Origin of the sequence: Paenibacillus sp. GCM10027628 (assembly GCF_042676385.1) — a bacterium.
Taxonomy (GTDB): Bacteria; Bacillota; Bacilli; order Paenibacillales; family NBRC-103111; genus Paenibacillus_E.
Window position 1 is genome coordinate 173,015 of record NZ_JBHTHA010000009.1, and the last position, 94,779, is coordinate 267,793.

Sequence of the window (94,779 nt, forward strand, 5' to 3'; positions counted from 1 at the left end):
ACATCGGCGGTTCGGTTAAAACGATTACCTCCACCGAGCAGTACGGACTTAGCAGGGAAACGGTCAGCGTGCCTGCCATTAATTCGACGAAAACGCTGCAGGTGTTCACAACCAAACCGTCTTCAGTGACGGTTGGCGGTTCGACGGCAACCGAATACAGCTCGCTCAGTGCTTTAATCGGTGCCTCATCGGGCTGGTACTACGATACCGTGCAAAAGCTCACTTATGTGAAGCTTGGCGCGAGTGCTTCGGCTCAAACCGTTGTTTTGAACGGTGTAAACAAAGTGGAGTATGAAGCTGAATTCGGTGCGCAAACGAATGTTACCACCAATACAAATCATACCGGCTACATGGGCACAGGGTTTGTTGACGGCTTCGAGACAGTGGGCGACTCTGTCACTTTCGACGTTTCCGTTAAAGCAGCCGGCACGTACACCCTGAAGGTGCGTTATTCCTCCGGCGCAGGCAACGGTTCACGCGCGATCTATGTGAATAACACAAAAGTGACCGACTTGACGCTGCCTCAGACGACGAACTGGGATACATGGGGCACGGCTACCGTCAATGTGACGTTGAACGCAGGCTGGAATACGGTGAAAGTTAGCTACGACAGCACGAATTCGCTCGGCGTCAACCTTGATAATATTGCGATACTTGAGCAATAAAGAGGGGGAAGGGGGCCCTGGCGGCCCCTCCCTCATTCCACAAACGAAAGGTGGCATTGTCATGAGTCCACGGAACAAAAGAGTTCCACGCATCCTCTCTGTGTTCGCAGCATGCGCCCTGATCGGATCTACTCTAACCTTTCTTCCGGCACCACCTGCTCACGCCTATGTGAGCGCACTGGGCAATCTGCTGTCATCGAGTGTGACAGGAGACACGCTGACATTAAACATCGATAACGGCACTGAGCCTAATGATGATATTTTGGTCATTCAAGCGGTGCAAAACGGCATCTTAAAAGTGGATTACCGTCCAAATGGCGTAACGCCAAGCACGAAGACCCCTATGCTCGACCCTAACAAAACCTGGTCGGCCGTAGGGGCGACGATTAACACGGCGAGCAATCCGATGACCATCACGACATCCAGCATGAAGATCGAAATTACGAAAAGCCCTGTGCGCATGACGGTCAAAAAGCCGGACGGCACTTCGCTGTTCTGGGAGCCTTCGAGCGGCGGAGTGTTCTCGGACGGCGTTCGTTTTGTGCATGCCACTGGCGATAATATGTACGGCATACGCAGCTTTAATGCCTTTGATGACGGCGGCGACTTGCTGCGCAACAGCTCCAGCCATGCCGCGCATGCGGGAGAGCAGGGAGATTCCGGCGGACCGCTTATCTGGAGCACGGCGGGGTACGGTGTGCTCGTTGACAGCGATGGGGGGTATCCGTACACGGATGAGCCTACGGGCAAAATGGAGTTTTATTATGGTGGCACACCTCCGGAAGGACGGCGCTATGCGAAGCAGGATGTGGAGTATTACATCATGCTTGGCACGCCAAAGGAAATCATGTCCAGCGTTGGCGAAATTACGGGCAAGCCGCCGATGCTGCCGAAATGGTCGCTCGGATTTATGAACTTCGAGTGGGATACGAACCAAACGGAATTCACAAATAACGTGGATACGTACCGGGCCAAAAATATCCCCATCGACGCCTACGGCTTCGATTACGACTGGAAAAAATACGGCGAAAACAACTATGGAGAATTTGCGTGGAACACGACAAACTTTCCTTCCGCCGCAACGACGTCTCTGAAAACGACGATGGATGCCAAAGGCATCAAAATGATCGGTATCACGAAGCCCCGCATTGTGACCAAGGATGCTTCGAACACGGCGACTGTTCAGGGAACGGATGCGGCGAATGGCGGCTATTTTTATCCGGGGCATACCGAGTATCAGGATTATTTCATCCCGGTTATGGTGCGCAGCATCGATCCATACAACGCCAGTGAGCGTACCTGGTTTTGGAATCATTCCAAGGATGCGCTGGATAAAGGCATCGCGGGATGGTGGAATGACGAGACTGATAAAGTTTCGTCGGGCGGGGCTTCCTTTTGGTTCGGCAATTTTACCACGGGCCATATGGCGCAGACGATGTACGAAGGACAACGGGCTTACACGAGCGGCGCGCAGCGCGTTTGGCAAACGGCGCGAACCTTCTATCCGGGAGCGCAGCGGTATGCGACGACGCTCTGGTCCGGCGACATCGGCATTCAGTACAATAAGGGCGAACGTATCAATTGGGCCGCAGGCATGCAAGAGCAGCGGGCTGTGATGCTGTCTTCGATCAACAACGGGCAGGTCAAATGGGGCATGGATACCGGCGGATTCAACCAGCAGGATGGTACGACAAACAATCCGAACCCCGATCTCTATGCGAGATGGATGCAGTTTAGCGCGCTTACGCCGGTTTTCCGCGTGCACGGCAATAACCATCAACAGCGGCAGCCTTGGTACTTCGGCTCAACTGCTGAGGAAGCGGCCAAGGAAGCGATCCAATTGCGCTATTCCTTAATCCCGTATATGTACGCTTACGAAAGAAGCGCCTACGAGAACGGAAACGGACTCGTTCGACCGTTGATGCAGGATTACCCAACCGACCCGAATGCCAAAAACTACACGGACGCTTGGATGTTCGGCGACTGGCTGCTGGCCGCTCCTGTGGTGAATAAACAGCAAACGGCAAAAGATATTTACTTACCGGCAGGTACATGGATCGACTACGCCAGAGGCAATGTCTTTACAGGCGGCCAAACGATTCACTATGCGGTGAATCCCGATACGTTGACGGATATTCCTCTTTTTATTAAAAAAGGAGCGATCATTCCGACGCAGAAGGTGCAGGATTATGTGGGACAATCAGCCGTCGCTTCCGTGGACGTGGATGTGTTCCCTGATACTGCGCAATCCGGCTTTACCTATTACGATGACGATGGCGCCAGCTACAATTACGAGAGCGGAACCTACTTCAAGCAAGCTATGACCGTACAGGACAGCGGTTCAGGCACGCTCAATTTCACACTGGGCGCGAAAAGCGGCAGCTACACCCCGTCCTTGCAATCGTACATTGTTAAGCTACATGGAGCGGCGGGTACGGCTGTGACGAACAATAGCACGGCGATGACATCTTATGCCAGCTTGCAGGCTTTGAAGGCAGCAGCGGGCGAAGGCTGGGCAAAAGGCAAGGATGTTTACGGCGATGTCACTTATGTGAAATTGGCAGCGGGAGCCGTCTCCGCCAAAGCCATAGCCGTAACCGGAAACAGCGCCGTGAGCGCCACGGCTGCACAGTATGAAGCCGAAGATGCGTCTCTTTCGGGCAATACATCGACTACGAAAGCGACGGTGAACACCAATCATACGGGGTATACAGGAACCGGTTTCGTGGATGGACTGGGCAACGCAGGAGCAGGCGTAACGTTTTATCCGAAGGTGAAAACAGGCGGCGACTACAACGTTACTCTGCGCTATGCGAATGCAACGGGTGCAGCCAAGGCAGTCAGTATTTTCGTCAACGGCAAAAGAGTGAAGTCGACATCTCTGGCCAATCTGGCAAACTGGGACACATGGTCAACCCAATCGGAGACGCTTCCTTTGACAGCCGGTACGAATGTCGTCACGTACAAGTACTACAGTGATGGCGGTGACACAGGTAACGTCAATCTTGATAATATTACGGTGCCGTTTGCGCCTGTTATCGGCAAATATGAAGCGGAGAGCGCCGAACTATCCGGTGGCAGCACTGTGAATCAGAATCATTGGTACTACAGCGGCACCGCTTTCGTAGATAGCATGGGCGTCACGGGTGCGCAAGTGAAATATAACATTGATGTGCCGAGTGCAGGCAGCTATCAGGTCGCGCTGAGATACGCCAACGGTACAGGGGCGACGAAGACGCTGAGCACTTACATTAACGGAACGAAGCTGGGCCAAACAAGCTTCACCAGTCCCGGGACCAACTGGAACGTGTGGCAGGATAACGTTCAGACAGTATCGCTAAACGCTGGAGCTAATACCATCGCGTTCAAATACGATGCCGGCGATAGCGGCAATATCAATCTGGACCGCGTTTTGCTCTCAACGGCAGCGGCGGGCACGCCTGCTTCGGAACAAAATCTGCTGGATAACGGCAGTTTTGAGCGCGATACGAGCCAGAGCAGCAACTGGACCGAGTGGCATCCGGGCACGCAAACGGTCGCTTATGGCATCGACAGCGGTTCGACGACGAATCCGCCGGAATCACCTTGGGCAGGAGATAAGCGCGCTTACTTCTATGCGGCGGGCGCTTATCAACAAAGCATCCATCAGACGATCAGCGTTCCCGTCAACAACGTGAAGTATAAATTTGAGGCTTGGGTTCGCATGAAAAACACGACTCCAACAACAGCCAGGGCCGAAATACAAAACTACGGAGGCTCTGCCATTTACGCGAACATTAGCAACGACGGCGTCTGGAAATACATCAGCGTCAGCGACATCATGGTGACGAACGGTCAGATCGACATCGGTTTTTACGTGGATTCTCCTGGCGGCACCACACTCCACATCGATGATGTCCGCGTGACCCAGCAATAAAGCTCGGCTCTCCTCCCTTTAGCGGCAGGAGGGCTTTTTTCGTCGGTTAGGCATGTTACAGAACGAAAGTGTTAAGGATACTCTTTCTAAGAAATTTTGGCATGTACTCGGAGCGCAGCTAGAAAGGTGTTTTTCATCGTTATAGACATGTGGGGAGGCTGCAGTCATGGCTCTAACAATATTTTTCATCTTTACAGACGAGAAAAAAAGTGGGCGTGTATGTGGAGCTCAGCTGGAAAGGTATTTTTCATCGTTGCAGACATGTGGGGATGTTGAAGTCGTGTCTATAGCGATATTTTTCATCTTTACAGACGAGAAGATGGAGGTTGGACAAAGACAAGTTCGTTCCCAAACGTACGACTTTAGATTAGGACATGGCAATCATCCAGGTTTTTCTCATCTGTATACCAGGGGCTCGTCCTGCAACCTTTCGGAGCGGGGAGCGTCTATATGGGGTAGACACTGTTAAATACTGGAGGATGGTATCGGACCTATGCGGAAGAAAGTATGGCTCGTTGCAGCAATCGCTTTTCAGTTATGTATCCTTCTGCCTGGAGGGAGTTCTGCGGATTCCTATACACAGTTGCAAGAACCGGACACGTTGCGGATTCCTCCTGTTATTTCATTGCTTGCAGCGACTCCCTTCTACAATAGCCCGAATGAGAATGAAGGGGAGCAGGAAGGGTGGTTGGCTCCGCAGGATAGCGTGAAGGTGCTGGCCGGGGAAGTGAAATGGTCCCGAGGAAAAAGCTGGTGGAAAATCCAAACTTGGCTCGGGGAAAAATATATTTCGCCGGATCCTTGGAACGTAGATGTCCCGGCTCCGCCGAAGCTTGCTTTATTTGAAGAAACGCCGATTTACGCGTCTAAGAATGCCAAATCCAAGCCGTCGGCAACCCTCGCGCCCCAAGAGGTGCAAGTCGTAGGGGCCGAGAAGCAGTGGTTTTATAGCAATAACGAACAAGATAAAAAATGGCTCCAGATTCATACGACCTGGCTGGGGGATCAATGGGTACAACTGCCTGCCGCTAAAATTGGATATGTAAAACCTGCCGATTATTATGTTTACTATGATGGCGGATGGATCATGGATTCACCCGAATTTGGCCTGAATACCTATTCGCCTGATCTTCGTTACACCAGCCCGCCCCACCTAAACAGGCAGGTTGTGCATGTAACGGGGGAGTTCGTAACGCCTTACGATACGAATTATCAAATTGCAACGGAGCAAGGGCCGAAGTTTGTCTCCGCCAAGGGAGTTCCCATTGTTAAAACGTCTGTGCCGGTTGTCTTGAAATCGAAAACAGCACTGTTCAGCACGCCGTATAGCGACATCTCGTCGGTCATTACGATGCTGAATCCGCAGACGCTGACCTCGTTTGAAAAGTTTAAAGATATGGAGCTATACCATGTTCATACCGAATTAGGCGACGGCTGGGTGCAGCCCTATTACTCGGAGCCCGTTGATACGAAGCCTGCGCAAGTGTCTATTGAGCTTAAAGGGGAGACCCAGCTGTATCGATTGCCTAAAGATAGCTTTCAAATCAACGGCGCTGTCTTGAAAAATCAAACGGTACAGCCGAGCCTAACTTGGAACGATGAGCTGCAAAGAGTTTGGTATCAGCTCCAAACTAAGGATGGTATCGTATGGTTCATGTTCGACCCCCGAACGGATGTCGTGCATGAGCCGGATGGCAGCCCTCTTGTGCAGCTTACCTACCAAGGATCGAATGTAGTTACAGTCACGGTGGACGGAGAACGATTGCGCTATGCGGACGATGTGGGATATGTGAAAGGAGGTCAGCCGTATCTCTCGGTTAGCTTTTTAAGCTATGCTCTGCAATTCGTGAGGGAGAGCGGTCCCGATGAGATTGCATTTACTCATAAGGACGGGTACTCGTTCCGTATTCATAAGGGTCAGTCGGAGGCCGTTACTTACTGGAAAGGCACCCGGCAGGAGAAAGTGAACCTGCGCGAGGCGCCGACTTGGGTGAATGATGAAGTCTACCTTAATACCGAGGACGTATGCCGGTTGATGGGGGCCTCGATCGATTGGTTTAAGAGCGGAGACCGCTTTTACATTTTTACGGATGACTATAGCGCCAGTCCATCTTCACTTACTGCCACAACCAAGGATCCCAGCCTTCGGGCCGTAGCTTATATTTTCGATCGCAAAGACGGTTGGTATGATGGGCAACCTTCTCTCCGCCCGCACCTGACATTGAGCAATCAAAGCCAGTCAGCGACAGCAATTGCATCTTCAAGCGAGGAAGAAAAAGGTCAGCTTAGCTCATGGTTCGCCGGCAAACGTTACATCTGGTTCAGGCAGTACCAGTCGGCGGATTTGGAAGCAGGGATCAATAAGCTGTTGGCTGCCGTTAAAATCGGAAGCCGCATCGTGTGGCAGCAAGCGTATCCGGTTGTACATGAGTAAGTGAGAGGTTTTCGGCCTTATCTTGAAACGTAAATAGGCGAGCAGCGTATTGAAAATTAGAACATTTTTAGTTGATGATTGGAAAATACTTGCTTCGCCTATTTGCGCGCAGAGAGGTGATTAATTCAACATGATGACTTTGTTTGCCGTTTGTTTCTGGGTCGGCCTTGCGCTGACGCTGCTTATTACGTTTTTTGGCGGTGACATTTCGGAATTCCACGTCGATAGCGGAGGCGGTCATGGTCACGCGGGCCCAAGTTTTTTTAATTTATCCTCTGTGTTAGCAAGCTTGACCGTATTTGGCGGCGTAGGCTACATGCTGGGCAGTGTCGGTATGACGAGTTTAGTGCTCATTTTACTCATTGCCCTTGCCGCCGGTCTCGTGATTGGGTGGTTCTTCTTCCTCTTTTATGCCAAGGTCATCTACAAACACGATCATACGATGAAAGAGGACGATTTCGACCTTCATGGGCAGCTGGGGCATCTTTCAGTCCCCATTCACGGAACGGGTACGGGTGAAATGAAATTCGTCCTGCAAGGAACCACTCGTTCCATCAGCGTGAAGTCTGAGAACGGCGAATCGATCGCGAAAGGCGCTAAGGTCATTGTTTTGAACATGAGTAAAGGTGTTGCGACTGTAACGGAATTTAATAAGGAGGTTGATTTGTAATGCTAACAGTTTTGTATACGGTTGTTGCCATTGTTGTTGTCGTTTTGATCTTACTAGCTTCGATTGTTAAAGCGTATAAGAAGGTGCCGCCGAATGAGGCGATGATCGTGTTCGGTCTAGGGGGAAAACGCGTTGTGCAAGGCGGAGGGAGCTTCGTCATCCCCGGATTTCAGAGTTTTAAGACGATTTCCATGATGCTGATGAGCTTCGATGTGAAGCCGGATCAACCGATGTTTTCCCAGCAAGGGATCCGGCTGAAAATTGAAGCCGTGGCCCAGATCAAAATCCAAAGCGATCCGATTGCGATTGCAACAGCATCCGAGCAGTTCCTGGATCATACGCTGGCGGAGCGGGAAACGATTATTTTGCATTCCGTAGAAGGGCACCTTCGCGGTTTGGTCGGGCAGTTGACGGTCGAAGCGATTCTCAAAAACCCGGACGAACTCAACAGCAAGATGCGAGAAACGTGCTCCGAGGATCTAGATAAAATGGGGCTCAGCCTGATCTCCTTTGTGCTGAAACGAGTTGCGGACGATCAGGGTTACATCGAGAATTTGGGCGTACCGGAAGTGGAGCGCATTCGGAAAAGTGCAAGCATCGCTAAGGCAGAGGTTGAGCGGGATATCCAAATTAGACAGGCGGAGACGGAGAAAGAGTCCGCGATCCGCAAGGCGGAGGCGCACCAGCTCCGCATTGAGGCAGAGAGCGTGGCTTCTGCGAAGGAAGCTCTATACCGCAAGGAGCTGAACATCAAGGAAGCGGAATTCAAACAAGAAACGACGAGCCGGCAGGCGGAGGCCGATTTGGCTTACGAGCTGAAGCAGAATCAAATTCAGCAGTCGCTCGTGACCGAACAGGTGAGGATCAAGCAGATGGAAGCGGAGGCGAACAAGAACGTTCGCCAGATCGAGGTTGAGCTCAAGCAGAAGGAGCTTGAAGCCACGGTCATTAAGCCCGCTGAGGCGGAAAAGCAGGCGGCCATCCTGCGCGCGGAAGTCAATAAGCAGCGGCAAATTCTCGAAGCCGAGGCCGAAGCGGAATCGACGAGAAAACGCGGCGAAGCGACGGCTGAAGCAGAGCTCGCCAAAGGGAAGGCGAACGCGGAGGTCATACGCCTGGCCGGGATAGCAGAAGCCGAAGCGCTGGAGAAAAAGGCGGAGGCTTACAAGCAGTATACGCAAGCGGCGGTCACCGTTGAGATCCTTCGCATGCTGCCTGAGCTGGCAGAGAAAATTGCTGCTCCGCTTAGCAATGTAGACAAAATTACGGTCATTTCGCAGGATGGAGCGACTTCGGGAGTCAATCGCATAACAGGCGATATTACGAAGATGATTGCACAGGTGCCGGAAATTACACAAACGTTAACAGGCAAGACGGTAACGGATCTTGCCAGGGCTTTTCTAGGCAAAGATAATGCTATTGTTCCTGCAGGAGATAAGCAAGAAGGAATAGAGTAATGGCACTAAGTCGTACTATGAAAAAGCTGGCACTCTCAGCTCTGACGTTGAGTCTGCTTGGTTGTTGGCAGCTTACGGGAAAAGCCAGAGCCTACGATTCCTGGATTTCGACCAATCCCTTGCCTTCTGCCAAAACGATTACATTGTTTGAGACCACCAGCTTTTACGATGACCATTTGAAGGAAATCGGCGAGTTATCTCCGCAAACGGTAACGATCCTGGGGACGAGAAGTGTTCGCGCCGGCCACGGGGAGGGCTACACCAGATATTACTATCAAATCGCGACCTGGTTAGGACCGATGTGGATTTCACCGGATAATGCCGAGTTTGATCAAGCGGTGCCTCTGGTCACCAATATCGATCTCGGCAATCTGCAGCCTCTCTATGAGGATTCGGGATTAACGAAGCCTACGGGCGGCAAGCTCGCTCCGCAGATCGTTACAGCTAAGGCCAAGTGGGGCAGCCGTTATCTCATTGAAACGAAAGCGGGAGAGAAATGGATATCGCCTGTTTATCCATCATTAGTCGGTGTCCAGGAAGTCGATGAAGAAGTTCAATTAACCCATGAGACGGAACTTATGCGGAATCCGATTTCTTTTGGAACCGGAGCAAGCATTACGCCGCAGACGGTCAAAGTGAAGGAAGTTTGGAACGATTGGCATCGGATCGATTCCTGGATGGGTCCTGTCTGGTTCAAATTACACGGACTCCAGGCTGCGGACCGGAACGATGATATCGAGGTTGCCTTTACGAACTGGTACTCAGATAAGACTAACCCCCATCTTACTCAAATGGAAGCAGAGGTGCAGCTGGGACCGAAATGGCGGGATCGCAAAGAAGCTGCGCCAGTTGGATTTCAGGTTAGTTTTTACAGTGTGCGCGGTGAAAAGTTAGCTGCATCGAGCGGTGTAACGACCGAGTTGTCAAATGGAAGTGAGCGGAAAACCGTAAAGTTTACTGTGGATGGAGATATCAGACAGTATGCTTATGCCACCGTACAAGTCGGAATGCTGTTCGGGAACATCATGAACGATGTGCAGCCGGCAGCCGAAATGTCGATTGCCGATGACGCTCATCCGGAGCTGCGCCTTGGTACTCTTCAAGTGCGACGGGATGGCGTGTTCAGCGTTATTCAAGGACAGTTCCAGCTAGACCGGGCGGGAGCGGCAGAGGTGACGGGCCGGCTGACGTTTGCTGACAGCGAAGGCAAGGTTCTGGGCATTGCGCCGCTTCGCATCAAGGTTGATGCCGATTTCCCAGGCAAGAGCAGGCTTCGAGTGTTTGAATGTGTCGTTCCCAACAATGTGATGAATTATAAGAGTGTTAAGCTCGAAGTCGTTTCATTAACCAAATAGATCGTAAAAAATCCCCTTGAAATGGGGATTTTTTGTTTATTCTTGTCCCGGTGCGACAAATAGGCTATATTTTGAAGGAAACTATTCCTGCCCAAAAGGTGAACCTATGGCAACCATTCATGACGTGGCTGAGCGCGCGGGCGTTTCCGTTACGACAGTTTCCCGCGTGCTTAACAATCGAGGATATATTAGCGAATCAACCCGCAGCAAAGTCTATCAATGCATGGAGGAGCTGGGCTATCAACCAAATGAAATTGCCCGCTCGCTTCTGAAGAAGCAGTCCAATATCATTGGCCTGATTGTGCCGAACGTATCTCATCCGTTTTTTGGCGAGCTGGCATCCTTCGTGGAATACTATGCGTATGAGCACGGCTTCAAAATGCTGCTCTGCAACTCTCATCTGGATCCGGTCAAGGAGAAGGAATACATTGAGATGATGAGGCGTAACAGAGTAGATGGTATCATCATGGGAAGCCATACACTGGAAGTCGAAGATTATCGGAACTTGCATCATCCTATCGTAACCTTTGATCGGCAGATTGATGCCGACATCCCTTACATGTCCTCGGATAATTACCGGGGAGGGGAATTAGCGGCTGAACTGCTTGTGAAGAAGGGCTGTAAGAAAATAGCGCATATCTGCGGCAATTTGGAACTTGATTTGCTAGCTAATCAAAGGACGCATGCATTCCGGGACATAGTCACCCGTCATGGAATCGAGCATTTGATCGTGCAGACGGATATGAACGTATTTGATCAGAAGCAGTATGAACGGATCATTTCGGAACTGTTTCAAAAGCACCCTGATATTGACGGTGTGTTTGCAACGAGCGATATTATCGCCGCTTATGTCGTACAACACAGCTACAGGTTAGGTAAGCACATCCCCCAAGATATCCGTATTGTTGGCTATGATGATGTGAGCGCAGCTTCGTGGCTTGTCCCTTCGATAACAACGATTCAACAGCCTATCGAAGAGATGAGCAAGCAAGCTATCGAATTGATTCGTAGTCAACTGGCAGAGGAATCGATCCAGATGGCAAATATTTTACCTGTGACACTCATTGAGCGAGGAACCACTTGAGGAGTATGCAAATACAGTAAACAGCTACTGCACTGGTAGAGGAAAACGCGATCTGGAGTTGTCCCTTAAGTAGATGAAACTACTTAGGGGCAGCTCCTTTTTTGTATCATTAATGTTCATGGCTTCTGGTAATGTGAATTCTGCCAAATAGTCGGCAGTTTTTGTGAATTAGCGTCCCACAGTGCACTAATATAGAACTTTGGGACGCTAATAAGTGGAAGAGTTGTCCGCACAGATGGGAAAGAGAACAAAGGTCCATATACAGCGAACATCGTTCGTTATATATGGACTTTTGTTCTCTCCAAGCGCGAAGCAAAGCGATCTGACCATCATTTGCGTCCTTACAGTACCTTATTTACGACCTTTGTTCCTAACGCCTCATAATCGCATCAGCTCATCAACCTATTTTGCTCCACATGAGTCAGCTCAATAGTTAATAGCGGGTGATAGTCTTGGAGTTATCTGAAGGAGCTTCCGAGACAACCTTCAAGGACAGGGGTGTTTTGTTTGGCCTGAGGGACCAGTAATCGAGGGTTGACCCAGTAAACAAAGGGGACTACCCCCAAGGTCGATATTTCTACAGAAGGACCAGCCTCTTAACTTTCCTAAATGTTTATGTCAAACGATTGACATGTCAAACCTTTGACATATATAATACGTTTTGTAAGCGATTTATTTCGAAACGGGGGAAATCAAATTGAACAAACGTAGAGGTTTACAAACTTTAGCAGCTGGCGTAGCGCTTGGCATGGTCGTTACGGGATGCTCATCCACAGGCAGCTCAAAAGAGAGCGCTTCCACAGATGTCGCAAAAGCGACTGCTTCCGCAACAGCAGCGGCACAATCGGGCAAAGAAGTAAAAATCACCCTGCTGAATTCCAAAGGTGAAATTCAAGCGCAAATGGAAGAAGCCGCGAAAACGTTCAAGCAGGACAACCCGAACATTACGCTTGAAGTGCTTCCGGTTCCGGCAGGCCAATCACCGTTCGAACGTGCATCTGCGCTCTACGCTTCCGGCAACCCGGCTACGATCACAATGCTGGATCCGGCTGACGTAAGCAAGTTCAAAGATCGAATTCTCGATCTCTCCGGAGAGAAATGGGTCACAGATGCGGTGGACAAAAGCCTGGATACCAAAACAACCGACGGCAAAGTCATGGCATTTCCTTTTTCAGTAGAAGGTTACGGATTTATTTATAGCAAACCGATTTTGGATAAAGCGGTAGGCGGTACTTTCGACCCGGGAACGATCAAGACGACGAACGATCTTGAAGGTCTGTTCAAAAAGATCGAAGCATCCGGCGTAGCGCCACTCGTCATCTCGCCGATGGATTGGTCGCTAGGCGCGCACTATTTGGAATTGGCGTACGCGGCACAGTCGCCTGATACGGCCAAGGTTGCAGCTTACATCGATCAGTTGAAAGCGGGCAAGGGAGATCTTGGCCACAATGCGGTATTTAATGGTCTGATGAATACATTTGATGTAATGACGAAGTACAATCTGGATAAAGTGTCCCCGCTCACCGGCGTTTACGAGAGAGGTCCGGAAGTATTGGGTAAAGGGCAAGCAGGCATCTGGTTCATGGGGAACTGGGCTTGGCCGAATATCAAAAGCTCTGACACGGCTAAGGCGCAATACGGTTTCCTGCCTGTCCCGGTCAGCAACAATCCGGATGATTTTGGCAACACGCAAATCACCGCTTCCGTTTCCAAACGTCTGGTTCTGGATAAAGAACACAGCACGCCTGAGCAGCAGGCAGCGGCGAAGAAATTCCTGGAGTGGATGGTGTACGAGAAGAACGGCCAAGATTTTGTCGTAAACAAAGCTAGCATTATCCCTGCATTCAAGAACAATAAGCTGGAGCCGCAGGATCCGCTCGCCAAGTCCATTATGGATTATATCGCTAGAGGCAAAACGATGGAGTCCGTGCCGACGCTTCCGGCTGACCACTGGGCGAAAAACGGAGCTTCCATGCAAAAATATTTGGCGAAAGCGGGAGACCGCGCTGTACTTGTAAAGGAAATTGAAGATTACTGGAAATCAGTGAAATAAATGATAAATAGGCATGGGTAAGACGTCGTCCGTCTTATCCATGTCTGCATTTGACTAAAGCTAAGTGAGTGAGGGATTTATCATGATTGCTGAAAAAGGAAGAGGGGAGAGGCTCCGCCTGCGCCTTCTGTTCACGGGCCCGACCTTATTTGCCTTCGTGACGGTAATGATCATTCCGTTCCTGTTCGGGATCTATTTAACGTTTACGAACTGGGACGGCATCTCGACGACACACACCTTTGTAGCTCTGCAAAATTACGGGTCTGTGTTTAAGGACGCGGAGTTCTGGAAATCTTTTGTCCTAACGCTTAAATATGTGTTTGCGACGGTTGTGCTTATTAATATCGTGGCGTTTTTGCTGGCTTATGTACTGACAAGCGGGCTCAAGGGGCAGAGCTTCTTCCGCGCCGGCTTCTTCGTACCGAACCTCGTCGGTGGTATCATGCTCGGCTTTGTATGGCAGTTTATTTTCTCCAATGTGCTCGTTTATTTCGGACAAAAATATCATCTGCCATGGCTGCAAGCTTCGTGGCTCGTAACGCCGGACAAGGCGATGTGGACGATGATCGTCGTGACGGTATGGCAGTATTCCGGTTACATGATGGTGATCTATGTGGCCGGGCTTATGAACGTACCGAAAGATATATTGGAGGCATCCAGTATCGACGGCGCATCCAGCTTGGCCAGATTGGTCAAAATTGTGCTTCCGCTCACGATTCCTTCTTTTATTGTGTGTGTATTTTTGTCACTGCAGCGCGGGTTCATGGTCTATGACCTGAATATTTCACTGACCAAGGGCGGACCCTTCAAAAGCACGGAAATGGTGTCCATGCACGTCTATCAAAAAGCCTTCCTGTCCCGCGATTATGGAGTAGGTCAAGCAGAGGCACTGATCTTGTTCCTGCTGGTAGCTGTGATTACGCTCATTCAGGTCTACTACAGCAAGAAAATGGAGGTGGAGGCGTGATGGCAGGCACCAAAACTTCTTTAAACGGGCTCAAAATCGTTCTCTTATCGCTCTGCTTCATCCTGTTCGTGTTTCCGTTCGGACTTCTGCTTCTCAATTCGTTTAAAGGCAACAAAGCCATTGTAGGCAGCCCCCTGGCGTTTCCGGCCAAGCTCGATTTCACGAATTACGTTAATGCTTTCGATAAAATGAAGTACCTGCACAGTTTCTCCAATTCGCTCGTGATTACGGTATCCAGCGTGCTGCTGCTTGCTCTCTTTACGGCGATGACGGCGCATTATTTCGTACGTAATAACAACAAATTCAACCAATATACATTCCTGCTCATGGTTGCTTCGATGATTATTCCGTTTCAGGCGATTATGATTCCGCTTGTCAAAATTTACGGCTCCATCGGCATGTTGAACAGCAAATGGGCGCTGATTTATATGTATCTTGGCTTCGGGAGCTCGCTGGCGGTATTTATTTATCACGGCTTCGTCAAAAGCATTCCCGCTGAGCTCGAAGAGGCGGCTTGGCTGGACGGATGCTCGCGTACGCAAATCTTTTTCAAAATTGTCTTCCCTATTTTGCTGCCCACATCGACGACGGTGACGATCCTGAATGTACTCTGGATATGGAATGACTTCTTACTTCCATCCCTTGTGCTGATTAAGCCTGAAGAGCGGACGCTTCCGTTATCCACCTTTTATTTCTATGGCACGTATTCCGTTGATTACGGCCCGCTCATGGCGGGATTGATGCTTACGATTTTGCCCATATTGATCATTTATTTATTTTCCCAACGTTATATTATCCAAGGTGTTATGCAAGGCTCGATTAAATAAACGCTATAGACAAATAAACAGTAAGGGTAGGATGAGCCATTAACTACACGAGAGAGAGTGCCGACGCATTCATACAGACAAATAAACAAAGCCTGCGGTCGGACTACCGGCTGAATTACCATCTCATGAGTGAGTTTGGTTGGATGAACGATCCGAACGGTTTTGTTCAATATAAGGGTCAATACCATATGTTCTATCAGCATTATCCATATAAATCCGTTTGGGGACCGATGCATTGGGGCCATGCGGTGAGCCGCGACCTGATTTCCTGGACATACCAACCGGTGGCATTGGCTCCGGATCAGACCTACGACAAGGATGGATGTTTTTCCGGAAGCGCCGTGGAGAAGGACGGCCGCCTGTACCTGATGTACACAGGGCATATCATAACGGGGCCTGATAAAGATAACGATTATATCCAGAAGCAAAATATGGCCGTATCGAGCGACGGTGTCGTGTTCGAAAAGCTTGCCGATAACCCGGTCATCGATAACAGCCAGATTCCGGAGGGGGCAAGTCTAAAGGATTTTCGCGATCCCAAAGTATTTGAACGAGACGGCAGCTACTATGTTGTCCTTGGTTCCAATGACGGGAAGGGCAATGGGCAAATTTTGCTCTATCGCTCTGAAGATTTGATTCATTGGACATTTGTTAATGTGATGGCTCAAAGCGACGGCACGCTTGGCGATAACTGGGAGTGTCCGGATTTGTTCGCGCTGGGAGGCCGTGATGTGCTGCTGATGTCGCCGCAGCGTGTTCCCGCTCAAGGTGACGATTACCGGAATCTGCACTCTACGACGTATATGCTGGGCGAACTTGATACAGTTAGCGGAAAGTTTCATTACGACGCCTATTTGCCTGTAGATTACGGATTTGATTTTTACGCGCCACAGACGACGAGAGATGATCAAGGCCGGCGCATCATGATCGGCTGGATGGACATGTGGGAAACGGATATGCCTACGCAACAAGGACACGGCTGGGCCGGGGCGATGACGCTGCCTCGCGAATTGGTGCTGCAAGGAGATAAAGTTTTATTCCTGCCGGTGAAGGAAATTGAAGGGTATCGCAAGAATCTCTATGAAATGACTGGTGTTACACTGGATGGGGAGCTGCTGCTGGGCACAGAAGGGGACAGTTATGAACTTCAGGTCAAGTTGAAGGCTGGCACTGCTACCGGATTTGGTCTTAAGCTGCGCACCAGCAGCGAAGAGGAGACGGTACTTTCTTACAGCGTTAACGATCGTCTGCTAAGCTTAAACCGCGACCGCTCGGGAATCGGTCCCCAAGGGGAGCGCAGAACGACGGTTGAATTGGATGGTGGCGTGCTGGCGCTGAGGATATTTGTCGACCGCAGCTCCGTTGAGGTCTTTATTCAAGGTGGCGAAAAGGTGATGACGGCACGTATTTATCCTAGCGAGAACTCGCGTGGGATCAAGGTGTATTCCCAAGGTGAGAGTGTCATTCAATCTTTGCAAAAATGGGACATTGGGTAGCACATGCTTACGAAGCAAGCTTTCCTAACGGAAAGCTCTAAGGAGGAAGCCTCATGGCTAAAGTGTTTACGATGGGGGAAGCGCTGATTGATTTTGTTCCCTCCGAAAAGGGCGTGGAACTTAAGGCGGTCAGCGGATTTGAGAAAGCCGCGGGCGGAGCTCCGGCCAACGTTGCTTGCGCGGTAGCCCGCTTAGGCGGCAGCAGCGGCTTTATCGGCAAGCTCGGGAAGGACGCCTTTGGCGATTTCCTGGTTGAGACGATGGAACAGCTTGGCGTGGACACCACCCGTGTATTTCGCACGGATCAAGCAAATACGGCGTTGGCGTTTGTAAGTCTCAAAGCAGACGGCGACCGCGACTTCTCGTTCTACCGCAATCCGAGCGCTGATATGCTGCTCAACGAGGAAGAGATCGACGGGAAATGGTTCGCTGCAGGCGACGTGCTGCATTACTGCTCCGTCGATCTGATCGAAGCGCCGGTGAAGTATGCGCATTTGAAGGCGATTCGCGCCATCAAGGATGCAGGCGGCCTTGTGAGCTTCGACCCGAACGTGCGATTGCCGCTCTGGAACGACAAAGAAGCATGCAGGCAGACGATTCTTGCTTTTATCCCGCTTAGTCATATCGTGAAGATCAGCGAAGACGAGCTTGCTTTCATCACCGGCAAAGAGGATGAAGAAGAAGCGCTCGCGTCTTTGTTCGTCGGCGATGTACAGCACGTGATCTATACACGTGGCGGCAACGGTGCCGAATGGAGAAGCCGTACACAGCGAGTGGCTGTAGGCGGCCACCGGGTTACTGTCGCCGACACGACCGGCGCGGGGGACGCATTCATCGGCTCGCTGCTCTATCGGCTGCATCTAGAGCCGAATGCAGCCCAATCGATTAGCGCCGGGCGGATGGCGGAGATGCTCGCCTTCGCCAATAGTGCGGCTGCTTTGACGACGACGCGTCAAGGGGCGATTCCGGCGCTTCCCTCGAAAGAGGAAGTGCTGCAATTTCAGCAGATTCAGAAGTGAATATGCATCTAACCAATGTGGCTGTCCCAACAGATCTGAATAGATCTTAGGGGTAGCCTTTCGTTTTTGCTTAGAAAGGAATGCAAGTTTAGACCGAAGATGTAAGTCCAATAGCCGATTATTAATCGTTGCGCTCATGGTATGCTTAATTTTATCAATCTTATTCGGGAAGGTGAGAGGGTATGAAATTGCGTGAATCCGGCATTATTTTATTTGCCGAGCATTATGAACGTGCAGTTGAATTTTATACTGAACGAATGGGTCTGCCGCTTCGTGAAAGAGGCAAAGGGTTGTCTGTCCTCGACTTTGGCGGTAGTTATCTCATGATAGAAGAAGATGGCGTATCTTCTGCCGAGGAGAAAACGAGAGGACAAAATCCGACAGTCCTTCGTTTGAATGTGAATGATTTCGACGCGACGGTTCGGGAACTGCAAGGGCGCGGTGTAGACGTGAAGGTCCTTTCATTCGATTGGGGAACCATTGGCGTTATCATCGATCCGGAAGGAAATCGCATCGAAATCAAGGATTGATTCCAAAGGTTGAGGAACTGCTATACAATGAAGTGCCTTCATCCACCCGGAATCCGGGAATACGATCCGATTGGACTGGAACGTTGGCAACTACGCATGGTACGGCAATCATCATTTCACGCACTAACAGGATGCCGCAAAGTCTCCGACTAACAGGAAAATCTCCATCTAATTCATCTGAATTTGGCAGCGTACGGAAAAATAGATGGAAAAACTCCTCCTATTTGCAGGCGGTTTCGAAAGAATGGGCCGGTTTGAAGAAATTAACGGGAGGAAATCCCGTTAGTGAAAGCATAAACGAGGAAACTCCCAAAATAGCATGACTTTTCCCAACTAAATAGAGTTGGTTAGCGGGGAAGGCCGATAGTAGCGGAGGGCAAGGGAATCCAATTGGATCCTCTTTTTGCGCAGCTATTCATTGATTTGCACTTGGTTCATTGAGCTGCATGCATGTAGTGCAGTTATTTTCGCAGAATCAAGCAAATTTTAGGGGGCAACCTGCATCATCTACAAGAAGTTTGGCCAGCTCCAGGTGAAATTACATGAAGTGTTGAGTCAATTTCATAACTAATAAGCCTTGCTAGATAAGGCTTTTCCGTCACTGTGACTTAGCTTCATAGGCAGCATGCCCGATTGCTTGTATAATAGAAAAAAAGCCGCAGGGGGATGGAATCATGGACGAATTACGCTTTCCTATTGGACTGTTTGAACACGAAGGTGAAATCACGCAGGAGCAGCTGCAGCAATGGATGGCCGACATCGGGTCGACGCCAAGGAGATTGAGAGAGGCTGTCGCCGGGCTTTCAGACGAGCAGCTCGATACCCCTTACCGGCCTGGCGGCTGGACAGTGCGGCAGGTCGTGCATCATGTGACGGACAGCCACATCAACAGTTACATGCGCTTCAAGCTTGCATTGACCGAGGAGGAGCCGACAATCCGCCCCTATTATGAGGATCGTTGGGCGGAGCTGAGCGACGGCAAGTCCGCACCGGTCGAGCTGTCCTTAACACTGCTGGATGCGCTGCACAGCCGCTGGATGATCTTGCTGGACTCGCTTCATCGCGAGCAGCTGTCGCGGGCTTTCGTACATCCGGAGTCAGGGAATACGATCCGTTTGGACTGGAATGTCGGCAACTATGCATGGCACGGCAACCATCATATCGCGCATATCACTCGTCTGCGTGATCGGATGGGCTGGTAGTCGAGCATTCTGAACCGAATGCCGAGACAGGTTAGTACGGAATGGGTTTCGACATTCGTCATGCAGTACCACTGTGCGCGCCCAGGATTCGCGCAAGTTGGACAGGAGAGGTCGTTTGGCGGCTTACTTTCGTTGTATCCGATCGAGAGTATAGCGGACACGTCATTGGAAAATATCTAGCAGAATCCCGCAACAGAGCCAATTTCACTACCGAACATTGGAAAGCATACAGTCAAATCGCCGCTAACCAGACTAAATATGATCTATCGGTTGTTCCTGTTGTACGAAATCCAATGAATGGAATGATTGGACACGAAACAAGAAAATTCACTGTACAATTTCCAGTCGATGGAAACTGGAAACGAAAACAAGAAAAGAACGTCCTTATGCCGGAGAAGCATAAGGACGTTCTTCGTCTGTACCGCTAACTCTTGAAAAATACGCTCATTGACTCTTATCGTAGGATAAATATCGGCCGACTTTGTCGATCCACTCCTGAACGTAGTGGTCAGTGGCCCATTGGGCCATCACGAGCTGTTCGCCGGGCTGCAGGTCGACGGTCAGCTGCGGATCGTTATTTGGCGCTTGGCCGTATGGGTAGAACTTGAGCTTGCCTCCTTCGAAGATGACGATCATGTCGTTCATCGGCGAAGTCAGCGCATCGCTTGCATTCGGCCAGGATGACTGAATGTCGTTCCAGGAGCAGCAGAGCTCGTCATGGTTGACGACTTTGTCCGGCAGGTCGCGCGGGAAGTCGTGAAGAACATAACGGTCGGGACTCCGAGAGTCGTTACGCGTTGTTTCTGCGACTTTGCCGACCCAGCGTCCGGGCTCGCGCTGTATGGTCCAGCTTTGACCGGAAATCTCGGTTAAAGGATCCTTAGGGAGTCTTAACGATGAAGCGAGATTGCCCAACACCGCACTTATGCTCGTTCCGTAAAGATCGACGATCGATACATGGTTCTTATCCGCGGGTTTATTATAGAACTGGGTGGTATGCCCCTCTTTCAGCTGAGGCAGGGTTCGTACCCAAATCCGATTGGCTTGATAAGGCGCGTTACCGCTCCAAGACTCCTCCGTTTCGGCAACGGACAAGTACTGATTTCCTGCAAATACCAATGTCTCTACATGATTGAGCTCTTCGTTCGGATTATCGGCGAAGGTTTCCTCTTTAACCGGTTGATCTGCCAGGTGCGCGGACAAATAATGGAATTCGTCGGTTTTCGTTTTGTTGGTTAGAGAATCAATTTTCCAAAAATTTTGCTTGTAGGGCATAAGAATCCCGCTGCCTTCAGACGTCTTTTGCAGCTTGCCGCGAATGGGAGCGATCAGCATCGTCCGGTATGTGCTGTAACGGAGCGGACTCAGCGTACGCTTGCTGTCTTTGGACTCGTGCTCCGTGCGCAACCCGATTAACAGTGCTGTGCTGATCGGCGCGGGGGAGGGGATATACGATTGTGCTATCGCTTCAATGGGAACTTCGTTGGCAGAGATCGCATTGCTCTTCGTATAAATGGTTCCCCAAGGGAAGAACAGCGCAGCGGACACGATAGCGCCAATCCCGGCGAAGCATAGATACAATTTTACCCTGGGCTTGGCATGATCCTTGCGGTCGACCGCTTGCTCAATGTCCCGCTGAAGCTTTGCGGTAAACCGCGATTCTTGAAGCGGCCCGGATTCCATTTCCTTATGTAAATCATCCGGATCAGGAGAGTTCACGCGCTTCACGCTCCTTCAGCCCGATCACCTTCAATCTGGCATGATGGAGTCTGGATTTCACAGTCCCCTCCGAAATGTTAAGAACGGCTGCCATTTCCTTGGTCGAGAGTTGATAATGAGCATGCAAAATCAGAATTTCTCGATACTTGGGAGGCAGAGAAATCACTTTTTTCCATATATCACTGGCATAAAGTTTCTCCATCGCTTCGTTCTCAGCGGATTGTGAGGTTCCGGTAGACTGAATAAACCCGACGAGCGTGACTTTGCGCCAGAAAGCTTTGCGTAAATAGTCATAAGCGGTATTGCGCGTTATGGTGAGCAGCCAGGTCTTCACGGAAGCTTCGCCGCGGAATGTCGTCAAATTGCGATATACTTTTAGGAAAGCATCTTGTGTAATGTCATCGGCCAAATCCATATTACGGCAAATACTAAATGCATAATTCCAAACATCATTCCCGTAGGCTTCCATTAAATTGCGGAGGATCGCCTTCTGATCGGTTGTTTCAGATACATACTTCAAATATTCAAATACATGGACACCGGTCGTCTCCATACTCTCACCTCTCTGAATTAGACGTTATTAGGCCCAAAAAAGTTCGCAGAACCCAAAAAAAATTTGAAAGTCACAAAAGCGCCGCAGACATCGTCAACATTGGCGTAATGTATGGCAACAGGTATACTTAACTTTAAGCGAACTCGTGTGAAGTCAGTTTTGCTGAGCAATACGCTAAGGAGTGAATAAACGTGGATATCGCCAATTTATATAATGACTATAAGCCTTTGTTGTTCTCCATTGCCTATCGCATGCTCGGGTCCGTAGCGGATGCCGAGGATATGGTACAAGATACTTTCATGCACGCGCAGCAGCTACGGGATGATCAAGTGCAGCATGCGAAAGCGTACCTTTGCAAAATGGTTACGAACCGCTGCATCGACTACGCGCAATCAGCCCGCAAACGAAGAGAGCTCTACGTCGGCGATTGGCTGCCTGAACCCTTATTGCTGCATGAGGACAATCCTCTTCAAGCTATCGAACGAGATGAAACCTTTTCCTATGCATTCATGGTGTATCTGGAGAAGCTGACACCGGTGGAACGCGCTGTATTTATTTTGCGTGAAGCATTCGAGTACGAGTATGCGGATATTGGTGAAATCGTCGGCAAATCCGAAGCCAACTGCCGGCAAATTTTCAGCCGTCTGAAGCGGAAGCTTCAAGAGGAGGGAGCGCCTGCGGTGCATGCGGATGAGCAAGCCCAAAGCTTGGCGCAGCAGTTTCTTCACGCGTCCAGCACGGGCAACCTTGATGAATTGATTCGTTCTCTGTCCGAAGATGTTATCCTTTATTCGGATGGCGGAGGCAAAGCCGTAGCGGCACTAAATCCAATTTTGGGAAGGGAACGCGTATTGAAATTTCTATTTGGCATCTCTGCCAAGCATCAAGGGATTTATCAATATCATTTGGTGAATATGAATGGCCAAAGCGGCATTATTGTTACCAGCGAGGGCAAAATTGTAACCGCAATGAATGTTGAACTGGATGCGGACGGTCGCGTGCACCGCATATTTTTTATGCGGAATCCGGATAAATTGAATTCCATGAACATGGACAAATAACCCGGAGTCCGTTCTTTTATATCATTCGGGAGCCAAGTTGATTATGGGTCTTACAGCGGGGGCTTTTGATGGGAAATAATGTAAGTCGAAAAAGGGAGGATACCAGGGCTTAGGGGGAGAATCGAAAATGTAATATTCTCTTCGCTGAGGTGGTGCGGTTCGTGGTTTCTTTTGTTCATTCGATACGCTTTAAGTTCCTGATCAGTTTTATTGCTTTAATGTTGTTATTTATGCTATCAGCAGGGCTTTCTTACCAGATGGTTCAGTCGACGAAGTCGAGCGTAGACGGGCAGACAGCAAGTATGGTGAACGAGAAGGCCGCACTTTCCTTGAAAAGTATGGTAGGCCTGCTGTACAGCAACCAAGCTGACCTGATTATTAATAATAATCCCGATGTGATCCAGGAATACCGGGATAATGCCAAGCCATTTCTTGAGATGGTAGACCAAATAACGGCATTCGCTCATACCGACGAGCAGCGTCAATGGGCACAAGAACTTTCCAAGCAAAGTCAAGCGTACGTGGCGATATTCGATAATGTGATCGCTGTTTACAACCAGCAGGACCACTACTCGCCGCAGCAGTTAAAAAAGGAATACAAGCAAGTGGACGACGCAACGGATGTAGCGAAAAACCGCATCTTTGAATTGGTCGACCAATTTATCGTTGATTATGACCGTGGTTATACGGAAGCGCAGAACTCACTCCAAGGGAGCATGTCCAGGCTCGTCCAGACATTGCTAATCTCCAGTATAAGCGTCGTCATCATTGGACTCGTCTTGGCTTTTGCGTTAGAGCGAATGATCACGAAGCCGCTCGGCCGAGCGGTCGGCTTTCTCCGTCGCGTTGCGCAAGGCGATCTGACTGCGCGGTTGGACGGCAAAAGCAAAGACGAAACCGGCCAGCTGATCGATGCTTGCAACGAAATGGTGCAGCAGCTGCGCGCCTTACTGTATGAGGCGACGGCGAATGCGGAGGCTGTCCGCAAGTCCAGCGAACAGCTGGCTTCCCATGCCCGGCAAACGATGCAGGCATCCGGCGAAATCGCCAAAGCGATCGATGTGGTCGCTGCCGGCAATGCCTCGCAAGATGTCGGCGCTTCGGAAAGCGCCCGCGCGATGGAAGAGATGGCGTCCGGCATTCTGCGAATCGCCGAATCTTCTTCCTCTGTCGCGGGAGCTTCTCTGGACGCCGAGGCGGACGCCAAGCGTGGCCATGCTTCCATCGCTCACTCGATTGAACAGATGCACCGAATCGAACAATCGGTGCAGGCATCAACACGCATCATCGATCGCGTGGGGGAAAGATCCCAAGAAATCCATCACATTGTCGATGTGATTACCGGTATTGCCGGGCAGACGAATCTGCTCGCCCTTAATGCTTCCATCGAAGCGGCCAGAGCCGGTGAGCATGGCAGAGGCTTCGCCGTTGTCGCCGCCGAAGTGCGAAAGCTTGCCGAGCAAGCGGTCCAATCTACAGCTCAAATCAATCAAATTATTCAAGGTGTACAGGAGGATGCTGCAGCATCCGTGGCATCCATGCAGGGCATGAAAGACGAGGTTCAGAAAGGTGTCGAGTTTATTCAGCAATCGGGTGCACTGTTTGGGGGAATTCTGCGCGCCATCGAAAACATTTCCGAGCAGGTACAAGAGCTATCAGCTTCTTCGGAGGAAATGTCGGCAGGAGCGGAGGAGGTATCCGCTTCGATTGCGGAGATGGCGAATCTGGCTAAGCAAGCCGCCTTGCAGTCTCAAGCGATCGTGTCCCATACGCAGGATCAGCTGCATGCAATGAAAGCGATTGACGGTTCGGTGACTCACCTGTCGGAGACTGCGCAAGCGCTCCATGGGGCAGTCGCGCGCTTTAATGTATAGAAGGCAAGCGGGGATGGCTAATGCCTGTTCCAACTCGGTTGAATGTTCAAATTTACTTCCATGCCTACTTTTGCCTGATTGGTCTTGACAACTGAAGTCATCAACGCTCAATATGAAAAGTAAGGACATGAACACATTGGATATTCAATCGGTCCCAAAGGGAAGAGGAAAACACCATGAATTTCGTTGAACATATCTGGGATCATATCCGATCCGGACACATTAACAATTATCCGCAGCCGGTTGCACTGAACATGGGACTTGCCTATACGGTTAAGCTTAGTGATAAGAAAACGAACTTGATTTGGTTGCCTTTTGAATTTACAGGACTTGCCTATATCGATATGGGACAACAAGTGAATGTGCATCCTTACTATAGGGGAGCAATTATCGAGGAAATCGAGCTTTCGCGTGGGACCGATCTTCATAAGCCGCAAACCGAAGAAGCATTTATCAGAGCGATCTACATGAAAAGTTGGGAGATGCACCAACTGCTCCAGCAGGAGAAATATAAGTCTTTGCAAGGGAACGTACCTGATTATTTGATGAAAATGTTGTATGTTGCCGATTGGCTTCGCTACTATAATTCAACAAAAATGATGGGAGCGGGATTGAAGATCGGTTAACGAAGGTATGCAGTTGGACAATCTTTTATTGGATTGAAATCATTAATGCTTGGACAGGGCGCTGCCTGTTCAAGCATTTTTTTCGGATCGGAGCAACTATAGTCCTAATGCGAGTAGTTCCAGCGTGTTCTGGCTTCTAGGCTTTTAGCAGGTTTTCAAAGGTTGGTGAAGAGCTTATCCTAGGAAGGGTGTGTATGTACAATAAAACCAAGGAGAGCGGAGAGTTAAAGTTGATGAGTATAAAGAAATGGGTCGCAGCAGCAACAATATGTTGCGTAATGTCAATAGGTGTCGTACAGGGGAAGAGCGAGGCTGCAGGATTTAAAGACGTTCGGGGTCACTGGGCCGAACAAACCATTGGTCAGATGGCGCAGCAAGGGCTGCTGGATGGGTTTCCGGATGGGACTTTTCGGCCGGAAGATACGGTAACGGCGGATCAGTTCGTCAAGATCGTGCTGCTAGCCTTTACGGATATGTATCCGAATGGCGAACGGAATTGGAAACCGGAGTTTCTGCAAGCGCTTAGCAGCAGCAGTCGGAGCATTTTGCAGCAGGATTATCGGGATTTTACGTTCAAACCGAATACGGTAGGCTATTGGGCTAAGCCATATTTGGATCTGGCCAGCGACCTTCATTTTATAAGCAAAGGACAGTTTCCCGATTATAAAGCGAATTTGAAACGTGAGGACGTCGCTGAAATCTTATACTATTTCCTCAAGGAAACGGAATACCTGGAAGACGAGGTTTATAGCCTGAAGATGGCTTCTCAATTCGGGGATTTTCAAAGCGCTACCGCCAGACAACAGAAGTTTATCGGTGAATCGATGACCAAGGGGCTTATGGAAGGGTACCCGAACGGGTATTTCGGCGTGGGACGTTTCGTTACGCGCGCGGAGGCGCTGCAGATCATTGCCCGCTTGCAAAATAAAGCGAAACGCATTCATGTAAGCAGCAGCGGCAACTCGTTCATCAAAGTCGTTCCGACAAAGGATGGCAGCTATAAGAAACTGATTTTCCCGGACCAGCGCATGCTGCAAGCCTATGAGGTGATGGAGGAGGCAGGCAAGCTGCGCGGAACGAACTACGATTTGGAAGAAACGACGCTGCGGCTGTTCCGGGATTCGGATGCCAAGAGTCAAGCCATGAATGGCGTTACGGCTGAAGCACGCAACGGGAACGAAGCTTCGTTATGGCTTGACCCTCAATTCGCAACCTATGGAGTGACGGTACGTCTGGAAGACGGCACATTGGCGCGAAACCAGGAGAGTATACGCAAATTTACCAACTTCTTGTTCGGTTATGATGCGGAGACGTTCTATCGTCATTTTACGGAAGTATGTGCTAAGGCTGCTTCGGATGGTGTATTGGAAACGACAACGAAGCAAATTGGCAGCTATTCGGTGGAAACGCGTTTGGAGCCAGACGGCAAGACGCTCGTATTTTCTATTATTCATTCTTAATTGGGTTGGACAAGGTACATACAAGTTAATGTGAATAAACTTATTTTCAAATCTATCTAGATAACATGTACGTACAAGTGTATAATGAGAAATCATACGTACATTTTATCGGAGGGTGTTGATCTTAGGTGCTGAAGACATTGAAGCAGGCGGTTTTGGAAGCGAATCTGGATCTGCCGAGATATCGATTAGTCACGTTTACATGGGGCAATGTCAGCGGCATTGACCGGGAGCAGGGGCTTGTTGTTATCAAACCAAGCGGAGTGCCTTACGAGGAGCTAAAGGCCGAGGATCTAGTTGTCTTAGATCTGGAGGGCAACATTGTCGAAGGGAAGCTGAGGCCTTCCTCGGATACGCCTACGCATCTCGCCTTGTACCGTGCGTTTCCTGCGATAGGCGGCATCGTGCATACCCATTCGTCGTGGGCGACGACTTGGGCGCAAGCGGGAAGGAGCATTCCGGCGCTCGGCACGACACATGCAGATTACTTCTACGGCGGAGTACCCTGCACACGGCTGATGACAGAAGCCGAGATACAAGGCGCTTACGAGCTGGAGACCGGGAACGTGATCATCGAGACGTTCCAAGATAAAGATCCGGCGATGATCCCAGGTGTGCTGGTCAATTGCCATGCACCGTTCAGTTGGGGCAAAGACCCGCACAATGCCGTACACAACGCCGTCGTTTTGGAAGAAGTGGCGAAGATTGCCTATCGCACGTTTCACTTGAATCCGAACGTCGAGCCGATGGATCAAACGCTGCTCGATCGGCATTTCTTGCGGAAGCACGGGGCGAATGCGTATTACGGGCAAAAATAAGTCAAGAGGGCAGTTGGCAAAGGTGCCGGCTGCTTTTTTTCGTCCTCGTTAGAGATACCCTTTTCAAGAAATTTTGAGTATGCTTAAAAAATGGTGACAAACGTACTGATGCGCTTAGGGTGCAACAACAAACAGCACGTGCAAAGCTGGAAAGGTGATTTTTATCGTTACAGTGGTGAGTGGAAATGAAGTCGTGTCACTAACGATGTTTTGAATGCTTACAGACACAGAAAAAAGCAGGTTTGTACGCTGAGCGAAGCTGGAAAGATGCTTATCATCGTTACAGACATGTCGGGATGTTGCAGTCGCGTATCTAACGATATTTATCATCTTTACAGGTGAGAAGAACAACTCTTTTATTTCCACAATTTTCATACAGACTATTTATCGAATGAATAATAAAGTAGATATAAGGAACGATCGTTTTTGCTTGGAAAGATAGGCATCATTGTCATGAACCCGGGGGTTAAACACATATGCGGAAACAGGCCCTGTTTTTCACATTTATCTACATCTTAGCGTTCTATATATGGCTTTATGTTTTCCGGGACCATGGACTTATGCGAATGATGGGCATAAATCTCTTTCCGATCATTGGGGGAGTTATAAGCTTTTATTGGTTGTTCCGGACGTACCGGAGCATGACTCGGAAACCAAGATATTTTTGGCTGTTGCTAAGTATAGGCACATTGTCTTTCATTGTTGCTCAGGGCATTTGGTTTTCCGATCAACTGCATGCTAATGGCGTGAACCATTACCCAAGCTGGGCGGATTTTTTTTGGTTAGTTCAGTATGGCCTATTTATGATCGCGTTGATCTATAAATTGATGCTGATCAAAGGCAAATCCAAACTTCGCTCTATTTTTAATATGGGTATTTTTATGGTTACGGCTTCTACCCTTAGTGTACATTTTCTGATCCAACCCATCTTGGCATCGACGCAACATTCCATACCGGGCTTAATTGTTTCGATCGCTTATCCTGTTTTCGACTTGGGATTTCTCTTCGCTACGATTAGCTTGTACGATGCTATGTCGTACAGCATACATAAGAAAAAATTATTGCTGCTTACATGCGGACTTTTTGTTCAGATTATCGCAGATACGATTCATAGTTATTTAATCTCAACAGGCCGATATTTTCCGGGAAGTTACATTGACCCTTTATGGATCTTTCCCCTACTCTTTAACGGAATCGCCGGTAGTTATGCAGAACATGATTCCAACGCTCAATGGGCCGGACCCAAGGAATACTCAAAGGTTAGACATGGATTTAAAATGGTTCCGTATGCGAGTGTCATTGTACTACTAGCCTTAGTACTGCTTAACGAGTGGAACCAGCGTATGAACTCGCTTGAAATCGGTCTAATCGTGGTTATGCTTCTAATCATTGTACGGCAGATTTTTATTATGATGGACAATCATGACTTGCTACGAGAGCTGCAGGAAAAACATGAAGAGCTTGGAAAGAGCGAGGAACGATACCGTCAATTGGTTGAGATCTCTCCGAATGCGATATGCGTTGAAACCCAAGGGCAAATCATTTATGTGAATAAGGCAGGTCTCAATCTAATGGGTGCGGCTGCTCCGGAAGAAGTTGTGGGTAAATCCGCATATGATTTAGTTCACGGAGATTACTCGGAAATCATCGCTCAGCGCCATCGGGAAGTCAGCGCAGAGAGGCATGCGGCCGAACCTTTTGAATATCCAGTAAGGCGCCTGGATGGACAAATCATCGTTGTTGAATCCTCTTTGACGGAGATCCATTATAACGGGGAGAAGGCTTATCTTTCCGTCGTACAAGACATAACACAGCGCAGGAAAAGCGAAGAAAAAATCAAGTTTATGGCCTATTATGATGAATTGACCGAACTGCCGAACAGGGCGATGTTCTATAAACAGTTGACCGAACACATCGAAAAAGCAAAGCATTCCAGTACTGCGGTTGCTGTTGTATTCGTTGATTTGGATCGATTTAAATTTATTAATGATACGATGGGACACAGCATCGGGGATTTATTTTTGAAGCAAGTCTCCCATCGATTAAACCAACTTGTGGATAAAAATGGGACGGTTTATCGCCATGGCGGCGACGAATTTTGCATAGTCATCGGTCCTGCGAATGAGGCCGAAGTTAGTGAATTAGCGGAACGGATCATTGGGGGATTTTCCAAGCCGTTGTTCATTGAAGGCCATGAGCTTTTTAGCTCTCTCAGTATGGGAATTAGTATGTATCCCATTCATGGAGACGATGCGGAAACATTGATTAGATTTGCGGATATTTCCATGTATAATATTAAAAGGCAAGGCGGAAATAGCTACCGTTTCTATAGCGAAACGCTGGATATTGAAGATTCTCAAAAATTGAATGTTGAGAATGCGTTAAGAAAGGCGATGGAACATCGCGAATTTATCATTCATTATCAACCGAAAGTCAACTTGCATTCCGGCGAGATCATTGGATTAGAGGCTTTGGTCCGATGGCAGCACCCTGAATGGGGCTTAGTGTCACCGCTCAGATTCATATCGATTGCTGAAGAGACGGGGCTTATTGTACCTATTGGCAGATGGGTATTGCAGGAAGCATGCCGACAAATGAAGAAGTGGCATGAGGAGGGGTTTTCCAAACTGGGTATTGCGGTTAACATCTCGCCGCGTCAATGTCTGGATAGTAACCTCATTACAATCGTTTCTCAGGTCCTCCAAGAGACAGGCCTCGATCCTAACTATCTTGAAATTGAGGTTACCGAGACCATCATGCAGGATGTAAAGGAATCTTCTTTTATTCTGAGCGAATTAAAGAAGCTGGGGGTTCAGATTGCCATAGATGATTTTGGAACGGGTTATTCGTCATTAAGTTATCTTAAGCATTTGCCCATTGATCATATTAAGATTGATAAATCCTTCGTAGATGAGATCACAACGAACCCTAAAGATAAAGCGATCATAAAAACGATCATCGATATGGGAAACCACCTGGGCATTCATGTAATCGCCGAGGGCGTAGAAAACGAGCAACAGCTTCTTGCTTTAAAGAAATATCAATGCCATGTAGGACAAGGCTATTTCTTTAGTGAACCATTACCCTCCGATGAGGTAGAACGGCTCTTTAAGACGAATTAAAATGCAGCGGTAGAAAGCGGGAGGATTCATATATGTTTACAAAATCAATGTACGCAGGAACAAGAGAAGAGAATTACACGCTGCTGATTCAGCAGTTGGAGGCGCTCATTCATGAAGAGCCGAATAGAATTGCCAATTTGGCGAATGCGGCGGCGCTGCTGCAGCAATTTTTGGGCGAGATTAATTGGGTAGGTTTTTACTTGCTGGATGAGTCGGAAAAGGGGCTTGTGTTAGGGCCGTTCCAAGGGCTGCCGGCTTGCGTGCGAATTCCCCTTGGCAAGGGGGTATGCGGAACGTCGGCGCAGAACCGGGAAACTGTACGTGTGCCGGATGTTCACGAGTTTCCTGGGCATATTGCCTGTGATGCTGCGTCGCAATCGGAGATTGTCGTCCCGATTCTAAAGGGAAGCGAGCTGCTAGGCGTGCTGGATATCGACAGTCCGATCAAGAATCGATTCGATGAGATCGATCAGCGGTATCTGGAGCAGTTCGTGGAAGTACTGGCTGCAGCTATGTAGCATCGGAGTGATGCGAGTAGATTTCGGCCATCTCTTCTTCGGAACAGAAGCTGCAACTGGAGAGCACATTCGTATGCCGTAACCGGGCGCTCAGCAACTGCAGTTGACTCATAAGCTGCTGCTCCAATTGAATATCGGCGATACTGAACTTAATCCCGTATTCGTAGAGTGACTCGTGCAGCATGTTTTTGCGGGTAATGGTGCCGAGTACCTTAATATCCTGGCTAAAGAGCTTGAACGTGAATTCGAGCAGCAGGCTCATATTGACCGGAAGGTCAAGCGGCGTATGCATACGAATGCCACCGGAACTAATATCCTTGATGGAAATCTTGGTATATTTGGTATCGGTGGCTTTATTGTGAATCCCGATGATTTTGAACATCGCGGATAGTGGAATCTGAAGGTTGATTCGGAAATTTTCTCGCTGATTGGAAAGTGGCATGATCATCGACCTTTAGAAAAGAGTAGGTCTATTATACTATAACTGCAAATCGATATGAACCGCTTTTGAACGAAAAAAACTTAAAAAAATAATAACAGGGGTTCGTGAGGGCCCTTTAAGTGTTTAAAGTGTAAAAATATTATTGCTTCAAGTCTACCAACCGGTAGGCTTTTTCTTGATTTAGGAAATTATATGCAGGATGCCCGATTGGATAAACGAGCTTTATTTTGGAGTCTTATGTTCGTGTGTGTTTGGCTGATTTCTACGCTTAGGAGTCCGTCACCTTCGTTTCTCCATTTGAGAACAAATATTCTCTAATAGAGCCCGGGGAGACGTTGAAAGGGGGGAAATCTCCGTTTAGGGATCGATTAAAGAACAAATGGCCATATCCAACAGGCGCTCTAATAGCGACCCACATTCTCTAATCTGCTGACTATACCTAATTTCAATCACCGGCAGGGTGATATTGTTCTTTGCCCAAGATTACAGGATAGGGCTAAACAAACGGGAGAAATTCCCGTTATATACTACCGGTTTCAACTTACTGGAAATTAACTGGATTTTATCCCTTTACGCCATCGTTCTCTGATTCTTCGCTAGCACTGCTTATATACTCAAGATGTTTGAATCCCCATCCGCACATATCCGCTAAAACTGAATGTAACGTTCTTCCGTGCTCGGATATGAAATATTCGACTTTGGGAGGAATCTCCTGATAAACACGGCGTTCAATGAGCCCATCTCGTTCCATCTCGCGGAGCTGATTGGTGAGCATGCCTTGTGTGATGTTCGGGAGCATGCGCCGCAATTCCCCAAACCGTTTGGTGCCCTTATGCAGCAATATGAACAATATGAGGGGCTTCCATTTTCCTCCGATGACCTGCAAAGTTGTTAAAATTCCCTGATTAGTATCGGCTTTATGAATGTCCGCTTGCATGTCCCCACCCCCTTGATCCAAAGATTTTTTAAACTTCCTACCTGCTACTTTATCAAAGTACCTGGATTGACAACAGTACTATTATTTTTCGTACATAGTACGATTTGCAGTACTATCTAGAGAACCAAGCGTCATCTATAGTACGTTATATGCGACTTAGTATGAATAAACTGCGTACTTTGCAAGAAACAATTTCTAAACAATAATGGGAATGTCGATCTCGATGATAAGAAAACAAGAAAGGATGATGGTCATGAAAATCATGGTTATCGTAGCGCATCCAAATTTTAGTACATCCCGAGCAAACCAAGCGTTTGTACAGGAGTTAAAGGAACAGGAACATGCCGACATTGCAGTTCGCAATCTTTATCAAGAGTATCCGAATTGGCATATAGATGTGGAGAAGGAGCAGCAATTACTGCTGGCCTATGACCGGATTGTGTTTCAGTTCCCCTTTTATTGGTATAGCTGCCCGCCCCTTTTGAAAAAGTGGTTTGATGATGTGTTAACGTTCGGCTGGGCTTTCGGACCTGGGGGCGATCATTTGAAAGGGAAGGAATTTATGGTTGTGACGACAACAGGAGGTACGGAAAATGGGTATCGCTCAGGCGGAGATAACGGGTTCACGATCAGTGAATTATTAAGACCCATACAAAATACGATTACCAAATGCAATGGTACCTATTTGCCTGTATTTGTGACATATAACGTTACGAATAGCACGGAAGCCCGTCTCTCATCAGAGGCCAAAAGATATGCAGCATTTATCCAGAGCTCAATGGTTGCGCTTGTTCATTAATTTTTCCGGCTGCCCGAGTGGGCAGCTTTCGTGTTATGAAGGGGTTGCAATTGATCTTGATGAGGATGTGAACATAGATGGCGAAGCCTCAACTGGTTCTCGATTTTGGCGGTGTGCTTGCGGCTAACTTGACACCAGCATTTTGGATGGAGATGGCTGAAACTGCAGGGATTTCCGGATAGAATGGATAACCCCTTTTTTAACGCCAGTTCGCGGATTTTTGAAGCATATTACCGTATCTAGTGCTTCTGGCTACTGCAAACCAGATCAACAAATTTTTATGGAAATGGCGGAATACTTACCGAAGAATGCCCATGTCCTGTTCGTAGACGATCAGGAGAAGAATATCCGGATAGCAAAAATGTTCGGCCGGATTACTTTACTAGCGGATGAACGAGGTGATTGGATCCCAGCCGTTATGCCTTTGTTATATTGTTTAACCTCCACCTTACCCCCAAACCCAAATTTGTTAGTAATAAATTCCAATAAATATAAACATTACAAATTAAAGAGAATAGACAGGCCTAAAATCTACTTTCATATGCTTGAAATAGGTGAATACCGTGTTTACACATACTTCCTCTACGTACAATGTGGTTATCAAAATATCGAATGGTTGAAGTCCGCCATAACTTAGAGGAGCTGACGGATGAATAATCGGAAACGTATTAGCATAATAAGCTCAGCAATTCGGCAGTTACAAAAAGCGAAGCATTTTATATCAAAGAGGAAGTATGGGATCGCAGAGGAAAAAGTTGCAGACGCGCTTATTTTTCTGGGTCGAACATCTTCTCTTCACAAGAGTACCCGGAAAAATAGAAGAATCGGTAGCGGGAGCCGGTCTAGATGAATCGAAGGCGCTTGCGAAAGAAGAGCATAAGAGAAATAAAAATTGCAATAAAACAATTGCAAGAAGCTAGGCGATTGGCTATCAACAAAGCAACAGCACGTTCTGCTGAAAAAGTAACAGGCTCGCTGAGCTATATCGGTCAAGCATTGAGTTACATCGGTATGCTTAATTCATCAAGAATTATTATTCCGGTTGCCCCGAGGGGGGCGACTGGTGCGACTGGGGCGACGGGACCGACAGGAGCGACGGGATCGACGGGCGTAACAGGCGAGACAGGAGTGACGGGTTGGACAGGAGAAACGGGATCGACCGGAGCAACAGGTGAGACTGGGGCTACGGGACCGACTGGAGTGACGGGATCGACGGGTGCGACAGGCTCGACCGGAGTGACGGGGGCGACTGGAGCAACGGGATCGACGGGAGTGACAGGTCCGACAGGAGCGACGGGACCGACTGGAGTGACGGGATCGACGGGCGTAACAGGCGAGACAGGAGTGACGGGTTGGACAGGAGAAACTGGACCGATCGGCGCGACGGGTTCGACTGGAGCAACAGGAGGAACAGGAGCAACAGGTGAGACAGGGGCGACAGGACCGACAGGGTCGACGGGGTCGACAGGTGAGACTGGGTCGACAGGAGCAACGGGTTCGGCAGGAGTGACGGGACAGACTGGAGCAACAGGTGAGACCGGTGCAACTGGACTGGCAGGAGTGACAGGTTCGACAGGAGCAACGGGTTCGGCAGGAGTGACGGGACAGACTGGAGCAACAGGTGAGACCGGTGCAACTGGACTGGCAGGAGTGACAGGTTCGACAGGAGCAACGGGTGAGACTGGAGCGACAGGAGCGACGGGTTCGACTGGGGCGACTGGGGCGACGGGAGTGACAGGACCGACAGGATGGACCGGAGTGACAGGGGCGACAGGATCGACAGGAGCGACAGGGGCGACAGGGGCGACAGGTGAGACCGGTGCAACTGGACTGGCGGGAGTGACAGGTTCGACAGGAGCAACGGGATCGACAGGAGCTACAGGAGAGACGGGGGCGACGGGGTCGACAGGAGCGACAGGACCGACTGGGGCGACAGGTGAGACTGGGGCGACGGGAGTGACGGGTTGGACAGGAGCGACAGGTGAGACGGGTGCGACAGGATCGACAGGAGCGACAGGAGCAACGGGTGCTACAGGCTAGACTGGAGAGACTGGAGCGACAGGAGCGACGGGTCCGACAGGTGTGACGGGACAGACTGGAGCAACAGGTGAGACCGGTGCAACTGGACTGGCGGGAGTGACGGGGTCGACCGGAGTGACAGGTTCGACTGGAGCAACGGGATCGACAGGAGCGACAGGTTCGACTGGGGCGACGGGATCGACCGGGGCGACAGGTGAGACCGGGTCGACAGGAGCAACGGGACAGACTGGAGCAACAGGTGAGACTGGGGCGACGGGAGTGACGGGTTGGACAGGAGCGACAGGTGAGACGGGTGCGACAGGCTCGACTGGAGTGACGGGATCGACTGGGTCGACGGGAGTGACGGGTTGGACAGGAGCGACAGGTGAGACGGGTGCGACAGGCTCGACTGGAGTGACGGGATCGACTGGGTCGACGGGAGTGACGGGTTGGACAGGAGCGACAGGTGAGACGGGTGCGACAGGCTCGACTGGAGTGACGGGATCGACTGGGTCGACGGGAGTGACGGGCCCGACAGGTGTGACGGGATCGACCGGAGCGACGGGATCGACGGGCGAGACGGGATCGACAGGGGCGACGGGTGCGACAGGAGCGACGGGAGTGACGGGATCGACTGGGTCGACGGGAGTGACGGGTTGGACAGGAGCGACAGGTGAGACGGGTGCGACAGGATCGACAGGAGCGACGGGTTCGACTGGGTCGACGGGAGCGACGGGCCCGACAGGTGTGACGGGATCGACCGGAGTGACGGGTGCGACAGGAGCGACGGGAGTGACGGGATCGACAGGGGCGACGGGAGTGACGGGTTGGACAGGAGCGACCGGGGCGACGGGTCCGACAGGTGTGACGGGACAGACTGGAGCAACAGGTGAGACCGGTGCAACTGGACTGGCGGGAGTGACGGGGTCGACGGGAGTGACAGGTTCGACTGGAGCAACGGGATCGACGGGCGAGACGGGATCGACAGGGGCGACGGGTGCGACAGGATCGACAGGAGCGACAGGTTCGACTGGGTCGACGGGAGCAACGGGACAGACTGGAGCAACAGGTGAGACCGGTGCAACTGGACTGGCGGGAGTGACGGGGTCGACGGGAGTGACAGGTTCGACTGGAGCAACGGGATCGACGGGCGAGACGGGATCGACAGGGGCGACGGGTGCGACAGGATCGACAGGAGCGACAGGAGCAACGGGTTCGGCAGGAGCGACGGGCCCGACAGGTGTGACGGGATCGACAGGAGCGACGGGATCGACGGGCGAGACGGGAGCGACAGGGGCGACGGGTGCGACAGGATCGACAGGAGCGACAGGTTCGACTGGGTCGACGGGAGTGACGGGACCGACAGGAGTGACGGGATCGACAGGATCGACCGGAGTGACGGGGGCGACAGGTGCGACANCGACAGGAGCAACGGGTTCGGCAGGAGCGACGGGCCCGACAGGTGTGACGGGATCGACAGGAGCGACGGGATCGACGGGCGAGACGGGAGCGACAGGGGCGACGGGTGCGACAGGATCGACAGGAGCGACAGGTTCGACTGGGTCGACGGGAGTGACGGGACCGACAGGAGTGACGGGATCGACAGGATCGACCGGAGTGACGGGTGCGACAGGATCGACAGGAGCGACAGGTTCGACTGGGTCGACGGGAGTGACGGGACCGACAGGAGTGACGGGATCGACAGGATCGACCGGAGTGACGGGGGCGACAGGTGCGACAGGCTCGACCGGAGTGACGGGTGCGACAGGATCGACGGGACCGACTGGAGTGACGGGGTCGACGGGAGTGACAGGTTCGACTGGAGCAACGGGATCGACAGGAGCGACAGGTGCGACGGGATCGACAGGGGCGACAGGATCGACTGGGTCGACGGGATCGACAGGAGTGATGGGTTCGACTGGTGCGACAGGATCGACAGGGGCAACGGGTTTGACCGGGGCAACAGGATCGACAGGAACGACGGGATCGACAGGAGTGACAGGGGCGACAGGATTGACAGGATCGACGGGCTCGACAGGAACGACGGGTCCGACTGGGGCAACAGGATCGACAGGAACGACGGGCTCGACTGGAGCCACGGGCCCAACAGGATCGACCGGAGCCACGGGCCCGACAGGAACGACGGGCCCGACCGGAGTAACAGGATCGACCGGAGCAACGGGCCCAACAGGATCGACAGGATCGACAGGAACGACGGGCCCGACCGGAGCAACAGGATCGACCGGAGCAACGGGCCCGACCGGAGCAACGGGTCCGACAGGAACGACGGGCCCGACCGGAGCAACAGGCTCGACCGGAGCAACGGGTCCGACAGGAACGACGGGCTCGATAGGAGCGACGGGTCAGACCGGATCGACGGGCTCGACCGGAGCAACGGGTCCGACTGGGGCAACAGGATCGACAGGAACGACGGGCTCGACTGGAGCCACGGGCCCAACAGGATCGACCGGAGCCACGGGCCCGACAGGAACGACGGGAGTGACAGGAGCGACGGGCTCGACTGGAGCTACGGGCCCAACAGGATCGACAGGAACGATGGGAGCGACTGGGTCGACAGGATCGACCGGATCGACGGGCCCGACAGGAGCGACGGGACCGACCGGAGCAACAGGATCGACCGGGGCGACGGGGCTGACAGGGGCAACGGGTTTGACCGGATCGACGGGAGTGACAGGAGCAACAGGATCGACCGGAGCCACGGGCCCGACAGGTGTGACGGGCCAGACAGGAGCAACAGGATCAACCGGAGCAACAGGCTCAACTGGGGTAACGGGCCCCACGGGAGTAACAGGTCCAACAGGCCCTACGGGCATTTTTCAGCAATTTCAGGTTTCCGAGAACTCACCGAATACATCGGGCAGTTCTGCAATCACAATAACGACTACAGCCACTACGTTAAAAACAATAACCATAACAAGCGTTCCTGCCGGCAGTCGCATTTGGTTAACAGGGATAGTTGGTTGGCAAGATACGTCAGGAAATGCTGCAATTCAACTGCAAATTCTTCGCGGGGCTACGCTTATTTTCAGCATTAATCAACATGGATTGGGGAATGACAAATTCATTGCCACAAGTGTCGACCACGTTGATTTAACTCCTGGTACAGGTAACGTCACCTATTCTCTTGAGGCAGTAACTACTGTTGGAACTGCGGATGCAATTGGAGCAATTACTTTCACTGGAGCTTTAATACAGCCTTAGCAACGGCTAACCCACTTGGGGTTGGTCGTTTTTTTATCACCAAGGCTCCTGCTCAGGAATAACCTATTTCTGGGGTGAGGAATTTGGTATCCATCAGTCTCTGCATGATTGTAAAAAACGAAGAGGATGTCATCGAAAGATGCCTCGATTCTGTTCGGGATATCGCAGACGAAATCATTATTGTTGACACGGGGTCGACGGACAAAACCAAATCTTTGACACGCAAATATACGGATCAAATTTATGATTTCGAATGGATTGAAGATTTTGCTGCAGCACGTAATTATGCATTCAGTCTGGCGAACATGATGTACATTTTTTGGATGGATGCCGACGATGTCTTGATGGAAGAAGACCGCAGAAAATTTGCCGTTTTAAAAGAAACGCTTGACCCATCCGTCGATTCCGTCACGATGAATTACCATCTGGCCTTTGATAAGTATGGAAATGTTTCATCGAGCTTAAAGCGCAATAGACTTGTAAAAAGAGCCAAAGGCTTCCAATGGATAGGTCCGGTTCACGAATACCTTGAGGTGTATGGTAACGTTCTGAATAGCGATATTGCCATTACGCATAGCAGTATCCATCATGATAGCGATAGAAATCTAAGAATATATCAAAAACGATTGGCAAACGGCGAACAATTTTCTCCACGGGATTTATATTACTTCGCGAATGAACTCCTCGACCATCGGATGTATGAACTGGCGATTTGTTACTATGAGAAATTTCTCAACACCGGAAAAGGTTGGATCGAAGATAACATCGCAGCCTGTGGGAAATTAGCGGATTGTTACCACGGACTCGGCGATCCGAGTAAGGAGCTTGAATCTGCACTAAGATCTTTTCAATTCAGCAGCCCCCGTGCCGATTTTTGTTGTCGATTAGGCTATTATTTCTTACAACAAAACGATTTGCAGTCATCCATATTCTGGTACAAATTAGCCACTCAACTGGATCAGCCAAAAGACAGCTTAGGATTGGTCAATTTGGCATGCTCGACATGGCTGCCCCATTTGCAACTTTGTGTGTGTTACGATCGAATCGGCGATTACGAATTAGCGAATCATCATAATGAGGCTGCCCGTCGCTATCGACCGACAGATTCGAGCGTTTTGCATAATCATAGGTATTTGGCGTCCATCTTAGGCAGAGTCAAAAGGGAGGCTGAAAATGACTGACAGAAAAATTCGGGTATTAATCGGCAGTCCCATCCATCAAAAGCCTCCCGTTCTCTATAAGTTTCTTACGTCTTTGCTTCGATTGAAGCGGGACAAGGTGGAATTCGGCTATTTGCTGATTGACGACAACACAGATAGACAGTCCAAAGAGATACTACAGCAATTCACCGGGCTCGTGAGCGCAGCTACCGTGCACGGTTCGGATCGGCAAGACGAGTATGTTCGCAACGAAATCACGCACTTTTGGAACGAGCGACTGATTTGGAAAGTAGCCGAGTTTAAGAACGCAATGATTCGGCATGCGATCGAAAGCGAGTATGATTATTTATTTCTGGTTGACTCCGATTTGCTGCTGCATCCTGGGACGATTGATCAACTGATCGCTGCAAATAAGGATATCGTTTCGGAGGTTTTTTGGACCAAATGGCAGTTGGAGTCAGAACCTCAGCCTCAAGTATGGCTTCAAGACGAGTACAAGCAATGGGAACAAAAAAGGGGAGAACAATTAAGTGAAGAGGAAATTACGTATCGTTATCAGCAGTTTATTGCCCAATTAAAGATACCGGGCGTTTACGAAGTTGGAGGTTTAGGCGCCTGTACACTCATTAGCCGTCATGCCATGGTTTCCGGTGTGAATTTCAATCCTATTAAAAACCTTTCATTCTGGGGGGAGGATCGTCACTTTTGTGTACGTGCCGCGGCTATGGGTATCCCTTTGTTCGTTGATACCCACTATCCCGCCTACCATATTTACCGGGATGCGGATCTCGAAGGTGCAGACAAGTTTTTGGAAGTGACCGACGAGGACTTGGACCAGGACAAAGAGGCCACTCGAATCCCAATGCCTTTCATCAAGCTTTATCAGCCTGCTTTAACATTGACCATGATTGCCAAAAATGAAGCAAACCGCTATTTAAAGCAAGTATTGGAGGAGCATCGCAAATATATTAATCAGGCCGTCATCATTGACGATGGAAGCACCGACGACACGCTCGAAGTGTGCGAACACCTGCTGAAAGGCATTCCGGTTCGGCTGGTACGTAATGACGCCTCCAAATTCACGAATGAAATCGAATTGCGCAAACAGCAATGGGAGGAAACGATAAACGTGGATCCTGACTGGATCCTGAGCTTAGACGCAGACGAAATTTTCGAAAGACGGTTCGCCGCGGAGGTCCATCAACTTATTGGGCAAAAAGATGTCGATTTATTCTGTTTCCGACTCTATGATTTTTGGAGCCCGACCCATTACAGGGAAGATGGCTATTGGCGGTCGCATTTCAGTTACCGTCCTTTCCTTGTTCGCTACAGGGATCATATGACATACCAATGGAAGGAAACCGCTCAGCATTGTGGACGGTTCCCGGAGAACATTTTTGAGTTGCCGCATCGCCTATCCCCCCTTCGTTTAAAACACTTCGGATGGATGAATGCGGAACATCGGCTCGAAAAGTACCGGAGATACATGCAGTTTGATCCGGATGCGAAGTACGGTTGGAAAGAGCAGTATATGTCAATTTTGGATGATAACCCGAATCTTGTTCCCTGGATCGAATAATGGAAAGAAAAGAGGGCATGTTTGCATGCAAATTATTCATACGCTTCCGTTGCTGATTCGAGAAGGGATTTGGCGCTCGATCGATCTCGACATGCTCCAGGCAGGCTTGAACAGCTTGAACGCATCCAAGGACCGTCTGGTCGTCATCTATAATCAGGGATGTTTAACCCATGATGAATTAAACACAATGCTCGATTCACTAAGCGTCTCGGCTATCCTACTTGGGCAAGGGGATAATGTGGGTATTACTCAAGCCAGGCAAGCGTGTTTCGAGTACATTTGGAACCACTTCCCTAATGTCAGATATATTTCGGAGATACATGTAGATATGTTGTTTCCGCCCAACTGGTACGCTCCGCTGCTAGACTACCTGGCTCAGTCGGATGAGCCTATGATTTCACCTGGTATTGTGACGGGATACGGAGAATTGCAGCCGATAGGCGAGCGAATGAATGTTTCCTCTTCCTCTGAAGAGATACTAGCCCAATTGAAATGCTTATCCAGAGAACAAATTCATGAAGGATTTGTCCATCCTGTCGTTCATAAGACTAGCGTTCTTCAAGAAATTGGCGGTTACGACACCCGATTCTTGCGGGGGAAACAGGGCTATGAAGACGATAGCCTACTTCTTGGCTATTTGTATTACATGGGTACACGGACCAACTGGAGGCCCAAATGCTGTTTGCAATCCTGGGTATACCATTTAACGTTGGCCCAGCGAATGTCTTTATCTGATAAGCAAATGGATTTTGAATTGAATGAAGAAGGCTTATTTCAGCAGTATGGCGTATACGGTTTGCAGCGTCTTTCGGAAATTCATCGTAATACCGTGGTGTTCGATTCATTAATTGAAAAATGGGGATGGAAACGAAAAATGTGAACAAAAAAACCAGGGCGAAGGACCCCGGAGTTACACGGTTGTGTTAATAATTAAAGCAAGCAGCTTTCGCATCGATCTTGTGCCGACTTTATCCATGATTTTATCTATATGTACTTTCACGGTCTTCTCGCTGATGGTACAGTGCTGCGCGATCTCTTTATTACTGTAACCTCTTAAAGCAATTAGGCTAACAATTTCCGCTTCACGATTTGTAAGGAGATGGATATTGGCAAATCGCTGTATAACGGGATGAGCATTTGTTGAATAAATGACACGTACGGAGCTACTTTGTAAATCCTGCATGCATGAACAACCTCAATATATCCCAAATTTAACTCGTAATGACCATTTTATCAAAGCAAACAGTTGCTTTATACAGAAACTTTTGTCTATTTTATAAAAATTTCATCTAATCTTTGCTTTGAATAACCAAAAGTAAGCCGGTTTCGAGCTCAATAAGACCCTCTTGCTCTAGCAGCACGTTACTGATTCCCAAGGATTGACCGATCTGTAGGGTCGCCTGATGTAGGGGATACTGAAACCCGTGAAGCGTAATCCCCGTAACTTCCATGCTGAGCGGCAATAGCGATACATGTGTATAGCGATCCCGCCGGATACGAGTCGGCCGGTTGATGATAATAATCTCGTTGCTTGCATCGATGATGGTGCAGGCTATTCCTTGATCGAGCCCCTTGCGCAGCAGATGAATATTCGCTAACGAGTGATCGAAACGAGAACCGAGTGCCCCTAATAGAACAATGTGGGAAGGAGCCTGAGCTAAAGCCCACTCAAAAGCCATCTCGGTATCGGTTAGATCTTTATAAATGGGATCGCAATCGATAAAGGAAAGGCTTGACGTACGAATCTGGTCCCGTTCTTCAGCGGTAACAGAATCAAAATCGCCCAGTGAGATATGAGGCTGAAAACCGTGCTCAATAAGAGAGAGTGCCCCGCGATCCGATCCGACCAGCACATCGTCCTCCTTGATTACCTCGACAAACCACTCGCCTAGTGTGCCTCCCGTAACGATTACTATCCGTTTCCCTGTCATATCGATTCTGTCTCCTCTTGCTTCATATCCCTTTATTATAGCACAGGCGCATAAAAAACCGAGCCACATTAGCGCAGCTCGGAGTTGCATCAGCTTAGGTTGTCGAAGTAACGCGCCGTCGAACCTTGGTGTTTTCTTTCTGGTCGTGGTCAATCTCTTCTTCATTCATAGAGAAGCCCTTCATTTCCCAAGTGGTTCGGCCCAAAATGACATCAGCAGGAAACTCATCGCCGCGCTTCAGCGTAACTTCGCGTCCCGCTTCATCTGCGTAGACGCCATCCGTCTCGACTGTGTCGCCGCTCATGGGATCCATCGTCTTATCGCCTGACATGCCGCATTCCTCCTTTCGCATAAGCCTATTCATACCTTTTCCAACGATGGTGGAAATTATGAGCAGGGCTCAGCAATCGGGTTATGCGGGAGAACCGCTGAATTTATATCCTACGCCTCTTACCGTTATGATGTAGCGAGGTTCGGCGGGGTTGGACTCAATTTTTTTGCGTAAATTGCTGATATGTACAATGAGCGTACGCGGATCGCCCATGCTGTCGAGGCTCCATACAAGTTCAAAGAGATGTTCGATCTTATAGACTCGATTTGGCGTTTTGGCCATTAAAGACAGTAGATCGAATTCCTTAGCCGATAGGGATATCGCTTGTCCATTCACCTTTACGATGTGGCTGACCAGATCGATTTCCAGGCCGGGAAACTTGACCAGCTGAGGGTCGTCTTTATGTTGCTCTCGAATGGAATTCCGGCGTAAGTGCGCCTTGACTCTGGCCACGAGCTGGCTAGGGCTGAATGGTTTCGTCATATAATCGTCGCCGCCCATGCTCAGACCGAGGATAATATCGATATCTTCGCTCTTGCAGGAGATGAACAAAATCGGGGTATTGCTCGTTTTGCGCAGTTGCCGGCACACTTCGATGCCATCAAGGCCCGGCAAGAGAATGTCCAAAATAATCAGATCCGGCTTATGCTCTCGGACAATCTCGAATACATCTTGTCCATTGTTGGCGCTTATCACATGATAACCTTCCCGGGCAAGATAAAGTTGTATCAATTCGACAATTTCGGGCTCGTCATCAACGATGAGTATTTTTTCTCCAGACATACATGGAATCCTCCTCAGTAACGGAACGACTCTATTGAAAGTTAGCGATTCCCATTCACATATAAATATTTATTCTCATTATAGAACGATTGGCCTATTAATACTATCCTTTTATTAGTTGCGAATTTAATGTACAACCAAGAGACCTCTTGAATCAAGCGAAGTACTAGGGAAAATACGTTGCGCTTATCAAAAAGGATTGGAAGTTTTAACTTACAAATGGATAGGCATTTAGAACTGTTTGTTCTTTTGGGAGTTCGGGACTTACCACGGGAAATTGCTATTTTTCGACTTGATTTGACCTAAACTTTATGCATTCTTTATATAATCTTTATGTTCTCATGCTACGCTACCTTTGTCTCTATGAGATGTGTGAAAAGGGGGCAGCGAAGTAATGAAGGGGAAGGCTAATTCGGAGAAAGCGGAGCAAACTTGGTTGCAAACCAACCGAGCGATGAATCAATTTATCGAGCAGGCATGGGATTTGTTCTGTGTGTTCAACATACACGGATATTTGCTGTACGCTTCGCAAAGCTTTGACCGAATCATAGGCTTTATTCCGGAAAGCTTCGAGCAGGTCGTCGAATTCATCGAATCGGAATACCGGATGGATGTGCATAAGTTATTTATCAAAACATTGCAAACGGAAGAAAGCAGCAAGCTCGAATTCCGTGCGAACCGATCAGGTGAAGGCTCGATCTGGCTGGAATGCACCGCGATACCGATTCAAGATGAGAACGGGGAGCTTGTCCAGGTTTCTTTTGCATTAAACGATATTACGCTGCGTAAAAATCATGAGAATCGTCTGATCGCCATGGCTTTTCACGATCCGTTGACGGGTCTCCCGAACCGCAGACTATTTAAAGAACAGATGAATCAGATGCTCATGCAAACCAGGCGAACCGGAAGGTCGCTCGCTTTATTATACTTGGACATTGACGATTTTAAAATTATTAATGATACGATGGGGCACGATGTGGGAGACGCGTTCTTACAGGATTTCACCGTACGCATTCAAGGGTGTTTGCGTGAAATCGATTTATTTGCCCGCATGGCTGGCGATGAGTTCATCATTCTGCTTCCGGCCGTCGATTATAAGGATCATGTAGAGGGCGTTGCCCAACGGATTATTCGCTGTATGGAGCAGCCTTGGGAAGTGAAGGGGCATACATTTCGAGCGACGGTAAGCATGGGGATCACGATGTACCACCCCGATTGCGATGGGGCGACATTGATGAAACAAGTGGATATTGCTCTCTATCAAGTGAAGGGCAAGGGTAGGAACAATTATCAGTTTTTTTCATTGGATAACGAAACTGACAAGGAATAAATGACCGCTAATAAGGGCTGAAACGCGCTTAACGGCGGTTTTTTTGTCACTTGAGAATGCTATTCATGGATCCGCTTATTTCTTTTTTTTGTTGTTATAACGGGGCTCCTTCAAAAGTAAAAGAAATAAGTATTGAGCACTCTTCACTTTTTGGGAAGTGGTTATCCAGTATTTACTCGTAGCAAAATGGCAGGCCTTCCTTCAAGATAGAGAAGAAAGTGTGCCTTTTTTAGAGGACTGAACCAAGGAGATGAGTGGACATGTACATAAAGAGAAACCTGGCGAAACTTGTTACTGTTATTTCTATCGCTGCGCTTTTGACGACATTCATGAATCAAGGAGAAAAAGCTCAAGCTGAGGCTGTTGCAGCTCAAGGCAAGTTTAATATGTCGTATATGTATTTTGGAAGTCCGAGTTCCTATGTATCAGAGGTCGATGAAAGTGGTCAAACGCTCGATGTTGTCTCTCCGAGTTATTTTCATCTCAATGCGGATGGAAGTTTGCAAATCGATGGGATCGCATCCTCTTTTATTGATGAAATGCATAAGAGAGGGAAGAAAGTCGTACCTTTCTTAAGCAATGATTTTGACGCGCAAGTCGGTGGAAAAGCGATAGATAACCGAGATGCGTTAGTTAAACAAATCGTCGAAGCGATTCAAGCTAATCATCTGGACGGCATTAATTTGGATATCGAAAATGTGGATGCCACGTATCGTGATAAATATACAGATCTGGTTAAAATGCTGCGCAACCAGCTGCCCAGTTCTATGGAAGTATCTGTGGCCGTCGCAGCAAATCCGACAGGCGCAACCAGTAGCTGGATTGCTTCTTACGATTACAAAGGGCTTGCTGCCGTAAGCGACTACTTGATGTTGATGGCGTACGATGAAAGCTATCCGGGGGATCCCAATCCTGGACCTGTGGCTAGTTTACCCTTTGTTGAAAAATCCATACAATATGCGTTAACGCAGGTATCACCGGACAAGCTAGTGCTAGGCATGCCATTCTACGGCCGCTACTGGAACCAGGATCCGGCATCAAATGGAGCCGGGTTATCACTCCAGCGGGTGAATACGCTGATTCAGACCTATAAAGGTACGACACGTTATGATTCGGCGAGCGATTCACCGGTTGCTACGTTTACCATTAATCCTGGAGATACAGAGACAACAATCAATGGTCAAAAGCTGGCGACTGGTACCTACACGGTTTGGTACGAGAATGAACAATCTTTGAAAGCTAAGCTGAAGCTTGTAGGCAAGTATAACTTGAAGGGTACGGGGAGCTGGAGCTTGAATCAGGAGACGCCGGACATCTGGAACTTCTACAGCCTGTGGGCGGACGGGTTTTATTTCACCGATATGCAAACACATTGGGCGCAAGAAGCGGTGCTCGCCGTAGCGAACCGTGGCTGGATGCTCGGCACCGCCACGGAAACATTCGCGCCGGACGCGGCGCTCACAAGAGCTGAAGCGGCGACCATCATGGTCCGCGCGCTGGGCCTGACCGGCGAGCTCGCGTCCGCGAATGCCGCCGGCTTCAAAGATGTGCCTGCGACCCATTGGGCGCAGCAGGCCATTACGATCGCGAAGCAGCACGGGCTGATCCAGGGGATCAGCGACGATCGCTTCGCGCCGGATCAACCCATGACGCGGGAGCAGATGTCTGCGCTGCTCTCCCGCGTGCTGAAGCTTCAGCCGTCCGGCCAGCCGGCTGCGAAGTTCTCCGACGTGCCGGCTGGAAGCTGGTCGGCGGAGGCCATCGCTGCAATGAGCAGCAACGGCCTCGTCGACGGCTTCGCTGACGGCACGTTCCACCCGCAAGCGTCCCTGACGCGAGCGGAGATGGCGGCGCTGCTGAATCGCGTCGCCCCGCGGCTCACGAAGTGAGCCGGCAGGCCGCGTGCGTCAAGCCGCGGGCAAAAAGAAAGAGTCTGCGCATCATATCGTGCAGGCTCTTTCTTTTTAACAACGGATTCTCAGCTTTTAGAAGACGGGCCAGTTGGCAGCCCCGCCAGGAAATCGCCAACGCCAATGTCCTGCCCCAGCTTAACGAAGGTGGTTTTTCCTTTCGGACCCGGCTTGTCGGTGACAAACTGGCGGAAATCTTTGACCCGAGACTCGCTACGGGAATCGTGATTACTGCCGATTTGCAATAATGAAGAGGAGGCAATACCTAGTATACGAACGCCCCCGACACGGATAAAGGATCCCCAGTTATCCACAGACATTGCAACAGGTTCCGGTGGCTGAGGAACCGGAAAGGGTCGTCGATAAAAAGGATACACGTCAAAATTGCCCTCATTACCGTAAAAGTAAGGTACCTCCCGTTGTACCGCCAGCGCTCTGGTACGTAACGTGGTACTTACATGATCGCCAACTTGTAAGTTACTGCTGGAACCAACATCATTGACATAAACAGTGCCGACAATGGATAAGCGAGCCATGGCTTATGCCTCAGCGGGCAGCGGTATGAAAGGCGAAATGATCACGGCCTCCGGCGGCGTATCGAACATCGAGGATAACGAGATCGTTTCCGTATCGCCAATTAAGAAAATCGAGGAGCTCGCGACGCCTATGATGCGGACATCCCCTACGAAAAGCTGTTTGTTTTCCACGCAAAAATTCATCATGACGGACCATCCTTTCTTGGTAAGCTGGATATGTATGAATCCAAGGCGCTTAAGATGTCATTCTTTGTTTTCTCCATAATGCTTGTCGTGATTTCTTCCATCGGCTCTTTGAAGCCTATGCTGCGATATTGGCCTACATAATGCCGGATACGGGTATCGAGCTGCCTGCGGATATCATCGAGAATCATTTCTTTATAATCGTCATCCAGAGGGTGTTGATATTTGTGCTCCAAATTGCGCATATCGGCATGTACACCTTGCTGCAGGTATTGTTCGATGCCGCTGAATACTTCTTGTTGAACGTTAGAGTCTGATCTTGCATCCGGCCCTATTCCTATCCCTTCACCTTGGCCTGGCGCCATCGGGTTCACACTTCCTTGATCGGTGCCTGCGAGCCCCTCTTTTCCTATGGAGACACCGTTTACGTTAAAATCCTCGATGCCATGAAGCGAACTTGGGCTGATGCCTATGGTTAAAGTGCCGTCAAGCTTTTCAACCTTGAGCTGATCGAATTTGTATTCAATTCTATCAATATGGATCCCTTTTTGATCTTTAACCGAATTCAAAGCGGTTTGCAGTTTGGTGATCGTTTGTTCCAGATTGTTGACAGTCTGCTCTAGTTTATCGATACGCTGTTTCTGCGTTTCAATATAGGTGCAGAGCTGCTGGGTCCATTGCTGCCAAGAGATGGGGTTATACATCTTTGAAAGCACCTCTTTTCACTAGACATGGCAAGATTAAACACATTTCCGCTAGGTCGGCGCAGGCAGTGGAACAAGCGAGATCGGGTTTGTCGCACCGGCCCCAAGCTGGGCCGCCGGCTCCACGAAGCCGCCTGTATTATAAAGGTTAGACAAGGAACGGATCGACCCTGCGCTCCCGATTTGCAGAACTGAAGAGTTCGCTACAGAGTCCACCTTCAAATGCTGAATCATAATGGTCTGATGAATGGTCCAATTCATTCGGATGAACACCTCCTTGCACCTCGGATCAGGATTCACCTTAGATGATGATCCCGCTCGCATTATTTTCGATCAAGTCGGAATCGTTTGTTACGGTTGTGCTGTAGGCATTATAAATACGGGGGAAATCCCCGGTGTTGAATGAGCCTGCGCCCGCGAATGTTTTGGATGAACTGGTGGGAGAAATGATGACGCAATCGCCGAATTGGACGACGGAGCTCGGCCCCACGCTGATGATCTTGACATTTCCTACGATAGACGGCATAATCGCTCTCCCTTGCTTCAGGCTTCTCACTTTTCAGTATATGAGGATATTCGCCCAGTGGTGCCCTGTTTTCGGGCAGGTGTCACGATCCGGACGGATTCACATATACTGGTAGGGAAAATGAGGTGATGAGCTTGAGCGGGTTTAATCGCCATCCTTGGCTAAAATGGGAACAGGTCGAGAAATTTTTGGGGCAAAAGCTGCCTTTCGGCGAAAAAGGGCAGACCTTTCTAGATAATATGTCGTGGGTTGAAGGATATGTACAGGACATGCTGAAAAAGGCGATGCCGGGCTTGGATGCCAACGTATCGGCTCAAGCGGGAGCCGATGTGGAAACTTTTGAGACGCACGAACATGTCATCGTCAAAGTGAAGCTAGACAAGGAAGAGGACCCCAAAGCGATGCAAGTCTTTGTCAAATCCAATCAAATCAAGCTGACGGGCTTTCTGAGCGGCAAGAATCGCATTATTAAGCTGCCGTCCCTCGTACTGCCGCGAACGGCGCGGGTGCACTGCAAGCAGCGAGTCCTAGAGATTAGATTGCGCAAGCGTGGTCTTAAAGAGAACTACCTGGAAGCTTTTATTCGCTTTTAGGGGGGACACAAAGCGGTTAAGCAGAGAAAACTCTCTCTGCTTAACCGCTTTGTTAGTTTTTTATAGCTGCCTGAAATTTTTACTGACAAGTTTTCGGCAGTTTAATAATGGCTGTCGTGCCTTCTCCCAAGCGGCTTTGAAGCTCGATGGTGCCCTCATGCTTCATAACAATATTATAGGCGATGGCGAGTCCCAACCCAACGCCGCCAAGCTTGCGGTTTCTTGCTTTATCCGCGCGGTAGAACCGGTCGAAAAGGTGAGGGAGGTCTTTTTCCGCAATCCCGATGCCTTTGTCGATGATCATGAGCTTAACGAAGCTCGGATCCTCTTCTTCGATGTGGATGCCGACGTCCTCTTTGCTGTATTTGAGCGCATTGTCCAGCAAGATGATAAGCAGCTGCTTGATTTTTGGAGGATTGCCCGACATATGAAGCTGTTTCATTTCAGGCGGCACGTGAACCTTGATGTCCCGTCCTGAAGTTATCCGCAGCGAAGCTGCCGTCTGCTCAGCGAGACGGATCAGATCGAAGGTAACGCTTTGCTCACAGTTTTCTCTTTCCGTATCGGTTAGCGCTAGCAAATTCTGCGTCAGTACCTTGAGCTGAGCTGATTCCGACCGGATGGCTTCAAGGGCCTCTTCCCGAAGTTTATCATCGCTAAAGGCCCAGCGGCGGAGGAGGCTGGCATAGCTCTCAATAATGGTAAGCGGAGTACGCAGCTCGTGGGAAGCGTCGGCGATAAACTGTTCCTGCTTCTCGAACGTTTCCTGAAGCCGGTCTATCATACGATTAAAGGTGTCGCCTAGCATGGATAATTCGTCATTGGTAGGCTTTCCGGCAAATTCGATGCGGCGGAAGGATCCGCTTTTCTCAATGTTTTGCATGGTACCGATGAGCTGATGGAGCGGTCTGAAGATCACATTCGTATAAAGATAACCGCCTAGCAGGGAAAGGATAAGCGCGCCGGCGGAAGTAAGAAGTAAGATGGAGATCAGGATGTTGGAGTATTCCCCCAGCTTCTTCAGACTTCGCCCAATTTCCAGCGTGGCCACCTGATGTCCTTGGTTGAATACAGGCGCTTTCACGAAAATAAAGATGCCGTCGCTTGCCGTTTCCGTCGTAATGGTTTCCTTGTTGATATAAGTTGGACGGTAGCGGAGCAGCTTTTCGTCCGAATAGATCTGATAAAGCACTTTGCCATCCGGAGTAATATACCGGATCATTTCCTGCGGGATCAGGAATTCATCCATTTGACTATTTTTCCAGTATTCCGGATGGTTGGGCAAATCCCGGAGCAGCAGCGTCCGTGCTTTTTCTTTTAACAATTCCACTTCGCCGTTTGTAGTGACTCGAATGAACATATAGTAAACGAAGGTGAAGCTGAAAAAAAGAATAAGCATGAGGCCGGCGGTTACCCATAGTGTGATTTTCAGCCTCAAACTCATATAGATGTCTGCTCGTCTTTCGAATCGGTTGGATCGTTCTCCTCGTTGTCTTTGTCAGAGGACTCATATTTGAGCATATATCCTACGCCGCGTATCGTCTGGATCAGCTTCGTTCCGAAAGGCTTGTCCACTTTTTGCCGCAAATAGCGTATGTACACGTCGACTACATTCGTATCTCCGACGAAATCATAACCCCATACTTCCGTAATGATTTGCTCGCGGGACATCACCTCATCTTTATGCTGGATGAGGAAGCGGAGCAAATCGAACTCGGTCGGCGTCAATTCGATCGGCTTTCCATCGCGGATGACCGCCCGGCTTTTTAGATCCATCGTCAGATCGTCCGCTTTCATCACATGCTGCTCGGCTGGCTGCTCTTGTATGTTCTTTTGACGAAGCAGACTGCGAATCCGGGCAAGCAGCTCTTCAATGGCAAAAGGCTTGGTTACATAATCATTGGCCCCTTGATCAAGTCCGCTGACACGGTCCGGCACCGCATCACGCGCGGTCAGCAGAATGATCGGCAGCGCTGCGTTCACTTGACGAATGCGGCGGAGGACCTCCAGTCCGCTCATCTCCGGCAGCATAATATCCAGCAGGACAAGCTCCCAATCCGTTTCGGCAAGAGCAGCCTCCAGGCCGCTCCTGCCATCGCTCTCCACATGGACTTGATAGCCCTCATGCTCCAACTCAAGCTGGAGCACTCTGGCGATCCGTTCCTCGTCCTCGATTAATAAAATGCGGCTCATCACGAATTCCACTCCCGGGTGCTGGCGCCAATGCAGCGGTTGGCTGATGGGCCTGTTTTTCTTTTATTTTCTCAGGTTCGCCTCATTTACATACATAGGCAAGTCCAGTGGGATAAAAGTAAAAACACCCTTGAACCGTAGACTCTGAGGAGCCGTCTCCTCGTCTTCGATACAGGGTGTTTCAAGTTTGCTTCGGCGGTTTTTATGTTCGCCACTTGCCTAAAAGTTTGCGCGTCAGTACGATCTGGCCTGCATGGTAAGCATCGTGCATAATCCAAAGCGGAAGCTCGTTTCCAAGTGTAGACGAAGCGTAAGGACGTTCCAGATCCGAATCGGTTAAGGCTGCGAGGGCTGCCCGTAAATTTTGCGCGATAGACTGTGCTTGTTGAACAGCAGCCTGCCAACCCGCCAAATCCTCGGGATTGCCCGGTTGACCAAAAGTTTCTTCGTTCGTGTTTGCTGTCTTATCGAACGAGGTATCGGTTAGACGGCTAAGCAATCGCTCGTTGTAGTAGTTCATATGGTTTAATGTTTGCCAAATGGTATTGCCGCCCCCAGGTGGGACCCATGCCGCCTCTTTGGCTGTGACGCCTTCCAGCGCAGCCGAAACCGGAACGGTCCACTCTTCTTTTTCCCAAATGTGGTCCCATTGCAGGAGAAGCTGATTGATTCGAAACTGACTCATCTTTCATAACCTCCTAATGAACTTTTAATGGTAACTAGCAAAAATGCAAATGAAAAGTTACAATGTAAATATAGCATACAAAATATGGTTGTAACAAGTTAATCATTGATTAGGTGGTTACGGTTTATTGGCATAGAGGAGCGTTAATGCGGAATGGAAACACTATGGACGGATTTTGTGAACAGTGAATGGCATGATTGGCGGGGAAGCGGACGTTCGGAGGATCGTCTGGTTTTATCAACTTGGCAGGGCGCTTTTTTGGATACATGGAAACTGGCAGCTCCCGTTCCCGCTTTGGAACAAGATATCGAGGACCTGCTGGCATTTCGAGGGCAATTGCATCAATTGGCCGCTGGGCTGGCCGGTGGTGAATCCATCTCGCAAGCCGATGTCGAGTGGCTAAATAAGATGCTGGCGCAGGGGCCTGTCATTCGTCGCATAGCCGCTGAAGAATCAGAACTGCGCATGGAGTCAAGTCCAATCGGTGACAACTGGCGGCAGGTGATGGCGGAGGTGGCGGCGGATTTTGCCAAAATGCTGTTGGATGGAGAGCCGCTGCGGATCCGCATCTGCGAAAATACGGATTGCAAGTGGGTGTTTTATGACGATACCCGGAACCGGACCAAACGGTACTGTGACGATAAAATGTGCGGCAATCTGATGAAGGTGCGCCGGTTCAGGGCGCGGAAAAAAGCAGAAGTTACGAAGAAGACTTAAACTTCATTGCAGGCATCGTACATTAGCCCAGTCCACGTTCATCACTATCGACATAATATAAGAGGGAAGATGGATGATGAAGGAGTAGGACTAATGAGTATTTCTCCTAAAAAAAAGTCGACTGCCAAGTCGAGTCCAAAGGTCGTGATTTCGCTTCAAGATCATGAAGCCTTAGGTAAGGTCTACGTTGAACTGGAAGGAAAAATGACCACGAAAGAAATGATGATAGAAGCTATCAAACGTTTGCAGGATGGCTTGATTTATGCAGATGAAGGGTGTACCGAACTCATCGATAGCGAATATATCGAGATAACCAACAAAAAGGGTTCCAATCGAAGCGGCGAAGATTTCGTCTTCCTCATTGACCGGTCTCTTGCCGAGGATTATATTGTTGCCGCCAAAATCATCAAATAGCAGGACGTCGAACACCCCTTATCGCTAGAACCGGAAACGTTAGTATCCGTGTGTCTATCGATAAGGGGTGTTTGGTTATGCACATGAATTATTCTTTAGAAGTGGAAGGAACAGTTTCTACAGAAGTCAGTCTGTCGTAGAAGTCAACAAATTTGTCTCTGTCAGGACCGTTCAAGTGCGCCATAGCCGTACGCGGGTGCTCATCCAGAGCGCCAACGATCATGTACGGAATCAGGTAACCCCAATCCCATTTTTGACGCATGGTGATCATGTGTTTCTCGATAATTTCGAGCACAGGACGAACGTCGTAACGAGCGCCTTTCAAATAGCTGAGCAGCAATTCAGTCGTGCAGTTTCCGGCAGCGCGACCCATACCGTACACGGATGAATCCAGGAATGTTACGCCTTTGGATGCCCCAGCAATCGTGTTGGAGAATGCGAGCTGCATGTTGTTATGCATATGCAGACCGAGTTCTTTCTCAGGAAGCAGACGTTGGAACTTCGTTACCAGATAATCGATATCTTTGTTATCCATGCTGCCGTAGGAATCTACAATGTAGACCACGTCAACAGGGCTTTTGTTGATTTCTTCAAAAGCTTCCACGAGTTCGTTTTCCATAACATGGGAAAGCGCCATGATGTTGAGGGATGTTTCATAGCCCATATCGTTGAACTTCTGGACCAGATCGAGGCCTTTGTCTACATCCTTGATGTAGCAAGCAACACGGATCAAATCGAGCAAGCTGTCCTCGCGGGGAAGGATGTCTTTCTCATCCACGCGGCCGATGTCCACGAGCGCGGATAGCTTCGTGTCGGTTTTGCGCGTGATGACATCGCGAAGGAATGTTTCATTAAGGAATCTCCAAGGGCCTGAGGCTCCGCCTTTGAGCAGCTTTTCCGAGTTTTTGTAGCCAATTTCCATATATTCTACGCCGGCTGCACTTAAACCGCGATACATGTCTTGGACAAACTCCACGCTAAAATCCCAATCGTTCACCAAACCGCCGTCACGAATCGTACAATCCAAAATCTTGTGCTGATGCTGCTTCACCATGCTCCTATTGCCCCTTTCCTACTGCTCATATCGCTTCTGATTTGCTATATTATCACTTATTGGAAGGCTGCTTGTCAATGCGATACGCCTAAGCTTAACGAATAGTCGACAACTTTTTCAGCCCGTTTATGTTAAGATAAATGGACATGTTCATAGCCATTCATACATAGGAGTGAGTAAATGGATCATAACGAACGTATATTAGCCAAAGAAGTTGCTTTAAAAGCCGCCAGGGAGGCGGGCGAGTTGGCAAGAGCGAGCTTCGGCGGCAAGCTGGATATTCAGCAAAAGGGCGATCGCGGAGATTTGGTCACGGAAGTGGATATGCAGGCCGATCGCCTGATTGTCGATAGTCTTGGGGCCGCATTCCCGGCTCATCGCATCTACAGCGAGGAAGCGGGAGAAGGCGGAGCGGACAGCGACTGGGTGTGGCATGTCGATCCGCTGGACGGGACTAACAATTTTGCTTTGGGCATTCCGCTTTATGGCGTGTCCATCTCGCTCAGCCATCGTGGGCAAATCGACTTGGGCGTCGTTCACGATTCGGCCATGCAGACGAGCTATGTCGCTGTTCGAAACGAAGGCGCTTGGCAAGGCGAAGTGAAGTTGGACGCGAGGCCGCAGGGGCCGTTAGCTAAATCAACAATTTCGTGGATTCAAGGCCACGGCGTTGGCAAGGATGATGAGAAGGCGCTGAAGCTAAGACATCATTTGGAGCGGCAGATCAAAAGAGTACTTCGGGTGTGGGCGCCATCCCTCACTTGGGCGATGCTCGCCAGAGGGGATCTTCATGGCATTGTGCTGTACAACTCCGAAGGCGAAGATTTGTACGCAGGACTGCTGCTGGCGCAGGAGGCGGGCGTGAAGGTGACGGATTTCGCCGGAAATCCGGTGACACGCTTTGGCATCGGGTCGGGCTTTGCCCCATATTTGGTGGCGGCAGTACCTGACTACCATGAGGAATTGCTGAAAATGGTGCAGGAAATCGCCGAATAGGGCAGAGCTTTATTGCAGAAGCTAATGGCAGACTTTTCAAATAAATGTAGGAAAGGATGCCGAAGATGAACAATTCTGTCCCTATTTTCTTCGAATTTGAGCAGGAACGGGATGCGCTTCTTGCTCTGGATACTTTGGAGGAACTCGGCTACAAGCCGAATCTGCTCACCGATTCGAAGCCGACGCTGCATATCCATGTGGACGATCAAGAGGTGACGTCCGCACTGGAAATTGCGCAAGCGCATGGCGGAAGGCTGGTGGAGCGGACGCAGTCGCAACCGGAGGCCGCCACATTCGCCATGGCTTACGATCTGGAAGGCTCGATCCGCATCCCGGCTCACACCGTGAATGAAGATTGGTCGGAGAGCTATGCGTCGGCTGCTGCGGCTTCGTGGAAAGATGCAGATAGCGTGCCGAGCGATGAAGAGGCCGCCTTCGACCCGTCGGCCGATGATTATAATCATTTCAGCGCTGGCATTCGGTTGTAAAACAGCGCCAAGAAGAGGCTGTCCCAGAAGTCATCACAGATGACTAAGGGGCAGCCTCTTCTCCATTGGGCGAAGTTGGACGTCCACGCTCTCATACTAGGAGGAAGTTGGCTTGGGATTGGATTTTTGTATCTTCTAAAGCTTACGAAAATGTTTAGAACATCCACTCCAGAGATTTTCTATGAAGAAGCAGGTAATAAGGAAGCTTCTATGTAGATTTATTCAAGGGATTGTTGAAAGATCGTGTTGCCTCCAAATTTAGACACTTCCACAACTGACTTACATGCCTTACAATAAGTAAGGCTATTTTATGTAAGAATGCTCCTTGTGTGCTGGAGAGCTGGAGGCTTTTACCCGAATGATTATTTTTGCATGTCTCTTGTTTGTCTTAACGATCACGCTCGTCATCTGGCAGCCGAAGGGGCTCGGCATCGGCTGGACGGCTTCGGGCGGCGCGCTGCTGGCGCTGCTGCTTGGCGTCGTCACCTGGCACAATGTCATCGAGGTGACGGATATCGTTTGGAACGCGACCCTCACGTTCGTTGCGATTATTTTGAATTCGCTGCTGCTCGATGAAATCGGCTTTTTCGAGTGGGCGGCTCTGCACATGGCGCGGCTGGCGCGAGGCAGCGGCGTGCGCATGTTCATTTATGTCATCCTGCTTGGCGCAGCCGTATCCGGATTGTTCGCTAACGATGGCGCGGCGCTTATTCTGACGCCCATTGTGCTCGCCATTGTGCGTACGCTTAATTTTGAGCAGAAGATGATCTTGCCTTTCATTATGGCGGGCGGATTCATAGCCGATACGGCATCCTTGCCGCTCACGGTCAGCAATTTGACGAACATTGTGTCGGCCGATTATTTCGGCATCCGATTTGGGGAGTACGCCTGGCGCATGATCGTGCCGGATCTGTTTTCGATCGGAGCAAGCATGCTTGTGCTTTATATCGGCTACCGCCGCCAAATTCCGCTGCGCTACGATGTTTCCGTGCTAAAACAGCCTCGGGACGCGATCAAAGATGAGCGTTTATTCCGGTTGTCATGGGTTATCCTGGGCGTGATGCTGCTCGCTTTTCTCGCTAGCGAATTTATCGCGATTCCCATCAGTCTGATAACGGGGGCGGCGACGATTTTTTTCTTGATCGCGGCTCGTCGCAGTCCGGTTGTGAATTTACGCAAAATCGTGAAGGAAGCGCCATGGACCATCGTCATTTTTTCAATTGGTATGTACGTGGTCGTCTATGGGCTTAAGAATGCAGGGTTGACCGACCTGCTCGGAATTCTTATTCAAGCGGCCGCGGCTCATGGACTCTATGCAGCAACGCTAGGCATGGGTTATTTGGCTACGATTCTATCTTCCATCATGAACAATTTGCCGACGGTCATGATCGATGCGCTAGCGATTCACGGGACCCAGACGGAAGGGGTTACCCGGGAGGCTCTCGTCTACGCCAATGTGATCGGCACCGATTTGGGGCCGAAGATTACGCCGATCGGTTCCTTGGCCACGCTGCTCTGGCTGCATGTTCTATCCCGCAAGGATGTGCGAATTACCTGGGGATATTATTTTAAAATTGGCTTTATGTTGACTGTCCCAACATTATTCGTAACGCTTACGGGACTCTCTTTGTGGCTTTGGCTGATTTCGTAGACATAGGAGTCAGGGACTCAAAGCAAAAACTGCCACCGATTGCTTCGGTCTGGGTGGTTTTTTTTCATTTGAGCAAAAAAATATGATTGACAGTTCCCACCAGATGTCATATTCTTAACCCATAAAACCAAGTAACAACATTGGATTAAAGGGGATGATTTTGGTGAAAAACAACTTAGTGACAGCTTTTCAATCGAACTGGGTCAGCTTGCTCGTATCGATTGTTATTATCGGACTTCTTTTCTTCTTGGCAAGAAAAAAAGTTAGCTTCGGCAATCGGGTCTTTATTGCGTTAGGTCTGGGATTGGTTGCGGGGATATTCTTAAATCAACTGCACCTTGATTTTAAAAGTGTAAGCACGATCGGCAGCATTTATGTCAATCTGATCAAAATGCTTGTTATGCCGCTTGTCCTGATCCTTGTTATTAATAGTATTGCTTCATTGTCCAGTCTAGGCCAACTGCGTAAGCTAGGGCTTAAAACGATTGGCTGGTTCCTATTAACAACAGGTATCGCCGCATTCATCGGATTGCTGGTTGCACTGGCTTTCGACCCGGGTAACGGGATTGCACAGGCTGTGCCGAAAGATTTTAAAGCTAGAGAGATTCCGACGTTCTCGCAAGTTATTCTCGATCTGGTGCCATCGAACCCGATTAGCGATATGGCGAACGGCAAAGTTGTACCGGTTCTGATTTTCGCCATCTTCGTTGCAGTAGCGATTGTCCATATAGGCTCCAAAAAGCCTGAAAGTGTTGCCCCTGTTAAAGCGTTGGTAACTTCTGCAACTCAAGTCATTCATCAAGTCGTTAAGTATGTCATCCGCCTGACACCTTATGGTGTATACGCTTTGATTGCGGCTATGGCGGCCAAATACGGTCTGGACACATTAGCTCCATTAGCAAAAGTCATTTTGACTTCCTACGTTGCACTTATCATTCATTTTGTGCTTATCTTTGGCGGATTGGTCCTGCTGGTGGCTAAAGTCAACCCGATCAAATTCTTTAAAAAGGCGTACCCGACGATCGCCGTTGCTTTCACAACCCGCAGCAGCTATGCGACGCTGCCAGTTAATTTGGAAGTCATTACGAAGCGTCTGCGCATATCTCCGCGCATTGCCAGCTTCGTGGCACCGCTTGGCGCTACGATGAACTTTAACGGTTGCGGCGGGGTATGGCCGGCGGTAGTAGCGATATTCGTAGCAAAAGTCTACAATCTGCCGCTGAGCGCATCCGAATATGTGCTGCTTATTCTCGTAGCAGTAATCTCGTCCATCGGTGTGGCCGGCGTGCCGGGACCGGCTGCGATTTCCACAACCGTAGTGCTAACTGCACTGGGTCTGCCGCTGGAAGGTATGGGGCTTGTGCTTGGCGTTGAAGCTCTGATCGACATGGGCCGTACAGCGGTGAATGCAACAGGCACAACAGTTACGGCACTCCTTGTGGCTGAATCTGAAGGCGAGTTCGACCGCGAAGCGTTCAACCGAGATGAGGAAGAGGATCTCGAGTTGGCGACTGCGTAAGAGGGAAAAGAAAAACGGACTCCTGCATCTTGTTGATGCGGGGGTCCGTTTTTTGTTTTGTAGGTTGTTACGACCGTATTAGTACCTAACGGATGAGTGCCATTGGAAATTCTCCAATGGAATGGAACAAATTTAGAGAAGAATGGAGCTTGGATTGGAATTCATACAACGAAATGGGACTTTATTATTGATTAAACGTGTATGGAGGTGAAACCATTGGAAGAAATCCACTAGCAAGTATTTTTTAGCTAGGTAACTTGGCTTCCACTGGATAAAATCCAACAGAGTAGCATAGCTGAGTTATTTCGCGTAGCAGAGCAGTGCTATTTCGTGTGGCATAGCTGAGCTGTTTCGCGTAGCCGAGCCGCCTTGTTTCGTGGGCAGCCTGCTTGGTTCGCGACTTCTCTCTAATCCTCACTTCAAGGTTGAGTTTGTTTTTGCTGCTGACACTCTCTGCCCACTTGCCTGCGAAAGGTGCAGGATAATGGGTGGATTATGGTCCTATGGGGTTCTGCCTGCAAAAAGTGCAGGTAAATCGGCCGTAATCGGGGATTTATCCCGGAATGGGCGGAATTACCTGCACAAAATGCACGTGGTGGTGCCAAATTCGCCGAAAAAGGCGTAACCAACTGTACGAAATACAGTTGGTCATCAACCATGGGAATGAGCTCCATGCGCTAACCGCCAAATAACGTCTCGCGGCACAAGTTACTTTAGCGCGTCCAAGCAGCTTAACGCGCGACGGCCGCTAGCTCGGCGGCACTTTTGCCGGCTGTGTAGCCGGTAGCGAAAGCGGCGGTGATGTTATAGCCCCCTGTGTAACCGTGGATATCCAGGATTTCGCCGCAGAAAAAGAGCCCGCCCATCAGCTTGGACTCCATCGTGCCCGGATCGACTTCTTTGAGATGGACGCCGCCGCCCGTGACGAACGCCTCCTCGATGGAGAGCGTTCCCGTGACGACCACGGGGAAGGCTTTCATTAGCTTGCACAACTCCAGCCAGTTTTGCTTTGGAATGTTGTCGTAGGTGAGCTGATCGTTCAAGCCTGCTTTCGCCAGTAAAATGGGAATCAGGCGCTCCGATAACAGGTTCTTAAGCACGTTTTTGATCGCCTTCTTGGCGTCGGATTTGGCGAGCGCCATGCTCTGGTTGTAGATCTCGTCCATAGTTTGATCCGGGAAGAGATCCACGGTGAGGAGCGCTTCCTTCCGGTCCGATTTCGCAATTTCTTTCACGACGAATTGGCTGCAGCGCAGCGCAATCGGCCCGGACAAGCCGAAGTGGGTGAAAAGCAGATCGCCGCGGTGGGCGATAACGGCTTTTCCTTTGGCGTTATTGACGGACAGCGTCACGTCGCGCAAGGAAAGCCCCTGCAGCTCGCGGCTGCGGATAAAGGGCTCATTCGAGGTTAACGGCACCTCGGTTGGGAACAGCGGCGTGATCGTATGGCCCGCATCTTCCGCCCAGGCGTAGCCGTCGCCGGTGGAGCCGGTATGCGGCACGGAGCAGCCGCCGGATGCAATGATGACAGCTGCGCTGGACACCGTTTCACCTGATTGCAAGCGAACGCCGACGGTGCGGACGTCTTGATAGCGCACTCTTTTGACCGGGCTGTTGGTGCGGATTTCAACACCTTGGCGGCGTACTTGGCTAATCAGCGCATCGACGACGGTTTTGGCTTTATCGCTGACGGGGAACATCCGGCCATTGTCTTCTTCTTTGAGGCGGATGCCGAGATTTTCAAAGAAATCAATAATATCCTTGTTGCTGAAGTTGGCGAATGCGCTGTAGAGGAAGCGGCCATTGCCGGGGATATGTTTGATGAGTTCATCCAAGTCTTTATTGTTCGTTACGTTACAGCGCCCCCCGCCGGATATACCGAGTTTCCGCCCCAGCTTATCTCCTTTATCCACCAGCAGCACGCGCGCGCCTTCCGAACTGGCCGCAATGCTCGCCATCAAGCCAGCCGATCCGCCGCCAATTACTATCACATCATAGTCCATTTAGAAAATTGCTCCTATTGCATGTTTTTCTCCATCATAGCATGCAAAGTGATTAGCTCAAAACGGATAGCCCGTGAGAGAAGAAGGTTCCCGCGTTTCAGCAAACATCCATTTTACGTTCATCTGCTGTTTTTTCAGCCTCGATATATTGTGGGAGGATGCTTTCTGCTATGATTCAAGACACTTTGGCCTGAAAGTGAAAGTGGTCGATGTTCAGGTCAATCCATCTGCGGCCGAGCGACTCCTGGCTGCCGAAATAGTGCAGCTTATTCTCCGTAGATAGCACAACAGCTTCGCAGGAGATGGTGCGTTCGGCGAGCAGCCCCAGGCCTTCCTCGATGCCGAGAGAACAGAGGGTTCTCGCCCACACATGGCACTCTACAACGTCCTGCCCAGCCACCGTACACTGCAAAATATCACTGCCAGGATGAGACGCTTTTTCCTCATGAACGCTATAAGTGGAGAGAGCGCCTTCCGGTAAGGCAACGGCGCCGATTTTGGCATTGGCGTTCCATGGATTTTGAATACCGATGAGCCATGGATCGAGCTGCCCGGCAGTACGCCCCCATACGGCCATGTCACCACCCGCCACGATAAGACCCTGCTTCAGCTCGATGGTCTTTTGCATATAGTCGGCAAGCCGTTTGACGGACCAGCTTTTTTCTATCCCGCCTAGATCAATGCTCGTTTGGTCGGGGAGCCGGAGCGTTTTCGTCTGCGGGTTTACCTTCCACGCTGCTGAAGAATTCGAAGGCGATGGGATGCCCGGCGGCTTGTTTTGCATAAGAGGCATGTAATGCCCATCGGTCATAGCCTGATAAGTTTCAGCTAAAAAAAGCACTTCCAGCATCGTATTGGATACCAAGCAGTTCTCACCGGCTAACGTGTTGAGCTGATTGATCTCACTGCCCTCCAGCAGACGGCTGAACCGCTTTTCCACACTGTGGAACCAGTCTGCTGCCATTTTTTCAATGAAGTAAACATCCTTGTCTTCGCACCGCAGCAGCAGCTCGATATCGGCTTGCATCGCTTGCAGGTAAAACGGATGAAAGGAATCTGTAATAGGCTCCATTAGGGTCCCTCTTTTCTTTCTCAACCTTAAGTGATGAGCTCTATTATAGAAAGGGTAGCTGAGATTAAATTGATAGTTTGCTGAAAAATAACTGAAAGTCAGCTAAAACGGGTTATTCAGCATAGCCTCAGCCAGTTTTCACGAAATGCTCAGGGGGTCCTCAGCTGAAATTCAGGTAGCGTGGGTAAAGTGATATCTGTGAATGAGGGACACGGTAAACAAGGTAAGCAAGGTCTCGACTAGATGGTAAGGAGTGAATTTCAAGAGATGAAAACCCTAAAGAGTCAGCGTTTCGATTTCATCCTCGTAGCAATAGCATTATTGGCTGCTGTTCTGAACATGTATGGCATTTGGAAAGACAATACGGTGAATGGGTACTACACCGCGGCTGTAACAAGTATGCTTCAAAGCTTTCATAACTTTTTCTTTGCCTCATTCGATCCGGCAGGTTATGTGACGGTGGATAAGCCGCCGGTAACATTCTGGATTCAGACACTCAGCGCGTATTTGTTTGGCATGCACGGGTGGAGTGTGATTTTGCCGCAAGCCTTGGCTGGTGTCGGTTCCGTACTTCTTATGTACTTCATTATTAAGCCGACATTCGGAAAAACGTCAGCGAGACTGGCAAGTTTGGTTTTCGCTTGTACGCCCATCGCTGCGGCGGTCAGCCGGACGAATAACGTCGATAGCATGCTCGTATTTACGTTGGTGCTTGCAACTTGGATGCTGATGCGCGGAGTTCGTAGAGGCAAATGGGGCTGGGTTGTAGCGGCATTTGCTATGATCGGTGTTGCTTTTAATATGAAAATGCTGCAGGCGTACATGATCGTTCCGGCATTTTATCTCTTCTATATATTTGCAAACAAAGTGAATTGGAAAAGCAAGCTGAAAGTACTCACTGGCGCTACTGCCGTACTTATCTCACTATCTTTATCTTGGGCCGTGATCGTAGATTCTATCCCGGCGGATAAACGTCCTTATATGGGAAGCAGCCAGACGAACTCCGTGCTTGAGCTCGCTTTTGGCTATAACGGCGTTTCCCGTTTGACCGGGAATAAAGGGCCCGGAGGAGGCGGTACCAGACCGGATAGCGGCCAGTTCAAGCAAGATGAGGGCAGAACCAGAGACGGCGCTTCCGATGGCAACAGCAAAAGATCGACTCAAGATAGCATCGCAAGTATGGCTCAAGACGGCGTAACTGCTCCAACTGGCCAAGATGGCCAAATGCCTGGCTTCGATGGCCAAGGAGGTCCTCAGGGAGGATTCCCAGGCGGGCAAGTTGGCGGTCCTGGCGGAAATGGCGGCGGCGGAGCGTTCAATACCGGAAAAGCCGGACCATTGCGTTTATTCCAATCCGCACTCTCCGGTCAAATTAGTTGGGTGCTGCCTTTCGCGGTTTTCGGAGCACTGGCTTTGTTAATCGGCATACGCCGGAAAAAACCGCTCACGGCCAAACAATTCGAAGCGTTATTCTGGTTGGCTTGGCTGCTCCCGGCAGCGGCGTTCTTCAGTGTAGCAGGCTTCTTCCATCAGTATTACTTGATTATGCTGGCAGCTCCAATCGCTGCGCTGGCAGGTGCGGGCTGGACAGAACTTTGGAGTTATTACCGTGACAGATCCGGCTGGAAAATGTGGCTGATGCCGGCGGCAATCGCGGTAACGACCGCTTTTGAGGTGTATATCATCTATCCATATCACCAGCAAATCGGTGCAGGTTGGGCGACTGGAGTCGGCATCGCAGGAGCGGCTGCAGCACTGCTGCTTGTAGTCGCCTTAAAGAAAGAGAAGCTCGCTCATACGGCAGCGATGCTCGGATTGTTGGCCTTGCTCGTAGCGCCTCTATACTGGGCGGCGACGCCGCTTCTATATGGCGGCAACAGCATGCTGCCTGAAGCCGGACCGAATTTGAAACAAAGCTCGGGAATTGGCGGCAATCGCATGGGCGGTTCGAGTGAAGTGAACAGCCAACTGCTGGATTACGTGACGAAAAACAATACAGGAGAGACCTATTTATTCGCTGTATCCAGAGCGACGGAAGCGTCCTCCTACATCATACAAACGGGTAAGGCGGTTATGGCCATGGGCGGTTTCTCAGGCTCAGACCCGATTCTTACGGTCGATAAGCTTAAACAAATGGTTGCAAATAAAGAAATTAAATATTTCCTCCTTTCGTCCGGCGGCGGTTTTGGCGGCGGCGGTGCCAGCTCCGAGGTGACGACTTGGATCAAAGCGCATAGCACCGAAGTGCCGAAGAGCGAATACCAGTCCGTGGCGACCACACAAGCGCAGCAAGCCGGAGATGGGCAAGATCAGGCATTGATGCAAGGTCAGTCGTCCCAGAGGGATGGCAGAGCCACCGGCGACGGTCGCGACAGCCAAGGCGGGCCAATGGATGGCGGCATGGGCGGATCCAATACCTTGTATGAAATAAATTATGATTCCTTGTAATCGCAAAGGAGGATACTCACTATGAACCAGCATGTGCGATATTCGGTAGTCGTTCCTGTTTTTAACGAGGAGGCAGTCATTCACGAGACGTATCGACGCCTGAAGCAAGTGATGAATCAGACAGGCGACTTGTATGAGCTGCTGTTCGTCAACGACGGAAGCCGCGACAATACGGCGGCCATCATTCAATCTTTCAGCGATCAAGATGATCGCGTCAAGCTGATTAACTTCTCTCGTAATTTTGGGCATCAAATTGCCATTACAGCAGGCATGGATTATGCGGGTGGAGATGCGGTCGTCGTCATTGACGCCGATCTCCAAGATCCGCCGGAGCTGATCCTTGAGATGATTGCCAAATGGAAAGAAGGCTACGACGTCGTCTACGCCAAACGTACGAAGCGGAAGGGCGAGACCTTCTTCAAAAAGCAGACGGCGCACCTGTTTTACCGCATTCTTCGGGCATCAACGGATATTGCGATCCCTGTAGATACAGGCGACTTCCGCCTGCTGGATCGCAGGGTCTGCGACGAGATGCGCCGCTTAACGGAGAAAAACCGCTTCGTCCGCGGCCTCGTCTCCTGGGTCGGCTTTCGCCAGACTGCGGTGGAATATGTACGCGATGAGCGCGCGGCGGGCGAAACGAAATATCCGCTCAAGAAGATGCTGAAACTTTGCATGGACGGAATCACTTCTTTTTCGATTAAGCCTTTGAAGTTGGCTAGTTACTTAGGCGGGACACTTAACGTTGCAGGCTTTATCTACTTACTGATCGTGCTCTATCTGAAGCTGTTTACGGATACTGCAGTAGCAGGCTGGAACGGGTTCGCGATCATTCAACTGTTTATAAGCGGTTTTATCTTGATTATTCTTGGCGTCGTCGGCGAATACATCGGACGCATCTACGATGAGACCAAAGACCGCCCTTTATATATCGTGCGCGATTGTTACGGCATGAAGAAAAAAGAACGAAAAGTCAAGAGTGCCATATGAGCGGTCACTTCAAGCAAATGGTCAAGTTTGGACTCGTCGGAGCCGTCAATACCAGCATTGATTTCACTGTATTTTCGCTTCTCACCTATTGCGGGTGGCCGCAACTGTTGGCGCAATGCGTCTCGTTTGTCAGCGGCGTAACGAACAGTTATTTCATGAATCGGTCTTGGACCTTTCAAGAGCATGGTAAATGCAAAGGACAATTTCTCAAGTTTATGAGTATGAACACGGTATTGATGCTGCTCACATCCGTTGTACTGGTCTGGTTTTCAACCGTGCTAGGTTGGCCGCTTTGGGTCAGTAAGCTTGCGGCTACAGGATCCGGTGTCATTTTCAACTATGTTGGCAGTCGCAAGTGGGTATTCTCCCCTTCGAAAACGATGGAAAAAGGAGCGTTGTAATATGAAAATCAGAAAAGCCGTTATTCCAGCTGCAGGACTTGGCACCCGGATCTTGCCTGCAACCAAAGCACAGCCGAAAGAAATGCTGCCGATCGTCGATAAACCGGCCATTCAATATATTGTGGAAGAGGCGGTTCAAGCCGGCATTGAAAGCATTTTGATTGTAACAGGACGGAATAAGAAGTCCATTGAGGATCATTTTGATAAATCTGTCGAGCTGGAGCAGACGCTATTCGAAAAAGAAAAGCTGGAGCTGCTCAGCGAAATTCAAAGCATTTCCAACATGGCGAACATTCATTACATTCGTCAAAAAGAGCCGCTAGGCTTGGGCCACGCCATTCTCTGTGCGGAGCCTTTTATCGGAGACGAGCCGTTTGCCGTGCTTTTGGGCGATGATATTATGAACTCGGATACGTCGGCCTTACTGGAAATGATGCACGTATTTGAAGCGACCGGCAAGCAGGTAGTCGGGGTCCAGTCGGTACCGCAGTCGGACGTCAGCAAATACGGGATTATTGCTGTAGGTGCTCAGCATAATAGGGCGTTTCAGGTGACCGATCTGGTGGAGAAGCCTGCACCGCAAAAGGCTCCTTCCAATATGGCGATCATGGGCCGTTACATTTTGAAGCCATCTGTTTTTGAGGTGCTGCAGACGATCGAGCGAGGTGCGGGCAACGAATACCAGCTCACCGACGCGCTGCGCAAAATGTGTCATCAGGAAGGGATGATGGCGCTGGAGCTGAAAGGAGACCGCTACGATATCGGAGATAAATTCGGTTACATGAAGGCGATTGTGGAACTGGGGCTACAAAGGGAAGAACTTCGTCCGCAGTTGCTGGCGTATCTGGATCAACTGGTGCAGAAAGAGCTGGGTAGAGAATCGCTGAGGAGGCGAGTCGTCTAATTGAATAGGAATGCCATATAGAGTCGGGTCCGTAAGTGGGGCCCGGCTATTGTCTTTTATTACCGGGAATTCATTTAAGCATGAACACTTCTTCGTGTTATAATTAGTGTATTCGGTCAATGAAATTTTCATTGATTAAGAACTAGAAAGGTTGTCGGGTATATGCAAGTGTTTGAAGATTGGAATCAAAAAGTGAAGAAAACGTTCAATGCAACAAGTAATGAAGTCGTATTGACGGTCACAGAAGCAGGGGAGTTACTGGGTTTATCTAAAGATCAAATGAAAGTATATGTGGATAAAAATAATCTCACGAAAGTTTCCATTGCCAGGAGCGTCCACAGGTACCTTTTATTGAAAAGCGAAATCGATGAAATCGTTGCAAAAGCCTGATTTTGCACAGGTTTCTAATCGGAGACACCGTGGAGGTGTCTTTTTTTGCTGTTTTCAAACCCAACATTCAGGAATCCTTCAGGTTACGCTCAGATTGCTTTCAGGCAGGATATGGGATAATGAATGTAGAAAGCGTGAAGAATGAAATTCGGGAGGATGTACCTAAATGCGCCAATTAAAAGGAATTAAAATATTGCTTGTGGATGACGAGCCTCACATTCTGGAATTTTTGGAGCTTGGCTTGCAAAATGAAGGCTTTGAAGTGATGACGGCCCAGGACGGGCTTAGCGCCATTACGATTTGCAATAAGTTTCAACCGCATATCGCGATTCTTGACGTGATGATGCCGGGTATGGACGGATTCGAAGTATGCCGGATGATTAAAAAGACGGACAATGTCGCCGTCATCATGCTGACTGCGAAGGATGAAGTCGATGACCGGGTGAAAGGGCTCACGCTGGGGGCGGACGACTACATGATTAAGCCGTTCAGCTTCGAAGAACTGCTGGCCCGGATCTATGCGCGAATTCGCAATCACTTCCCGAACTTGTTCGGCGAGGTTGTCATCGGACCGCTGCGCATGGATGACCGCCGTAAGGAGATTAGTCTGAATGATCGCGTTCTGGAGCTCTCCCCAACCGAATATGAGCTGCTTAAATTCATGGCGATCAACCATGGGCTTGTACTCAGCAAAACGATGATTCTGGATAAGGTGTGGGGATACGATTTCGGCGGAGAAGAGAATATTGTCGAGGTGTATATCCGGTCCTTGCGCGATAAGCTGAACGATAAGGAACATAAGCTGATCCGCACGATTCGCGGCGCGGGCTATCGGATGGATCTGACATGAAAACGCGGGGCCGGTTTACGAAATTTTTACTTACCGGTTCGCTCAAGTTCCAACTCTTATCGCGGTCCCTGCTCGTCATGTCTGTCTTGCTGTTGTTGATTGGCGTTTTTCAATATATTCTCATGCAGCAGTTTTCATATAAAAACAAGGCGGAGACGATACAGAATCAGCTCGCAACGCTTCCGCCCCAAGTCTGGCAGCGTGTGGGGGAATCTCCGGACCAGGGAAGCAATTCATTCTATCCGCGGCGAGACAATTCACGTAGTGACCGTCCTGACAATGGGAACGGCGGCGATTTCCCGCGAATTCTGGTTCCGGAATTATCGATTGCGATTATAGATGCTAAGGGTAACTTTAAGCTCCTTACTTCGCAAAATGAGCTCGCCACCCCACAGCTCACGAGCGGGGAATACTCCGTAATGTTGAATACAAAACCGAGAACGAAGCTGGGCTATAAAGTGATGAAGGACAGCAGCGGCAAGGAGCAGCTGATCGTTTTTCATCAGATAGGAGGCAATCCTGAGCGTTCCCAAGACGTCCGGGGCATCATCCAGGCTAGCGTAAGCACGGGTCCGCTCAAGGATGTGCTGATGAAGCAGCTCCTGATCTTCCTGCTTCTATCTATGCTCGCTTTAGCGGTAGGTTTGTTAGGATTTTTGCCAGTATTGAGGCGAACGCTAGTGCCATTGTCCAATATGGTGGACACGGTGAAGCGCATTGACGCGGGCAGCTTGAGTGAACGCTTTCCCGCTCATCAAGGGCAAGTGGAGATCGACCGGTTATCCCATTCCTTCAACGGGATGTTAGAGAGGCTGGAGGTCTCCTTTGAAGCGGAAAAAGAAGCCAAAGAGCAGATGCGCCGCTTCGCCGCCGATGCGTCACACGAGCTTCGCACCCCGCTGACGTCGATCCACGGCTTTCTGGAAGTGCTGCTTCGCGGGGCATATAACCAGCCGGAGCAGCTGCTGAAAGCGCTGAAGAGCATGCACGGCGAATCCGTGCGGATTAATAAGCTGGTCGAGGATCTGCTGTTGCTGGCGAGGCTCGATCGGACGCCGACCTTCCAGAAGTCGGAAGGCATGCTGGATGAGCTGCTCCGCGAGATGGAGCCGCAGCTGCGATTGCTTGGCGGTGAGCGGAACGTGGCCTTCAAGCTGGATCCCCAAACTCGATGCTTGTATGATGCGGATAAAATGAAGCAGGTCGTGCTGAACTTATTCCATAATGCCGTTCAGCATACGAACCCTACAACGGGGCGGATCGATCTTGTGCTTGCAAGCAAGGCGGATACGGTGGAAATCGCCGTTCAAGATAATGGGCCGGGGATCGCCCCCGAGCACCAGGCTCATTTGTTTGACCGTTTTTATCGGATCGATACCTCGCGTGCAAGAAGGAGCGGCGGAGCCGGGCTGGGTTTGGCTATCACCCGGTCGATCGTAGAACTGCACGGCGGTACCATAACGGTAGAGAGCCAAGTTGGCGAGGGAAGCACATTTCGCGTAACGCTTCCTAAAGGTTGATAAGCCTTACCCCGACGGATGAAGTCGGGGTAAGGCTTTTTTTTGGTTTGTTTGAAGGAATTATTTGGACAGGGATGTAATAATAGTACTATTCAACAAAGAGGGACAGGACAACTAATTATATCGGCAAGTTATTTGGAGGAGGCGGGTTTATGACCGGGGAAAGATTTTTAATGATTAATGCGGATGACTTCGGAATGTGCCATTCAACTAATCAGGCAATTCGCACATTGTTGCTTGAAGAATCGATTACTTCAGCAAGTATCATGATGACATGTCCGTGGGTTCTTGAGGCCGCTTCATTTGTAAGGCAGTATCCCCAAATGGACGTAGGTGTCCATATCACTCATACAAGCGAGTGGGAGCATTACAAATGGGGGCCATTAAACACCGCTTTGTCTACGCTAACGGATGAATTTGGCCATTTTCCGCAGGATACAGCTTCGGTTATAGCTAAAGCTGATCCGGATGAGCTCCGTGAAGAGGCTGTGGCCCAAATTGAATTGGCGATCAAAATGGGAGTCGATCCGATGAATATCGATAATCACATGGGCAGCTTGAATCATGTGCCTGAAATTCTATTGGAGCTTTGTGAGACGTATAGGCTGCCCTTGCGGTATCCGAAATTTGTGAATCCGAACGTTAACCTTCATCATGATGAACAACTTGTGCGGAAGGCGGAGGAGAAAGGTATACTTTTGCCCGACTTTATTGAATTTTTGCCCTTTTTCTCGCCAGACGGAGACGGAGAGGGAGAGCTTACTTACAGTTTTACAAAAGACGCTGCCGTGAAATGTATTCAAGAATTAAAACCCGGCATTACTGAATTATTGTTTCACCCTTCTTTGGATACGGAAGAGCTTAAAGCGATTACAAACTCGTGGAACGTGCGACGGTTTGAATTTGATGTTTTTCGGGATGAAGATATCGTGAAGCTGTTGCAAAAAGAAGAAATACGCCTGATCACATGGCGTGACCTTCGAAATAAGCAGCGCGCCCAGTAATTTTTTTAGCAGTTGTGTCACAAATCGTCCCCCTTATACGCCTTAAGTATTGAAAGCGAAAACGGAGGGTGATGGATATGCAAAAATACGATACAGCCGTCATAGGTGGAGGCATGGCGGGGTTAATCGCATCGATCGAGTTAGCGAAGGGCGGAAATTCCGTAGTTCTGCTGGAAAAGTCTAACCGCTTGGGAGGCCGGGCGATGACGAATTATAAAAATGGCGTTTACTTCAATTTGGGAGGACACGCGCTGTACCGTGCCGGCCGGGCTTATTCGATTCTGCAAGAGCTCGGAGTCCGGATCGAAGGGGGGGCCCCGGCTTTGAAAATCAATGCAATTTGGAACAACGGCATCGTCCCGCTGCCTGCCGATCCGGCGAATCTTTTTACATCCAAACTTCTGTCTTGGTCGGGAAAAATGAATCTTATGCGTCTTTTGTTGAAACTAAACAAAATGAACACGAACGCGCTTCCTGTTGCGAGCATCAGGGAATGGGCGGAACGTGAAATTCACGATCCGATGGTGCGCCATATATTTTATGCGTTATGCCGTACGGCGACTTATACGCTGGATCCGGATTTTCAGCTGGCGTCTGCAGCACTGGCTCAAATACAAAGATCCCTCAAAGGGGTTCTTTATGTGAATGGCGGTTGGCAAGCAATTATTGACCAGCTGCGGGAGATAGCGCTCCGATCGGGCGTTTGCATCTTTAACGGTAAGCATGTAAAGGAAATTCATCACGAAGCGGACAGAGTGAGCAAGCTTGTTTTCACGGATGATGATCATATAGAAATTTCAAATGTCATCAGTACAGCTGGGCCTTCCGAAACTTACAAACTTGTTCAGGGCGGGGATACGACCGTACTGAAACGATGGGTTATGGAGGCAAGACCGTCCATGGCCGCAGTCCTGGATATAGGCTTGAAAAAGCTTCCTGTCGAAGGCCGCCATGTCGCCGTCGGTTTGGATCAGCCGATCTTTTTCTCGCATCATACGTACCGTGCCAAATTGAGCGATAACGGAGCATTCGTCGTGCATTTGGTGAAATACAACGGACCGGGAGAGAGCGATCCTAAGACAGACGAAAGAGTACTCACGGCCGCTATGGCTCAGCTTCATCCAGGCTGGGAACAAGAGGTTGTCGCAAGGCAATTCCTCCCGAATATAACCGTTGTTCACGACCACCTCCATTTGGGGAAAATAGATACGACGACCGGTCCGGCAGTGCCTGGCATTCAAGGTTTGTATGTTGCAGGCGACTGGGTAAGTCATGGTGAAATGCTCGCAGACGCTTCGGCTGCAAGCGCAAGAAGAGCGGCGGCGGCCATTTTACAGGAATCCCGGCAAAGCATTAAGCCGCAAGGCTCCCAAATCCTGGCCATCTAGCCGGGATTCCCGTTATTGAAACAGAAATAAGGAGGGGAGCGACTATGGAATTTTCCGGAACTTCGGAAGAGGCATATACATCGTATAAACCGCTTTTATTTTCATTAGCCTACCGGATGTTGGGGAGTGTGATGGATGCGGAGGATGTTGTGCAGGAGGCGTTTTTATATGTGAATGAAATGAAGCCGGCGCATGTCCCCAACCCGAAAGCGTATTTGTGCAAAATTGTCACGAACCGCTGCATCGACCGGCTTCGTTCCGCTAGGAAACAGCGTGAGGTGTATGTAGGCCCGTGGCTGCCTGAACCGCTTATCATCAAGGAAGACAGTTCGATGGAACCTTATGGCAGCTATTTGCAAAAGGATCTATCTCAACGGCCTACTTATTATTGCTGCAGCAGCTGACGTGGGTGGAACGGGCCGTTTTTTTACTAAGAGAAGTGCTGCAGTATGAGTATGATGAAATTGCGGAAATTGTCGGGAAAAGCAGCGCCAACTGCCGGCAAATTTTCCGCAGAGCGAAGGTTGCCATTAGCAATTTGCCCGATCACGGCGGAGAGACTGAACTTGCTAAGCAATTGAAACAGCCTGCGCGTGAACAAGCGACAGCCTTGGTTGAGCAATTCGTGCAGGCGCTAATCAACGGCAACGTCGGCCAATTGCTGAACATTGTCATGGCAGACGCGACGTTATACTCTGATGGCGGAGGCAAGGTGAGGGCGGCTATCCGTCCTATATTCGGAGCGGAACGTATTACCGCGTTCTTCGCAGGCCTGATGGCCAAACTTCCCGACAAATTCAATTATTTCCTGGCAAATGTGAATGGGGAGACCGGGATTGTGAGTTACAGCTACGGCCAACCGATAAATGTCGTGTCCTTCGAAATTCGGGATAACCGGATCGCTTCATTTTTTATTGTGATCAATCCAGATAAACTAAGACATTTGCCCCGACAAATGCCAAATAAAAAGAGCCAGACGGAATGACTAATTCACCCTATCTAAAGGTTGCCGAGATCGCGGGATTGAAGTTATTGCCATCGGATAGCGGCAATTCTATCATAACCGATAATCTGATCATCACGTGTAGTGCCGATGATTAGGTTCTCGGTTTTTTTTATTGGCGGAAAACCTCGTTTAGAAATCATTTTTCAAAGACTATAGTCTTTCCTTGTTAAAAGTAGTCGCTCATCTTCGTAAAATAAGGAATATTGAGATTCTAAAATTCGTCAAAATAGCAAAATAAAGTAGGCTACTGAGCGAACGGGATAGTGGAAAGAAGGGGACTGGGGACGGAGGACGGAAGGAGTGCCATCGGGTGGCAAATTGAGATTTGCGGAGGAGAGATGTATCCGGAGTATTACAAGGGTGTTCATGGATATGATTACCGAATTGAAAACCGAATGGAGGAAAGAGAAGTGGAAGGCAGCTCAAAGTAGAACAGAAGAGGGGATGGATATGGGGTGGAAAAGCGATAGCGCCCGCCTTTGAAATTCGTGTCGATACCGCTAAGCATCATTCAAATGATACGAATTTCAACAGCCGGTTGGAGCCCCATATCCAATTCCCTCCCCCATGCTCAAACGTTTGGGTTACACCAAGGACGCCGCAAGGCGTTTTTCTCATTGGGATCGGCCTTTAACCCGTTAAATCATACACAACAGTTCATCCTTGCGTGATATGGCCTTTTCAGCTAATTCTCAGGAAATGCTTGGTTAATCTTCAGTTCATCCTCAGATGCAATTCAGGTAAGGGGCCTATACTTGGTTTTGTAAGCAGGAAACACAAAAAAAACAGTAAAGGTGGAAACAAATTATGAAAACTATCGGTAAAAAAATTCTTACAGGTACAATGATCGCGTCTTTTGTTCTCGGAGTTGGATTTGTTGGAGCTTTACATAACAATGTATTTGCGGCGTCAGCTTCATCATCAGTGTCCGGCAGCACAACCGCTCAAAAAGCGGATAAAGGGTGGGGCGGACAAGGACGCGGCGGCTTTGGCGATCATGGCGGACGTTTCTTCGGCGGCAATGTAATCAAAGAAACAGCGACGATTCTCAGTGTAGAACAAACTGCTGTTGAAGACGCACTGAAATCCGGCAAAACGTTAGCGGCATTCGCGCAAGAAAAGGGCTTAACGGAAGCAGATTATTTGCAAAAATTGATCGCAGCTGAAACGACCGCCATTAATGCTCAGGTAACGGCCGGCACCATCACCCAAGCTCAAGCCGACAAAGCCATATCCGGACTTTCCGATCAATTGACGAAGCAAATTGAAAATAAAGGCTTTGGCAACAAAGGCGGATTCCCTGGCGGCGGCAAGGGCTTTGGCGGGGGAAGGCTGACTGAGCAAGCGGCAACAGCTCTGGGCGTTGATCAAAGCGCAGTAGAGGAAGCGTTGAAAGCGGGCAAAACGCTGGCGGCCTTCGCGCAAGAGAAGGGTGTGAGTGAAGCTGATTTCTTGCAAAAGCTAGTCGCAGCGGAGACAACTTCCATCAATGCCGAAGTTACTGCCGGCAAACTGACACAGGATCAAGCGGATAAAATGGTGTCCAATCTTTCTGACCGATTGACCAAACAAATCGAGAATACCGGTCCGGTAGGCGGGTTTGAAGGCGGTCGTCGTGGAGGCCATGGCGGCGGTATGGGATTCGGCAACCCTGAGGTGCTGACACAAGTTCTTGGCCTCACGCAAGATGAGCTGAGAACTGAACTGCAAGCAGGCAAATCCATCGCCGATATCGCTTCGGCTAAAGGCATCAGCGAAGATGACCTGATCAGCAAAATCAAGGACGGAATGACGGATTCCATCAAGAAATTTGTGGAAGATAAACATACTCGTCCAGCAGGCGATACGTCAGCAAATGCTGCTGCGCCATCTGTGAATTAATATGAAAAACGCTGTCCCTTCTGAGGGCAGCGTTTTTTGCCGTATATATATTTCATAAATTGGGAAAATATATACGGCATGTTGTCTACCCAGGGGGGCTTATACAGTGAAATGGTTTAGAAAATGGATAAGCAGCAAACCTGGGTTTCCAACTTTATCGGAGGATCTTCCGTTTGCTGATAACGAAGGCGGCGACGAATTAACATCAGATATCGAGCAAAATGAGAAGATTTTAAAGGAAATCTTTAAAGACTGTTCAGACGTTGTATATCGCAAGATTCGAGTATCCGGGCAAGTTCAATGGCTTATTGTATATTTGGCAAGTTTGGTTGACGAACAGAGTTTTAACGATCATGTTCTCAAACCTTTGATAACTGATCGCAGTATGGATGACGATTTTATACCAAATAGAATCGAGGTGCTTGATGATCGCTTGATTTCTATCGGTGAGATCAATATGTCATCCAGGATTACCGAAATTGTACGTCATGTGCTAATGGGGTATGCTGCCGTTCTTGCGGCTGAAAATAACTGTGCGGTGATCGTTGCGGTTAACGGCAGAGCTCAGCGAAGCCTGGAAGAGCCTTCTTCCGAACCCGTCATTCGCGGTCCCAGAGAAGGATTCATTGAGAATATTTCAACCAATATGGGGCTAATTCGAAGTAGAATTAAGTCCTCACGTCTAAAAATGGAATCAATCACCCTTGGGGAGCTTTCTCAAACTCAAATCGTTATTACTTATATCCATGGAATTGCTGCCGACTCTGTAGTGGAAGAGGTTCGTCAGAGGCTGACCAGAATTCAGGTTGATGGGGTTCTTGAATCCGGTTATATCGAGGGGTTTATTGAAGACTTTCCTTACTCCCCCTTTCCTCAGGTTCACACTACGGAAAGGCCGGATGTCGCAGTTGCTGGGATATTGGAAGGAAAAGTAGCCATTCTTGTCGATACCACCCCCTTTGTCTTGATCGTTCCAATGACGTTCTGGGCTGGGATGCAGGCAAGCGAGGATTACTATATTCGATGGCCTGTTGCAACTTTTGTCAGGTGGATTCGTTTCGTTTTTATTTTCATTGCGATTTTTGCCCCTCCTCTATATGTTGCCATTACGACCTTTCACCAGGAAATGATTCCGACAAATCTTGTGCTAAGTATTGCATCTACGAGAGAACCGGTTCCCTTTCCGGCCATGGTTGAAGCGTTGTTGATGGAAATCGTCTTTGAGGCGCTGCGGGAGGCTGGAATTCGTTTGCCGAAACAAATTGGACAAGCGATAAGCATCGTAGGGGCATTGGTTATCGGTCAAGCTGCGGTGCAGGCGGGAATCATATCCGCACCGGTCGTCATTGTTGTTTCGATTACAGGAATTGCCGCATTTACGGTACCACGATTTAGTGTTGCGAACGGAATTCGGTTACTGCGGTTTCCAGTGCTTTTTCTGGCGGGTATGTTAGGACTGTATGGGATTGTGTTGGGGTTCCTCGCCATTTTGTTGCATCTCACATCCCTTCGTTCGTTCGGTCTCCCTTATTTTACTCCGATAGCCCCGCTTTCCTTTAAGCATCTCAGGGATGTATGGATTCGAGCTCCTATTTGGAACAATACACAAAGCCCACTGACTGCAAGAACTGACGATAAGGCACACGTACCTAAAGGGCAGAAACCAAGTCCAAGTCAGGGAAAACAGCCGTCTTCCAAGAAAGACTAGAGTTCGGTCTAAGTGGAGAAAGGCAATGGAACCCATCGAATGAAACCATTCATTTATATAGGTTTGCTTTTTATCTTAATGACCGCAAGCGGCTGCTGGGACCGTACGGAGATTAACGATATTGCATTTGTGATGGGCACAGCACTGGATCTATCGGACAACGGAGAATTTCGCGGGTCTGTCCAAGTTGCAGTTCCAATTGCCGGGCAAGGAACTCCGAGAGGGGGAGGGCCGCAAGAAAAGTTTTTTGTTATATCAGCTGAGGGGAAGAGTTCCAATGAAGTGATTCAGAAGCTTCAAAAAAAATTATCCCGAAGGCTATATTACGCCCATCGCAGCGTCGTATTTGTCGGAGAAAAGTTAGCGAGGCATGGGATTAAAGATACACTCGATTTTTACAGCAGAGATCCTCTCAGTCGACTAAGAACCTATATTATGGTTGTTAAAGGAGGAGAGGGACGGGAAATATTGCAAGTCCGCTACCCTTTTGAAGAAGTGCCGACAGAAGCTGTCAAGGAAATGGAAATCCTAGGGCCCAATTTAGCGGTTACAATGCGGGATTTGTTTATGGATACATCCAGCGATGGTATCTATCCAGTCATGGGAGTCATCGAACCTGCGGTTCCATCCATCGGTATGGATGAAAGAAAAAACAAAGTATTTCAGTTGGCCGGATCGGCGATCTTTAAAGATTTCAAATTAGCCGGTTTATTGGACGAACAAGATACAGGCGGAATGCTTTGGGTTAAAAGTCAAATGAAAAATGGCAGGGTCATCGCCAATCTACCGGGTGGTTATGGAAAGGTAGGTATGCTCTTAACGAAAGCTGACAGGAAGATTATCCCTGAGATTCAGGGGAACAAGATCAAATTCATCGTTCAGTTAGAGGGCGAAGGAAGTATCAACGATAATGATACGCCGTTAGATGTGAGTAAGCCGCAAAATCTTGATCTTATACAGAAAGCGATGGAGAAATCCGTTGAGACCCAAGTCAGAAACTTTTTAGTTAAGATCCAAAAACATTACAAAATTGATGCTGTGGGTTTTGGTCAAGAAATTTACCGTAATGAGCCCAAGCAGTGGAAAGCGTTGAAAGAACAGTGGGATAAAAAGTTCCCCGAAGCGGACCTTTCCGTAGCGGTTAAGCTCTCTATACGCGGATCCGGGATGGCAGGCGCTCCCTTGCATTTGAAAGAAAAGGAGATCAAGAAGAAATGATGGCACAAATTTGTGGAACTATCATTTTAATCACGGTATGGTCATTTATGAAAATACGGTCATTGTTGATGAAGCAGCAGACGAATGAGGCTGTCATATACGGGGGGATCATGGGACTATCTGCCGTTATTGGCGCTCTTTTGATGGCGGAGGTTAAGCTGCCAAGCTTGGTTGTCCCTTATGAGATCGTGTTTCAGCCCATCGGAAAAATGATTTTAGGACGCTGATTTGGTCCATTTACTTTTTACGGTATCTATGACCAGGAGCGCTAATGGCAGAAGACTTTGCGTAAATAATGCCAGGAACGGATAAGTAAGCGTAATCCAATTTTGAAATTCAGCCGCATTTTTGAAAATCCATACCGATCCGACGACGGTCAGCAGCGATACCGGGGAAATAACTTCCCGGTAATTTCGTATGCCGAAAAGCTGGCTTATACTAAGACAAAACATCAACAACAGGACGGAGACCTTCACAAAGATCCCCGTTACCCACATTGAAACGGCGATGGCTTCCAAACGTTCGAAGGAGCCGACAATGCCTGTATATTGGATGACTCTCAAAAACGAAAAGTTGAGCTTACCCGTTATCGGGCCGAAAACCATAATGGTCAGCAAATCTATGACAAGGATTAGAGTCATTATAGCCAGAAGCGCAATGAGCGAAAGCTTACGGGCTTTTTCAGGTTGATTCAAATAAGGCAGAAGCCATCCCATAAAAAAGAATTGACTCATCCAAGCGGAAGGAACGACGGCTCCTTTTAATATGGGTACTATTCCATCTCCTACTACGGGTTTCAGCCGGGCAGGATCTGAATCCCAAATCGAAAGAATCAAGAGGGGAATCAAAAATAGGATGATCAGCGGCATAATAACCTCATTACATCTCCCGATAACCTCAATCCCGGCAAATACGGCAAAGCTGCATAATATCAGAATCGTTACGATTCCGACTAACGCAGGAGTTTTCGGCAAAAGCACCGTATTTATAAAACCAGCGTGTTCATTTACGGTACTCGAAATAAAAAAGAACAAATAATAGGTGAAATAAAACCCGACCAACTTTCCAGCCCATTTCCCGACGATTTGTGAACTATACTGCATAATTGTCAGACCCGGGTAGCGCTTCGCTAGTGTCGTCATCACCCATATACTCACAAATCCGGTCAAAGAGGCAGGAAATACCGATAACCAGGCATCTTGTTTGGCAAATGCCACCATTACGCCAGGAACGGATAAGATGAGTGTGGAAACCACAAAAGAAAATATTAATAAGCCTAACTGAGATCCTGATATTTTTTCGGTAACCTGCATCATGTGTCTCCTTGCTTTATTAATATTTATTCCTATTTTTTCCTTTGGGTTCGAAGTTCATACCCTACAATAGGGAGCGGGACGTCAGAGACCCTGCATAATTGTGCACGAAATGTCGGATGGATACATCAAACTCCTGCTATTCTATTGGTGAGAGGAAGGTCATACAAATGGATTTGCTCAAAAAGATGAACGGGGCATTAGCTTATATTGAAGAAAATCTTACCGGCGATATCGACTTTAAAGAAGTAGCGAGGCTTGCTTTTTGCTCGGAATATCATTTTAAAAGAATGTTTTCATTCCTTGCAGGCGTTACGCTGTCAGAGTATATCCGCCGCAGACGCCTTACGCTTGCAGCCTTTGAGCTAAACGACAGTCGTTCAAGGATCATCGATGTTGCTGTTAAATACGGGTATAGCTCAGCAGACGCATTTACAAGAGCTTTTCACAGTTTGCATGGCGTAACGCCGTCAGAAGCCAGAAATCATGGTCACTCTCTAAGAGCCTATCCGCGCATGACCTTCCAGTTATCCATTAAAGGAGGTAATGAAATGATCTACCGAATTGTAGAAAAAGAGGCATTTCGCCTAGTAGGTATCAAGAAAAGAGTTCCCTTGATTTACCAAGGCGTTAATCCGGAGATTGCCGCAATGTGGAGGAGTTTAGATGAGGAAACGATCAATAAACTTAAGAAACTTTCCAATGTTGAGCCTCTAGGGTTGCTTAATGCGTCTACGAACTTTTCTGAAGGCAGGCTGGAGAACGGGGAGCTTGATCATTATATCGGCGTGGCAACTACCGGGGAGTGTCCGGATCACCTGACAGAACTTGAGGTTCCCGCCTCAACATGGGCCGTATTCGAAGCGGTTGGACCTTTTCCCGATACGCTGCAAAATGTCTGGGGAAGGATCTATTCCGAATGGTTTCCATCCTCGACCTATGAACAAACGGAAGGACCGGAAATCTTATGGAACGAGCACAAAGATCTAACTTCGCCAACTTTTAAAAGTGAAATCTGGATACCGGTTTCGAAGGTAGTAACTGAATAGCGGTTGGAATGAGGCTGTCCTGAAAAGGATGGCCTTTATTTGTTGTGAAGCAAGAGAAGGGGGAATGTACCCGGAAGAAGGGTCTAGCCACCATGGAAGTTGCAAAGGGGAGGACAATTAAAAGCAAGTGCACAGCTGGAAAGGTATTTTTCATCGTTACAGGTAGCGAGGGGAGAGGAAGTCGTGTCTCTAACGGAATTCCCATTTTCAGCAAACGTTCAGCTTCCATTCAACTTACTTTCAGCCTACGTTCAGACGGGTTTCAGCCTTACCTCTTACACTGATGCTTGTGAGATAGTTATCGTTCGACTTATGGGTAAATGGGAGAGGAGATATATCGATGAAATTCGACCGCAAGAAGAAATGGGTCATTGTAGTTTTGGCTGCAATGTTGTGCGGGGCGGGAACTTATTTTTATATACATAAAAAGTCGCAACCGGCCGCAGCAACCACACAGCAAACGGTGATGAAGGTAGCGAAGGGGTCGATCACCTCAACGGTATCGGGAACCTCGCAGCTGGATGCTAAGGACAAGCAAAATATTGTCATCCCTGTGGATGGGATTATTAAAACGATGAATTTGACGCAAAATCAGGCGGTCAAGAAAGGCGACGTGCTCGTCGAGCTTTCCGTGCCTTCTACCGAAACGAATCTCAAAGAAGCGCAAGTTAGCTTGCAGCAGTTGGAGCAAGAGCTGGCTGAACTGCAGAATGAACAAAATCATATGAGCATAGCTGCACCCATGAGTGGCAAGCTTACGCTGGCATCCAATCTGGACGTGGGCAGCCAGGTGAATAAGACGACGAAAATCGGTACGATTTCGGATACAACGCAGTTCAAGGTGAAGCTGCCGTTCCCGCTGCAGGAGGCGGTACAGCTGCAAAAAGGCGACAATGTAGAGTTGACGGTAGATGGTTACTTGCTATCTAAGGTCGGCTCCGTGAATTCAATTGGTCATGACATTAAGGCTGACAGCAACGGCAATAAATTGGTTGACGTGGAGGTTCTGGTGACCAATGACGGTACGCTCTCGGCCGGTTTGAAGGTGAAAGGAAGCATAGGCAGCGGGGGCAGCAAAACGGAGTCTTCGGAGGAAGTCGCACTCGATTATGTGCGAACCGCCCCCATTTTCTCCGAGGCAAGCGCCACGATCAAAAGCATGAAGTTCAAAGACGGAGATACGGTGAAGCAGGGCGATCAGATCGCTACGATGTTCAACGACGACCTCCAGAACAATATCATCAGCAAGCAGGCGGCGATCGACAGCCAGAAAATTAAAGTGGATGATGCGCAGCAGAAAGTAAATCAGCTGACGATTACGGCGCCTTTCGACGGCGTGTTCTCGGCGGATTTCGCCAACAGTAAGAGTAATGTACTGCGCAACTATCCGGTTGGCGCGCAGGTCGAGGCGAACACAACCTTGGGAGCTGTAGCGAGCTTAAGTACGATGCAGCTTGCGATTGCAGTGGATGAGCTCGATCTGAGGAGCGTTAAAGTGGGGCAAAAGGCGACGGTGAAGGTGGATGCGATCTCCGGCAAGTCGTTCAATGGCGAAGTCACCTCCGTTTCGAATGTGGGAACAACCACGAATGGGGTAACGACATATGATGCGGTCATATCGATTCCAAATACGGCAGAGAACGATTTAAAATATGCCATGACATCAACGGCAGAAATTTTCATTCAAGATAAAAAAGACATCCTTGTTCTTCCGATTCAAGCGGTTACGACCTCCAAGGGGAAAACAACCGTTTCCCTGAAGAAGGCGGACGGTACTGTCGAAGAACAGCACGAAATTAAAGTCGGCATTCGCAGCAAAACACAGGTGGAAGTAGTCAGCGGGTTGGAAGCAGGCAACGAAGTGGTCATGCCGACCCGCAGAGCCACAACGACGAATCAGCAGCAAATGATACAGGGAGGCTTCCCGGGCGGCGGATTCCAAGGCGGCGCTGGAGGAGGCTTCCAAGGTGGAGGCAACGGAGGTAACGGAGGCGGCGGCAACCAAAGCAGAGGTGGAGGGAACTAGCCTCCCCGGAAAGGAGCCATTTCAATGAATATTATTGAATTGAATGAGATCACGAAGAGCTATGCGCGTGGCGAAGAGCAGCTGCAGATTTTGCGGGGCATTACGCTGCACATTGCAGAGGGCGACTTCGTTGCCATCATCGGGCCCAGCGGATCGGGCAAATCGACGCTGATGAATACGATCGGGCTGCTGGACAGCCCGACTTCCGGCACCTACACGCTCGACGGCGTTTCCACCGAGAAGATGTCGGACAACGGGCTTGCCGAGCTGCGGAACCGGAAGATCGGCTTTATTTTTCAGCAATTCAATCTGCTTCCCCGACTTTCCGCTATCGAGAATGTCGAGCTGCCGATGATTTATGCGGGCATTCCGGCAAAACAACGCCGGGAACAAGCGCAGCGGATGCTGGAAAAGCTCGGGATGGGACAGCGTGGGCACCACAAGCCGAGCGAACTTTCAGGCGGGCAGCAGCAAAGGGTTGCGATCGCTAGAGCGTTAGCCATATCGCCTTCTCTGATATTGGCGGATGAGCCAACCGGAGCCCTGGATTCGAAGACGGGTATCGAGGTGCTTGAGTTGATTAAAGACCTCAATCAGCAGGGCAATACGATCGTTCTGATTACGCATGACAATCACATTGCCGACAATGCGAAGCGGGTCGTAACGCTGCGTGACGGGGAGATTATCAAGGATGTGCGCAATGAGCCCTTGGCAGCACCTGCGCTCACGCCAATGCCGGAGAAGCAGGAGGCCGTTTCATTATGAGACTGTGGGAACTCTTTCAAATGGCGTTGGCGACCGTACGGTCCAATCCGCTGCGAACTATTTTAACGATGCTGGGCGTCATTATCGGAGTTAGCTCTGTGATTACACTCGTATCGATTGGGCAGGGGACCTCCAAATCTATCGAAAAGCAGTATGAAGGTTTGGGAACGAACCTGTTGACGGTCAACCTCATGGGGAATGGACGCGCCACACAGCTCAATTATGACGAGGTCATGCAACTTGAGAGCACACCGGGCATTAGCGCCATCGCGCCGACGATGACCAGAGGGAGCACGAGCATCAAATATGATCGGACGACGGAAACGTACAGTGTTATCGGGACGAACGATCGTTACTTGGATTTGCAAAAAGGGAGAATCGCCAGCGGCCGTTTCCTGGCTCAAGCGGATCTGGATTATCGGAACCACGTGGCCGTTATCGGGACGGATGTCGCCAAAAGCTTTTTTGGCACGGAAGACCCGCTCGATGAGGAAATCAACGTGAACGGCTACATGTACACCATTATCGGCGTTCTGCAGACCAAAGGTTCCAATACCGCCGGGACTTCTCTGGACAGCGCCGTCATTGTACCGCTGCCTACGATGAGCAGGGATTTCAAGCTGGGCTCCATTCGCACAGCGTATGTGGAAGCGGCGTCCGGCAATGATGTGAGCCGGGTCCAACGAATATTGGAGATGTATCTGGCCAACAAGTTCAAAAGCACATCAGGCTACAATATCTTCAATTCTTCCGAGCTGATCAGCGCCAGACAGACGGCGTCCAGCACACTCACGAATCAGTTGGTTGCTGTGGCGGCGATATCATTGTTAGTGGGCGGCATCGGGATTATGAACATCATGCTCGTGACGGTCAGTGAGCGCACCCGGGAGATCGGGATCCGCAAATCGATCGGGGCGAAGCGCCGCAATATTCTGCTTCAATTCCTCGTCGAGGCGACGCTTATCAGCGGTATGGGAGGACTCATCGGACTCATCCTGGGCGTTGCCCTATCGCTCTTATGGCCCTACATTAATCCGAGCCAGGAAACAAGTCTTTCTCTCAGCGTCGGACTGTACGCTTTCTTATTTTCGGCCTTGGTCGGCGTCATTTTTGGCCTATATCCGGCGAACAAGGCTTCCAAACTAAAACCCATCGACGCACTTCGTTTCGACTAATAGGAAGTTTTAAAAGACCACTTTGCCCACATCAGAATGCATTCTGATTGGCGAATAAACCTACCTCTAAACGCGGTCGCTCACCTTTGAATGACCTCGATAGTAGGTTTATCTCATAACGAAGCTATTCAGGAAGATTACTCGACATCGAATCTTGAACGAATCTGGGAAGTCCGGTACTCACATCTCGCTCCGTTCCTCCTTCTCCAGATATCGTCCAACCTTCTCGGTTCTGAAAGCGGACTTTTTAAACACTCATTAGAATATTAAGCCAGGAGGTACTAACATGATACGCAAATTGACATCCATCTCGCTCAAACATACAAGTCTGGCGCTGCTTTTTACCGGCAGTCTGGCAGCAGCTTCGTGGGGCGCTCCGGCGCCTGCGGTGCATGCGGCTTCAGAAGGGGTATACATCGCAGACTCCTCCTATTTTACATTGAACCAAGCTGCACTCTCGTCTTCGTCGCTCCAGTTTTCCGTTCTCTTACATAACGGGGGGAACCAGGCTATAGACTTCAATCAATATGGCGTTCGTGTCACTGACACGGCTGGTCACAGCTATACGGCCAAGTTGAGCGAGAAAAAGAGCGCGAGCGTGCTCCCCGGACAGGAGCAGAGCTTCCGCTTCTACGCTAGCTTAGCCTCAGGCGAAACCGCGGATCAGTTGAAAGTTGACGTGTTCCGCTGGGATTCGAGCCAAGCCGATTTCATGAACCATCTTGGTGAGCTTCCGGTAGCTTCTGCCCTCCAAGGAGGACAAGTAAACGTACCGGAAGAGATTATCAATCTCCGTACGATCGATAGCACTTTAGCGAATGACGCTTCGATAGCGTTCCAATTAGGCCAAAGCGTGCGGGTGTCCGAAAGCAGCAAGTGGTACATGTATACCCAAGTATCGGCCAAAAACCTCGGCACCAGCAGTGTCAAGCTACCTGCCGGACTAGAGGTCAGACTCGTGGATGCGAACGGTTTGAAGTACACATCTACGATCGCGAACGGATCGGTCACGACCTTCCTTCCGGGCGAAGCCGACACGATTACATTGAAAACGCCGGTTTCGAAGCAATTGTCAACGGATGGCTTATCTCTGGAATTCTTTTACTTGAATCAAACTGAGGATGTTACGCTCGGTACGATGAGTCTAAGCACTTCGCTGCAATCCACGGCGCTGGGCACCAAGCAAGCGTATGTCGGACAGCAGGATGGCGAGCAGATTACGGTGAAGGCAAGTTCTTCCAAGTACTCGAAGCAATCCGATGGCGTTCACGTACAAACGATTGTAACGCTCAGCAATGACGGTGAAGTTACAGCGGCAGTGCCTTCCTTCTCCGCCACTTATCAATTCGGGGACTCAGGTGCATCGGAGACTGCCACAGACAATACGGCCCGGGGCGAGTACCTGGCGCCTAAGGAAACGACGTCTTATTACTTCAACGCCGTGCTGCCAACGGGGACAGATCCGAACGCGGCTCAGCTCGTCCTGTGGGAGAAAACAGCCTCCGCAAGTTCAAGCAGCACGTCGTCTAGCGCAACAACTGCCACTGCTTCGAATACTTCAGCGACAAGTTCAACGTCTTTGACCGGATCTACCCAGACAGTAAGCTCCGGACAGATGCCTGTCGCCGTCTTCCTTCTTAAGGGAGCAAGCGAAGCGCAGAGCGGGTTTACAACGGCTGTAAGCTATACGCTGGGCAATAAACTTACGTTTACCGACAATTCGATCATTAATAAAAATTTAGACGTCTCGCTGGTCGAGCTGCACGCTCACGAGAACGATGATCTAGGCTACAAAACCGCCATAGCGAAATACAAAATTACTAACAACGGCACGAGCACCATCGCGCTTCCTGAGCTTCAGAACGAGCTGATCGACAGCAGCGGCAACTCGTACACAGGCACCCGCCAAAGCTCCGTTGCGACACAGATTACACCGGGAAGCTCTTACGTAGTGAGCTATTCCTACCTCTTGCCGAACAAAGCAGAAGCCGCAGACGAGACCTTCGCGCTGAACGTCTTTGACGATAAATCAGTATCCGAAGGCAAAGTATCCATCGGCACCTATCAAGTCGCGTTACAAAAAGAGGATGACAGCGATACGCTTGCCCTATATCCTTTCTCCATTAAAGTAAACAGCGACTCGATCAGTTGGCTATACAACAACGGCACTTATTCCTATCAGCTGAATCTCGATCTCGATGTAACCCACGAGGATCAAGTCATCATCGATTCGAACTTCTCCAAAATCGAATTCGACATGGTCGATTCGCTTGGCCGCATAGTTGGCACGCAATCAGCTTCACTGACGGGAACAGGCAAGCTGATCAGCGGCAAGCAAAAGATCGTAGTGACCGGATTGAAAGACGAGCAGGTCGATTCCGGCGTGAAAGTGAACATGTATGAAGTCATTGAGACGCCGAACGGAACGGCAAAACGCCTGCTTAAACAATTTCATTAAGGCTTGACTTCGAAACCATAAGGCGTCTGTATGCTTCCTGCGTATGGGCGCCTTCGGTTTATCTTAGCTAAGAAGAGGTGTTTCCTTACATGGTACGTGTTCTCATCATTGACGAGGAGGGTCCCATTCGACATATGCTCCGGTATACGCTGCAAAGGGAAGGATTTGAAGTGTTAAGTATGACGGGGGGCAGCGAGGCACTAATGACATTGAATCGTACGCAGGTGGAGTTGGTTATCCTTGACGTGACGATTCCTCACCTGGATGGTTGGCAGCTAACCCAAAGTCTGCGTAAAGATACCAGCTCGCCGATTCTCCTCATTGGAGCCAGAGAGGATCATACGGACGTTGTTCGGGGTTTTCAACTTGGCGCCGATGATTACTTGGTCAAACCTTTTCATCCCGAAGAGCTGGTCATGCGCGTGAGAGCGCTGTTGAAGCGCTACGGTGTTGCTGCCTATACGCAAATAAAGCTCGGCGATTTTATGATCGATCGTGCCATGCACGAGGTCAGAGTACAAGGACAAACCCTCATCTTACCGCTTAAAGAGTTTCAACTGCTGTTCACGATGGCCAGTCATCCGAATCAAATCCTGTCGAGAAGCCAGCTCATTGAACAAGTTTGGGGAGTTAATTATGAGGGAGGCGAACGAACCGTAGACGTACACATCAAAAGACTCCGAAGCAAGCTCAGCGCTTGTACGGAAGGTATCCGTTTCACGACCGTTCGTGGACTTGGCTATCGTCTGGACGTCGTTTGTTAATGTCACTAAAGATGTGAAAATGCTGCCAGTTCAAGGGCAATATTAGCCCTGTCTGGCAGCATTTTTCTTTTTCTTCGGACCGGCTTGCAAGTTCATAACCGGGAGAGGGAACGATAAAGGTTTATTTCACATCGTAGTCCTTCACGATGGACGGTTCGATCCAGCGCCTCTCGGAGTGCTCGCGGCGGCGGATCGTTACGTGGCCGGGGTAGACGTCCACGATCAGACTCTGGCTGATCGAGCGCGTCTCGGGCTCGTTGCGGGCGTTCCACACCTGGCGGATGGAGGCGCTGGAAGCGGCAAGGAATTTCAGCTGTTTCACCTGGCTGGTCGTCTCCAGATTCCAGTGCGTGTGCCCGCTGAACAAAATGACATTCGGATGCGCGTCCAGCAGCGCCCGAAGTTCTTTGTGCTGGACGACGCCCAGCTCGCGGTCCGTTCCATCCAGTGTATTCGGCAGCGGCTGATGGAGGAACACAAATACAGGCTTGCCGGTATCCGTGGTCGCGGACACATCCAGCCGCTCCTTCAGCCAGGCAAGCTGCTCCGGCGAGAGGAACGCATCTTCGTTCACCGAAGCGTTTACATCCCGGTAGGCTTCCCCGCTGAGGAAAAGGAAGCGATAACCCTGTATGATCAGCTCGTGATAAGGCTTCTCGTATTGAAACATGCGGTCAAATAACGCAATGGCCTGCCCGCTCGACCAGTTCGGATTCAGCTTCGATGTGTCCATACCGCCTTCCGGCGTGTGCCACACGCCGTAGTAATCATGATTGCCCATCGTTGCATGGATGGGCGCATGAGGCTGCTTGCCGAGCAGCCCCAGCAAGCTGCGGTAGTCCGCCTCGACCCCGTCCGTGAGGTCGCCGTTGAGCACGAGCAGCTTGCTGTCCGGACGCAGCGCATGATGGTCGGTCAGCGCATCGCGCAGCCGTTTTTGCGCTTCTCCGTCCCAAGATGTGATATGCACATCGCTTAGGACGGAGAAGGAGAATAACGGGACTTCCGCAGCCTCCTTGGTTGCGGAAAGCGCTTCTTTATAAGGCAGCAGGGTCAACAGCAAGCCGATCAACAAGATGCGAAGCAAGAATGGCAGCATTTTCGTGTATTCCCACCTTTTCACATGATGCATTAGTATGCATCGGAGCGAGGGGAGGTATACCTCGAAAAATCAGACCCAGCCTTTCCTAGAGCGAGAATCGGAGCGCAATCGGTTTATGGCAGTTGGACAAACAGTCTGCCCTCTCGCTGGATAACATCATGCATCATTAAACGGGCGCTAGGCACATTATGACACCTTCCGGTATGAACTTCGAACGTCCAGCCGTGCATAGGACAAACGAATTCTCCGTCTTCAAGATCTACGGTATCGCCGGCATGCGGGCACCTGCGGGAGACGAGTTTATAACCATCCTCTTCGATGAGAAAGAACGGTTTGCGCTCCACTTCAATCTCTGCGGGGAGTTTGGCAAACTGCTCTATGAATCCAAGATCGATTTCCTTCATAAGATGAACTCCTTCTCTAAATGGTTATGGTTCGCTCCATTATACTTTACAGCATTAATTTTTAACCACCTATGACATTTTCAATATTATGAAAAGCAAAACCTTCCCCAAAACGGGAAAGGTCTTTAAATCTACTTTTGTTCGGCTGCCTTCCTTGCATCGTCTTCCTGCTTGGCCTTCAGTAAAGCTTCTTGCCCCTTCTCCTGGATGGTCTTCAGGGCGTCATCAGCTGATTTTTTGCCATCCATAACGGCTTGAATTTCTTGATTAGCTAACGTGCTGAACGGTTGATAGAAACCGCCCGGCAGTTTTTCAAAGCCTTTATAAATGTTGTTTGGATTAGGCTTGAGCAGATAGAAGGGCTCCAGGTTATGTCCATCTTTCTCTTTGGCGTAAGTGGTTCGGGTTTGCAAATTTTGCGACGATTTGGACATGACTCTGGCGAATTCATCGCCGTTGATATATTTCACGAATTCCCAGGCTGCTCGCGTATTCGGCGATTGCGCGTTGATTCCGAACAATTGGGAAACGGAAACGCTATTCGAAAAGTCGGGGTTTTGCGGATCGACCGGAACGGTTACAATGTCCCAATTGACGGGCTTTACATCTTTTAAGCGATCTTTGACTTCTTGCAAGTTTTGCATCATATAATTGCCGTCAATCGTCATAGCCACTTTGCCCATGGCGAACAAATTCTCTTTGAGATAATCTTCATACATGCGCGGCGCATTGTTATCTGCATTTTGACTTTTCGGATTATACAGCGCCCCGGATTTTAAGGAATCGACCGTAAGCTGAAGCGCTTTTTTCCAGGCGTCTGTTTGAATGGTCAGCTTCATCTGATCCGGATCGAAATAAGAAAGGCCCAGCGTCGTGCCAATGCTGCTCATATACTGGTACCCGACCCCGTCCCGCATGTAGGAATATGCGGAAAAACCGTAAATCCGCTGGTCGCCTTGACCGTCAGTCGGAAAACGTTTGGCGAGATTGATAACATCCTCCCAGCTCATTTTATTTTTGGGAAGCTCCACGCCATATTGTTCAAACAGATCCTTATTATAGTAAAGAGCTTGGCTGTAGAACTCCGGAGCAAGTCCGTATAGCTTGCCATCGCCTTTGGCTTTGATGGATTCGAGTGTAGATGGGAGAAGGTTCTCCACATCGAATTTATCCTGCTTGATGACATCGTCTAACGCATATAAAATTCCTTTTTGTACAAACTTCTCAAGTTGGTCGCTGCCATTCACGAGGAGAACGTCCGGTTTTTCTTCTTCGATCAGTTTCTCCAGCGCCTGTTCCGGATCCTTGCCAGGTCCATAAATGCCCTGATTGGAGACAACTTCCACGTCTATATTCGGATTTTTCGCCATAAACAGATTGCCATACTGCTGGTAGAACGAATTTTTATCGTAATACATGACTTTGATTGTCGCCTTTTCATCTTTACCCAGCTTCTTCAAGGATCCTCCTTCTCCAGGCGTACCACTGGTTTTCCCCGCAATGTTACAACCTGCAAGCGCAGCTGTAACCATAATCGCAGAGATCGTACACATCCACCGCTTCATTTCCAATCCCTCCACTTTGTCTCTTTTTCCAAAAATAGTCATATTTCCTTTTCTATCATACACGTCTAGCAGACGAACTACAAATTCTACCAATTTTAGTAGAGTGGAAGAAATTTTTAAAAACGAAATCAGCCCATTGACTTTTACGTTCTATGCTTATATAGTTAATTACATGAGTAACTAACCGATGTGGTGGTGATGGAAAATGGGACTAATGATGGACGACAGCCGCCCGATATTTGTGCAAATTGCGGAACGCATTGAGGATGACATTATTGAAGCCAGGATGCCGGAGGAATCGCAGGTGCCTTCAACGAATCAGTTTGCTTCTTTTTATCAGATCAATCCGGCGACGGCGGCAAAGGGCGTTAATTTGCTTGTGGATCAAGGTATTTTGTATAAGAAGCGGGGGATCGGCATGTTTGTTGCAGCGGGGGCCAGGGTGAAATTGATGGAGAAACGGAAAGAGCAGTTTTACGAGCAGTACGTGGTGACGATGGTGAAGGAAGCTGAGAAGCTGGGCATCACGGTAGCGCAATTGACCGAAATGATTCAGAGAGGGGATAAAATGTGATGACGAGCATCGTCGAGGTAAATGGGCTAACCAAAACGTACGGCAAGGTGGTAGCCGTGGAAGACGTTAGTTTCCGGATCGAAGCGGACAAAATTTATGGGCTGCTCGGCAGGAACGGCGCCGGCAAAACGACCATTATGCATATGATTACGGCACAGTTATTTCCCACAAGCGGTGAACTGAAGGTGTTTGGTGAAGCGCCTTATGAGAATAACCGTGTCCTCAGTCAAGTTTGTTTTATAAAAGAAAGCCAAAAATACCCGGATAGCTTCCATGTTGTGGATGTGCTGGAGGTCGCTAAATCCCTTTACCCCAACTGGGACGATGAGTACGCGTATGCATTGATTGAAGATTTCCGGCTTCCTTTGAAAAGAAAGATGAAGAAGCTGTCCAGAGGTATGCTGTCCTCGGTTGGCATTGTTGTCGGTCTTGCGAGCCGCGCACCGCTTACAATCTTCGATGAACCTTATCTGGGGCTGGATGCCGTAGCCAGAAGCTTATTTTACGATCGGTTGCTGGAAGATTACGCGGAGCATCCGCGTACCGTGATATTATCCACGCATTTGATCGACGAAGTCAGCCGCCTTCTGGAGCACATTCTAGTCATCGATAACGGCAAGCTCATTATGAATGAAGATGCGGAAGCGCTGCGGGGTCGTGCTTGTACCGTCGCTGGAATGGCGAGTGCAGTAGATGCGTTTACCGAAGGGAAAGAGGTGCTGGAACGCACGCCATTCGGCGCATTGGTTTCGGCAACGGTATTGGGAGACCTGGATGAGGTAGACAGGAAAGATGCCCAGGAACTTGGACTTGAGCTGGCTCCGGTATCTCTACAACAGCTGATCGTCTATTTGACGCGCAAAAGCACCGAAAGAAAGGCGGCTGAACGTTAATGAATCGAATCCAAAGTGTAATGAAGATGCATTTTCGGGACAAAACCATGTGGATCATTACCCCGTGGTATATCATCGCAGCAAGCTTCATCATCAATCTGATTCTGGGTTACATGATCAATGAAAAAGAGTCTTTCCAAACGGGCTCGATTGTCTCTATCTTTATCTATACGTTCATTATCGGCACTGTCACTTTAAAAGAAACATTTCCGTTTGCGCTGGGCTTGAGCGTACGGCGTACGGACTACTTTGTTGGAACGGTTGCAACGGCCGTCGCTGTCAACGCCATCTCGAGTCTTGCACTCATCTTGTTATCCGTGATTGAAAAAGCAACGAATGGCTGGGGTGTTCGCTTGCATTACTTCCAACTGGAATTTTTGAAAGGTTTTTCGCTGGTTGGCGTACTAGGGATTTACTTGATTTTTCTGTTGCATCTATACTTCCTGGGGCTTGCGATATCGAGCTTGCATCGACGTTTTGGCCGCAATGGCATGTATGCTTTTTTCACTGCAGTTTTCCTGATCGGTATTATTAGTTCGTTTCTAATCACGCACTTTCAGTATTGGACATATATCTCCAAATGGTTCGTACACCATTATATGGATCTGTTCTGGTGGCAGATTCCCGCGATTGTTTGTTACTTGATCGTATCCTATGCGCTGCTGCGTAAAGCGGAGGCCTAAAGAAAACAAATAGGAGGAGTTATGTATGGATAAATTGGAGAAGCATGACGGATTTGACCCTGTGATCGAGATGTCGCTAAAGCGAGTAACGCTGCTTCAAATCTTGTTCCTAGGATTAAGTGTCGTGCTTGGATTGGTAGCATTTATCTTGCAGCAACAATTGGATGGAGCTGTCTGGAGCCGGATCATCGGGCTGTTAGTGATGTCGACGCTCTATCTCATATTCGGCTATCAATTGCGCAGAGGGAAGAGCTGGGCGTATCGCCGCGTGCGGTTGATCTCATTGATCGGCGCCGTGGGGATCGTGCTCCTTGTCACAATGCCCGGACCGTTTCCTACGTGGATACGCGTCGAGCAATCGCTGCAAGGACTGGTACTGCTCGCTGTAGCTTGGATCCTCACTCGCCCGCACATCAGGGCGCGTTTTGCCAAGCAGCCGAAGGCGGTGAACTGATTAATAGAAGTGATCGAATAGAGGGTTCTCTCTGTTCGATCGCTTTTTTTGTTTTACGGTTAATCATGGATACTGGGTCCACTTTTTTCGAACAAAATAAAGAGCGAGTTAGAGCTTTGAAGCATCTGAAGGGGAAGAGTCCCCGGAATAAGGGGCTAGCCACCATGAAATTGCAAATGTACATCAAGAAAACAGCAAGTGCGTCGCTTTAAAAGTGTTTTTTGAGGCTGTCGATTAACTGTTCATACCTTCGGAAATCTGCGGGAAACCACAAAATGTATGCGAAAAATCATACAAAATGAGCGGCGCACACATCGAATCAGTCGATTCTATTCGAAATTTCATACACAAAACGCGATTTGGGCCCTGATTCTGTAAATGAATACGAAAAATCATATACATTCTCTGCATGTTTCCGTTCACGTCAATACTATCCCCAATAAATCGACAGCCTCTTTTTTTAGGGGAAATGAAGTCGTATATCTACCGATGTTTTGTTTACTTGCAGATGAGGAAAAAAGCGGTTTTGTTATGTTGAGCTAAGCTAGAAAGATGTTTATTATCGTTGCAGACGTGTGTGGTTGTTGCAGTCGTGTCTCTAAACATTCCTGTTAATGCTAAGAAATTGCCTTAGACAAAAAAG

The 94,779-nt window shown here is 49.4% G+C and carries 85 protein-coding genes (1 of these 85 running past the window's edge); 62 read left to right on the forward strand and 23 right to left on the reverse strand.

From position 1 onward, the window contains the following. The 15 genes from ACFQZT_RS10690 to ACFQZT_RS10760 form a co-directional block, all read left to right on the forward strand. Positions 1–665: the final stretch of a TIM-barrel domain-containing protein gene (locus ACFQZT_RS10690; protein ID WP_379299452.1), read on the forward strand. 2,617 nt of this gene lie to the left of the window's left edge; only the last 665 of its 3,282 coding nucleotides appear in the window; the start codon falls outside the window, past its left edge; the stop codon is at positions 663–665. A 61-nt stretch (positions 666–726) separates the two neighbouring features. Then, positions 727–4,581 (forward strand): TIM-barrel domain-containing protein, encoded by a 3,855-nt coding sequence (locus ACFQZT_RS10695; protein ID WP_379299455.1) that lies wholly within the window; start codon positions 727–729, stop codon positions 4,579–4,581. A 493-nt stretch (positions 4,582–5,074) separates the two neighbouring features. Further along, positions 5,075–7,015 carry a hypothetical protein gene (locus ACFQZT_RS10700; protein WP_379299457.1) on the forward strand — a complete coding sequence of 647 codons (1,941 nt, stop codon included), beginning with the start codon at positions 5,075–5,077 and terminating at the stop codon, positions 7,013–7,015. A gap of 130 nt (positions 7,016–7,145) precedes the next feature. Next, complete coding sequence (locus ACFQZT_RS10705; RefSeq protein WP_379299459.1) at positions 7,146–7,685, forward strand: NfeD family membrane protein; 540 nt, start codon at positions 7,146–7,148, stop codon at positions 7,683–7,685. Beyond that, on the forward strand, positions 7,685–9,142 hold the full coding sequence (locus ACFQZT_RS10710; protein ID WP_379299460.1) for a flotillin family protein: 1,458 nt from the start codon (positions 7,685–7,687) through the stop codon (positions 9,140–9,142). Before ACFQZT_RS10705 ends, ACFQZT_RS10710 begins: the two co-directional genes overlap by 1 nt. Further along, complete coding sequence (locus ACFQZT_RS10715) at positions 9,142–10,497, forward strand: hypothetical protein (protein ID WP_379299462.1); 1,356 nt, start codon at positions 9,142–9,144, stop codon at positions 10,495–10,497. Before ACFQZT_RS10710 ends, ACFQZT_RS10715 begins: the two co-directional genes overlap by 1 nt. Positions 10,498–10,603: 106 nt before the next feature. After that, on the forward strand, positions 10,604–11,581 hold the full coding sequence (locus tag ACFQZT_RS10720) for a LacI family DNA-binding transcriptional regulator (RefSeq protein WP_379299464.1): 978 nt from the start codon (positions 10,604–10,606) through the stop codon (positions 11,579–11,581). A 697-nt stretch (positions 11,582–12,278) separates the two neighbouring features. After that, on the forward strand, positions 12,279–13,634 hold the full coding sequence (locus ACFQZT_RS10725) for an ABC transporter substrate-binding protein (RefSeq protein ID WP_379299467.1): 1,356 nt from the start codon (positions 12,279–12,281) through the stop codon (positions 13,632–13,634). 82 nt (positions 13,635–13,716) lie between these two features. Continuing rightward, a complete protein-coding gene (locus ACFQZT_RS10730; RefSeq protein ID WP_379299469.1) occupies positions 13,717–14,601 on the forward strand; it encodes a carbohydrate ABC transporter permease in 885 nt (294 codons plus the stop codon). Beyond that, complete coding sequence (locus ACFQZT_RS10735) at positions 14,601–15,428, forward strand: carbohydrate ABC transporter permease (protein ID WP_379299471.1); 828 nt, start codon at positions 14,601–14,603, stop codon at positions 15,426–15,428. The genes ACFQZT_RS10730 and ACFQZT_RS10735 overlap by 1 nt, the downstream gene beginning before the upstream one ends. 71 nt (positions 15,429–15,499) lie before the next feature. Continuing rightward, on the forward strand, positions 15,500–16,924 hold the full coding sequence (locus tag ACFQZT_RS10740; protein ID WP_379299623.1) for a glycoside hydrolase family 32 protein: 1,425 nt from the start codon (positions 15,500–15,502) through the stop codon (positions 16,922–16,924). A gap of 53 nt (positions 16,925–16,977) precedes the next feature. Beyond that, positions 16,978–17,943, forward strand: a complete 966-nt coding sequence (locus ACFQZT_RS10745; RefSeq protein WP_379299473.1) for a PfkB family carbohydrate kinase — start codon at positions 16,978–16,980, stop codon at positions 17,941–17,943. Positions 17,944–18,125: 182 nt separating this feature from the next. Then, complete coding sequence (locus tag ACFQZT_RS10750) at positions 18,126–18,473, forward strand: VOC family protein (RefSeq protein ID WP_379299475.1); 348 nt, start codon at positions 18,126–18,128, stop codon at positions 18,471–18,473. Between the two features lie 674 nt (positions 18,474–19,147). Continuing rightward, complete coding sequence (locus ACFQZT_RS10755; RefSeq protein WP_379299477.1) at positions 19,148–19,675, forward strand: YfiT family bacillithiol transferase; 528 nt, start codon at positions 19,148–19,150, stop codon at positions 19,673–19,675. Positions 19,676–19,716: 41 nt separating this feature from the next. Beyond that, positions 19,717–20,103, forward strand: a complete 387-nt coding sequence (locus ACFQZT_RS10760) for a hypothetical protein (protein ID WP_379299479.1) — start codon at positions 19,717–19,719, stop codon at positions 20,101–20,103. Between the two features lie 16 nt (positions 20,104–20,119). Here ACFQZT_RS10760 and ACFQZT_RS10765 read toward each other — a convergent pair whose 3' ends face one another. Next, positions 20,120–21,394: a hypothetical protein gene (locus tag ACFQZT_RS10765; protein ID WP_379299481.1), complete on the reverse strand. Its 1,275-nt coding sequence runs from the start codon at positions 21,392–21,394 to the stop codon at positions 20,120–20,122. After that, positions 21,381–21,947, reverse strand: coding sequence for an RNA polymerase sigma factor (locus ACFQZT_RS10770; protein ID WP_379299483.1), 567 nt, complete (start codon positions 21,945–21,947; stop codon positions 21,381–21,383). Before ACFQZT_RS10770 ends, ACFQZT_RS10765 begins: the two co-directional genes overlap by 14 nt. Positions 21,948–22,138: 191 nt before the next feature. Between ACFQZT_RS10770 and ACFQZT_RS10775 the strand changes: the two genes are divergently transcribed. From ACFQZT_RS10775 to ACFQZT_RS10805, 7 genes are all read left to right on the forward strand, one after another. Continuing rightward, entirely contained in the window at positions 22,139–23,008 is an 870-nt protein-coding gene (locus tag ACFQZT_RS10775; RefSeq protein ID WP_379299485.1) for an RNA polymerase sigma-70 factor, read from the forward strand. 161 nt (positions 23,009–23,169) lie between these two features. Continuing rightward, a complete protein-coding gene (locus ACFQZT_RS10780) occupies positions 23,170–24,882 on the forward strand; it encodes a methyl-accepting chemotaxis protein (protein WP_379299487.1) in 1,713 nt (570 codons plus the stop codon). Between the two features lie 176 nt (positions 24,883–25,058). Beyond that, positions 25,059–25,508, forward strand: a complete 450-nt coding sequence (locus tag ACFQZT_RS10785; RefSeq protein WP_379299489.1) for a hypothetical protein — start codon at positions 25,059–25,061, stop codon at positions 25,506–25,508. A gap of 233 nt (positions 25,509–25,741) precedes the next feature. Then, complete coding sequence (locus ACFQZT_RS10790; RefSeq protein ID WP_379299491.1) at positions 25,742–26,968, forward strand: S-layer homology domain-containing protein; 1,227 nt, start codon at positions 25,742–25,744, stop codon at positions 26,966–26,968. 128 nt (positions 26,969–27,096) lie between these two features. Beyond that, the gene (gene araD / locus ACFQZT_RS10795; protein WP_379299493.1) at positions 27,097–27,786 is read left to right on the forward strand and encodes an L-ribulose-5-phosphate 4-epimerase; all 690 of its coding nucleotides are present in this window, start codon (positions 27,097–27,099) and stop codon (positions 27,784–27,786) included. 476 nt (positions 27,787–28,262) lie between these two features. Next, on the forward strand, positions 28,263–30,908 hold the full coding sequence (locus ACFQZT_RS10800) for a DUF4084 domain-containing protein (protein WP_379299495.1): 2,646 nt from the start codon (positions 28,263–28,265) through the stop codon (positions 30,906–30,908). Positions 30,909–30,940: 32 nt separating this feature from the next. Then, on the forward strand, positions 30,941–31,426 hold the full coding sequence (locus ACFQZT_RS10805) for a GAF domain-containing protein (protein WP_379299497.1): 486 nt from the start codon (positions 30,941–30,943) through the stop codon (positions 31,424–31,426). On the opposite strand, the gene ACFQZT_RS10810 is transcribed toward ACFQZT_RS10805, so the two are convergent. Next, positions 31,419–31,868 carry a PilZ domain-containing protein gene (locus ACFQZT_RS10810; protein ID WP_379299499.1) on the reverse strand — a complete coding sequence of 150 codons (450 nt, stop codon included), beginning with the start codon at positions 31,866–31,868 and terminating at the stop codon, positions 31,419–31,421. The two genes, ACFQZT_RS10805 and ACFQZT_RS10810, sit on opposite strands and share 8 nt — an antisense overlap. A gap of 562 nt (positions 31,869–32,430) precedes the next feature. Further along, the gene (locus tag ACFQZT_RS10815; protein WP_379299501.1) at positions 32,431–32,805 is read right to left on the reverse strand and encodes a winged helix-turn-helix transcriptional regulator; all 375 of its coding nucleotides are present in this window, start codon (positions 32,803–32,805) and stop codon (positions 32,431–32,433) included. 253 nt (positions 32,806–33,058) lie between these two features. On the opposite strand from ACFQZT_RS10815, the gene ACFQZT_RS10820 reads away from it, so the two are divergent. From ACFQZT_RS10820 to ACFQZT_RS10850, 6 genes are all read left to right on the forward strand, one after another. After that, a complete protein-coding gene (locus tag ACFQZT_RS10820) occupies positions 33,059–33,604 on the forward strand; it encodes an NAD(P)H-dependent oxidoreductase (RefSeq protein WP_379299503.1) in 546 nt (181 codons plus the stop codon). Between the two features lie 846 nt (positions 33,605–34,450). Beyond that, positions 34,451–35,644, forward strand: a complete 1,194-nt coding sequence (locus tag ACFQZT_RS10825) for a hypothetical protein (RefSeq protein ID WP_379299505.1) — start codon at positions 34,451–34,453, stop codon at positions 35,642–35,644. Positions 35,645–36,145: 501 nt separating this feature from the next. After that, entirely contained in the window at positions 36,146–38,845 is a 2,700-nt protein-coding gene (locus ACFQZT_RS10835; RefSeq protein WP_460871895.1) for a beta strand repeat-containing protein, read from the forward strand. Positions 38,846–38,928: 83 nt separating this feature from the next. Next, entirely contained in the window at positions 38,929–40,026 is a 1,098-nt protein-coding gene (locus tag ACFQZT_RS10840) for a tetratricopeptide repeat-containing glycosyltransferase family 2 protein (protein ID WP_379299507.1), read from the forward strand. Then, entirely contained in the window at positions 40,019–41,584 is a 1,566-nt protein-coding gene (locus ACFQZT_RS10845; RefSeq protein WP_379299509.1) for a glycosyltransferase family 2 protein, read from the forward strand. Before ACFQZT_RS10840 ends, ACFQZT_RS10845 begins: the two co-directional genes overlap by 8 nt. Positions 41,585–41,609: 25 nt before the next feature. Further along, positions 41,610–42,464, forward strand: a complete 855-nt coding sequence (locus tag ACFQZT_RS10850) for a hypothetical protein (RefSeq protein WP_379299511.1) — start codon at positions 41,610–41,612, stop codon at positions 42,462–42,464. A gap of 30 nt (positions 42,465–42,494) precedes the next feature. On the opposite strand, the gene ACFQZT_RS10855 is transcribed toward ACFQZT_RS10850, so the two are convergent. The 4 genes from ACFQZT_RS10855 to ACFQZT_RS10870 all read right to left on the reverse strand — a co-directional run bounded on the left by ACFQZT_RS10855 (position 42,495) and on the right by ACFQZT_RS10870 (position 44,629). Further along, positions 42,495–42,767: a response regulator transcription factor gene (locus ACFQZT_RS10855; protein WP_379299513.1), complete on the reverse strand. Its 273-nt coding sequence runs from the start codon at positions 42,765–42,767 to the stop codon at positions 42,495–42,497. A gap of 106 nt (positions 42,768–42,873) precedes the next feature. Next, positions 42,874–43,515 (reverse strand): thiamine diphosphokinase, encoded by a 642-nt coding sequence (locus ACFQZT_RS10860; protein ID WP_379299515.1) that lies wholly within the window; start codon positions 43,513–43,515, stop codon positions 42,874–42,876. 94 nt (positions 43,516–43,609) lie between these two features. After that, positions 43,610–43,846, reverse strand: coding sequence for a hypothetical protein (locus tag ACFQZT_RS10865; RefSeq protein ID WP_379299517.1), 237 nt, complete (start codon positions 43,844–43,846; stop codon positions 43,610–43,612). 81 nt (positions 43,847–43,927) lie between these two features. Next, positions 43,928–44,629, reverse strand: coding sequence for a response regulator (locus tag ACFQZT_RS10870; protein WP_379299519.1), 702 nt, complete (start codon positions 44,627–44,629; stop codon positions 43,928–43,930). Between the two features lie 394 nt (positions 44,630–45,023). On the opposite strand from ACFQZT_RS10870, the gene ACFQZT_RS10875 reads away from it, so the two are divergent. Both ACFQZT_RS10875 and ACFQZT_RS10880 read left to right on the forward strand, forming a co-directional pair. Continuing rightward, entirely contained in the window at positions 45,024–45,959 is a 936-nt protein-coding gene (locus tag ACFQZT_RS10875) for a diguanylate cyclase domain-containing protein (RefSeq protein ID WP_379299521.1), read from the forward strand. A gap of 260 nt (positions 45,960–46,219) precedes the next feature. After that, positions 46,220–47,848, forward strand: a complete 1,629-nt coding sequence (locus ACFQZT_RS10880; RefSeq protein WP_379299523.1) for an S-layer homology domain-containing protein — start codon at positions 46,220–46,222, stop codon at positions 47,846–47,848. 89 nt (positions 47,849–47,937) lie between these two features. Here ACFQZT_RS10880 and ACFQZT_RS10885 read toward each other — a convergent pair whose 3' ends face one another. Genes ACFQZT_RS10885 through ACFQZT_RS10905 form a run of 5 tightly spaced genes read right to left on the reverse strand, consistent with a single transcriptional unit; the run spans position 47,938 to position 49,818 of the window. After that, entirely contained in the window at positions 47,938–48,405 is a 468-nt protein-coding gene (locus tag ACFQZT_RS10885) for a spore germination protein GerPE (protein WP_379299525.1), read from the reverse strand. Positions 48,406–48,408: 3 nt separating this feature from the next. After that, positions 48,409–48,588: a spore gernimation protein GerPD gene (locus ACFQZT_RS10890; RefSeq protein WP_379299627.1), complete on the reverse strand. Its 180-nt coding sequence runs from the start codon at positions 48,586–48,588 to the stop codon at positions 48,409–48,411. After that, positions 48,588–49,292, reverse strand: coding sequence for a spore germination protein GerPC (gene gerPC / locus ACFQZT_RS10895; RefSeq protein WP_379299527.1), 705 nt, complete (start codon positions 49,290–49,292; stop codon positions 48,588–48,590). The genes ACFQZT_RS10890 and gerPC overlap by 1 nt, the downstream gene beginning before the upstream one ends. A gap of 51 nt (positions 49,293–49,343) precedes the next feature. Then, positions 49,344–49,553: a spore germination protein GerPB gene (locus ACFQZT_RS10900; RefSeq protein WP_379299529.1), complete on the reverse strand. Its 210-nt coding sequence runs from the start codon at positions 49,551–49,553 to the stop codon at positions 49,344–49,346. A gap of 40 nt (positions 49,554–49,593) precedes the next feature. Continuing rightward, positions 49,594–49,818, reverse strand: coding sequence for a spore germination protein (locus ACFQZT_RS10905; protein ID WP_379299531.1), 225 nt, complete (start codon positions 49,816–49,818; stop codon positions 49,594–49,596). Positions 49,819–49,952: 134 nt separating this feature from the next. On the opposite strand from ACFQZT_RS10905, the gene ACFQZT_RS10910 reads away from it, so the two are divergent. Beyond that, complete coding sequence (locus tag ACFQZT_RS10910; protein ID WP_379299533.1) at positions 49,953–50,411, forward strand: CS domain-containing protein; 459 nt, start codon at positions 49,953–49,955, stop codon at positions 50,409–50,411. 79 nt (positions 50,412–50,490) lie between these two features. On the opposite strand, the gene ACFQZT_RS10915 is transcribed toward ACFQZT_RS10910, so the two are convergent. The 3 genes from ACFQZT_RS10915 to ACFQZT_RS10925 form a co-directional block, all read right to left on the reverse strand. Beyond that, positions 50,491–51,855, reverse strand: coding sequence for a sensor histidine kinase (locus tag ACFQZT_RS10915; RefSeq protein WP_379299535.1), 1,365 nt, complete (start codon positions 51,853–51,855; stop codon positions 50,491–50,493). Further along, positions 51,852–52,607, reverse strand: coding sequence for a response regulator transcription factor (locus tag ACFQZT_RS10920; RefSeq protein WP_460871894.1), 756 nt, complete (start codon positions 52,605–52,607; stop codon positions 51,852–51,854). The genes ACFQZT_RS10915 and ACFQZT_RS10920 overlap by 4 nt, the downstream gene beginning before the upstream one ends. A 199-nt stretch (positions 52,608–52,806) precedes the next feature. Continuing rightward, positions 52,807–53,289, reverse strand: a complete 483-nt coding sequence (locus ACFQZT_RS10925) for a DinB family protein (protein ID WP_379299539.1) — start codon at positions 53,287–53,289, stop codon at positions 52,807–52,809. Between the two features lie 153 nt (positions 53,290–53,442). On the opposite strand from ACFQZT_RS10925, the gene ACFQZT_RS10930 reads away from it, so the two are divergent. Next, a complete protein-coding gene (locus ACFQZT_RS10930) occupies positions 53,443–54,006 on the forward strand; it encodes a CGNR zinc finger domain-containing protein (RefSeq protein WP_379299541.1) in 564 nt (187 codons plus the stop codon). Positions 54,007–54,075: 69 nt separating this feature from the next. Beyond that, the gene (locus tag ACFQZT_RS10935) at positions 54,076–54,420 is read left to right on the forward strand and encodes a hypothetical protein (protein ID WP_379299543.1); all 345 of its coding nucleotides are present in this window, start codon (positions 54,076–54,078) and stop codon (positions 54,418–54,420) included. 88 nt (positions 54,421–54,508) lie between these two features. Here ACFQZT_RS10935 and ACFQZT_RS10940 read toward each other — a convergent pair whose 3' ends face one another. Continuing rightward, positions 54,509–55,474, reverse strand: a complete 966-nt coding sequence (locus ACFQZT_RS10940) for an aldolase catalytic domain-containing protein (RefSeq protein ID WP_379299545.1) — start codon at positions 55,472–55,474, stop codon at positions 54,509–54,511. 180 nt (positions 55,475–55,654) lie between these two features. Here ACFQZT_RS10940 and ACFQZT_RS10945 point away from each other — a divergent pair, with 180 nt between their 5' ends. The 4 genes from ACFQZT_RS10945 to ACFQZT_RS10960 all read left to right on the forward strand — a co-directional run bounded on the left by ACFQZT_RS10945 (position 55,655) and on the right by ACFQZT_RS10960 (position 60,128). Next, positions 55,655–56,470: an inositol monophosphatase family protein gene (locus tag ACFQZT_RS10945; RefSeq protein WP_379299547.1), complete on the forward strand. Its 816-nt coding sequence runs from the start codon at positions 55,655–55,657 to the stop codon at positions 56,468–56,470. A 65-nt stretch (positions 56,471–56,535) separates the two neighbouring features. Further along, positions 56,536–56,958, forward strand: a complete 423-nt coding sequence (locus tag ACFQZT_RS10950) for a hypothetical protein (protein ID WP_379299549.1) — start codon at positions 56,536–56,538, stop codon at positions 56,956–56,958. A 358-nt stretch (positions 56,959–57,316) separates the two neighbouring features. Then, on the forward strand, positions 57,317–58,609 hold the full coding sequence (locus ACFQZT_RS10955) for an arsenic transporter (protein WP_379299551.1): 1,293 nt from the start codon (positions 57,317–57,319) through the stop codon (positions 58,607–58,609). Between the two features lie 163 nt (positions 58,610–58,772). Then, positions 58,773–60,128 (forward strand): dicarboxylate/amino acid:cation symporter, encoded by a 1,356-nt coding sequence (locus ACFQZT_RS10960; RefSeq protein WP_379299553.1) that lies wholly within the window; start codon positions 58,773–58,775, stop codon positions 60,126–60,128. A gap of 731 nt (positions 60,129–60,859) precedes the next feature. Here the strand turns inward: ACFQZT_RS10960 and ACFQZT_RS10965 are convergent. Then, a complete protein-coding gene (locus ACFQZT_RS10965) occupies positions 60,860–62,131 on the reverse strand; it encodes a BaiN/RdsA family NAD(P)/FAD-dependent oxidoreductase (protein WP_379299555.1) in 1,272 nt (423 codons plus the stop codon). A gap of 175 nt (positions 62,132–62,306) precedes the next feature. Beyond that, complete coding sequence (locus ACFQZT_RS10970; RefSeq protein ID WP_379299557.1) at positions 62,307–63,203, reverse strand: FAD:protein FMN transferase; 897 nt, start codon at positions 63,201–63,203, stop codon at positions 62,307–62,309. A gap of 267 nt (positions 63,204–63,470) precedes the next feature. Between ACFQZT_RS10970 and ACFQZT_RS10975 the strand changes: the two genes are divergently transcribed. The 15 genes from ACFQZT_RS10975 (at position 63,471) to ACFQZT_RS11045 (ending at position 79,138) form a co-directional block, all read left to right on the forward strand. After that, a complete protein-coding gene (locus ACFQZT_RS10975; protein WP_379299559.1) occupies positions 63,471–65,651 on the forward strand; it encodes a glycosyltransferase family 39 protein in 2,181 nt (726 codons plus the stop codon). A 21-nt stretch (positions 65,652–65,672) separates the two neighbouring features. Continuing rightward, complete coding sequence (locus ACFQZT_RS10980; RefSeq protein ID WP_379299561.1) at positions 65,673–66,641, forward strand: glycosyltransferase family 2 protein; 969 nt, start codon at positions 65,673–65,675, stop codon at positions 66,639–66,641. Beyond that, entirely contained in the window at positions 66,638–67,042 is a 405-nt protein-coding gene (locus ACFQZT_RS10985) for a GtrA family protein (protein WP_379299563.1), read from the forward strand. The genes ACFQZT_RS10980 and ACFQZT_RS10985 overlap by 4 nt, the downstream gene beginning before the upstream one ends. 1 nt (position 67,043) lies before the next feature. Beyond that, entirely contained in the window at positions 67,044–67,946 is a 903-nt protein-coding gene (gene galU, locus ACFQZT_RS10990; protein WP_379299565.1) for a UTP--glucose-1-phosphate uridylyltransferase GalU, read from the forward strand. A gap of 162 nt (positions 67,947–68,108) precedes the next feature. Beyond that, the gene (locus tag ACFQZT_RS10995) at positions 68,109–68,336 is read left to right on the forward strand and encodes a DNA-binding protein (RefSeq protein ID WP_379299566.1); all 228 of its coding nucleotides are present in this window, start codon (positions 68,109–68,111) and stop codon (positions 68,334–68,336) included. Between the two features lie 166 nt (positions 68,337–68,502). Continuing rightward, positions 68,503–69,186 (forward strand): response regulator transcription factor, encoded by a 684-nt coding sequence (locus ACFQZT_RS11000; protein ID WP_379299568.1) that lies wholly within the window; start codon positions 68,503–68,505, stop codon positions 69,184–69,186. Beyond that, positions 69,183–70,706, forward strand: a complete 1,524-nt coding sequence (locus ACFQZT_RS11005) for a sensor histidine kinase (RefSeq protein ID WP_379299570.1) — start codon at positions 69,183–69,185, stop codon at positions 70,704–70,706. The genes ACFQZT_RS11000 and ACFQZT_RS11005 overlap by 4 nt, the downstream gene beginning before the upstream one ends. 152 nt (positions 70,707–70,858) lie before the next feature. Continuing rightward, entirely contained in the window at positions 70,859–71,710 is an 852-nt protein-coding gene (locus tag ACFQZT_RS11010) for a polysaccharide deacetylase family protein (protein WP_379299572.1), read from the forward strand. 77 nt (positions 71,711–71,787) lie between these two features. Further along, a complete protein-coding gene (locus tag ACFQZT_RS11015) occupies positions 71,788–73,098 on the forward strand; it encodes a phytoene desaturase family protein (protein ID WP_379299574.1) in 1,311 nt (436 codons plus the stop codon). A gap of 44 nt (positions 73,099–73,142) precedes the next feature. Continuing rightward, a complete protein-coding gene (locus tag ACFQZT_RS11020; RefSeq protein ID WP_379299575.1) occupies positions 73,143–73,502 on the forward strand; it encodes a sigma factor in 360 nt (119 codons plus the stop codon). A 5-nt stretch (positions 73,503–73,507) separates the two neighbouring features. Beyond that, a complete protein-coding gene (locus ACFQZT_RS11025; RefSeq protein ID WP_379299577.1) occupies positions 73,508–74,083 on the forward strand; it encodes a sigma factor-like helix-turn-helix DNA-binding protein in 576 nt (191 codons plus the stop codon). An 828-nt stretch (positions 74,084–74,911) separates the two neighbouring features. Next, positions 74,912–75,985: a hypothetical protein gene (locus tag ACFQZT_RS11030; RefSeq protein WP_379299579.1), complete on the forward strand. Its 1,074-nt coding sequence runs from the start codon at positions 74,912–74,914 to the stop codon at positions 75,983–75,985. Between the two features lie 106 nt (positions 75,986–76,091). Continuing rightward, positions 76,092–77,693, forward strand: a complete 1,602-nt coding sequence (locus tag ACFQZT_RS11035) for a spore germination protein (protein ID WP_379299581.1) — start codon at positions 76,092–76,094, stop codon at positions 77,691–77,693. Positions 77,694–77,732: 39 nt separating this feature from the next. Next, on the forward strand, positions 77,733–78,911 hold the full coding sequence (locus tag ACFQZT_RS11040) for a Ger(x)C family spore germination protein (RefSeq protein WP_379299583.1): 1,179 nt from the start codon (positions 77,733–77,735) through the stop codon (positions 78,909–78,911). Next, a complete protein-coding gene (locus tag ACFQZT_RS11045) occupies positions 78,908–79,138 on the forward strand; it encodes a hypothetical protein (protein ID WP_379299585.1) in 231 nt (76 codons plus the stop codon). Before ACFQZT_RS11040 ends, ACFQZT_RS11045 begins: the two co-directional genes overlap by 4 nt. On the opposite strand, the gene ACFQZT_RS11050 is transcribed toward ACFQZT_RS11045, so the two are convergent. Then, positions 79,127–80,227 (reverse strand): GerAB/ArcD/ProY family transporter, encoded by a 1,101-nt coding sequence (locus tag ACFQZT_RS11050; RefSeq protein WP_379299587.1) that lies wholly within the window; start codon positions 80,225–80,227, stop codon positions 79,127–79,129. The two genes, ACFQZT_RS11045 and ACFQZT_RS11050, sit on opposite strands and share 12 nt — an antisense overlap. 167 nt (positions 80,228–80,394) lie before the next feature. Here ACFQZT_RS11050 and ACFQZT_RS11055 point away from each other — a divergent pair, with 167 nt between their 5' ends. From ACFQZT_RS11055 to ACFQZT_RS11080, 6 genes are all read left to right on the forward strand, one after another. Further along, entirely contained in the window at positions 80,395–81,273 is an 879-nt protein-coding gene (locus tag ACFQZT_RS11055; protein ID WP_379299589.1) for an AraC family transcriptional regulator, read from the forward strand. Between the two features lie 340 nt (positions 81,274–81,613). Beyond that, positions 81,614–83,299, forward strand: a complete 1,686-nt coding sequence (locus ACFQZT_RS11060) for a permuted SH3 domain-containing protein (protein WP_379299591.1) — start codon at positions 81,614–81,616, stop codon at positions 83,297–83,299. A gap of 24 nt (positions 83,300–83,323) precedes the next feature. After that, entirely contained in the window at positions 83,324–84,064 is a 741-nt protein-coding gene (locus ACFQZT_RS11065) for an ABC transporter ATP-binding protein (protein WP_379299593.1), read from the forward strand. Beyond that, complete coding sequence (locus tag ACFQZT_RS11070; protein ID WP_379299595.1) at positions 84,061–85,239, forward strand: ABC transporter permease; 1,179 nt, start codon at positions 84,061–84,063, stop codon at positions 85,237–85,239. The genes ACFQZT_RS11065 and ACFQZT_RS11070 overlap by 4 nt, the downstream gene beginning before the upstream one ends. Positions 85,240–85,525: 286 nt before the next feature. Continuing rightward, entirely contained in the window at positions 85,526–87,697 is a 2,172-nt protein-coding gene (locus tag ACFQZT_RS11075) for a hypothetical protein (protein ID WP_379299597.1), read from the forward strand. Positions 87,698–87,786: 89 nt separating this feature from the next. Further along, a complete protein-coding gene (locus ACFQZT_RS11080) occupies positions 87,787–88,461 on the forward strand; it encodes a response regulator transcription factor (protein ID WP_379299599.1) in 675 nt (224 codons plus the stop codon). Positions 88,462–88,582: 121 nt separating this feature from the next. On the opposite strand, the gene ACFQZT_RS11085 is transcribed toward ACFQZT_RS11080, so the two are convergent. From ACFQZT_RS11085 to ACFQZT_RS11095, 3 genes are all read right to left on the reverse strand, one after another. Next, the gene (locus ACFQZT_RS11085) at positions 88,583–89,593 is read right to left on the reverse strand and encodes a metallophosphoesterase family protein (RefSeq protein ID WP_379299601.1); all 1,011 of its coding nucleotides are present in this window, start codon (positions 89,591–89,593) and stop codon (positions 88,583–88,585) included. 83 nt (positions 89,594–89,676) lie between these two features. Further along, a complete protein-coding gene (locus ACFQZT_RS11090; protein ID WP_379299603.1) occupies positions 89,677–89,967 on the reverse strand; it encodes a Rieske (2Fe-2S) protein in 291 nt (96 codons plus the stop codon). Between the two features lie 131 nt (positions 89,968–90,098). Beyond that, complete coding sequence (locus tag ACFQZT_RS11095) at positions 90,099–91,532, reverse strand: ABC transporter substrate-binding protein (RefSeq protein ID WP_379299605.1); 1,434 nt, start codon at positions 91,530–91,532, stop codon at positions 90,099–90,101. A gap of 205 nt (positions 91,533–91,737) precedes the next feature. On the opposite strand from ACFQZT_RS11095, the gene ACFQZT_RS11100 reads away from it, so the two are divergent. Genes ACFQZT_RS11100 through ACFQZT_RS11115 form a run of 4 tightly spaced genes read left to right on the forward strand, consistent with a single transcriptional unit; the run spans position 91,738 to position 94,136 of the window. Continuing rightward, complete coding sequence (locus tag ACFQZT_RS11100; protein ID WP_379299607.1) at positions 91,738–92,106, forward strand: GntR family transcriptional regulator; 369 nt, start codon at positions 91,738–91,740, stop codon at positions 92,104–92,106. Then, positions 92,106–92,999, forward strand: coding sequence for an ABC transporter ATP-binding protein (locus ACFQZT_RS11105; protein WP_379299609.1), 894 nt, complete (start codon positions 92,106–92,108; stop codon positions 92,997–92,999). Before ACFQZT_RS11100 ends, ACFQZT_RS11105 begins: the two co-directional genes overlap by 1 nt. Beyond that, complete coding sequence (locus ACFQZT_RS11110) at positions 92,999–93,682, forward strand: hypothetical protein (protein WP_379299611.1); 684 nt, start codon at positions 92,999–93,001, stop codon at positions 93,680–93,682. Before ACFQZT_RS11105 ends, ACFQZT_RS11110 begins: the two co-directional genes overlap by 1 nt. A gap of 25 nt (positions 93,683–93,707) precedes the next feature. Then, a complete protein-coding gene (locus ACFQZT_RS11115) occupies positions 93,708–94,136 on the forward strand; it encodes a hypothetical protein (RefSeq protein ID WP_379299613.1) in 429 nt (142 codons plus the stop codon). Positions 94,137–94,779 lie beyond the last annotated feature (643 nt).

Bases quoted from the DNA above. Each gene is read 5' to 3' on its own strand.
- ACFQZT_RS10730 (WP_379299469.1), top strand. From the start codon at position 13,717: ATGATTGCTGAAAAAGGAAGAGGGGAGAGGCTCCGCCTGCGCCTTCTG.
- ACFQZT_RS10755 (WP_379299477.1), top strand. From the start codon at position 19,148: ATGGACGAATTACGCTTTCCTATTGGACTGTTTGAACACGAAGGTGAA.
- ACFQZT_RS10980 (WP_379299561.1), top strand. From the start codon at position 65,673: ATGAACCAGCATGTGCGATATTCGGTAGTCGTTCCTGTTTTTAACGAG.
- ACFQZT_RS10800 (WP_379299495.1), top strand. From the start codon at position 28,263: ATGCGGAAACAGGCCCTGTTTTTCACATTTATCTACATCTTAGCGTTC.
- ACFQZT_RS11045 (WP_379299585.1), top strand. From the start codon at position 78,908: ATGATGGCACAAATTTGTGGAACTATCATTTTAATCACGGTATGGTCA.
- ACFQZT_RS10970 (WP_379299557.1), bottom strand. From the start codon at position 63,203: ATGGAGCCTATTACAGATTCCTTTCATCCGTTTTACCTGCAAGCGATG.
- ACFQZT_RS10695 (WP_379299455.1), top strand. From the start codon at position 727: ATGAGTCCACGGAACAAAAGAGTTCCACGCATCCTCTCTGTGTTCGCA.
- ACFQZT_RS11075 (WP_379299597.1), top strand. From the start codon at position 85,526: ATGATACGCAAATTGACATCCATCTCGCTCAAACATACAAGTCTGGCG.
- ACFQZT_RS11095 (WP_379299605.1), bottom strand. From the start codon at position 91,532: ATGAAGCGGTGGATGTGTACGATCTCTGCGATTATGGTTACAGCTGCG.
- ACFQZT_RS11050 (WP_379299587.1), bottom strand. From the start codon at position 80,227: ATGATGCAGGTTACCGAAAAAATATCAGGATCTCAGTTAGGCTTATTA.
- ACFQZT_RS11010 (WP_379299572.1), top strand. From the start codon at position 70,859: ATGACCGGGGAAAGATTTTTAATGATTAATGCGGATGACTTCGGAATG.
- ACFQZT_RS10750 (WP_379299475.1), top strand. From the start codon at position 18,126: ATGAAATTGCGTGAATCCGGCATTATTTTATTTGCCGAGCATTATGAA.
- ACFQZT_RS10935 (WP_379299543.1), top strand. From the start codon at position 54,076: ATGGATGATGAAGGAGTAGGACTAATGAGTATTTCTCCTAAAAAAAAG.
- ACFQZT_RS10890 (WP_379299627.1), bottom strand. From the start codon at position 48,588: ATGAATTTTTGCGTGGAAAACAAACAGCTTTTCGTAGGGGATGTCCGC.
- ACFQZT_RS10820 (WP_379299503.1), top strand. From the start codon at position 33,059: ATGAAAATCATGGTTATCGTAGCGCATCCAAATTTTAGTACATCCCGA.
- ACFQZT_RS10805 (WP_379299497.1), top strand. From the start codon at position 30,941: ATGTTTACAAAATCAATGTACGCAGGAACAAGAGAAGAGAATTACACG.
- ACFQZT_RS10900 (WP_379299529.1), bottom strand. From the start codon at position 49,553: ATGAATTGGACCATTCATCAGACCATTATGATTCAGCATTTGAAGGTG.
- ACFQZT_RS10850 (WP_379299511.1), top strand. From the start codon at position 41,610: ATGCAAATTATTCATACGCTTCCGTTGCTGATTCGAGAAGGGATTTGG.
- ACFQZT_RS10825 (WP_379299505.1), top strand. From the start codon at position 34,451: ATGAATCGAAGGCGCTTGCGAAAGAAGAGCATAAGAGAAATAAAAATT.
- ACFQZT_RS10700 (WP_379299457.1), top strand. From the start codon at position 5,075: ATGCGGAAGAAAGTATGGCTCGTTGCAGCAATCGCTTTTCAGTTATGT.
- ACFQZT_RS10925 (WP_379299539.1), bottom strand. From the start codon at position 53,289: ATGAGTCAGTTTCGAATCAATCAGCTTCTCCTGCAATGGGACCACATT.
- ACFQZT_RS10965 (WP_379299555.1), bottom strand. From the start codon at position 62,131: ATGGACTATGATGTGATAGTAATTGGCGGCGGATCGGCTGGCTTGATG.
- ACFQZT_RS10720 (WP_379299464.1), top strand. From the start codon at position 10,604: ATGGCAACCATTCATGACGTGGCTGAGCGCGCGGGCGTTTCCGTTACG.
- ACFQZT_RS10905 (WP_379299531.1), bottom strand. From the start codon at position 49,818: ATGCCGTCTATCGTAGGAAATGTCAAGATCATCAGCGTGGGGCCGAGC.
- ACFQZT_RS10745 (WP_379299473.1), top strand. From the start codon at position 16,978: ATGGCTAAAGTGTTTACGATGGGGGAAGCGCTGATTGATTTTGTTCCC.
- ACFQZT_RS10880 (WP_379299523.1), top strand. From the start codon at position 46,220: ATGTACATAAAGAGAAACCTGGCGAAACTTGTTACTGTTATTTCTATC.
- ACFQZT_RS10760 (WP_379299479.1), top strand. From the start codon at position 19,717: ATGGGTTTCGACATTCGTCATGCAGTACCACTGTGCGCGCCCAGGATT.
- ACFQZT_RS10975 (WP_379299559.1), top strand. From the start codon at position 63,471: ATGAAAACCCTAAAGAGTCAGCGTTTCGATTTCATCCTCGTAGCAATA.
- ACFQZT_RS10875 (WP_379299521.1), top strand. From the start codon at position 45,024: ATGAAGGGGAAGGCTAATTCGGAGAAAGCGGAGCAAACTTGGTTGCAA.
- ACFQZT_RS10955 (WP_379299551.1), top strand. From the start codon at position 57,317: ATGATTATTTTTGCATGTCTCTTGTTTGTCTTAACGATCACGCTCGTC.
- ACFQZT_RS11100 (WP_379299607.1), top strand. From the start codon at position 91,738: ATGGGACTAATGATGGACGACAGCCGCCCGATATTTGTGCAAATTGCG.
- ACFQZT_RS10885 (WP_379299525.1), bottom strand. From the start codon at position 48,405: ATGGCTCGCTTATCCATTGTCGGCACTGTTTATGTCAATGATGTTGGT.
- ACFQZT_RS10985 (WP_379299563.1), top strand. From the start codon at position 66,638: ATGAGCGGTCACTTCAAGCAAATGGTCAAGTTTGGACTCGTCGGAGCC.
- ACFQZT_RS10845 (WP_379299509.1), top strand. From the start codon at position 40,019: ATGACTGACAGAAAAATTCGGGTATTAATCGGCAGTCCCATCCATCAA.
- ACFQZT_RS11090 (WP_379299603.1), bottom strand. From the start codon at position 89,967: ATGAAGGAAATCGATCTTGGATTCATAGAGCAGTTTGCCAAACTCCCC.
- ACFQZT_RS10865 (WP_379299517.1), bottom strand. From the start codon at position 43,846: ATGTCAGGCGATAAGACGATGGATCCCATGAGCGGCGACACAGTCGAG.
- gerPC (WP_379299527.1), bottom strand. From the start codon at position 49,292: ATGTATAACCCCATCTCTTGGCAGCAATGGACCCAGCAGCTCTGCACC.
- ACFQZT_RS10950 (WP_379299549.1), top strand. From the start codon at position 56,536: ATGAACAATTCTGTCCCTATTTTCTTCGAATTTGAGCAGGAACGGGAT.
- ACFQZT_RS11070 (WP_379299595.1), top strand. From the start codon at position 84,061: ATGAGACTGTGGGAACTCTTTCAAATGGCGTTGGCGACCGTACGGTCC.
- ACFQZT_RS10790 (WP_379299491.1), top strand. From the start codon at position 25,742: ATGAGTATAAAGAAATGGGTCGCAGCAGCAACAATATGTTGCGTAATG.
- ACFQZT_RS11085 (WP_379299601.1), bottom strand. From the start codon at position 89,593: ATGCATCATGTGAAAAGGTGGGAATACACGAAAATGCTGCCATTCTTG.
- ACFQZT_RS10870 (WP_379299519.1), bottom strand. From the start codon at position 44,629: ATGTCTGGAGAAAAAATACTCATCGTTGATGACGAGCCCGAAATTGTC.
- ACFQZT_RS11080 (WP_379299599.1), top strand. From the start codon at position 87,787: ATGGTACGTGTTCTCATCATTGACGAGGAGGGTCCCATTCGACATATG.
- ACFQZT_RS11105 (WP_379299609.1), top strand. From the start codon at position 92,106: ATGACGAGCATCGTCGAGGTAAATGGGCTAACCAAAACGTACGGCAAG.
- ACFQZT_RS11040 (WP_379299583.1), top strand. From the start codon at position 77,733: ATGAAACCATTCATTTATATAGGTTTGCTTTTTATCTTAATGACCGCA.
- ACFQZT_RS11030 (WP_379299579.1), top strand. From the start codon at position 74,912: ATGAAAACTATCGGTAAAAAAATTCTTACAGGTACAATGATCGCGTCT.
- ACFQZT_RS10915 (WP_379299535.1), bottom strand. From the start codon at position 51,855: ATGAGTTTGAGGCTGAAAATCACACTATGGGTAACCGCCGGCCTCATG.
- ACFQZT_RS10940 (WP_379299545.1), bottom strand. From the start codon at position 55,474: ATGGTGAAGCAGCATCAGCACAAGATTTTGGATTGTACGATTCGTGAC.
- ACFQZT_RS10945 (WP_379299547.1), top strand. From the start codon at position 55,655: ATGGATCATAACGAACGTATATTAGCCAAAGAAGTTGCTTTAAAAGCC.
- ACFQZT_RS10705 (WP_379299459.1), top strand. From the start codon at position 7,146: ATGATGACTTTGTTTGCCGTTTGTTTCTGGGTCGGCCTTGCGCTGACG.
- ACFQZT_RS10995 (WP_379299566.1), top strand. From the start codon at position 68,109: ATGCAAGTGTTTGAAGATTGGAATCAAAAAGTGAAGAAAACGTTCAAT.
- ACFQZT_RS11055 (WP_379299589.1), top strand. From the start codon at position 80,395: ATGGATTTGCTCAAAAAGATGAACGGGGCATTAGCTTATATTGAAGAA.
- ACFQZT_RS11115 (WP_379299613.1), top strand. From the start codon at position 93,708: ATGGATAAATTGGAGAAGCATGACGGATTTGACCCTGTGATCGAGATG.
- ACFQZT_RS11000 (WP_379299568.1), top strand. From the start codon at position 68,503: ATGCGCCAATTAAAAGGAATTAAAATATTGCTTGTGGATGACGAGCCT.
- ACFQZT_RS10770 (WP_379299483.1), bottom strand. From the start codon at position 21,947: ATGGAGACGACCGGTGTCCATGTATTTGAATATTTGAAGTATGTATCT.
- ACFQZT_RS10735 (WP_379299471.1), top strand. From the start codon at position 14,601: ATGGCAGGCACCAAAACTTCTTTAAACGGGCTCAAAATCGTTCTCTTA.
- ACFQZT_RS10785 (WP_379299489.1), top strand. From the start codon at position 25,059: ATGAATTTCGTTGAACATATCTGGGATCATATCCGATCCGGACACATT.
- ACFQZT_RS10710 (WP_379299460.1), top strand. From the start codon at position 7,685: ATGCTAACAGTTTTGTATACGGTTGTTGCCATTGTTGTTGTCGTTTTG.
- galU (WP_379299565.1), top strand. From the start codon at position 67,044: ATGAAAATCAGAAAAGCCGTTATTCCAGCTGCAGGACTTGGCACCCGG.
- ACFQZT_RS11020 (WP_379299575.1), top strand. From the start codon at position 73,143: ATGGAATTTTCCGGAACTTCGGAAGAGGCATATACATCGTATAAACCG.
- ACFQZT_RS10815 (WP_379299501.1), bottom strand. From the start codon at position 32,805: ATGCAAGCGGACATTCATAAAGCCGATACTAATCAGGGAATTTTAACA.
- ACFQZT_RS11005 (WP_379299570.1), top strand. From the start codon at position 69,183: ATGAAAACGCGGGGCCGGTTTACGAAATTTTTACTTACCGGTTCGCTC.
- ACFQZT_RS11065 (WP_379299593.1), top strand. From the start codon at position 83,324: ATGAATATTATTGAATTGAATGAGATCACGAAGAGCTATGCGCGTGGC.
- ACFQZT_RS10810 (WP_379299499.1), bottom strand. From the start codon at position 31,868: ATGCCACTTTCCAATCAGCGAGAAAATTTCCGAATCAACCTTCAGATT.
- ACFQZT_RS11110 (WP_379299611.1), top strand. From the start codon at position 92,999: ATGAATCGAATCCAAAGTGTAATGAAGATGCATTTTCGGGACAAAACC.
- ACFQZT_RS10855 (WP_379299513.1), bottom strand. From the start codon at position 42,767: ATGCAGGATTTACAAAGTAGCTCCGTACGTGTCATTTATTCAACAAAT.
- ACFQZT_RS11015 (WP_379299574.1), top strand. From the start codon at position 71,788: ATGCAAAAATACGATACAGCCGTCATAGGTGGAGGCATGGCGGGGTTA.
- ACFQZT_RS11060 (WP_379299591.1), top strand. From the start codon at position 81,614: ATGAAATTCGACCGCAAGAAGAAATGGGTCATTGTAGTTTTGGCTGCA.
- ACFQZT_RS10860 (WP_379299515.1), bottom strand. From the start codon at position 43,515: ATGACAGGGAAACGGATAGTAATCGTTACGGGAGGCACACTAGGCGAG.
- ACFQZT_RS10715 (WP_379299462.1), top strand. From the start codon at position 9,142: ATGGCACTAAGTCGTACTATGAAAAAGCTGGCACTCTCAGCTCTGACG.
- ACFQZT_RS10930 (WP_379299541.1), top strand. From the start codon at position 53,443: ATGGAAACACTATGGACGGATTTTGTGAACAGTGAATGGCATGATTGG.